Source organism: Caballeronia sp. NCF2 (genome assembly GCF_023631205.1).
Taxonomy (GTDB): domain Bacteria; phylum Pseudomonadota; class Gammaproteobacteria; order Burkholderiales; family Burkholderiaceae; genus Caballeronia; species Caballeronia zhejiangensis.
In genome coordinates, this window is record NZ_JALQDN010000072.1 from 57,672 (window position 1) to 146,808 (window position 89,137).

Sequence of the window (89,137 nt, forward strand, 5' to 3'; positions counted from 1 at the left end):
CGTCACGATCGTCGGCTATACGGATCTGCCATCGCGCATGGCAACGCAATCGAGCCAGTTGTACGGCACCAATCTGCGGCATCTTCTGACCGATCTGACGCCGCAGAAGAACGGCGAAATCACGCTCGATACCGATGACGAAGTGATGCGCGGCGTCACCGTCGTGCTGCGCGGCGAGGTGAAATGGCCGCCGCCCAAGAAGCCGGAGCCCGCGATTGCGCCGCCCGCTGCCGCAAAGCCCGCTGCAACGATTGCCGTGACCATCGAACAGAAGCGTCGCGCGGGATGGATCGGCGTGGCCGGGCTCGTCATCGCGGCTGCGTTGCTTGCCGCGCTCGGCGCCGTTGCGCCGCCTGCGTTCGTCGCGCACTTCACGGTGTTCGTGCTGGCGATCTTCGTCGGCTTTCAGGTCGTGTGGAACGTGACGCCCGCCTTGCACACGCCGCTGATGAGCGTGACCAACGCGGTCAGCGGAATCATCGTGACGGGGGCGCTGCTGCAGGTCGGCACGCCGCATCATCTGGTCGCGATTCTCGCGGGCCTCGCGATCCTCGTCGCGACAATCAATATCGCTGGCGGCTTTCTCGTCACTCAACGCATGTTGAACATGTTCCAGCGCTAAGGAGATCGACATGCAAACTGGAATCGGAAGCATCGCCTATCTGGCGGCGAGTGTGCTGTTCATCCTGAGCCTGCGCGGGCTCAGTCATCCATCGACGGCGCGGCGCGGCAATCTCTATGGCGTCGCCGGCATGGCGATCGCGATCGTCACCACGCTCTGGCTCAACGGCGGGGAAGCGTTGCCGGCCGTCGCCGCGCTGATGGCGATCGGCATCGCGGGCGGCGCGATCCTCGCGCGGCGCGTCGAGATGACGCAAATGCCGCAACTCGTCGCGGCATTGCATAGCTTCGTGGGTCTCGCGGCCGTGCTGGTCGCCATTGCGAGCTACCTGTCGCCGGCAGCCGGCGCGGAATCGGACAGCGTGGCGCAGTCGGTCCACAACGTGGAGATCTATCTCGGCGTGTTCATCGGCGCGGTAACGTTCACGGGGTCCATCGCCGCGTTTCTGAAGTTGCAGGGCGTGGTAGGCGGCAAGCCGTTGCTGCTGCCGATGCGGCACACGCTGAATCTCGTCGGCGTGTTCGCGTGCATCGCGCTCGGCTATGTGTTCCTGACAGCGCCCGACGCCGATGTGGGCATCAGCTCGCTCTTGACGATGACCGTCATCGCCGCGCTGATCGGCGTGCATCTGGTGATGGCGATCGGCGGCGCGGACATGCCGGTGGTCGTGTCGATGCTGAACAGCTATTCGGGCTGGGCCGCCGCCGCGACGGGTTTCATGTTGAGCAACGATCTGCTGATCGTGACCGGCGCGCTGGTCGGGTCGAGCGGAGCGATTCTGAGCTACATCATGTGCCGCGCGATGAACCGCAAGTTCCTCTCCGTGATTCTCGGCGGATTCGGCACGGCGACCTCGACCGCTTCGAAGACGATCGAGGGTGAAGTCGCGCCGGTCACGGTCGATGAAGTCGGCTCGCTGCTGCGCGATGCGTCGGAAGTCGTCATCGTGCCCGGTTACGGCATGGCGGTCGCGCAGGCTCAGGCGACGATCAGCGAGATCACGAAGAAGCTGCGCAGCAAGGGCGTGAACGTGCGATTCGGCATTCATCCGGTGGCGGGCCGCTTGCCGGGGCACATGAACGTGCTGCTCGCGGAGGCGAAGGTGCCCTACGACATCGTCCTGGAGATGGACGAGATCAACGACGACTTTTCCAACACGGATGTCGTGCTGGTGATCGGCGCAAACGACATCGTGAATCCTGGCGCGCTGGAGGATCCGGGCAGTCCCATCGCCGGGATGCCCGTGCTCGAAGTGTGGAAGGCGCGCACCGTGGTCGTGTCCAAACGAAGCATGGCGGCAGGCTACGCCGGCGTCGACAATCCGCTCTTCTATAAGGAAAACACGCGGATGCTCTTCGGCGATGCGAAGGGCAGTGTCGATGCGTTGCTAAGTCATCTTGGCGCTTGAGATAGGGGTTTAAACGATGAAGATCTGTGTGTATGGCGCCGGAGCGATCGGTGCATATATGGGCGCGCAACTGGCGTCGGCGGGCGCGGACGTGAGCTTCGTTGCGCGTGGTCCGCATCTCGCGGCGATGCAGGAAAACGGTGTACGGCTGCAAATCGATGGCGGGGAACGTGTCGTCAAGGTCAGATGCGCGTCGGATCCGCGCGAGCTGGGTCTGCAAGACTACGTGATCATCGCGTTGAAAGCGCATTCCGTGCCGGGCGTCGTCGGCCAGATCCAGACTTTGCTCGGACCAGAGACGGCTATCGTCACGGCCGTCAACGGCATTCCGTACTGGTACTTCTACAAGCATGGCGGCGAGTTGGAAGGCTCCACGCTCGACAGCATCGATCCCGGCGCGAAGCAATGGAACGCGCTCGGACCGGAGCGTGCGATCGGTTGTGTCGTGTATCCGGCGGCGGAAGTCGTCGCGCCGGGCGTGATCCGCCATGTGTACGGCAAGAAGTTCCCCATCGGCGAACCGAATGGAGCGCGCAGCGAGCGCGTTCAGAAGCTGCATGAAATCATGAGCGCGGCGGATCTGGATGCGCCCATTCGCGAGCGTATTCGCGATGAAATCTGGCTGAAGCTCTGGGGCAACCTCTGCTTCAATCCGATCAGCGCATTGACTCATGCAACGCTCGATGTCATTACGAGCAATCCGGCCACGCGCGCCGTGTCGAAAGCGATGATGCTGGAGGCGAAAGCGATCGCGGATCGCTTCGACGTGCATTTCCGTGTCGATGTCGAAAGACGTATCGATGGTGCGGGTGCGGTCGGCGCGCACAAGACGTCGATGCTCCAGGATCTCGAGGCCAACCGGCCGATGGAAATCGATCCGCTCCTTACCGTTGTCCAGGAAATGGGGCGTCTCGTCGGGCAGGCGACACCGACGATCGATACGGTGCTCGCGCTCATCAAGCTGCGAGGACAGATGGCGGAGCCTTCGCTTCAATCGGCGGGACAATCGACGCCCGTGGCCGAGAAGTCTTCGCGGACGGGCCTGGCAGCAGTAGCCAGCGCGTAATTGCAGCGTAGCAACACGTCGGGCAGGCGTGCCCGGCGTTTCAAGGCGCGAGTGCGTTCGAGAATCGCGGGTCGCCGAGATACGCGACATTGAAGCGAAACCACGGCGAAACGATGTTCGCGTGCGCGGAAAAAATCGTCCCCGGCGCGAGGATCACGTGCTTGCCGAGCATCTCCTTCGCGAACGCTATCGAATCGTCGTGCGCGGGCAAACGCGCCCATAGATAAAGACTCTGATCGCTGACCTTGAAGATGGTCGCGCCAAGACGCGTCAACGCTTCGACGCCCGTCGCCGTCGCGCGTTTGAGGCGGTCCTGCAAGCGGTTCGTGTGACGCAGAAAGTGTCCGTCGCCGACGATCGCATCGAGCGTGCGCTCGCAGTATTCGCTGCTGCTTACGTGCGTGAGCATCTTCACGTCGGCGAGATCGCTGGCGAGATCGGCATCGCAGGCGAGAAAGCCCACGCGCAGCGCCGCCGACACCGACTTCGAAAAGCTGCCGATATAAATCGTGCGCCGCAATTGATCCAGCGCGCTGATGCGCGTCGCCGAGCGCGGCTTGAGATCGGCGAGGGCGTCGTTCTCGACGACGATCAGATCGTGCGCTTCCGCCAGTTGCAGAACGCGGTGCGCCTTCGCCGCGCTGATGTCCGTGGCGGTCGGATTGTGTCCGACCGATTGCGTGAAGAAGAGCCGCGGCCGATGCGTCTTGAGCCGCTCCTCCAGCGCCGCGATATCCGGCCCGTCGACCGCGCGCGGCACGCCGACGATATTCGCGCCCGACAGCTTCAGCTTGCCGAACAGCGCGTAATAGCCGGGATCGTCGACGAGCACGGTGTCGCCCGGGCGCACGAAGTAACGCACGACCATGTCCATCGCCTGATTCGCGCCGTGCGTGAGGACGATCTGTTGCGGCGCGGCTTCGATCTCATAGCCGGCGAGCTTTTGCTGCAGATGCTGACGCAAGGGCAGATAGCCGAAGCGGCTGCCGTAACGAAACAGCGACGCGACACCGGTTCGCACCACGCGCTGGTGGAAGTGATCGAGCCGCGTCTCTTCGAGCCATGCGACGGGCGGAAATCCCTCACCGAGATTGAGAAAGTCCGGCTTGCTCTGCAACTGTTCGCGCATGAGCCAGACCGAATCCATCGCGCGATCGAGCGTCGGCGCATCTTCGTCATGCTGCTGCGGCTTCGCCACGCTCGCGACGTAAAAGCCCGCGCCGCGTCGCGGCTCGATGAGACCGTTCGCCGTCAGCATGTCGAACGCGCTGATGACGGTGTTTTTTGCGCAGCCGTTCGCCTCAGCGTATTCCCTGATCGACGGGAGTTTGTCGCCCGCGCGCAGCACACCTTCGGTGATCTGTCTGGCGAGATTGTCCGCGAGTGTCGCAGACAGGCTGGGCTTCTCATGCCGCATCGTATCGACCTGTTCTGAAAATGATCCTGCTGTCATGGGTACAGCAAGGTCACTGTTTGTCGGAATTGTACCTTTGAAATGGGTACAGTCAGCCTATTATTCGCTCACCCGGTGCGTTGCTGCAAGCATCGAAAGCGAACACTCACGACACACATCCAGACAGAAGAGGAAGACACATGATCGATTCGAAGTTGCCGAACTTCCGCGCGATGTCGCCCGCGCAACGCCTCTCGCACATCGCGCAGGCAGCGGACCTCGACGACGCCGAGCACGCGCTCCTCGCGAAACCCGGCGCGCTGCCGCTCGAAACCGCGAACGGCATGATCGAAAACGTCGTCGGCACGTTCGAATTGCCGATGGCGGTGGCGGGCTACTTCCAGATCAACGGCCGCGACGTGCTGGTGCCGATGGCGGTCGAAGAGCCGTCGATCGTCGCCGCGGCGTCGTTCATGGCGAAGCTCTCGCGCGAGGCGGGCGGCTTTCGCACCTCCAGCACCGGGCCGTTGATGCGCGCGCAAGTGCAGATCGTCGGCGTGTCGGACCCGTATGGCGCGCGGCTTGCGATTCTCAAGCATCGCGACGAGCTGATCGAAATGGCGAACGCGCGCGACAAGGTGCTGATCGGTCTCGGCGGCGGCTGCCGCGACATCGAAGTGCACGTGTTTCCGGACACGCCGCGCGGCGCGATGATCGTCGCGCATCTGATCGTCGACGTGCGCGACGCAATGGGCGCGAACACCGTCAACACGATGGCCGAAACCGTCGCGGGCCGCATGGAGGAAATCACGGGCGGCAAGGTGCGTCTGCGCATCCTGTCGAATCTCGCGGATCTGCGCCTCGCGCGCGCGCAGGTTCGCTACAGTGCGGCCACGCTGCAAACGAAGGAATACGCGGGCGAGGACGTGATCGCCGGCGTCGTCGATGCGTATCTGTTCGCGGCGATCGATCCGTACCGCGCCGCCACGCACAACAAGGGCATCATGAACGGGATCGATCCGGTGATCGTCGCGACGGGCAACGACTGGCGCGCGGTCGAGGCGGGCGCGCACGCGTACGCGAGCCGCGGCGGGCGCTATACGTCGCTGACGACGTGGGAAGTGGCGAACGACGGCGACCTCGTCGGCACGATCGAAATGCCGATGCCCGTCGGACTCGTCGGCGGCGCGACGAAGACGCATCCGCTCGCGCGTCTCGCGTTGAAGATCATGAACGTGGGCTCGGCGCAGGAACTCGGCGAGATCGCCGTCGCGGTCGGTCTCGCGCAGAACATGGGCGCGTTGCGTGCGCTCTCGACCGAGGGCATCCAGCGCGGCCACATGGCGCTGCACGCGCGCAACATCGCGCTGGCAGCGGGCGCGAGTGGCACGGATATCGACTGGGTCGTGAAGAAGATGGTCGCCGCGCGCAACGTGAGCGTCGATTACGGCATGAGTCTTCTGCAAGGGCCGCGCGATGAATGAGCTGCCGAAGCGCGTACGCATCGTCGAAGTCGGTCCGCGCGATGGCTTGCAGAACGAGCCGTCGCCCGTATCGGCCGATGTGAAGGCCGAACTCATCGAGCGCCTGATCGATGCGGGCGTGCGCTATGTCGAAGCGGCCTCGTTCGTATCGCCGAAATGGGTGCCGCAAATGGCCGATGGCGCGCACGTGCTCGAACGCGTGCGCGACAAGGCGCGCGCCACGCACACGACGCTCGCCGCGCTCGTGCCGAACATGAAGGGCCTCGACGCCGCGCTCGCATCGCATGTCGATGAAATCGCGGTCTTCGCGGCGGCATCCGAATCGTTCTCGCAGAAGAACATCAACTGTTCGATCGACGAAAGCATCGCGCGCTTCGAACCGGTGATCGCGGCGGCGCGCGAGGCGAACGTACGCATTCGCGGCTATGTATCCTGCGTGCTCGGATGCCCGTTCGAAGGCGAGATTGCGCCGCAAGCCGTCGCGCGCGTCGCAAGGAAGCTCTTCGACATGGGCTGCTACGAGATCAGTCTCGGCGATACCATCGGCGCGGGCACGCCGCGAAAAACCCAGGCGATGCTCGACGCGTGCATCGAACACATTCCCGTCGATGCGCTCGCCGGTCACTTCCACGATACGTGGGGCATGGCCGCCGCGAACGTGCACGCGGCGCTGCAACGCGGCGTCGCGGTGTTCGATGGCTCGGTATCGGGCATCGGCGGATGTCCGTATTCGCCGGGCGCGACGGGCAACGCCGCAACGGAGGACATCGTCTATTTGTGCGAGGGCATGGGCATCGAGACGGGCATCGATCTGAACGGACTTGTGCAAGCGGGCGCGTTCATTTCGACGGCATTGAAGCGCGAAACGTCATCGCGCGTGGCGCGCGCACTCGAGGCCAAGCGTCAGCGACAAGAAAAGCAGTGCATCTGATCACTCCATTCAAGGAGGAGACATGGAACAGCAACTCGCCGCGCACGAGCGCGGCCGGGCGCTCTCGCAAAGCGCCGAAACGACGGAGTATCAGCTCGTCGAAATATGGGGCGATACCGTCGATACGCGGCATCTCGCGTGGTCGGTCGTGCTCGGCATCGCGATCAGCTACGGCGCGTTCGCCATCGCGAATCGCGTGCTCGCCGCTTATGTGCCCGATGCCGCGATGGCCCGCGCTTACGCGATGCTCGTCGGCCTCGCCGGATGCCTGATCGCGGGCGCGGTCTGCGCGAAGCTCTTCAAGCCGAAGCGCGAAGTGGTCGAGGAAGCGCACGGCGCGGCGGGCCGCGAGGAAGTGCTGAAGCAGCTCGCGAACGAAGCGGGCGGACTCGGTCGCGTCGCGGACCTGCCGCCTTCGGTCGTCGCGGAAATGAAGGAGCTCGGTTTGTACGAGCTTTTCGCCGAATATGAACAACGCGATGAACAACGCGAAGGAGCGCGCTGATGGAACCGTTCGTCACTCAACTGCTCGTCGCGCTCGGCATGGGACTCATCGGCGCGATCGTGTTCTCCGGCATCGGCCTCATTTCGGGCACCGATGAAACCACGACGCTCGCGCCGCTCACCTTGCTCGTCGTGCTGCTCGGCGTGCCGCCCGTCGGCGTATTTTCCTTCTTCATGGCGGGCGCGGTGTCGAAGCACATGACGCACGCGATTCCGACCGCCTTGCTCGGCATTCCCGGCGACACGCTCGCCACGCCCCTGCTGCAACAGGCGACGATGCTGCGCAACCTCGGCGTGCCGCATATCGCCCTGCGCAAGATGATCTCGGGCGCGATCGTCGCGGCGTTCGTCGCCGTGCCGCTCGCGGTGCTGTTCGCCGTGCTGCTCGCGCCGTTCGGGCCGGTCATCACGAAGGCCGCGCCGTGGGTGTTTCTCGCGGCATCGGTCGCCATTGCGTTCTTTTCGTCGGGACGATGGGCTTCGGTGTTTCTGCTCGTGCCGTTCGTGCTGGTGATCGTCGGTCTTCAGGCGCTCACGGGCAAATACGGCGTGAAGCTCTCGGTGAGCTACTTCCTCGGCATCGCGATCGGGCCGCTCATCGCCGATCTGTTCTCGATACTCTCGCCCGCCGATCGCGCCCGCATGCGCCGCGAACGCGTCCGCACGTTCTCGCTCGCGCCCGACGTGAAGGGCTGGAGCGGCTACTTCCCCAATCCGATGAAAGTGCTCGACGGCCAGCAACGGGGCTGGGTCGCGGCCACCGCGGCGATATCGAGCGCGACATTCGTGTTCAGCCCGGTCGCGATGACGGTCGTGCTCGGCGAACTCGTCGGCTCGCGTGTGAAGCATGCGTATCATCGCCTGACGACGGTGATCTCCGCGCGCAACGGCGTGACCGAAGCGACTTACATCGCCGAAGCGCTGATTCCGCTGATCGCGTTCGGTCTGCCGCTGAGTCCTGTCGCGGCGGGACCGGCCGCGCCGCTATTCAACGCACCGCCGCGCTTTTTCGTCGATACGGCGACGGGCCACATCAACAATCTGCATACGTTGATGACGACGTGGCAGTTCCTCGGCTTCGGCTTGCTCGCGGTCGTGCTCGCGGCGCTCGTCGCGTATCCGCTGTCGATGAACTACGCGCATCGCGCGGCGTCGTTCGTCGCGAGGAAGCTGAGTCACGAGGCGATCATCGCGACGTTCGTCGGTCTGATCGTCGTAATCAGCGTGTGGGAAGGGCAACTGCTCGGTCTGCTCGTGATTCTGAGCGTGGGCTTGCTCGGCGGATTGCTGTCGCGCAACTTCGGCTTCAATACCGGCGTGCAGTTCATGGGCTATTACACGGCGGTGTTGAGCGTGCCGGCTTTGACGAAGGCCTTTGGCGCGTGACGCGGTGCGCGCTGCGTTTCGTTATCCGACCGGCGGCAACCGGTCGGACGCCGCCGATCGAGGGCGCAAAGGCGACCGCTCACTGTCGGCGCGGATGTTCGAGAAAGAATCGCAGCATTTCGGCACTGGCGTCGGGGCCGGACGGATCGGTATAGCTTCCGCTTGACGAGCCACCGGACCACGCATGCGGCGCGCCGTGGATGATCCAGAGTTCTGCATCCACCCCGGCTTGCGACGTCATGTGCCGGACCGTATGTTTGCGCGCCCGGCCGTCACCGCTCGACGCGCGGGCGGGTGTCGCTTCGCTCGCAGAAAACTCGCGTACCAGTTCGTTGGCGTTCGAAGGATGCACGGTAGCATCGGCATCGCCGTGAAAGACGATCAGCGGGCATTGCGACGCCTGCGCGTGATGAATGTCCGCCCGGCCGGCTTTGCGCGCCTTGGATCGGGCCTTGCCACCGCGCATGGCCGCCAGCGCCGATGGCAAGTCGTGCGCGCATCCCACGGGCAGGCCCGAGTGAATGCCTGCTGCCGCGTAAAGGTCGGGATAGGTTTGCGCCACGATCGCCGCCATTGCGCCGCCGGCCGAAAGCCCTGCAACGAAGACGCGTTTCGGATCGACGTCGTGATCGGCCATCACCTCTCGCGTGATGCCCGCGATCAGCGACGGCTCGCCGTGGTCGCGCTGCTGGTCGCCGTGCCTGAACCAGTTCCAGCATTTCGACGTATTCGCGTTCTGCGGCTGGATCGGATAAGCGACGATAAAGCCGTGCGTTTCGGCGAGCGCGTTCATCCGCGTGCCGGATGCGAAGTCGTCGGCGTCCTGAGTGCAGCCGTGCAGCATGACGATCAGCGGTAAAGGATCGCGACGTGAATGAGCGGGAACGTAGACCTTGTAATCGCGTTGACCGGCGGCGCCGACATAACGACGCGTGCTGAAGTGCCCGCGATCCTGCACGTCCGGATCGGTCCGCGTCTTGCCGGCGTGGCGCCGGGGTTGCAAGAGATCGGCGAATCGCGCGGTCGTCGTGTCGTCCTGCGGGTTAGGGTGCGCGGTTGCCGTGTCCGTCCGTTCGCCGCGCATGGCGCGTTTGACGATTTCCGCGGCCGCGGCGGGATCGTTGCTGCGAAAGAGCGCGAATGCCTCTTTCATCGAGTCCAAAAAACCTTCGTTGAGTTTCATGTTTATTCCGTTAGCGGGAAGGCGTCAGGCGCATCAGCGGATTCGATCCGCCAATGCGGCCTTGACTGCCGGTGACGCATGGAGCGCGCCTCGAACCAGAATCGAGTCGATCGCTGCCAGCGCGAGTTCGGGGGAGACGTCCATGGCAATGCTCGCCAAACCGAGCACCTGAATCCGCAGACGCTGATTGGCCGCGCATGCCGCCTCGAGATCCTGTTTCGAAAAATGCTGAAGGCCGAGCACGAGTTCGCGGCGCGTCACGGTGTCCTTCACAGCCGGCGCATGAATCGACAACTGATTGCGGATGGCCGTGCGGATCAGATCCGTCCGGTTCGAGTAAAAGCCTTCCTCGACGAGCAGATCGATCTGGCCCAAGTCGACCGGACCGAGATTGATGGTGATTTTTTCGGTTTCGCTGCCTCGCGAGCGATCCGGCACTTCTTTTGCCATAGTGTGAAAAACCTCCCGTTACCATCCATGTGGATGGTTATAGGAGGATTTCAAGAGAGCGTCAACGATGATTTTTGCGATTTAGCGCAGACGCGATCGCGACTCAGACGCGCGCCCAGCAACCCGATTCCGGGCACACGGCGGTTCGTGAGCCGTTCAGCCAGACTTGCGCTTCCTCGAGTTGCAGCGCGTTCGAGCGGTCGCTATCGAAGACGACGTTCAGCGCGTTTCCGATATCGGCGTCTTCGATGGGAAGTTCCCACGTCAGGAAAATCTGGGTGAAGTCGTGGTCCGGGGGGAAGTCGGCGGCGCAGAAGCGGTCGCTGTCGCGCTGAATGACGCCGTGAGGCTGGACCGTATCGAAGATCACGGCCGTTCCCCTCGTCAGCGCAATGCGTTGTCCGATAGCGGGGAAGTGCAAGTCCAGACCTTTGTCTTCGCTCAGGAAGAGATTGCAAAAAGCGGCGCCGCCATACTGCTCGCCGTCATGGTGATACCTGGCGCCACGACAGGCCATCAACGCCATGTCGCTATCGTCGAGCACCGCGGGAAGCCCCAGCGCGCCGGTCCAGTCGGACATGGCCTGCACGCAGCGTTTGTAATCCGGCCAGCGAAATTGCGTCCGCGCGAGATGCATCGGCTCGACATCACCGGGTTGCAGCGCGAGACGCGTCGTGGTTTCTCTCTGCCAATTCGCGAGCATCGACGCGGGAGGCGCAGGCAGATCGAGCGTGCCGGATAGAACGATGTCACTGACGCGACGACTGCGGATCGCGTCGCCGCTCCAGAAGAAAGAAGTCAGCATGTCTCGCATTGGGCAGGACTTTCGGAGCTAAAAAGAAATGTTCGCGGCGCATAATACGGCCTTGTCACATCTCAGCAGCATTCGACATGATAACTTTGACCGGGGAAGACGGCCCTGACGCACTGAAGGACGACATCGAGGCTATCGGCCGCGTGAGTGCCGTGGGCTCGATGCTCAAGGCGATTTGCGAAAGAACATCGATGGGCTACGCCGCGGTCGCGCGCGTGACAGACAATACATGGACAGCGTGCGCCGTTCACGACGACATTGGCTTCGGTCTGGAAGTCGGCGGTCAACTCGATCTGAAGACGACGCTATGCTTCGAATCGCGAGAAGCGCGCGAATCGATCGTCATCGATGACTTCGGGAACGATCCGCGTTACTGCGGTCATCACACGGCCAGAATCTATAACCTTCAAAGTTATATCTCCGTGCCGATCGTTCTATCCAACGGCCGGTACTTCGGCAATCTATGCGCGATCGATCCGCGTCCGCGCTATCTGTCCGATGTCCGCACGGTCTGCATGTTCGAGGCGTACGCCAAGCTCATCGCGCTTGAGCTCGAACTGGAGGAGAACCGCTCTGCGTCGGCAACTGCGCTATCGCACGCGCGCGAGGCCGCGGAATTGCGTGAGCAGTTCATCGCCGTTCTCGGACATGACCTTCGCAATCCGCTAACAGCGGTGCATTCGATTGCCGAATATCTTTCGATCAAAGGTGGAACCACCGAGATCACTCAACTCGGATTGCGATTGAAGGCGGTCGCCGGCCGAATGGCGGGTTTGATCGACGATGTAATGGACTTCGCGCGCGGACGCCTGGGCGCCGGACTGGGCGCCCACATCGCGCCGGTGCCCGATCTCGGCAAGCTTTTGCGCGATATCGTTTCCGAGGCAAAGGCGGGTCATCCCGGCTTGATGATAGAAGACAGCATCGCCATTGAAGGAACCGTCCACTGCGATTCGGTTCGTATGCAGCAGCTATTGTCCAATCTGTTAGGCAATGCAATCACGCATGGCGCGGCGGACTTGCCTATTACCGTAAATGGGAAAGTCGAGGCCGGTAACTTGATCATCGCCGTGAAGAACGGTGGCGATGCCATTGCGCCCGAGGACATCAGGAAAGTGTTCGAGCCATATTGGCGGCCCGCCGATCAACCGCGAGGCGGGGGTCTCGGTCTCGGTCTTTTCATCTGCAAGCAAATCGTGCAGGCTCACAATGGCGATCTGCAGGTATCGTCATCGCTCGCCGATGGCACATGTTTCACTGCAATCATCCCCGTTCGGCAAGTGTGACGTCGGGATCCGCTGATGCCGGCGTCGAGACGATAACCTCTCAACTGCCGTAAGGATCGAACTGGAAATACCTGGCTGCGAGTTGTTTATAGGTGCCGTCGGCGAGCATGTCGGCGATCGCCTTGTTCATCTTTTCCTTCAGTTCGATATCCGACTTGCGGATTCCAATGCCCGCGCCGTTGCTCGCATAGACATTGCCGCCGGTGAACTTGAAACCGGCGCCTTGCGGCGTTCTCAGGAATCCGTACTCGCCGACGGCTGCATCGGTGAAGCAGCTATCGAGACGGCCTGCGGCGAGATCCGCGAATACCTGATCGAAATTCGGATAAGAAACGACGCGCGCGCCGGCGGGCGCCCAATGTTCCTTCGCATAGGATTCGGGAACGGTGCCCTGCTGGACACCGATCGATCTTCCTTTCAGCGATTCCGCGGTGGGTTCGAGGTTCGTGTCTTTACGCACGATCAGTTTGTTCGGCGTCTTATATAACCTCGATGTGAAATCGATCACCTGTTTGCGTTTGTCGGTAATCGACATGGACGCGAGAATGGCATCGAATTTCTTGGCCTGAAGCGCGGGAATCATGCCATCGAAGTCGTTCTGAACCCATTCGCATTTTGCGTGCATGCGCTTGCAGATTTCGGTCCCGAGATCGATGTCGAATCCGACGAGCTTGCCGCTGGAGTCGCGCGATGAAAACGGCGGATGCGACGGATCCACGCCGTATCGAAGCGTCGACGCATCCTGAGCGCTTGCATACGATGAGGTGAAGGCGGCCGCGCAAAACAGCAGGGTCGACACGAATCGTTTCATTACAGAAGTCTCCGGCTGATGATCTTGTTGTCGATAAAGAGAAAGAAAAGCTATGCCGCGGACAGAAACCTTCGGAGTCGGCTGCTTGCGGAATTGGCGAACAGGTCCGCCGGTTTTCCTTGCTCTTCGATTCGTCCTTCATGCAGAAAAATGATCTCGCTGGAAACATTGCGGGCGAAGTTCATCTCATGCGTCACCACGATCATCGTCCGTCCTTCCGCCGCGAGTTTCTGCATGACCTTCAACACTTCGGACACGAGTTCGGGATCGAGAGCGGAAGTCGGCTCGTCGAAAAGCAGAACGTCGGGATCCATCGTCAGTGCGCGGGCGATTGCGACGCGCTGTTGCTGGCCACCCGAGAGATGCGCGGGGTAACGGCCGGCGATATCGACGCCCAAACCGACCTTGTCGAGATTGGCCCGGCCATATTCTTCGGCTTCGCGCCGACCGAGTCCGAGTACGTGAACCGGCGCATGAATCACGTTTTCGAGCACCGTCATATGCGGCCATAAGTTGAAGTGCTGAAACACCATCGCGAGCTTGGACCGTATGCGCCGCAACTGATGTTTGTCGACCGGCTTAAGCGTGCCCGTTCTGTCCTGCTTCATGCGGATTTCGGTCTGATTGACGAAGATGCGGCCCGCCGACGGATGTTCGAGCAAGTTCATGCAGCGCAAGAGCGTGCTTTTGCCCGAGCCCGACGAGCCGAGAACGCTGATGACGTCGCCGGCGCGCGCGCTGAGCGACACGCCTTTCAGCACTTCGTGCGTACCGAAGCTTTTGTGAAGATCGGCGACCACGACTTTTTCAGGTGAACGCGACGAATCGATGCAGACATCGTTAGTCATTTTTGCGGTGTCAGGTAAGCGAGCCAACGGTTTTCCGCCTGGCGAAAGAGCCAGACCAGCGAAAAGGTGATCGCGGAATAGAGCAGAAACGCAATGCCGAATGCGGCGAACGATTGATAGGTCGCGGAATTCACGTCGCGCGCCACTTTCAGCAGATCCGGCACGGTTGCGGCGAACGCAACGGAAGTCGAATGGAAGACCAGAATGACTTCATTGCTATAACTCGGTAACGAGCGCCGCAGCGCGGAGGGGAGAATGACGTGCAGATAAAGCTGCAACGTCGACATTCCCGCGGCCACGCCGGCTTCGATCTCGCCCGCAGGCGTGGCCTTGATCGCGCCGGCGAAAATCTCGGTCGTATAGGCGCATGTATTCAATGCGAACACGAGTAGCGAACAATGCATTCCGTCCCGAAAGAACGCGTTCGTGAGCTCGTGATTACGAATCACGTCGAGGCTGAACACGCCTGTATAGCAAAGCAGTAACTGAACGAATAGCGGTGTGCCGCGAAACAGATAGGTGTAAAGCCAGACCGCGCGCGACAGGAAACGGTTCGCGGAACTGCGCGCGATGGCCATCGGCACCGCCAGTGCGGATCCGAGCACGACGGAGAACAGCAGCAGCCAGATCGTGACGATCAATCCGGTGAACTGATAGCCGTCGGTATAAAGATAGTGCCGCCAGTATTCGCGGAAGATGTCGATCATACGTTCACCTTGCGCACGCCGACGTCATATCGATTTTCGAGGTGACGTAATACGAGATTGGATGCTGTCGTGACCAGCAAATAAACGAATGCGGCCACGCCGATAAAAAAGAAGTAGTGCGTGGTGGTCTTGCCTGCGTCTTGCGCGGCTTTGACGACATCCGAGAGTCCGATGATGGATACGAGCGCCGTCGATTTGACGATGACTTGCCAGTTGTTTCCGAGCGCCGGCAGCGCATAGCGCATCATTTGCGGAAACAGGATATGCGCAAGGACATGACCGAACGACATGCCGAGCGAAGTGCCCGATTCGAGTTGCCCGCGCGGAATCGCCAGAAAAGCGCCACGGAGCGTCTCGGTAAAGTACGCGCCGTGGATCAGACCCAGCACGATCACACCGGCCGCGAAAGGCTTGATATCGATCTGCGTCCAATGCAAACGCTCGGTGATGCCGTTTAGCAGAATCTGGATGCTGTAGTAGAGCAGCAGCATCAGCACGAGATCCGGCGCGCCGCGCACGATCGTCGTGTAGAGACGGGCCAGTTTTGCGATCCATCGGCTGCCGAACAGCTTCGCGCAGGCGCCGAGCAAGCCGATCGCGAAGGCCAGAGCCAGCGAACAGACCGCCAGTTGCACGGTCTGCAGCGCGCCTTCGAGAACGAGCGCGCCATATCCGTGTAGAAGAGAACTCATGGACGATGTCCCTTGTGTGTCCGATGTGGCACATTTGAGCGCATGCCAAATTCGATGTCAATAAAGTTCCGATGAGTGGAACTACTTAGAACCGGAAAACGGCATTTTTCAGATGCGCGAGTTTAGAATCTCGTTGCGCAGCCGGAACCTCGCGCGTCATCGTAGAAAGGAGACGAAAGGTGCTACTCAAGCGGACGCCGTTACTCGCAGCGACCATCGGTACGCAGCGCGATCTCGTAAGCCTGACGTTCGGGCCGCCGGACGCGGACATGAAGGTTTATCTGCAGGCATCGCTTCATGCCGACGAAACGCCCGCGATGCTCACGGCGCACGTCCTGCGCGACGAACTCCAGGCGCTCGAAGCCGCGGGCAAGCTCGACGCGACCGTCACGCTCGTTCCGATAGCGAATCCGATCGGCCTGAGTCAGCATGTCTTCGGCCAGTTCTTCGGCTGCTTCGAGCTGAATAGCGCCGCGAACTTCAATCGCGGCGTCGCGCGCCCCTCGGACATCTGCGCGCATCTGGAAGGCCGTCTCGGCAGCGACGACGACGCGAACAGGCGCGCGATAAAGAACGCAATGCGCGCATCGCTCGATGCTTGCGCGCCGACGACGGAATTCGACGCGCTGCGTTCGACCCTGCTGAAGCTGTCTTGCGATGCCGACATCGTTCTCGACATTCATTGCTCGCTGGAAGCGGTCGTCCACGTCTATGCCGACACCGCCGCGTGGCCGCGCGTCGAACCGCTCGCGCGCCATCTGCGATCGCGGGCGCAGATGCTGTTCGACGGCGCGGATCTCGGGCTTTTCATCGACTGGACGCGCCTGGCGTGGGCCGACGTCGAAGCGCGCTTCGGCGACCGGTATCCGGTTGGCGAGGGCGCTGTCGCCGCCATCGTCGAGTGCGCCGGCGAGCGCGACGTCACGTATGAATCGGCGCGGCGTCATGCGCGAGCGATCGTTGCCTATCTCGTCGATCGGGGCGCTATCCGCGATACGCCGTCGCCATGCCCCGCCTTGATTCATCCGGCGACGCGACAAGCGGCGAGCGAGCATTTCTACGCCGCGACCAGCGGCATCGTGGTGTACGCGGCGAACATCGGCGACGTGGTGGAGGTCGGCGAGGCGATCTGCGACATCGTCGACCCGATCACCGGCGCAACGACGACGCTCAGAAGCCGCACGAAAGGCGTGTTCTACATGCGCCGCGCGATCCGCTTCGTCACCGCCGGCGCGGAGATCGGTCGCGTGACGGGCGGTTGATCAGGAGCGCTTGCGGCGCGTCGCCTTGCTATCGGTATCGGCATTGTCTTCGGCGGTCGTTCCGCCGTCGATCACGCCGAGAATCTTTGTGATTCGCAGCGCCGCTGCCTGCAAGGTCGGCACCAGCAAGGTAATGTCTTCCAGCGACTTGCGCGCTTTGGGCGCCGAGATGCTCAAGCACGCGATCAGGCGGCCGTGCGGCCCCGAGATCGGCACGGCGGCGCCGACCACGCCGATCGCGAACTCGGAATCGTTGGTCGCATAGCCATTCTTTCGCGCGAGGTCGATTTCGAGCCTGAGCCGTTCCGGATCGACGATGGTGTAGGGCGTGATCGGTTCCCACGGTCCGCTCAGCAGATAAGCGTCGAGCTGCTTCTTCTCCATGTTCGCCAGAAACACGCGCCCGCTGGACGTGCAGTGCACGGGCGCGCGATGCCCTTTCTGAAAATTGAGCGTCAACGGCGAATTGCCGATCGCGCTGTCGATATACACGACCTCGGAGCCGCGCATGACGCCGAGGCTCACCGTTTCATCCGTGCGTCGCGACAGTTCCATCAGCAGCGCGTGGATCGGCCCATGCGAGGTGGATGCCGCCAGGATGTTCGTCGCGAGTTCCAGCAGGCGCGGGCCGACCTGATACCGGCCGCGTTCCATGCCGTGTTCGAGAAAGCCGAACTCTTCGAGATTGCTGACGAGGCGATGCGCAGTGGTCTTCGGAATGCCGAGCGCGGTGATGATGTCGGCGGTCGTCACGCGACCGGTTTGCGCAGCCATTTCGATGATGTGAAACGCGCGCTCGGTGGGAGAGACCTCCGGCTCGGACGTCTCGACGATGGCTTGTTCTTCCTTGCGCATGTGTGCTGGGTTTTCTGGTTTTATGGGCCTGTGCCGCGCATCCTTCGCGGATCAGGCGAAAAGCGGTTCGCTAGGATACTCGATTCGAATTGCGGGCCCGGAGGGTGACAGGAAGGTTCGCGATGGTGGGAGACATGCGGCCAGTTTAGCATCTCCGTCTAATGATTCCATAAATAGGAACTCGGTAGTTCCACCTATCGGAATGTATTTGACATCGCTTCTCGGCGATCGTCTAATGCCTCGACGGATTCGTGCCGTGCCGTGCATGCCCTCGCAAAGAAAACCTGAAATGAGACATCGCTCATGATCCCGACTGCAAAGCTCGCCGCTGTCCGCGAGCAGTTCCCCGTCACCACAAGGCAGCTTTATCTCGACTCCGCCCACCAGACGCCGCTTGCGCTAAGCGTGCGCGAAGCGCTCGAAGCCTTCTTGTCGGAAGGCTTCGAGATGGCCGGTCCGAAGCCGGTCTGGTTGCGACGTGTCGAGGAAACACGCGAGAGCGTCGCGACGTTCTTCAACGCGGCGCCGACCGAAATCGCATTCACCAAGAACACGTCGGAAGGACTCAATATCGCGGCGAACGCGGTCCCGCTCCGGGCCGGCGACAACGTCGTGCTGATAGAAGGCGATCATCCCAACAACGCCTATGCGTGGTTGAACCTCAAGCGCAATGGCATCGAAGTGCGGTTCGCGCCGTTGCCGGACGACGAGATTGCCACCGCCAAGACGTTCGAGCCGTATATCGATGCGCGTACGAAAGTCGTTTCGCTTTCGCATGTGACGTTCCATGCGGGCCAGGTCCATGACCTGATGAGCATCGGACGGCTGTGCAAGGCGCGCGGCATTTACCTGATCGTCGATGCGATGCAGTCCGTCGGCGTCATTCCGCTCGACGTCAAGGCGCTGAACATTTCGGTGCTGGCAGCCGGCACGCACAAGGGCTTGCTCGTGCCGCAAGGACTCGGCGTGCTTTATATCGCCGACGGTCTCGACGAATTGCAGCCGGCTTACCTTGCGATGTCCAGCATGGCGAATCCGCCAGCCGACTATGTCGCCCGTCCCGACGACATGGCTTTACGCAAGGACGCGCGGCGCTTCGAATTCGGCAACGTCAATCTCCCGGACCTGCACGCACTTTCCGCGGCGATTTGCCTCATTCAGAGCGTAGGCGTCGCGGCGATCCAGAAGCATGTGCTGGCGCTCGGCGATCTGCTGCTCGAACGCCTCGATGCGCTGGGTGTAAGCGTCGTCGGTCCGCGAGCGCGTGGCAAGCGCAATCACATATACGTGCTGAAACTGCCGGTCGACAAGTGGACCGACTACTTCGCTCGAAACAACGTGCGCGTCTCGCCGGAGCGTGGCGGCATCCGCGTGTCGCTCGCGATGTTCAACACCGTAGGCGACATCGAACGGCTGATAGAAATGCTTCGTATCGGCCTCACGACAGGCACGCTGGCCGCGACGGAGCAGATCGATTGAAACGACGCGAGCCGATCGCCCCACGCCTCACGCCGCGACCTCGCCGCGTGCGCAATATTCCGCGAGCGCCTTTCTGTCGATTTTGCCGTTCACCGTCAGCGGGAACGCATCGATGATGACGATCCGTTGCGGCATCGCATAGACCGGCAGACGCTGCCGGCACGCCCGCAAAACATGCGTGGTCTCGACTTCCGGATTCGTCACGAACGCGACGAGGCCGGTTGCTCGTCCGACTTCGTCGAGCGGCCACGGGACAACCGCGCACGACGCGGCGTGGCTGGCCGCTTGCACGACATGTTCGACTTCTTCCAGCTCGAGCCGGTGGCCGCGGATTTTCACCTGTGTATCGAGACGGCCCTGAAACACGATCCCGTGTGGCGTCGTATCGCGCGCGGCGTCGGAGGATCGATACCAGCGATGCGCGGTCTTGCCCGGATAGTTCATCGCGATGAACCGGCTATTGCCGGGTTCGTCGGACGACAGATAGCCTTCGGCAAGCTGCGGTCCCGCGATCAGCAATTCGCCCGTCTGGCCCGGGGCGACCGGTTCGAGCTCGGCATCCACGATCATGAGTTCCACGCCGGGCAGGCCCTGGCCCAACGGTATGACCGTGTGCTGCGGATCGTCCAGGAACTCGGGCGTGACTTCGAAGCAGGTACAGGCGACGGTCGCTTCCGTGGGCCCGTACATGTGCAGCAGCCGGCTGTTCGGCGCGGCACGCATCCACGCCTGCGCGAGCGAGCGAGGCAACGGCTCGCCGCCGAACATCGACACGCGAATGCTCGGAAATGCGCCCGCCGGCAGCTTGCGCATTTGCTGCATGATGCCGGCGACCGATGGCACGCTGCACCAATGCGTGATCCGGTGCGTCTGGACGAAGCTCGCGTTACCGACGGGATCGACGTTTTCGGGCACATATAGGCAGCCGCCGTTCGCCCAGCAGACGAACATGTCATGCACGGACGGATCGAAGCTCAGCTCGCATAGCTGCATGTAACGCGCATCGCGCACCTTGTCGACCAGTTGCAACTGGCCGTTCACGTACGCATCGGCGTTCGCATGCGTGATCGGCACGCCCTTCGGCGATCCCGTCGAACCGGACGTGAAAAGTATGTAGGCGATGTCGTGCGCGGCGCCTCGGCTCTGCATGAGCGAGAAAGCAGGGGACGGAAGTTGCGATTCTTCCGCGTCTCCGTCGAGCAGGACAATCTGCGGAGGTTCGTCGAGCAGGGACAGCACTTCATCGAGCGACTCGGCGCAACGCCGATCGACGAGCATCAACGGCGCGCCGGATTGCCGGATGATCGCCGCGATCCGCGCTGCCGGCATCTTCGGGTTGAGTGGCACATAGGCCATGCCGGCATCGAGAATGCCCAGGATGCCGACATACGCGCCGACGCTGCGATATGCAAACAGCAGGCATCGGCTCGTGCAAGCGCTTCGTGCGAACGCCGCCAGTCCCGCCGACAAGCGACGGACCCGGGTTTCAATCTCGCGGTAGCTGTAAAGACGCTCATCGACCCATAACGCAGGGCTGTCCGGCTGGTTCGCAGCAGAATCGAAGAAGTGAGAATGCAGCATCCGACGGTCCCCCTGGCACACGAGTGTTGATGTTTTTTTCGAGTCCGCGACTGCTCGATCCGGTCGATGCGATCGATCGCAATTCGACGGATTCGGATTTCGCACACTCGTCGGTTCAGCCTTCGCTCATTCGCCACTGCCGCGAAGTGAGTGCATTGTTATATTTCTGTAAGGTTACGTATGTGCGCCGTCGAACCCATTTTTGTCTGAAGTAACGAATGAAAAGCCTGCGCGGCCGGCGTCACTCCTGCTCGCGAATTTCGGCGGGGCCTTTGCCGGTCCAGCGCTTCAGCGCCCGGCGGAAATTGGCGGTGTCGGTGAAGCCGACCAGCATGGCGACATCGTCCGTGCTCAGTTTCGTCGTCTTCAGATACTCGGTGGCGAGCGAGCACCGCACATCGTCGACGATGGTGACGAACGACGTGCCTTCCGACTCGAGCCGTCGACGCAGCGTGCGGCTCGTCATCTTCAACGCGCTAGCGACGGTCTCCATGCCGGGAAACTCGCCCGGCTTGCGCATGAGAACCTGATAGACCTCGCCGGAAACACCGGTCGATGTCTTCGCCTGTCCGATGAGCCTGTCGCACGTCTCCTGCAGAAGCGCGGCGGAGTGCCTGTCCGCGAGATGAGGCTTGAGTTCGAGTATCGCGCCGTCGTAGATGAGCTGACATTCGTCGGCGTCGAACTCGCATGGGCAGCCGAGATACTCCGGATAGATGGAGGCGTGCGGCGGCGCGGGATACGAGAAGCGCGCGAGCATCGGCGGACAGCTTCTGCCCGCGACATCCTGCAAGTGCGTCACATGCTGCGTGTACTGCTGTTCGAGCAGGAACTGCTGCACGTCATGCGGGAAGGGCGACGTGAACGCGTCGGGAAACGTCCATACCGACGTGTCCGGATGTTCGTGCCATTCGATGGTGATGGTCGGCGTCGCGAGCCGATGGTATTTGACGCCGAGCCGAAAGTAATCGCGCAGCGACAGGCACGACATCAGCGCGTAGCCGTACATGCCATACGCGGCCAGATGCAGCCGCGCGCCCGTCTTGAACGGCGTTCGCGGATCGGCGGAAAGCGCGACGGCGTTGCTGCATACAGCGGCGTACTGCCGGACGGACGTCATCACCGAGGCATCATAGATCTCCTCGGGCGCAACGCCGCTTCCTTTCAGGCTGTCCGCCGGCGCAATGCCTTGCTCAGCGAGCACGTCCACCAGCGCGGCGATCTTGTAGGGCGCATAGATGCGCTCATTCAACAGTGGCAGTCTCGACGACACAGCGCCTCCTCGTGTGTCCTGCGGGGACACCACCTTGTCCGAATATGACCTTTCGCAGCGCATCGTATCCCACTACTATCACCGTAACAAGACGAGTCCGCATCGCGAATGCGCGACTCGCGAATCCATCGGAGACAGCCATGCAACGCCAACTTCACGTCAGTTCGTCGCCGCCGGCTTAAGCCGGCGCACGGTCGTTTCCCGTTCCGCCCTACGTTTTCCAACGGCGTCCTCCCGCGCTTGCCTCGTTCAGGCGCGCCGGGGCATTGCCGAAGCTCGCCCATCGAGCGCGTTTTCGAAGGAGATTCAATGAGCAATCCGAGCAGCAAAGTCATCATCACCTGCGCCGTGACCGGTTCGGCGCATGTGCCGTCGATGTCGGAATATCTGCCTATCACGCCCGATGACATCAAGCATCAGGCGCTCGAAGCCGCCGAGGCCGGGGCCGCGATTCTTCATCTGCATGCGCGCAATCCGGAAGACGGCCGCCCGACGCCATCGCCCGAAATATTCCGGCGATTCGTGCCCGCGATCGCCGCGCAAACCGACGCCGTCATCAACATTTCGACGGGCGGCAGCACGCGCATGACGCTCGACGAGCGCCTCGCTTACGCACGCGTGGCGAAGCCGGAAATGTGCTCGCTGAACATGGGCTCGATGAATTTTTCGCTTCATCCCGTCGCGGCGAGGATGTCTTCGTGGCGCTTCGACTGGGAGAAGGATTATGTCGAAGGCATGGAGGACATGATCTTCCGCAACACGTTCCGCGACATCAAAAACATCCTCACCGAATTCCGCGACTATGGAACGCGCTTCGAATTCGAGTGCTATGACGTGGGGCATCTGTACAGCCTCGCGCATTTCATCGATATCGGGCTGATCAAGCCGCCGTTCTTCATCCAATCCGTGTTCGGCATTCTCGGCGGAATCGGCCACGATCCCGAGAATCTTTCGATGATGCGCGCGACCGCCGACCGTCTTTTCGGACGCGAGAACTACCATCTTTCGATTCTCGGCGCCGGGCGTCATCAGATGTCACTGGTGACGATGGGCGCGATCATGGGCGGCAACGTGCGAGTCGGCCTCGAAGACAGCGTCTACCTGTCGCGAGGCGTGAAGGCGAAATCGAATGCCGAACAGGTCCGCAAGATTCGCCGCATTCTCGAAGAGTTGTCTTTCGACATCGCGACACCCGCCGATGCGCGAGCCATGCTCGGGCTCAAAGGGCGCGACAACGTTTCGCTCTGACTCGAAGAAGTCAAATCTGGAGACATCATGACTGCCGCTACTGTTGACCACAGCCTCGGAGAAACGCATTGGCTTGCGACTCGCAAGGCCATGGCAAGACTGCTTCCGCTGATGTGCGGAATCTACTTCCTGTCGTTCATCGATCGCACGAACGTGGCGCTCGCCAAGAGCGCCCTGGCTGCCGACCTCGGCATCAGCGCCGCGGCGTATGGACTCGGCGCCGGCATCTTCTTCATCGGCTATGCGCTGCTCGAAGTGCCGAGCAATCTGATCGCGCATCGCGTCGGGCCGCGCGCGTGGATCGCGCGAATCGCGGTGACGTGGGGCGCGCTTTCGACCGCGATGATGTTCGTTCAGGGCGAGTGGTCCTTCTACATATTGCGCGTGTTGCTGGGCGTCGCCGAAGCGGGATTGTTTCCCGCGCTGATGTACATGGTGACGCTCTGGTTCGCGCCCAAAGACCGCGCCGTTGCCGTCGGATGGATCTACACCGCGCCGTCGATCGCGCTCATCATCGGCAATCCGTTGGGCGCGGGTCTGATGCAGCTCGGCGGCATCGGCGGTCTTCACGGCTGGCAGTGGATGTTCCTGCTCGAAGGCTTGCCGACCATCGTGTTGGGCATCGTGCTGTTCTTCAAGCTTCCGAATCGTCCGTCCGAAGTGAAGTGGCTGTCCGCGCAGGAAGCGCAGGCGCTCGAAACGCACGCGGTCATCGACACGCACGGACACGCGGACCTCACCACGGCAGACTGGCTCGCCGCGCTCAAGCGCCCGACGACCGTGCTGATCGCGCTCATCTACTTCCTGAATCAGGTGGCGTTCGTCGGCCTGTATTTCTTCACGCCGTCGATCGTCGCGCAGATGCATGTGAGCTCGCCGATTCTCGTCGGCGTTCTGTCGAGCAGTGTCGGCATCGGCTTTCTGCTCGGCGTGCTGACCCTTCCGCGCATTCATCGCCGTGTGAGCAACGAATGCGGCTTTCTCGGCGTGCTGACCGCGGGCGTCGTCGTCAGTGCGTGTGCGTTCCTCGCCAGCCGGAATCAGGCAGTGCAGATTACGCTGCTGGGCATCACGGGCTTCTTTGCAGGCGGCATTCTGCCGTCGTACTGGGCCGTCGCGATGAAGCGGCTGCAAGGCGTGCAAGCGGCGGCCGGCCTCGCGTTCATCAACACGATCGGCTTGCTGGGCGGCTTCGTCGGACCTTATCTTTTCGGGCTCGCCGAAACGATGACCGGCAGAAGCGATGCGGGCTTCAACGTCGTCGTGGCTGCCTCGGTGCTGGGCTTGCTGCTGGTGCCGCTGCTCGCGAAATCGATTCACGCCGCGCAGCGTCCCGTCGCCGATGCTTCTCCCGCTCGCTGATGAACCGAACGAATGTCGATATCGAACATGAATACTTTTGAGCTTCTCAAACCGGTCCCGGGCTTGCGCGTACTCATCTCGGGCGCGGCTGCCGGCATCGGCGCTGCAATCGCGAACGCATTCGTGCAAGCCGACGCGCAAGTCTATATCTGCGACGTGAACCAGCAGGCGGTCGATGGCGCCAAAGCGCGCAATCCGAAGCTGCATGCCGGTGTCGCCGATGTCGGCGCGCGCGAGCAAGTCGATAGCGTCACCGACGACGCGCGCTCGCGGCTCGGCGGGCTCGACCTGCTCATCAACAATGCGGGCATCGCGGGTCCGACTGCCGGGATCGAAGCCATCGATCCGGACGATTGGGAGCGAACCATCGCGACGAATCTCAACAGCCAATACTATTTTCTGCGTCGCGCGGTGCCGCTGCTCAAGGAGACGTCGGATCGCCCGGGCATCATCGCGATGTCGTCCGTCGCTGGCCGGCTGGGTTATGCGTACCGTACGCCGTATGCATCGACGAAATGGGCGATCGTCGGTCTCGTCAAGTCGTTGGCCGTCGAACTCGGGCCGAGCAATATCCGCGTCAACGCGATCCTGCCGGGCGTCGTCGAGGGCGAGCGCATGGATAAGGTGATCGCCGCGCGCGCCGAATCGGCGGGCGTCGGCTTCGATGAAATGAAAGCGCAGTACCTGAAGAAGATTTCGCTGCGCCGCATGGTCACGGTCGACGATATCGCAGCGATGACGCTGTTCCTGGCATCGCCGGCGGCGCGCAACATCTCGGGACAAGCCATCAGCGTCGACGGCAACGTCGAATATCTCTGACCATCCGAAAAGCGCAACCGAAGCGGGCGCCGGGCACGGCGGCGCCCGCCGTCACACTCACGCGTGCGCGCGTGCCAGCCATTCATCCAGACCGATGCCGCCGCGACGCGCTTCGCCGGTCGGCACGAGCGAGTCTTCGCTGATCGTGCCGCCGAAGTACGTCGCGTCCGGATCGACGACGATCTCGCGCACATCGCCCTTCGCCTTCAGATACCGGCCGATGATCCGATTGAGCGGCGCACGCTCCGGCCCCGCCATATCGACGATGCCGAGCAGCGGCGCGCCGAGCGCGACATCCGCGACGATCGCGGCGACATCGTCCGCGGCGATCGGCTGAAACTGTCCCGGCGACAGATGCACCTTGCCGTCCTGCATGCCGGCATCGGCGATGCCGCCGAGAAACTCGTAGAACTGCGTCGCGCGAACGATCGAATACGGCACGCCCGCTTCGGCGATCAGCTTCTCCTGCGCGGCCTTCGCGCGGAAATAGCCGTTGTCCGGCATGCGGTCCGTTCCGACGACCGACAACGCCACATGATGCTGCACGCCCGCCGCGGCCTCGGCCTTGCCGAGATTCGTCGCCGATGCGCGGAAGAAGGCCATGACGTCGTCCGGCGCCCACGAAGGCGCGTTCGTCAGATCGATCACCACTTGCGCATCGCGAAGCGCTTCATGCAATCCTTCGCCCGTTACGGCATTCACACCGCTGCGCGGCGAAGCGGCGACGGCCTCGTGACCCTTCGAACGCAGGATCGCGACCGTTTTCGCGCCGATCAAACCCGAACCTCCCATGACGACGATCTTCATGATGCACCTCGTGCTTAAAGTGAAAAGACAGTGAACGTGAAGTCATTGTGTGAGAATCATGGCTTAGCGAAAAGGGACAAGAATCGTCGATCGAACTAGTCCATGAGACATGTCATGCCATCAGCCGACCATGCGTTGAAGATAGCAATCGACCGGCATGAGGCCGCGCCGATTTACCTGCAGATTTGCGAGCGCTTCAAGACGGCCATTGCGGCGGGTCATCTGAAACCCGGCGACCGCGTGCCCGCGTTGCGCGGCCTCGCGACGCAACTGAATATTGCGCGCGGCACCGTCGAAACAGCCTATACCATTCTCGTCGACGAAGGCTATCTGCAGATGCGCGGCGCCGCGGGCACGTTCGTGTCGTCGTCGCTGCCCGAAGCCGCGACGCCGTCGGGCGCGCGCAAGGACCGCGAGCGCGGGAACGCGCCGCGCACGGCACGCGCAACGCGCGCCGAACCGGCCGCCGAGATCGGCCACGATGCGAAGCCGCTGCGTCCGGGTCTGCCCGCGCTCGATGCCTTTCCGCGCAAGGTATGGAGCCGTCTCGTCGCGCATCGCGCGCGCAGCGGCGATCTCGCCACGCTTGCCTATCCCGATCCCGCCGGATATCGGCCGTTGCGCGAACGCATCGCGACATATCTCGGCCTGTCGCGCGGCGTGGCGTGCGGTCCGCAGCAGGTTTTCGTGACGAACGGTTATCGCGCGACGCTCGAACTCGTGCTGCGCGGTCTCGCGAAACCGGAGGATCGCGCGTGGTTCGAAGAGCCCGGCTATCTGCTCGCGCGTAACTTTCTTCTCGATGCCGGCATGCGGCTCGTGCCCGTGCCGACGGATGACGAAGGGCTCGACGTCGATGCCGGCATCGCGCTCGCGGCCGATGCGCGTTTCGCGTTCGTCACGCCAGCGCATCAGAGTCCGCTCGGCGTCACACTGTCGCTCGCGCGGCGCATGAAGCTGCTCGACTGGGCGAGCCGCGCGCAGGGCTGGATCGTCGAGGACGATTACGACAGCGAGTTCCGCTACGCGGGCCGCCCGTTGCCGGCGCTGAAGAGCCTGGATCGCGACGATCGCGTGATCTATTGCGGCACCTTCAGCAAGGTGCTTTTTCCGGGCCTGCGGCTCTCGTATGTGGTCGCGCCCGGCCGGGCCGTGGAGCGCTTCGGCCAGGTCACGACGAGCATGAACGCGGGCTCGCCGTATCTTTATCAGGCGGCCGTGGCGGACTTCATCGCGCAGGGGCATTTCGCGCGGCATCTGAAGCGCATGCGCGCGCTGTATGCGCAACGGCGCGAGTGGCTTGCGACGGCGATACAGAAGGCGTTCGGAGATCGCGTGAGCATCGGGTTGCCGACGGGCGGCATGCATCTCGTCGCGATCTTCCGTGCGGATCGCGACGGTCCCGTCGACGATCTGGCGATGGCCGCCCGCGCGCGGGAGGCGGGTCTCGCGGTGCTCGCGCTGTCCGCGTGGTATCTCAACGGGCGAAGCAAGGAAACGTTGCGCGGTATCGTCGTCGGCTTCGCGAATGTCGCCGATGCCGGCGAAGCGGCGCGTCTCGCGCGCATGCTTCGCCGGGCGTATGACGGTTAGGGCGTGACGGTGTCGCCGTCGGATGCGAAGAGCGCGTGCCTCGCGATGTGCTCGCGCGCGAGATCGAGCGCCTGTGCGACGGCTTCGCTGCCGCGCACGAGGCCTTGGAGCGTCACGAAGCGCAGGTCCTGCAAGCCGATCGAACCGAGCGCGTAACGCAGGTACGGCGTAAGGAAGTCTCGCTGACGCGCAAGCTCACCGCCATGAAATCCGCCGGAACCGACGATCACGAACGTGGGCCGGTCGCGCATCAGACCGACCTTGCCTTCGGGCGTCGAAACGAACGTGCGGTGAATGCGCAGCACGTAGTCGATCCATAGCTTCAGCGCGGCGGGCACGGTGAAGTTGTGCATCGGCGTGTTGATGATGAGCGTGTCGGTGGTTTCGATTTCGCGGATCAATTGTTCGGAGATGTCGAACTGCGCTTCGTCCGGATGGCGCGACGTGATGGCGCGCGCGTAGTCCTGCGTGAGCGGAGGCAGCGGCGTTGCGGCGAGATCGCGTTTCACGGTATCCACGCGCGCACGCTTGCGCAACGTATCGATCATTTCGAGCGCGAGCCGGTAGCCATGACTCGCGTCGCCGTGCGGGCTCGCGTTGATGAAGAGCACTTTCATCGCGCGCGCTCCTCGCCGGGCACAGCCAGCGTCTGCACAAAATGCATGCCCTTGGCGAGCAGGCCGTTGCGGTAATAAAAGCGCTGTGCGAGCGCCATATGCAGGCCGGTGTCGAGCACGAAGCGGGCGCAGTGTTCGTCCCGTGCGATCCCGCGGACGGTGTCCAGCAAACGGGCACCGATGCCGCTGCCTTGCAGACGCGCCGTGACGACGAGATCGTCGACATAAACGAAGCGTCCGTACAGCGTGTTCGTCTGCGTTCGATACCCGGCGAGGCCGAGAATCGCGCCTTCGTCGTCACAGGCGGCCAGCAGCCGATAGCTTTCCTCGCGTTGACGGCGCAGTTGTGCGCAAAACGTATCGGGGTCCGTAAGGTGCGGCCGGAGTTCCTTCATTACGTCGAAGGCGCGCGTCCAGTCTTCGGGGGTATCGAGGTGTCGAAAAACGATCGATGTGTCCATGCGTGTTCTCCACAATGCATGACACATACATTACCGATGCGATGGCGCAGTCTGAAGGGCCAAGAAACGCGCTTCGGGGTAGGCCATGACGGCGTGCTCGATCGCGCGGGCGATGCTGCGCCGGATCGGAAACGTTCGCCGCTCGACAAGTGCTAGAACCTGCCCGCGCGATACGGAACTGGATCGGTGAAGCACGCTTCCCCGTTCATCAGCTCGCCGACAAGCCTGCCCGTCACCGGACCGAGCGTGAGGCCGTGATGCGCGTGCCCGAACGCGAACCAGAGCCCGCGATGGCGATCCGCCGGTCCGATCACCGGCCGCATGTCCGGCGTGCAGGGCCGAAGCCCGAGCCACGGCGACTCGTCGATGCGCGCCCCGAGGCCGAACACCGGTCGCGCGATCCGCTCCGCGCGTTCGAGTTGCACGGGGCTCGGCGGCCGGTCAGGGCTCGCGAGCTCGACGCCGGTAGTCAGACGCAAGCCGCGCCGCATCGGCGCGACCACGTAGCCGTTCTGGATATCGACCACCGGCCGCGATAGCGCGGCGCGTCCGTCGGGTGCGTAGTGCATGTGATAGCCGCGCTTGGCCATCAACGGGATGCGGTATCCGAACCGGCGCACGAGGTCGCCGGACCATACGCCGAGCGCCACCACCGCCGCCTGCGCTTCGACCGGTCCGCTCGACGTCATGACGCGCCAGCCGCTGCCCGATGGTTCGAGCGTCGCGGCGTCGCCGCTCAGGAAGCGTCCGCCCTCGCGCTCGAACAGCGCCGCATAGCCCTTCGTCAGCGCGCCCGGATCGATGACGCTGCGCGGATCGGTCCAGTGCATCGCGCCCGCGTATCCGCCATCGAGCGATGCCTCCAGCCGATGCAGCGCCTCGGCATCGAGCACCTTCAAGCCGAGCCCGTGCTCGCGCGCGATCCGTTCGGCGGCGCTTGCTTCGCGCTCGAACTGCTCGCGCGAGCGATACGCTTCGAGCCAACCGGTGGGCCGCACGAGTTCGGCGAGACCCGCCCGCGCGATCAGCGCCTCATGCTCGGCCACGCTTCGCTGAATGAGCGGCAGCATGTCGCGCGCGGCGGCGGCCAGACGCGCGGGCGCCGATTCCCACCAGAACCGCGTGAGCCACGGCGCATACGCGGGCAGCGAGCGCAGGTCGTAGCGCAGCGCGGTCGAGCGATTCATCGCGAACTTGAGCACGGTGCCCCAGTCGCGCGGAAACGCATAAGGCACGACCGACGACGCCTCGATCAGGCCCGCATTGCCGAAGCTCGTCGCCTCGCCGGGCGCGCGGCGATCGACGAGCGTCACTTGCCATCCGCGCTGCCGCAGATGCAGCGCCACGCTCACTCCCACGATGCCCGCGCCGAGCACGATCACGTCCTGAGCCATTTTTTCCGATGCCTGATGAAGTGCCTATTTCGCAATGATGTCGCGTTTGAAGTACTTTTGCGACAAAGCGCTCAGTGTGCCGTCTTTCTTCAGCGAATCGAGCGCGGCGACGACCTTCGCCTTCAACGCCGCATCGTCCTTGCGCAAGCCGATGCCGGTGCCTTCGCCGAGCGTGGACGGGTCGGTGAGGGCGGCGCCCGCGAAATCGAAGTTCTTGCCCTCGGGTTTCGCGAGGAAACCGTCGATGGCGGTCTGCACTTCCTGCACCGCGCCGTCGAGCCGTCCGGCGCTCAGGTCCGCGAAGATCTGGTCCTGGCTCTGGTACGTCACGACCTGCACGCCTTCGCTCGCCCAGTGCTTGCGCACGTAATCCTCTTGCGTCGAGCCTTGCAGCACGCCCACGGACTTGCCCTTGAGGCTCGCGGGTGTCGGCTGCAGCTTCGCGTCGCGGCGCGCGACCATCTGGATCGGCATGACATAGACGGGTGGCGTGAAGTCGATCACCTGCCTGCGTTTGTCGGTGATGTTCATCGCCGAATTGATCGCGTCGAACTTGCGCGCCTGCAGCGCCGGAATCAGCCCGTCGAAGCTGTTCTCCACCCATACGCACTTCATCTTGATGCGCTGGCACACAGCGTTGCCGATGTCGATGTCGAAGCCTTCGAGCTGGCCCGCCGGCGTCTTGCTCTCGAACGGCGGATAGGAGGCCTCGACGCCGAATCGCAAGGTCTGCGACTCCGCGTGCGCCAGTCCAATTGTGAACGCGAGGCTCGCCGCGCCCGCGAAGCAGATCATCTTCCAGTTCATTGTCGTCACCAAGGTCGTTTGTGAACCCGCACCGTCTCTGTCTTGCGCCAGGCGCGCGGAGATGTCCGCGCGCCCAATCGAAATATAGACGAAAAATAAAATAAAAGTCTAGAATGGACAAAATAGTCTACGTCGAAGCAGTCACGAAGCAATCGCTCAACGGCCACGAACCGGAGGTTTTCGAATGATTTCCTTGCCCGAAGAAGCGCGCGAGGCCGCGCCAGGCGCGCAGATTCCTTTCATCGTTCACGAAGAGGAAGTGAGGCGGGCGCTGCCTTCGCTCGATATCCGCGGCGCGCTCGAAGAGATGTTCGCCGCGCTCGGTGATGGCGAAGCCGTTCAGCCGCCGCAGACGCTCACGTTGTTTCCGCGCGATGCCGGCGATTTCATCACCTATCTCGGCGTTTTGGCGAAGCACGAGGTCTTCGGCGCGAAGCTCTCGCCCTACATCGCGCAGCCTGGCGCGCCGATCGTCACCGCCTGGACCGCGCTCATGTCGATGCGCACCGGCGCGCCGCTGATGTGGTGCGATTCCGCGCTCCTCACCACCGAGCGCACGGCGGGCACGACGGCGCTCGCGGTCGACCGGCTCGCGCGCGTATCGAGCGAGCGGCTCGCGGTCATCGGATCGGGAAGCGTCGCGCTCGCGCATCTGCGGCATGTCGCGCCGTTGCGCGGATGGTCGGAGATCCGCATCCATTCCCCGCGCCTCGCAAGCGATGGCGAGCGTGCGGACGCGCTGCGGGCGCTCGATGCGCGTGTGCGCGTCGCGGCGTCGGTTGACGAGTGCGTGCGCGATGCGGATGTCGTGATGCTGTGCACATCATCGGGCACGCCGGTGCTCGCGCTCGATGCGCTCACGAAGCCTGCGCTTATTACCTCCATCAGCACGAACGTCGCGCGCGCGCACGAGATCGACGCGGCCGCGCTGAACGCGCTCGATGTCTACTGCGACTATCGGCGGACGACGCCCGCGAGCGCCGGCGAAATGGTGATCGCGCGGGAGCGTCACGGCTGGTCGCCCGATGCGATTCGCGGCGATCTTGCAGAGCTTGCGCGCGGCGCGTGTCCCGCACCTTCGCATGAGCGCGCGGTGTTTTTCCGCTCGATCGGGCTCGGCCTCGAGGACATCGCGGTCGCGCACGCGCTGTATGTTCATCTCGCGAAGCAGCGCGCGGCGGCCTAGCGGTATCATCGCCATTCGCCGTTCCGAACTCATGCCGACTTCCATGCCCCGACGCAAGACGCCGAAGCCCGATGACGCCGCTCGCGAATCGCTGCTCGCGCGCTACGCGCACATCGCGGACAGCATCACGACGCTCTTCTTCCCCTATGCGGAAGTGGTGATCCACGATCTCTCCGACCAGACCATCGCGTACCTGTCGAACAATCTCTCGAAGCGCGAGATCGGCGACGACTCGGCGCTCGAAGATGTCGAGGAGACCGCGCGCGAGCGCCTCGTCGGTCCGTACGAAAAGCTCAACTGGGACGGACGCCGCATGCGCTGCGTGAGCACGGCGCTCTTCGACGACGCGGGCAATGCCGCGGGCGTGATGTGCATCAATTTCAACATCGCGGCGTTCGACGAGATGCGCTCGACGCTCGATCTCTTTTTGCGTGGCGCGGGCGTCGTCGCGCAGCCCGTCGAGCTTTTCAAGGACGACTGGCAGGAGCGCATCAACACCTTCCTGCATGGCTGGCTGCGCGAGCGGCAGATCGCGCTCAACTCGCTCACGCGCGATCATCGGCGTGAGCTCGTCGAGGCGCTGCACGCGCAGGGCGCATTCAAAGGCAAGAGCTCGGCGAACTATGTCGCCAAGGTGCTCGGAATGGGCCGCGCGACGGTCTACAAGCATCTGCGCGAGATGAAGGACGGCGGTTGAGGCGCTCTGCTGCCGCGCACGCAGCTAACCACGCGTGTACGAAGTGCGCGTGACGGAGCTTTCGTCCGCGATGTCGCTCGAGTTTCCCGAACCGATGCGCGCCGATACGCCATGCGGCGATGGTCGCTACCTCCAGAGGTAGCGGGGAAGAATGGCGACGAAGCGCGGAACGTGGATGGATTCTGTCGATGGCAGAATACTTGCTTCCCAACGCGCTCACTTTGACTCGCCCGTAGACCGTCCATGCCGAGACCGTCGTTCTCAACTCAACTCTTCACGCTCTGGCTTCTGGTCGCCGTTCTGTGCGGGCTCTTGAGCGGTGCCGTATGGCTCACGCTTTCGTCGGCGCTTGGGGAACGCGTGGTCGTCGCGAAGGAGCAGGCTGCTGCAGCATGCGAGGCGGTGGCCTCGCGCTACGACATGTCCATGCAGCATCCCGACGAAACCAATGTCGATCTCATGCACGCGGTGCTCGATCTGGTTCTGATACGGACCGAGGGCATCGAAGGCGGGTTCTGGGCGAAAGAGCCGGCATCCGGCGCGCCGAACGGCTTCCTGGCCTATGCCTTTCCGACCTATGGCGGGAGCGGCATGAAACGAGACGTTCCCGAAGCGGAGACACCGCTTATCCTGCGCACGCTTCAGCACGCAGCCAGCATCGGGCAGATGCGCGCCGATGTCGTTTCGAGCGGAACGGACGCCGTCATCGCGATCGCTTGCCCCGTGCCGCGCCACGCGGGCCTGCTGGCCTGGACGCTCACGCGCGCGCGGCCGCCGCTCGGGCCATACGGACAGCGCGCAGCGGCCATCCTCGCCGGCGTGCTCTCGGTCATCGTCGTGCTCGCCGTGTTTCTGGCGCTGACGCTCAAGCGCTGGAAGCACAACCTGACCCGGCTTGAACGCGCGCTTGCGCCAGAGGGCGAGTTCGAGCGCGGCGAACGGCTGGAACGGTTGGGCGAGCGTGATCTGGATCAGATCGTCGAAGCCCTCAACCGCTACGTCGCGCGTGCGGAGCAGCTCAAGCGGGACGCAGACGCACTGAACGCCCAGCTCGCACAGGCCGAACGGTTCAGCACGCTCGGCAAAATGGCGGCGCAAATCGCGCATGAAATTCGCAATCCGGCTGGCGCCATGCGTCTGAAGGCCGAGAACGCGCTGGCAGGCGATGCTGCGCGCCGCGAAGCAGCGTTGAGGTCGATCATCGAGGAGGTGGGCCGTATCGAGTCGCAGGTGACGAGCCTGCTCGCGCTGACGCAGCCCGTTTCGCTGCAGACGCGTGAGGTCAGCCTGCACGCATGGCTCGACGACATTATTCATACGCATGAGCCGGGCGCCGAACGCCGTGGCATCGCGCTCGGCAAAGATGTGGACGTCGACCAAGACGCAGGCATGCCGATTTTCGATCCCGTGCAACTGGCGCGCGCGCTCGACAACCTCATCCTGAACGCGCTGAGGCACGCGCCGTCTGGCACGCAGGTAATGCTCCGCGCACGCGGCGTCGAGTCGGCGAACGGGAAGCGGCTTCGGCTCATGGTCATCGATAATGGTCCCGGCGTCGGCGCGGCCGAGCGCGAACGGATCTTCGAGCCATTCGTGACGGGGCGGCCCGACGGGTCCGGCCTGGGCCTTGCCGTCGTGCGGGAGATCGCGTCGGCGCACGGCGGACGTGCTTATCTCGACGACGACTCGAACATGACGTGCTTCGTGATCGACTTGCCATGGCGACCATATTAATCACCGACGATGACGATGCCTTCCGCGAAGGACTCGTGGAAACCGTGCAAGACCTCGGCCACCGGGCGATCGACGCGCGCTCCGGCGAAGAGGCACTGCATTGGCTGCGCGCGAACCCGGCGCCCGAGTGCATCTTTCTCGACTTCCGCTTGCCGGGCGCGGACGGTCTTGCGGTGCTCGAGTCATTGCGTGCGATCGCGAAGCTGCAAGCCGTGCCCGTCGTCATGCTGACGGCCCATGCCACGAGCGACAACACCATCGGCGCGATGCGGCTCGGCGCGTTCGAACATCTGACCAAGCCGGTCGGACGCGATGAGATCGTCGCGCTGCTGGAGCGGATACTATCGGCGCAGCGAAGCTCCCCCCTCACGCCCGCATTCAGCGACGACGTGACTTCTCGCGAGCCGCGACTGCTCGGCGTAAGCGAAGCCATGCGCGACGTGCAGAAGCGCCTGGGCCGCGCGGCGGGAGCGAACTCGACCGTGCTGATCACCGGCGAGACCGGGACCGGCAAGGAAGTGGCCGCTCGCGTGCTCCATCGCGCCTCGGCGCGCGCGAACGGTCCCTTCGTCGCGGTGAACTGCGCGGCCATTCCCGAAGACCTGCTCGAAAGCGAACTCTTCGGGCACGCGCGAGGCGCGTTCACCGGCGCTCAGGGCGAGCGCAAAGGCCGGATCGAAGAGGCGCACGGCGGCACGCTGTTTCTCGACGAGATCGGCGACATGCCGCGTTCCATGCAGGCGAAACTGCTGCGCGCGCTACAGGAACGGCAAGTCACGCCGCTCGGAACGAACCGGACAATATCGGTCGATGTGCGCGTGATCGCGGCAACCCATCGCGATCTTGCCGCGATGGTCGAGGCGGGCACGTTTAGACAGGACCTGCTCTTTCGCCTCAACGTGATCCCGTTGCACATGCCGCCGCTACGGGAGCGTGTGGCCGACATCCTGCCGCTTGCCGAGCACTTTCTGGAAGCTGCATCGACCGAAGCGACGCGCAAGCATCTCTCCGCCGATGCCCAGCGCCTTCTGGCCACTTTCCTTTGGCCAGGGAACGTGCGCGAACTGGCCAACGCGATCGAGCGGGCGAGTGCGCTTGCGCCGGGGCAAGTGCTCACACGCGAAGATTTCGCGTTTCTCGTTGCGGCAAAAGACAAAACCGGCGAGGCAATTCCGCCAGCGCTGCTCGAGCTTCCGCTTACGGAAGCCGTTGCGCGGCTCGAACGCGCGCTGATTACTCACGCGCTGGCTGCGTCGGGTGGCAATCGCGCGGAGGCGGCAAGGAGGCTCGGCATCAGCCGTCAGTCGCTCTATACGCGGATGACGAGTCTCGGAATGTCCGACGCGTCGTCGTAGGGAAACGAGTGTCAACGAATCGGACAGGCGATGTCCGTTTCGTTGACACATCGACGATCTTCGTTCGCGCAAGAAGTCGAAGTCTTCAGCATTCTTCGAATGGCATAGCACTTGCAGAACACTCCGCGCCACGCGAAAGGAGTGAAACATGCAATCGACCCAGCCAGCCAATCGACGAATCGCCGTTCGCCTGCTCGGCGCGACGAGCCTTGCCGCCGCCCTCGCGATGAGCGCGAGTTGCGCAGCGCAAACGAGCGCTGTGACGGCGCCGCCGCCCCCGCCGCCGGTCTCCGCAGACGCGCCGCCGCCTCGGCCTCCGGGCCTGGCCCCGAGACCGATCTCCAACGCGGCCTCGATGACCACGACGCAAGCGACCGTAGCGCGCTTTCTGACGAATCCCGATGGCGACGTCGACGGCTTTCTCGCCAGCGACGGGACGCTCGTACGGTTCCCGACGCACATGAGCGCGCAACTGACTTCGACGGTTCGCCAAGGCGACAGCGTGCAGTTGAGCGGCTGGCGCGATGAAGGCGGCAACTTCATCGCGCAACGCATCGCCGACACGCGAAGTGGACAGCAACTGATCGATCAGCCGCCGATGCCCGGCGCGCTACCACTTCCGCGGGAACTGCGCGGCGCCGGTCTCTCGCGCCTCAGTGCGCAGGGGCAGGTGGCGCACGTAACGACCGCGCCGCGTGGCGAGCCCGACGGCGTGATTCTCTCCGATGGCACGGTCATCAAACTCACGCCTCCGGTCGCACAGCAGTTCGGAAGCCTGGTTCGAACGGGAGCCACGGTTTCGGCGCGCGGCTATGGCACGCGAAATCAATACGGCACGGCGCTTCAGGCGACGTCGTTCGGTTCGCCTGGCAATCTCACGCAGATTTACGACCGTCCGCCGACAGCGCCCTGATCGGCGCAAGCCTGACCTACCGACTCACGCTCATTCAGGAGTAGCGACATGCATTGGATCGATCCCGCCAGCCTTCCCGAGACCCGCGGAAAGGTGACACGTTTTCTGCTCAATTCACACGGAGAAATCGACGGCCTCGTGCTCGGCTCGCGTCAGGTTCATTTTCCACCGCATCTATCGAAGGAACTCGCGCGGCATGTCGCGCCGGGCGATCAGATCCGCGTGCGCGGGATAAAGCCGCGAGACGCGGACATCATCGCCGCTGTCTCGCTGACATCGAAAAGCGGTGTGCTCATTCGCGACGAAGGTCCGCACGCTAACGGCGAAACGCATCAGAGACCGCATGTCGAGCGCAAGGCGATGGAAGCGTCGGGCGAGGTCCGGCTGTCCCTCTTCGGACCGAAAGGCGAATTGCGCGGCGCCTTGCTCGACGATGGCACCTCGTTGCGCATGCCACCGCACGCCGCGGCCGAATTGGCCGATTACCTGAGTCCGGGCGCGCATGTCCACGCCTGGGGGCACGGCGTCAGGAACAGGCATGGTCGGACGATCGAGGTCGATGAAATCGCCCAACTCGTCGACGCGCCCGAAAACGGTTGAGGGCGATCCCAAAATCTCAAAGCGAAGCCCGCGCTCGGAACCGACCAAGGCCCAACGAAACGGACGTCATTGGTGAACCATGAATCCCTCATACGCGTTAGAAGGGCTGAACTTCTTCATGGCGGACGTGCAGGCGGGCATCGGGCCGTTTCTCGGCGTTTTCCTGCAGGCGCACGGCTGGCATGCGGATGCGATCGGAACCGTCATGACGTTGGGCGGCATCGCCGGCATGCTGGCCACGTCCCCGGCTGGCGCATTGGTCGATGCGACGCATCACAAGCGCGGCGTCATCGTCATCGCAGGCGTGATGACGACGCTTGCATCGCTCGTCCTATGGGTATCGCACAGCTACTGGATGGTCGCTGCATCGCAGATATTCACCGCGGTCACGGGCGCTGCGCTCGGTCCCGCCGTCGCCGGCATCACGCTGGGAATCGTGCGCGAGAAAGGATTCGACAGGCAGTTCGGCCGCAATCAGGTGGCCAATCACGCGGGAAACGTCGTAGGCGCCGCGCTGTCCGGCTGGCTCGGATGGCGCTATGGGTTCGGCGCGGTGTTCGTGCTCGCGGGCGTGTTCGGCGCGATGACGGTGATTTCGACGCTGCTCATCCGGCGCGATGCGATCGATCACGACAGCGCGCGCGGCTTGAGCAGTTCGTCCCCGACCGGGCATGAACAGGCGAGCGGATTTCGCGTGCTGCTGACGTGCCGGCCCATCTTGCTCCTGGCCGCCTCGCTGGCGATGTTCCATCTCGGCAACGCGGCGATGCTGCCGCTTTACGGGCTCGCGGTCGTGGCGGCGCATCAGGGCGATCCGAGTGCGTTCACTGCGCAGACCATCGTGATTGCGCAACTCGTGATGGTCGTCGCGGCGATCTTCGCGAACCGCCTCATCCAGCGAATCGGCTACTGGGGTGTGATCCTGATCACGTTTCTCGCGCTGCCGGCGCGCGGACTCGTGGCGGGAATGTTTATCGCGGCATGGGGCGTGTGGCCCGTGCAGGCGCTCGACGGAATCGGCGCGGGTCTGCAAAGCGTCGCGGTCCCCGCGTTGGTCGTGCGCTTGCTGCGGGGAACCGGACGGGTGAACGTGGGGCAGGGCGTCGTGATGACCGTGCAGGGCATAGGTGCTGCGCTTAGCCCGGCACTGGGCGGCGTGCTCGCGCAGCATTTCGGTTATGCAACGGCGTTCTTCGTGCTGGGAGGCGTATCGACAGGCTCGCTCGCACTCTGGCTCATCTTCGGCGCTTCGCTCAAGAAGGCGTGCGGGATTCACCGCGACGTCGCGCAAGATTCCTCTCTGGCGACATGAATCCGCTTTTCCTTTGCCGGGCCTTGCGCTCGCTGCAGACTGCGCGTTGACAAATCCGATCGATCAACCAGGCGCGGCTTGAAGATGCCGACCGTCGAGCCACGCGCGCCATCCGCCGAACGCCGATATGTCTTCGGCGGATTGCACCGCGTACGGCTCGCAGATGAAACCGGCCGTCCACGAACCGTCCGACAGCTCGACCTTGCCCAGCCCGAGCGGAGAAGGAATCGTCGCGAGGAACGATCCGAATTCCGCGCTCGGCATCTCCCAGACCTCCACGGCGATGCCGACGCCATCGTCCGCGACGCGCCACATGCCTGGCCTGCGCGTGCCGTCCGCCGATGCGGGCAACGCGCATAGCCGATAGCAAGGCGCGGTGCGCGTCGCCCGCACGAGACGCGCGCCGCGCGCGACGAGATCGCGATTGAGCGGCAAGCCCTGCATGTGCGCGCCGCATACCGCGACCGTCATGCGATCGTTGGCCGCCGCGCCGTGCGGACTCGCATCGACTTCGCCTCCCCCGACGCAGCGCATGCCGCTTCTGCGCTGAAGCAGATCGGCGACGCCGAGCAGATATTGATCCGTGAACGCGCGGCCGAAGACGGTCACGCCCCACGGCAATCCGTTCTCCATGAAGCCGGCGGGCGCGGCCACCGCCGCATAGTCCAGCAGGTTCATGAAGTTCGTGTAGTAGCCGAGCAGCGAATTCGGGCCGATGGGATCGCGCTCCAGTTCAGCGAGCGTCACCGGGCGCGGATACGTCGGCGTGAGCACGAAGTCGAGCGTATCGAGCGATGCATCGCATAGCGCCTTCAGATCCTGAAGCCGATACTGCGCGCGAAACAGCTCCACGGCAGTCGCGCCCGGCGCTTTCGCCAGCACATCGCGAATGACGGGCAGCACGGCATCCGGCTGCGTCGTCATCAACTCGCCCGTCACGCTATAGCGCTCGGCAACCCACGGTCCCTGATACAGCAATTGCGCCGCCTCGACGAACGGCTGAAAGTCGATCTCGACCGCTTCGCCGCCCGCCGCTTCGAGTAGCGCACGCGTTTGCGCGAACAATGCGGGGCTTTCGCTGCAGCCCGCGAACTCCAGTTGCGCGGGCACGCCGAAACGGAACGCGTGCGGCGTGCCGAACGCACGCGCCGCGTTCCATTGCGGATTGCGTCGGCTGTATGCGTCGCGCGGATCGTGCCGCGCGGTCAGCGCGAGCAGTTCGCTGGCTTCGGCGGCGGTTGCCGTGAAGAACGTCACGCAGTCGAGCGTGCGGCATGCCGGCACGACGCCCGCGGTCGAGAGCAATCCTTTCGTCGGTTTGAGGCCGACGAGATTGTTCAGCGCGGCAGGCACGCGTCCCGATCCGGCCGTGTCGGTGCCGAGCGCGAAGCTCGCGACGCCGAGCGCGACCGCAAGCGACGACCCCGCGCTCGATCCGCCCGACGGATACCCGGGATGCACGCTGTTGCGGCACTTGCCATACGGCGAGCGCGTGCCGTTGAGACCGGTCGCGAACTGGTCGAGATTGGTCTTGCCGAGCGGAATCGCGCCGAGCGCGATCAACTGGCCGACGAGCGTCGCGGATTCATCGGGCGTGTACGCGAACGCGGGACAGCCCGCCGTCGTTTCGATGCCCGCGAGGTCGATGTTGTCCTTGATCGCGAACGGAATGCCGTAGAGCGGCAAACTGTCCGGATCGTGGCCTTCGAGCCGATCGACGAAAGGCGCGATCTCTTCTTCCGTCAGCAGATGGATGAAGAGATTGAACTCGGGATTGAGCGCGGCGGCTTTGTCGCGCAACCGGGCGATGAGCTTGCGCGGCGTGAGCGAGCCTTCGCGATATTCGCGGCGCAGCGTGGAGAGACGCAGATCGAATGTCGACATGGTTTTCCGTTGGATAGATTCAGTGACGTTCGATGACCGCGATGCGCTGTCCCGCGCGCAGCGGAGAACCCGGCGCGACATGGATCGCGGCGACGGTGCCCGCGCACGGCGCGCAGACGGCAATCTCCATCTTCATCGACTCGATGACGAGCAGCACGTCGCCCGCCGCGACTTCATCGCCAGGGGCCGCTTTCACTTGCCACAGGCTGCCCGCGATCTCGCTGTCGATGGCGACTTCGCCAGCCTTGAGCGGTGCGAGTTCGGTGTCATCGACGAGTGGCGCATCCTGCGCGTCTTCCGATGCGCCCGCTTCGCGCCAGCGCTCGCGTTCGGCCTGAAACGCCGCTTGCTGACGCGTGCGGAACGCATCGATGCTAGACGCTTCGTCTGCGAGAAACGCCTGATAGTCCGGCAAGGACAGCTCCGTTTCCTCGATGCGCAGCGGATAGCGCCCGAGCGGAAAATCCGCGCGAATGCGCATGAGTTCGTCGGCGGACACTTCGTAGAAGCGGATCTGATCGAAGAAGCGCAGCAGATAGTGCTGGCCGCAGAAATCCGCGGTCTGCGCGTAGCGGTTCCACATCTGCAACGTGCGTCCGACGAACTGATATCCGCCCGGACCTTCCATGCCGTACACGCACAGATACGCGCCGCCGATGCCGACCGAGTTCTCCGCCGTCCACGTTCGCGCCGGGTTGTACTTCGTCGTCACCAGACGATGACGCGGATCGAGCGGCGTCGCGACCGGCGCGCCGAGATACACGTCGCCGAGACCCATCACGAGATAGCTCGCATCGAAGACGATCTTTCTGACGGCATCGATGGAATCGAGATCGTTGATGCGCCGGATGAACTCCAGATTGCTCGGGCACCACGGCGCATCCTTGCGCACCGTCGTCATGTACTTGTCGATCGCGAGCCTGCACGCCGGGTCGTCCCACGAAAGCGGCAGATGCACGATGCGCGACGGCACGCGCAGATCGCCTTGCAGCAGCACTTGCGCCCACGCTTCTTCGACGATCGCAAGCAGACGCGCGAGCGGCAAGTCGTCGGGCCGGTAATGAATCTGCAGCGAGCGGATGCCCGGCGTCAGATCGACCACGCCGGGAAGCGCCTGCGATTCGAGCGACTGCATCAGCGCATGACCGCGAAAGCGCGATACGAGATCGAGTTCCGCCGGGCCGATTTCGAGCAGCAGATGCGTATCGCCGGACACGCGCGCGACGAGTCTTTCGCGGCCCGATCCGCTATCGAGCACGATGGGCGAGGTCAGCGCCGCACGTCGTTCGGTCACTTCGCCGCGTTCGATATCGAGCGATTCTATTTCACGACGCCGCCGCCGCGCGGCCTCACGCGCTTCGCCGATCTCGACGGGAAGGAAGCGCACCTTGTCGCCCGCCTTCAACTGGCCGATCTGCCACAAGTCCGCTTCGATGATCGTCACCGGACACACGAAACCGCCGAGGCTCGGGCCGTCGGGGCCGAGGATCACGGGCATGTCGCCGGTGAAGTCGATCGCGCCGACGGCATACGGATTGTCGTGAATATTCGACGGATGCAGGCCCGCCTCGCCGCCGTCCTCGCGCGCCCATTCGGGCTTCGGCCCGATCAGGCGCACGCCGGTACGGCTTGAATTGAAGTGCACTTCCCATTCGGTATCGAAGAAGCGTTCGATATACGCCGCGCTGAAATACTCGGGCGCGCCATGCGGACCATAGATGACGCGGATCGTGCGAACAGGTTCGAGGCGCAGCGCATCGCCGAGCGTCGCGCCTGCTTGCGCGTCGCCGAGCGGATAGACGTGCAGCACGTCGCCGGCGCGGATCGCGCGTCCGCCGTGTCCGCCGAACTGGCCGAGCGTGAACGTGCTGCGGCTGCCGAGATACGACGCGACATCGAAGCCGCCGCGCACGCAGAGATAGGCACGCGCGCCCGCGCCGCGAATGGTGCCGAGCGCGAGCGTCGAGCCCGCCGCGACATGGATGCTGGTGTGCATCGGCTGCGCGATATCGTCGAGCGTGACGGGAATGTCAGCGCCCGTGATCGCGATCACCGCATCGGTATTGAAGCGCAGCGTCGGGCCGCTCATCGTCACTTCGAGCGCGGCGGCGTCGGCGGCGTTGCCGATGAGACGATTGCCGAGGCGCATCGAGCGGTCGTCCATCGGTCCCGACGGCGGAATGCCGACCGCCCAATAGCCGAGCCGGCCCGGATAGTCCTGCACCGTCGTCTGTGTGCCGCCGCTCACGACGTCGATCGTGCTCGCGCGATACTTCAGCGCTTCGAGGCAGCGCGTCCACGGCTCGCCCGACGCGAACGGCGCGTCGCCGATGATCTGCCGCAGATAGTCGCGATTCGTCTCCACGCCGTAAAGCCGCGTGTTCGCGAGCGCCTCGTCGAGCGCGTGGCGCGCTTGGTCGCGCGTCGGCGACCACGCGATGATTTTCGCGAGCATCGGATCGAAGTATGGCGGCACTTCGCATCCGGCTTCGATCCACGTATCGATGCGCAGCGCGCGGCCATCGGCTTCGGGGAAGGCGACATCGGTCACGAGGCCGGGGCTCGGTTTGAAGTCGCGGCCCGGATCTTCCGCGTACAGGCGCGCCTGGATCGCGTGGCCGCGCGGCTTCAGGCCCGCCATCAGCGAGGAAAGCGGCGCGAGCGTTCCAGCGGCGAGTTCGATCATCCAGCGGACGAGATCGACGCCCCAGACCTGCTCGGTGACGCCGTGCTCGACCTGCAAACGCGTGTTCACTTCGAGGAAATAGAACCGTTCCGCCGCGCTGTCGTAGACGAATTCGACCGTGCCGGCCGACCGGTAATCGACGGCCTTCGCGAGACGGATCGCGGCATCGCACAGCGCAGCCGATACGCCTTCGGGCAACGATGGCGCGGGCGTTTCTTCGAGCACTTTCTGATTGCGCCGCTGCACCGAGCAGTCGCGCACGCCCAATGCGATGGCGTCGCCTTGGCCGTCGCCGAAGACCTGCACCTCGAGATGCCGCGCCCGCTCGATGTACTTCTCGAGGAACACGCCCGCGTCGCTGAAGTTGTTCTCGCCGAGACGGCGCACGGCGTCGAAATGCGCGCCGAGTTCGCCCGCGTTCCAGCACACGCGCATGCCGATGCCGCCGCCGCCCGCCGTGCTCTTCAGCATCACCGGATAGCCGATGCGCTCTGCCGCAGCGAGCGCGGACGGCAAGTCGTCGAGGAGGCCCGTGCCTTCGAGCATCGGCACGCCTTCCTTCGCGGCGATTTCGCGGGCGGTGTGTTTGAGGCCGAACGCGCGCAATTGCGCGGGCGTCGGTCCGATGAACGCGATGCCCGCCGCTTCGCACGCTTCGCCGAACGCCGCGTTCTCCGACAAAAAGCCGTAGCCGGGATGAATCGCCTGCACGCCTTCGGCACGCGCGATGTCGAGGATCTTCGCCGTGTCGAGATAGGTCGTCGCGGCGGGACCGTCGCCGAGCGAATGCGCAATCGAGGCTTCGCTTACATGGCGGCTAGCGCGATCCGCTTCGGCATACACGGCGATGCCGGTGACATCGAGCGCGCGCAAGGTTCTGAGAATGCGGCAGGCGATCGCCCCGCGATTCGCAATCAGGATCTTCTCGAACATGGAAAGGGAAGGGTCGTTCGGAGGCGGGCCGTCCCGCCGTGAGCATGGCGAGCCGCGGTCGTCCGCGGCCGCGATCGCTTCAGCGATAGCTTCGGTTCAGTTGTTCGCGCGTGGTCGTGCAGCAGCGTCCCGAGCGAACGAGCATGACGTGATAGATCCAGCTGCGAATGCGCTTCAGTTCCATATGATCAGCTCCGCGGGTGTCGGGTTATAGGCGTTGCACGGATTGTTCAGTTGCGGACAGTTGGAGATCAGCACGATGACGTCCATCTCCGCGCGCAGCTCGACATACTTGCCCGGCGCCGAGATGCCGTCTTCGAAGGTCAGGCCGCCTTCGGCAGTCACCGGCACGTTCATGAAGAAGTTGACGTTCGCGCCGATATCGCGCTTCGCGAGCCGTCCGTCGTGCGCGCATGCACGCAGGAAGTTGTCGCGGCAGCTATGCATGTAGCGCTTTTCCAGCGCATAACGCACCGTGTTGCTCTCTTGCGCACATGCGCCGCCGAGCGTGTCGTGACGGCCGCAGGTATCGGCGACGATCGTCAGCATCGGATTGCCGAGATTCGAATACAGCACCGAGCCGGACGTCAGATAGAGGCTCTGCTGCCGACGCAACGTGCGTTGCGGATCGAAGCGTTCGCGCGGATCGTGAAGGCTGTAGAAGAGCGTATCGACGGCCTGATTGCCCTCCAGATCGACGATGCGCAGCGTCTGCCCCGCTTTCACTTCATGCAGCCACGGTTCGCCCGCGGCGAGCGTTTCGCGATACACCGCGCTTTCTGGATGTTTTTCACTGACGGTAAGCGCTTGGGTCATGTTGCTCATCTCTCAGGTTCGCTCAAAGGAAAAAGCGTTCGGTGTTGATGAAGCCGCGCACGTTCTCTTCGCATGCGGTACGGCAGATTTCCGCGACTTCGGGATGCGATTCCTTCAGTTCCAGCTTGACGGGCTTCGGCGAGTATTCGGGATGCGGATCGAGCGGATGCTGGATCGCGGTCAGCACGACGAGCGTGTTCATCGGCGCATACAGTTCGACGTAATCGCCCGCTTTCGAATTGCCGGGCACGAAGGCGAGCGCGCCATCGCTCGTCACGTCGATGCGGCTGAAGAGATTGAGCGTCATCAGCAGGTCGGAAACGTCGAGGCCCCACTTGCTCATCTCGACGAGCAGGTTGTCGGTGCCATTGCGATAGAAGCCGTTGCGCAACTCCTGATAGCGGCCCGCGCCGTATCGTTCGAACACTTCCTGCGCATTCGATACCCCGCCGATGCTGTCGTGCCAGCCGCATGTATCCGCAACGATGGCGGCCAGGACGCGCCCCATGTCGGAATAGAGGCAATGGCCCGTGGTGAGCTTCGCGGTGTGCTGGCACTTCAGCGAATCCGGCAGATTGAGCCGCTCGCTCTTTTCGGCCGCGTTGACCATCATCACGCTGACGTTCGCGCCGCCGCGAATATCGGTGATGCAGAGCGACTGTCCGCGCTTGACGATCAGCGATGCATGACCGCCACCGGGGACCGTTTCTTCGAGTAACACTGTCATGGCGTAGAGCTTCCTTTAGTCGGAGACGAGTTCGATGCTGGATGCGCCCTGCACCGCGGCCTGCGCCATATGCACCGCCGATGCCGAGGCGCGCGTGCGGTCGAGCGGAATGTCGTAGGTGATGCGCGCGCCGTACGCGCCGGGCGCTTGCGGATCGACGCGCACCTTGTCGAAGACGAGCACGCGGCTGCCGAGCGTGAAGCCTTCCTTGAGGTCGTGCGTGACCATGAAAATCGTGAGCTTCGATTCGCGCCACAACTCCGACAACAGCACATGCATGTCCTTGCGGATGCCGGGATCGAGCGCGCCGAAGGGTTCGTCGAGCAGCAGCACGCGCGGCTTCATCATCAGCGCCTGCGCGATGGCGAGCCGTTGCTGCATGCCGCCCGAAAGTTGCTGCGGATACTTGTCGAGCGCCGCGCCAAGACCCACGCGTTCGAGCATCGCGGCGGCTTCGTCGCGTGCGGCGCGTCGTTGTGCGCCGAAGAGCCGTCCCGTGAATTTCGCGCGCGGCAGTTCGAGACCGAGCATCACGTTGCGCAGCACGCTCAGATGATCGAAGACGGAGTAGCGCTGAAACACGACGCCGCGATGCGCGTCCGGTTCGGCGGGAAGCGGTTCGCCGTCGAGCAGAATCTCGCCGCGCGTCGCCCGTTCCTGTCCGAGCAGCAGGCGCAGAAACGTGGACTTGCCGCAGCCGGACGCGCCGACCATCGAACAGAATTCGCCTTCCTTCACGGTGAGATTCAGCCGTTCCAGCACGACCTGATCGCCGTAGTTTTTCCATACGTTGCGAACGACGATCATCGCGCGCCTCCGCCGTACCACGGAAAGCACCACTGCGTGAGTCGACGCAGCAGTTCGTCGGTGAGCCACGCGAGCAGCGTGATCCACGCGACGTAGGGAAGAATGAGATCCATCGACAGATAGCGCCGCACGAGAAAGATGCGATAGCCAAGCCCGTCGGTCGATGCGATCGCTTCCGCTGCAATGAGAAAGAGCCATGCGGCGCCGAGCGAAAGCCGGATCGCGACGAGCAGGCGCGGCAGAAGCTGCGGCAGCACGAGCCGCAGAACAAGCGTCCAACTGTTCGCGCCGAGCGTCTGCGCCTTGATCCACATCTCGGCCGGGATTTCGGCGGCGCGCGCGTGCAGATCGCGAATGATCATCGGCGTGATGCCGATGACGATCAGCACGACCTTCGACAGTTCGTCGAGACCGAAGACGATGAAGAGAATCGGCAGCACGGCGAGCGGCGGCACCATCGATATGACGGTGATGAACGGCGAAAGCGTCGCGCTTGCGAGCGGAAACGATCCCGTCGCGATGGCCGCAACGAGCGCGATCGCCGCGCTCACGACGAGCCCGATGCCGAGCCTTCGCAAGCTCGACGCGGTATCGGTCCAGAGCAGATACTCGCCGGTGCGTTTGTCTTCGGCGAAGGCGGCGGACTTCATCGCATCGCTCATCTGCGTCGCGCTCGGCAACAGCTTGTCGTCGGGATTGTCGGCGAGCCGCATCGAAGAGCCGGTGAAATACACCGCGAGCAGCACGACGAACGGCAGCAGTAACAGCATCAGCGCGCCGGTCCTGCTCGGATGTCGATTGATGAGTCGCATGTTGGCCGCCATGTAGTAGAACCTGAAGCGCTCAGAGCTTGCCGGCCGCCGCCATCTCGACGTAGGCCGGATCGAAGCGCAGCTTCACGTTGTTCTTGTTGCCGACGACGACGCCCTTGTCGAACGCCATGCCGACGGCATCCGCGCTCTTCGCGTCTTGCCCCAGCAGGCCGTGATCGAACGAGAACTTGGCGACGCGCGTCATGATCTTCGGCATGTCGGGGCTGGTCACGAATTCGAGCGCGGCCTTCGGCGTGTAGAAGAGGGCGGTGGTCGAGAGCTGGCCTTTGAAGTTGGCGAGATCGGTGCCGGACGCCTTGGCCATCGAAGTCAGCGCGCTCGTGGTTTCGGGGGAATCGCCGTGCATCAGCGCGACCATCTCGAACCATGCGCCGGTCAATGCCTTGCCGAGCGCCGGGTTGTCCTTCAGCGTCTTCGTATTGACGACCATCATGTCCATGATCTCGCCGGGAATCTTGCTGGAGTCGAAGACTTCGGTGACGTTCGGCTGCGCCTTCAAATCGGCGAGCATCGGATTCCATGTGACCGTGTTATGCACGGTGGGCGTGGCGAATGCGCCGGAGATATCGGCGTCGGACGTGTTGACGACCTTGAGGTCGCGCTCGCTCATGTGCGCGCTTTCGAGTGCGCGTGCGAGCAGATAATGCGAGACCGAGAACTGGACGAGGTTGATCTGCTGGCCTTTGAGATCGGCGATCTGCTTGCCCTTGCCCTTCATGAGCACGCCGTCGTTGCCGTTCGAGTAATCGCTGACGATCAGCGCCGTCGAGTCCACGCCACCCGAAGCCGGGATCGTGAGCGCGTCCATGTTGGTCATCGCGCAGCCGTCGAACTTGCCGGCCGTGTATTGATTGATGGACTCGACGTAGTCGTTCAGCTGGACGACATCGATGTTGATGCCGTACTTCTTCGCCCACTTGGAGACGATGCCCTGCGTCTTGGCCTGGCCCCACGGCATCCAGCCCGCGTAGATAGTCCAGCAGACCTTGAAGTCGTTGCGCGGCGCGGCGGATGCGGCGCTGGACGCGAAAGCGGCGACGGAGAGTGCGGCGATGCCAAGAAAGCGAGCGAGCTTGCGCATGAGGTTGACCTCGAAGGAGACGGTTGGCGACGGCAAGGGAGCAGCGCGACTCATCGCGTTCTCTCCCGGGCTTTTATCCCGCCGTGTAACCTCGCCTGAGGTCGACAGCTCTCGGACCAGCATCCGCGTGAAGCAGACCGGAACCCTAGCCGTCCATTTCCAGATTGTTCGATGAACCGGATGATGCGCCGGCTCCTTGCCATCCCCTCTAAGCGGGAATCGTGCCAACGGTTTTTATGGCTGCTGGCGGCGTTGCGCAGGTTCGGACGGAGCGCATTGCCCATCCGCGGTGAAAGCGGCGCACGTTTGATGTATCGGCTGCACCAACATCGGGCGTCGTCCCTGGTTGCCAGCAAACGTTTCCTTCGGTAGACGCGCGAAAACATCGGCGCAACGCTTTTAGCCGATGCGTCGTTGCTCGCGATTTTCTTGGCATGAATGTGGCGCGGACAACATAGCCATTACCGGTTATTACGGAGAATCCGTCTCGTCGTACAAATAAAAACGAAGCGTTTAAAACAGACCGTCTGAAGGCAGCACCATAGCGGCCAAAGACATACGGGGAAGTTATGCAGCGTGAGAAGAACAACGCGCCTGTCAAAGGGCGGGTCATCGCAGTGTGCATCGGGGTTTCGATCGGCGCGATCAATGCGAATGCGCAGGATGCGGAAACGCAGCCGGCCGCGCACGTGAACACGGCGTCTCAGGCTCAACCGCTCATCTCGCTGCCCAGCACGCCGACGCCCGGTCCGGTCGGCAACACCGGCGAATTGCCGGCCGCCAATGGCGCGCCTCTCACGCCGCGCGGCACGGTGAATGCCGCATCGTCGCTCGACAAGAGCGCCACCCTCGCCGGCACGGCACGCTCGCGCACCGTCGATATCGAAGGCAAGCAAGCGCTCGACGATACGCTCGGCGGCGTGGTCACGACCGACACGGTGACGCTCGCGGGGCAGGACTTCTACACCTGGTTCGCGCAGGCTTGGGGCGCCATCCCGCTGTCCGAGCGCTACATCGTTTCGGTGCACGAGCGGCCGTCGCCGCGCTACGGCAGTCTCGTGTGGGTGGAGTACGGCCAGCGTCGCGTGTTCCAGGCGTTCCTGCCGATTGCGCGCTCGAACGTGAAGCCGATTGCCGAAGGCGCGGCGCAGATCGCCTTTCAGAACGTGATGCAGGCGGACCTGACCCGTCTGCTGTTCCGCGACGCCGACATGGCGATGGACGAACTATAAAAAAATCGCATCATAAGAAAATCGATGCAGTAAGGCCAAAAAATACGGGGAAACCGCAATGAAAACGAATGCGCTCTTGAAACGCGCGTTGCTCGCTTGCGCGCTTGCGATGCCGGTTATCGCCGCGCAAGCCACATCGCTTGTGTATGAACCGGTGAATCCGAACTTCGGCGGCAATCCGCTGAACGGGACGAATCTGCTCAACGAGGCGAACGCGCAGAACAAGTACAAGGATCCGTCGACGGAGAACCTCGGTACGAGCAGCCAGTCCACGCTCGACCAGTTCAACACGCAATTGCAGCAGGCGATTCTGTCGCGCGTCGCGTCGTCGATATCGAGCTCGATCGTCGGCACGGACGGCACGCTGCATCCCGGCACGATCAACACGGGCAACTTCTCGATCGCGATCACGCAAGTTACCGGCGGCAATCTGCAAGTGACGACGACCGACAAGACCACGGGTGCCTCGACGACCTTCGTCGTCGGCAACGGACAGTAACGCGAGCGCGCATACGACATGAACAAAGAAGCTATCACGACACTGGCGACGCGCGCGGCACTGGGCGCCACGCTCCTTGCAACGATGCTGTTGACCGGCTGCGTCACGACGCCGATGCCTTCGGCGGGCAACGCGACGCTCACGCCGCCGACGCGCGTGACGCGCGACCTCACGCACCTGCCGCCGCCGAAAGGGCGCATCGTCGCGGCCGTGTACGGTTTTCGCGATCTGACGGGCCAGTACAAGCCGTCGCCGGACAGCTCGTTCTCGTCGCAGGTGACGCAGGGCGGCGCTTCGTTTCTCGTGAAGGCGATGCGCGATTCCGGCTGGTTCACGCCCGTCGAGCGCGAAAACCTTCAGGACCTCCTGACCGAACGCAAGATCATGCGCGCGCTGGAAACGCCGGACGACAAAAAGAACGCGATACCGCAGATCGGCGCGCTCGCACCGGCGAGCATCGTGCTGGAAGGCGGCATCGTCGGTTACGACACGAACATTCGCACGGGCGGCGCGGGCATCGCGTATCTGGGTATTTCGGCATCCCAACAATATCGCGTGGATCAAGTGACGGTGAACCTGCGCGCCGTGGATATCCGCAACGGCACGATACTCAACAGCGTGTCGACGACCAAGACCATCTATTCGATTCAGGTCGATACCGGCGTGTATCGCTTCATCGGCTTCAAGGATCTGTTGCAGGCCGAAGCCGGCATGACGCGCAACGAGCCGCAGCAGCTGTGCGTGAACGAAGCGATCGAATCGGCGCTCGTGCATCTGATCGTGCAAGGCGTCGCGAACCAGTCGTGGGCGCTCAAGGACACGAAGGACTGGTACGACCCGACGATGCAGCGATATCTGCAGGAAAACCAGGGCTACGCGCAGACGATGGAAGACGTGAATCCGTCGTATAGCCCGGTGAGAATCGATCCGCCGAAGACCATCGGCAGTTAATCAGTCTCAGCGAAGGAGATCAGCATGAAAGCATCGCGTGCGCCAATGCGCGCATCGAAGGTCGCTGTGTGCGCGGCGCTCGGCGCGGTCGTCTCGCTCGCGGTGTATGCGGCGGACCTGTCGTCGGTCTCGGATTTCGGTCCGCCGGAACCGGGCTTCGGCGGCGCGACGCAAGTCGCTCGCGTGTCGCAACACGGCCAGGGTAATCGTCTCGACGCGATTCAGGCCGGACATAACGGCTTGATGGCCAATCAGATCGGCATCGCGAACGCGGCGGCGACGGCGCAGGCCGGCAACGACAACTGGACCGTGCTTCAGCAAAGCGGCGCCGCCAATCTTTACGCCGGATATCAGTCGGGTCAGTACAACCGGTCGATCGCGATGCAGAACGGCAGCGGTAACGAAGCAACGGTCACGCAGGTCGGGAATTCGATGTCGTCGTCGGTGACGCAGCTTGGCAACAACAACGAGATTTCGATCTTGCAGAGCAGGAACGGTTCAGGATTATCGGTTACGCAGACGGGCGGCGCCCGGGCTGCGGTTCTGATGAAGTAGGCAGGCGAGGAGACCACGCAGTACAGGTAGGTGTGTGAGTGTGCAGGGCCGGGCGTCAGCGGGGGTTGACGTCCGTTAGGGTTACGAATCTACGTGCAAAAAACATCAAGTCAACGAGGCATAAAAATGAAAGTGAAGGCAATCATCATCGCTATGGGTCTGGCAGCATTGGCATCGACGTCGGCTTTTGCAGCGTCGGTCGGCGAAGGCGCGATCGTCGAGCAGTACGGCAACGGCAACACTGCTGGCGTGACGCAGACGGCGTCCAGCCATGACCGCGTGAAGGTCCAGCAGAACGGCGACGGTTCGAGCGCGACCGTTACTTCGAGCAACGGCGGCGCCAACGTGACCGACATCCAGCAAAACGCGGCACGCGTTTCGGGCGAATCGAAGCTGAGCGCGACGCTCACGCAGCAGCAGGCGATCGGTGAAAAGACCACCATCAAGCAAACGGGCAGCAACAGCACGGTGAACGTGACGCAGACGGCTTCGTCGTACGACAAGGACACGGTCACGCAATTCGGCAAGAACGACTCGGCGACCATCAATCGCACCGGCTCGAGCTGGAACACGGTCAACATCGATCAAGGCACCGGCAAGACGGCAGGCGTGAGCGACGGCGCAAAAGCGACGGTCACGCAGACGACGACGATCGGCAACCGCGTCGACATCCTGCAAGGCAACAAGAACGGCATCGCGACGGTGACGCAGACGAATGGCGGCTACAACTCGGCTCGCATCGATCAGATCGGCGATCATAACGACGGCAAGATCGAGCAGGTTTCGGAAATCGGCGACAACGTGTCGATCAGGCAGGCCGACTTCGCCCGCGCGCAAGTGCATTCGGAAAACGGCGGCGGCAACACGACCACCATCGACCAGAGCGGCGCAGGCGCACCGCACTATGCGCAGGTGACGCAAGGCAACGCGACCAACGAAACGACGACGATCCTGCAAACCGGCTCGGCCTACAACACGGCATACGTCGATCAGTATCGCGAAGCCAACGATCACACGTATGTCGTTCAGGCGGGCGATCGCAACACGGCGGCCGTTCATCAGACGGATGGCGGCAGCAACCTGGCAGCCGCGGTGCAGGTCGGTTCGAACAACAACATGGATCTGACGCAACAAGGCGCGTTCGAATCGACGCTGCTGGCCGGTCAGGGCGGCGGCTTCAACGAAGCGAAGGGCAAGCAGTCGGGCTCGCACGAAGACATGACGCTGACGCAAGTCGGCTACTTCAACTCCGCGGATGCTTCGCAAACCGGTGCGTATAACACGGCTTCGATCGTCCAGATCGGCAACGCCAACTACGGCTCGGTGACTCAGAGCGGTATCGGCAATGCGGCTGCGATCACGCAGGGCGGTTCGTTCAACAAGGCTGTCGTCGTTCAGAAGTAAGGAACGCGGCGCAACGAATGGCGGTATGGCGGGCGGCGAGCGGTTCGAAAGTACCGCTCGCCGCTGTTTCATTCACGCGATGTCGCGAATTGGCCGATCGGTGCCATCGGCCGTACAAGAGCCCAAAATTCTAGCCCGGCAATTCACGAGGAAGCTGACTGTATTCCGCCTGTTTCGATCTCGGCACCACTGACTTTTTGTCGAGTAATCATGCCGCTCATCCGAGGCGACAATAGATGCGTCGGCACTTGTGCGCCACGCAGGCGCTCGCCCGTTTCGCAGTCGAGACGCATCAGCGTCACAGCACAATCGCAAGGGGTCAAACGATGCTCACCTGCTTCGCAGTAAGCCATACCGATGACGACCAGCTCGTTCAATCCGCCGAGCACGAGATTCTTCAGGCGATTGCCGACGAAGCCGAAGTAAGTTTCGAGCCGGGCTTTGCGGGCAAGAGCTACCTGGACGTTCCGACCAATGCCGACGCACGCGAGGCAATGACTGCACGCCTGGAACAGAACGATATGTCCTTCAGCGTGGTTACGCGCATCGCTTATTAGGCGTGGATCACGAAGCGGGATGCGATCGCGGACATGCCGTCGACGCGCTGAACGTTCGTCTTGCGATGTGGCCCAGCACGCGCTTACGTGCGCAACGACCTCAACCCCGCACGCACTTCCCCGGCGAACAGGGCCGGCTGTTCCCACGCCGCGAAGTGTCCGCCCTTGTCGAGCCGGTTGTACCAGATGAGGTTGTGATAAGCGCGCTCCGTCCAGCTTCGCGGCGCCTGATAGTTCTCGCGCGGGAACACGCTCACGGCCGCGGGAACCGATACGTCGGCGGCCGCGAGGAAGTTGAAGTGCGATTCCCAGTAGAAGCGCGCGGACGAGACACCCGTGTTCGTCAGCCAGTAGAGCGTGATGTCGTCGAGAATGTCGTCTCGCGTCATCGCCCCTGATGATTCGCCGTTGACGTCGCGCCCGAACACCGCCGAAGTCAGCGCCGCCGCAGGCTGCACGTAGCCGTCGCCATGATCGAGCAGCCATGCGGCAAGACCTGTCGGCGAATCCGCGATGCCGTAGAGCGTTTGCGGGCGCGTGCCCATTTCCAGCGCGTACGCCCGGCGTTTTCTTGCGGCGCTGGCAAGCTGCTCGTACGCGTGCTTTTCTTCATCGTTGAGGCCCGCAGGTGGCGGATCGCCTGCCTGCAGCGCTTTGGCGATATCGGCGGGAACGGTCGCCGGGAAGTTGACGTGAATGCCGAGCAACTCGGGCGGCGCCTGCTTGCCCATCACGTTGGCGACCACGCCGCCGAGGTCGCCGCCTTGCGCCGCGAACTTGTCGTATCCGAGCCGCTTCATGAGCGTGACCCAGGCGCGTGCGGTGCGCTCGGGTCCCCAGCCGGTCGCCGTCGGCTTGCCCGAGAAGCCATAGCCCGGCAGCGACGGGATCACCAGATGAAACGCATCCGACGCACTCGCGCCGTGTGCCGTGGGATTGGTCAGCGGATCGATGATCTTGAATTGCTCGATCACCGATCCGGGCCATCCGTGCGTGACGATGAGCGGCATCGCGTTCTCGTGCTTCGAGCGAACGTGGATGAAGTGGATGTCCAGCCCGTCGATCTCGGTGATGAAATTCGGATAGCCGTTCAGTTTCGCCTCGCACTTGCGCCAGTCGTAGTCCGTGGACCAGTGGCGCGCGAGTTCCTGCATCATCGCGAGCGGCACGCCTTGCGATTCGTCGGAAACGGTCTCGCGCTCGGGCCAGCGCGTTGCCTTGATGCGGCGGCGCAGATCGGTGAGTTGCGCTTCGGGAACATGCACGCGAAGCGGACGAATCGCTTCCTTGTCGATATTCGCGGTCTTCGCGACTGAGACGATCGATGAGTTCGGTTCAGCAAACGCGAGCTTGTTCAGCGATGCCGCTGCGATACCGGCCGCCGCAACCTCGACGAAGCGGCGGCGCGACGGCGACTTGGGAAGCGTCTTGTTATATGACATGAGAACTCCTGATGAAGGCAAAGCTATTTCGGCGGCTGACTCCGTCACGCGTACTGCGCTTCGAACACGATCGTTCGGCTCGGATCGCGTTGCATACGTAATACGTCGAATCCCGCTGCTGGCGCGGCTCACTGCTGCGCGATGGACGTATTGAAGCGCGCCGACGTATCCCGTGCGTGTCGAAATCGAGGCGTTGTGTAATCGCGCGTATCCGCAGCCGCCGCCGATACGTTGCGATACAAGGTGGCGGCAGTCGTCGACTTGGTTGAGCGTGTCAGCTCTCCGGGTCGTACCCGAACTCGCGGAGTTCCTGCGCACAGCGGCAGGCTTTGGCGATGTCAGCGGCCCATTGGACGGCCGCTTCGCGCGATGGAAGTTCCAGCACACAGAAGCCGCCGTCGAACTCTTTCGTCTGCGGATACGTCCCGTTCGTGACGGTGCCGTCGGCGGCGACCATCAGCGGCGTCACGTTCCCATTGATACCGCCGCCGAACACATAGACGCCCGCTTCCTTCGCCTCTCTGATGACCGCGCGTGCCGCTTCGCCGACCGCGTCGATGTCTTCATCGGCGACGTGCATCGCCGATGCAGGGAAGGAGATTAGGTACTTCGTCATCGTTCGATCCTCCGGGTGTGAGTCGGCCTCCCGCGTCGAAAGGCCACTGGAACGGCGCGAAAAAAGAATAAAAATCGCATCGAAAGATTACTAGGCTTTCAATCGGGCCGAGCGAACGCGTCTTACCTAAGGTGCCGATAAAAACGCGCGCTGCAAGGTAAGCGGACGATCTTCGCAATGCGGCCCTCAAAAAACCGTTGCGCCCATTCTGACGAAGAACGCGAATCATGGGCGCCGTATCACGGCGCGTCCCTTCGATCGAGGCTGTATTTCTTCGGCATCCCGATCACTGCGAGCTGACCTGATAGCGCGCAGACGACGAGCGTGTTCAACACGCGCTTCCTGAAGACCCCTTACTCAATGGCCTTCCAGGAAATCCCTATATCTTCAAAGGAGGTTGAAATGGCCGGTGATATCAACATTCGTGAACGTGTCGTGATCTTGCCCGAGACAGGCGCATTCGCCGAGGCGCGGCGTCATCCCGAATCCACATCGAGCCGCCGTGTCGTGCATGTCTACGGTTCGCGCGTGATCGTGATGGAGGAATCGGCGGAACCCGCCGCAAAGGCGCTGGCGTACGAATCGCTGCAGGCATCCGCGATGGTGGTCGACTCGCTGTCGGCGACGGAGCAGTTGGGCTACAACGCGTTCGCCTTGCGCGAATCGAGCGCGTATCGGACCGCGAAGTCATCGCGTCCGCGCGAGGGCGAATCGTGGGATTCCAGCGAGGAAATGCAGTATTCGTGTACGCCGCCCGAAGACTCCAGGGAGCGCGCCGAAAGGGCGATGGCGCAGGCGGGCGCGCCGACGAGCCAGCGTCTGACCGGCTCGGTCGCGGTGGGAATCGTGATCGTGGAAGGACCGAACGACAATCTCAAGTTTTCGCAGGACGAGCGTACGAAGGTCGTCGCCGAAGTGCAGAACGGACTGAGCTGGCTGGCGACGCAAAACCCGGAAGGCTTGACCTTCAAGTACGACATCAAGATCGTCGCGGTGGAGGTGCAGCCCGGCGCGGACACGCTGACTTTCGATGAAAAAGAGACGCTGTGGCGCGATCCCGCGATGACGCAGCTCGGCTACGGCACGGGCATGGGCGCGGTGACGGCGTACATCGAAAAGCTGCGCACCGATCTCGGCACCGACTGGACGTATTGCGGCTTCTTCACCAAGTATCCGCTCGGGCATTTTGCTTATGCGTCGATCGGCGGCCCGCGTCTCGTGATGAACTACGACAACGATGGATGGGGCCCCGACAACATCGACCGCGTATTCGCGCACGAAAGCGGGCACATTTTCGGCGCGCCGGACGAATACGCGGCGAGCGGCTGCAACTGCGGCGGATCGTGGGGCGTGTACTTCAAACCGAACGCCAACTGCGCGAATTGCGCGCCAGGGGGCGGCGTCGATTGTCTGATGAAGGGCAATACCTGGAACATGTGCGTGCACACGCCGTTCCATCTCGGCTTTCCGCTCGTTACACAGACCTACACCGGCGTATGGCGGCAGGGCAACGACGCGCACTATCTGTGGGTCAACGCATCGTGGAACAGTTTCGTCGCGAAATGGCAGCAACTCGCGGAGCAGAATCTGCGTCTCGCCGATCTCAAGATCACGCGCGAGAACGGTTCCGAGCGATTCCACGGCGTCTGGCGCGAGGGCACGGGCGGCTATTACCTTTGGGTCAACGCGAATCAGGCGGACTTCATCACCAAATGGCAGGAGCTGGGCGCCCAGGGGTTGAGGCTCGTCGATCTCGAAGTGCAGAACGTCAACGGCACGCTGCTGTATTCGGGCGTCTGGCTGCCCGGCGACGATGGCTACTATCTCTGGATCAACGCCGACTGGAACAGCTTTGTCGCGAAGTGGCAGCAGCTCGCGGATCAGAACCTTCGTCTCATCGATCTCAAGATCGTCGATGTGGGCAACGAGCAGCGCTTCTTCGGCGTGTGGCGGCAGGGCACGGGCGGTCATTATCTCTGGGTCAATGCGGACTGGAACAACTTCGTCGCGAAGTGGCAGGAGCTCGCCCAGCAGAATCTGCGTCTCGTCGATATCGAGATTACGCAGTCCGCGCAAGGTCAGCGCTTCTCGGGCGTCTGGCTGCCCGGCGCGGATGCGTACTACCTGTGGTCCGGCGCCGACTGGCAGCACTTCGTCGCGAAATGGGAAGAGGTATCGGCGCAAGGCATGCGGCTCGTCGATCTCGACGTGGTGCCGGGCTCCGGCGCGCAGAGTCCGACGCCATCATCGGTCGCGGCTTCTTACGGCGGCATGGCGAGCGCATCGGCATCGGCGTTCGATTCTTACGAGGATGGCAAGGGCGGTCCCGGCGCAGCCACGCTGGCAGGGGAAGCGGGCTATGGAATGGGGAGCGTGAACGGCGAGGGCACGGCGGTATCGGCCCCGGATTCGGGCAGGCTCGCGGGCGTCGGCGGCGGTTCGTCGAACGGCGGCGGCCTCGCGTCGACTTCGACCGCGACCCGCACCCCTACCGCCGGCGGCGGCAACGCGTTCGGCGGCGGATACTTCGGCGGCAGTCCGCAACCCGGCGATGCGCCCGCGCCGCAACCGGAACTCACGATGGAAGCACTCGGAGGCGGATCGGTTTCCTGAGCGCGATGGGGTAGGGGTCCACGCGGCCGATGCGTCACCGCTTCGGATCGGGCGGTTGCATCGGCGGCGTGTCCCAGTCGAGCTGATCGCCACGGCGCGTCTTGACCTGGCCGAACCGCGACATCCATGCATCGACGAAAAGCGCTTCGGTATCGTCGAGCCCGTTCGACTGCTTCACCGACGATTCCGCGTGCGTCAGCACGCTGGCGACGCCGCGCATCGACGCGATGCGTGGAACGGCCGAAGCATCCGCGGTGCTCACGTATACGCGGTTCGAGATGGATTGCGTCGGCGGGGCGGCGCGCATGACGGCATCGCGCTCGGCGGCCGATATGGATAGCTGGAGAATGACGAGGACTTCGACCATGACACGTTGCTCCCGCGCGCGATGCGCGTAGCCAAGTGTAGGGCGGGCCGCATCCGGTCGCAACGCAGCGGCATGGATACTCGCGATGCTGCCCGACGAACTTATGGGCTCGTGATGGCGGATTTTGTCCGCAAAGATGACGCGTAATGCTCTTTCCTGCGCGGTTGGCGGGGCATTATGATGATTGCACGTTCAATCATCGAGGCCAAAAATGACCGCTGACCAACGCCGTTCCGCTCTCGTCATCATCGACGTTCAGGAATCGTTTCGCCACATGCCCGACTGGTCCGACACGGATCTGCCGGCTTTCAAGGAAGCCGTACTGCGCCTCGACCGCGGCGCGCGCGAAGCCGGCGTTCCGGTGGTTCATATCTTCCACGTCGGCAAGGCCGGACCGTTCAAGAAGGAATCGGGCTTTGTGAAGCCGCTGGACTGGTTGCCCGCTTCGCCCGATGTCGTTTTCGAGAAACACACGCACAACGCGTTCACCGATACCGGCCTGGACCTGTGGCTGCGCCGGCGCCAGATCGATCATCTGGTGATCGCGGGCATCCGCACCGAACAGTGCTGCGAGACGACGACGCGAGTCGCCTCGGACATCGGCTATGCCGTCGACTACGTGACCGAGGCTACCCTCACGTTTCCGATGACTCACGCCATCAGCGGCCGCGTCTACTCGACGTCCGAGATCAAGGCGCATACGGAACTCGTGCTGCAGGGACGCTTCGCGCGCATCGCCACAACCGACGACGCGCTCGCTGCGTGGCGCACGGCAAAAGCTGCATGATTCCGCCGATATCCGTATGGTTCGTGCTGACGCCGCCCGTGCTGATGCTCGACTATGCCGGCCCGGCCGAGGCGATGCGAATGGCGGCCGAAGCCGGCGGGCCTTTCGCGCTGCATCACTGCGGCCCGCTCGAGCGCGCGGCGACGTCGCTCGGCACCTTCATCGACGGTATCGAACCGTTGCCCGACAGGCTGCCGCGGAACAGTCTCGTCATGGTCGTCGGCAGCACGGAGTCGCCGGAGCCGGGCACGAACGCGCCGTTCGATACGGTCGCGCAGTGGCTTCGAGCCGCCCCGGCCGAAGACACGCGCATCGCCAGCATCTGTTCCGGCGCGCTCCTGCTTGCGCGCGCGGGGCTGCTTGCGGGACGGCGCTGCACCACGCACTTCGGACTCGTCGATGAACTCGCGCGCGCGGAACCGACGGCGCGCGTGCAATACGACTGCCTGTTCGTCGATGACGGCGACGTGCTGACGAGCGCCGGAATCACCGCGGGTATCGACCTGTCGCTGTATCTGATCGAGCACTATGCGGGAGCCGAGCGCGCCGCCGATATCGCACGCCGTCAGGTGGTCTATCAGCGCCGTGCAGGCGACGACGTGCAGCTTTCGCCGTGGCTTGCGCATCGGAATCACATGCATCCGGCGGTGCATCGCGCGCAGGATGCCATCGCGCAAAACCCTGCGCGCGACTGGAGCGTCGCCGAACTCGCGCGTGCCGCGCATGTGAGCCAGCGGCATCTGAGCCGCCTGTTTGCGGAGCACGCGGGCGTCACCGTACTGGAGTATCAGCAGAGTCTGCGGGTGGCGAGCGCGCAGCGCTTGCTCGCGCAGTCGGACTACAACATCGAGCGCGTGGCGGAGGAATCCGGTTTCGCATCCGTCCGGGATTTCCGGCGCGTGTGGCGGCGGTATCACGACGTGTCGCCCGCGCGGTTTCGCAGCGGTTCGGAGCTCGAATCTTCTGTCGACTGAACGCATCGGAACCCGCCGCCGGGCATATCTCGCCGCTTCCAGCCTGCCGTTTTGCCGCTGTCCACAGTCGGAATCTGGCAAGCATAGAGCCGGGGCTGCACCTCGACTATCGCGTCGTCCACCGCAGGGGCGGCCCCGGCATCGCGTTTCACGATGGTGCCTTGCCGAAATAGCACGTACAACGCAGTGCGTCTGGCGCATGATGCTCTCACAACACCGACCCGCCGAGCATACGCAAGCGTTCGCAAACGGCGCATTCACGGAGTGAGACGAAGCGATGCAACTCGAACAAGGAGCGGGTCGCCCGCGCACGCTTTACGACAAGATCTGGGACCGTCACCGGGTCATGTCGCGTGACGACGGACAGGATCTGTTGTTCATCGACCGCCATTTCATTCACGACGTCACCGCGCAGTCCTTCGATCTGTTGCGTCAGCGCGGCCTGACGCCACGCTCCCCCGAGCGCATCTTCGGCACGGCGGATCACTACGTTTCCAGCGTCGCAAACGACCTGTCCGCGGTTGCCGACCCGGAGCGGCGCGGCATGATTCAGGCGCTTCAGCGCGACGCCGCCGAGTCTCGGATCACGCTGTTCGACATGGACGATTCCCGTCGCGGCATCGTTCACGTGGTCGGGCCCGAGCAAGCGTTGAGCTTGCCCGGCATGACCGTCGTCTGCGCCGACAGCCACACATCGACACATGGGGCGATGGGCGCGCTTGCTTTCGGAATCGGCGCGACCGAGGTGGCTCACGTGCTCGCCACGCAATGCCTGTGGCAACGCAAGTCGGGCAACATGCGCGTCACACTCGATGGCAGCCCGGGCACGGGCGTCACCGCCAAGGACCTGATTCTCGCCGTGATCGCCCGGATCGGCGTGGCCGGCGCCGTGGGCCACGTCATCGAGTACGCGGGCTCCGCGATCTCCGGCCTGTCGATGGAAGGCCGGCTGACGCTCTGCAACATGACCATCGAAGCTGGCGGGCGAGCAGGCATGATCGCACCGGACGAAACCACGTTCGCGTACATCGCGGGGCGTCCCTACGCACCCGATGGCGATGCGTGGGACCGCGCGATGTCGCAATGGCGCGACTTGTTCACCGATCCCGGCGCGCCCTTCGATCGGGAAATACACATCGACGTCTCCGACATCGCCCCGATGGTCACGTGGGGCACGACGCCCGAATACGCCTGCGGCATCGACGGACGCGTTCCCGATCCCGCGCGACAAGCCGACCCGGATCGACGCGCGGCGATGTCGAAAGCGCTGAACTACATGGGGTTGCCTCCGAACGCGGCGCTGGAAGGCGTGGCGATCGACAGGGTGTTCATCGGATCGTGCACGAACGGCCGCATCGAGGATTTGCGCAGCGCGGCGGAGGTGGCGCGCGGCCGCCGCATCGCATCTGGCGTCGAGGCGTGGGTCGTGCCGGGCTCGCACGAGGTACGGGCTCAGGCCGAGGCGGAAGGACTGGACCGCGTGTTCAAGGAAGCCGGTTTTCAGTGGCGTTATCCCGGCTGCTCGATGTGCCTTGCAACCAACGGCGATATCGCCGCGCCCGGGCAGCGTTGCGCTTCCACTTCGAATCGCAATTTCGTGGGCCGTCAGGGACCTGGGGTGCGCACGCATCTGATGAGTCCGGCCATGGCTGCTGCCGCTGCCGTGACAGGGCGTCTGACCGATGTGCGCCGTCTCCTGGGAGCATGAAATGGAAAGCCTGATTCACCTCGATGCGGTCGCCGTCCCGATCGCCGGCATCGATTGCGACACGGACCAGATCCTGCCCGCGCGCTTCCTGCAAAAACCCCGCTCCGACGATTTCGGCCAGTTTCTCTTTCGTGCGCTGCGCTTCGGTCCGGATGGCGCCGAGAAGCCTGAGTTCGTGCTCAACCAGGCGTCGTTTCGCGAGGCGCGCATCGTGGTGGCGAACCACAACTTCGGTTGCGGCTCTTCGCGGGAGCACGCGGTCTGGGCGCTGTATGACTACGGAATCCGGGCGGTGATCGCCCCGAGCTTCGGCGATATCTTCTTCATCAACTGCCTGAAGAACGGGCTGCTTCCGATCGTGCTGCCGGAGAGCGTCGTGCTTCCGCTCCTGGAAAGCCTCGGCAGCAGGGCAGTCAGCCGGATCTCCATCGACGTGCCCGCGCAGACTGTGACGTTACCCGATGGCGCTTCGCATCCTTTCGATATGGAGCCCTTCGCGAAGGAATGCCTGCTGCGCGGCATGGACGAGATCGATTACACGCTTTCGCATCGAGACCGCATCGATGCATTCGAGCGCAATCGTGCCGATGCCTATTGAGGCGCGCGCTTTCCAAAACGACCTGGAGGAGTTCAGATGAAGATTGCAGTCATGCCCGGTGATGGCATCGGTCCGGAAGTAGTGGCGCAGGCGCTCAAGGTGCTGCAAGTCGTGGCACCCCATGCAGAGACCCAGGAGGCGCACATCGGCGAGGCCGGCATCCGGGCGCACGGCGTGCCCCTTCCGCAGCCCACGCTCGACGTGGCGCGCAAGGCCGACGCCATCCTGTTCGGTGCGGTAGGCGTCGCGGACGAAGCAGGGATACCCCGCGAGCGTCGTCCCGGAACGGGTCTCCTGCAGTTGCGCGAAGCGCTCACGCTGTACGCGAACTTCCGTCCGGCGTATATGTTCCCGGAACTGATCGGCGCTTCGACCTTGCGGCCGGAAGTCGTCGATGGACTCGACATCGTGATCGTTCGCGAGCTGAACGGCGATGCCTATTTCGGTCAGCCGCGCGGCTTCGAGACCAACGAGGCAGGCGAGCGCGTCGGCTTCAACACGATGCGCTATTCGGAATCGGAAGTCGAACGCGTCGCGCACGCGGCTTTCCGCGCCGCTCGTCGACGTCACCACAAGCTGTGCTCGGTGGACAAGGCCAACGTGCTGGAGGCGAGTCAATTGTGGCGCGAAACTGTCACGCGCGTCGGGCGGGACTATCCGGACGTCGAACTGAGCCATCTCTTCGTCGACGCCGCCGCCATGATGCTGATGCGCCGGCCCAAGCAGTTCGATGTCATCGTCACGGGCAACTTGTTCGGCGATATTCTGTCGGACGCCGCGGCCATGCTGACCGGATCGATCGGCATGCTGCCGTCGGCTTCGCTGGGCTACGACCGCAAAGGGCTGTACGAGCCCGTGCATGGGTCGGCGCCGGACATTGCAGGCAAGGACATCGCCAATCCGCTTGCTGCCATCCTGTCGCTCGCGATGATGCTGCGCGAGAGCTTCGAGATGGAAGACGCCGCCGAGCGCGTCGAACAGGCCGTGCGGGCCGTGCTGTCCGCCGGCTACAGAACCGCCGATATCCATCAGGAAGGTACGCAAAGCGTCGGCACGCGTGACATGGGCGATGCAGTGGTCGAAGCCTTGCAGAAAGAAGTCGTTTAGGGCGGATCGCGGCCTGGACCGGCTGGCAGCGCGGCGTCACGATCACGCAAGGCCAGCCTTGCAGGGCAGTTTTCGCACCGACATCCCTTGAAAGGGAGGAGACAACCATGAAGCTGAAACTCGCAGTTGCACTGTGCGCAGCCGTGGGACTCGTTTGCGCATCGGCCACGGCAGTGGCGAAGGACACGCCTGAGAAGCCTGAGCTGCACATCGCGGCGGCGTCGACGGGCATCACATACCTGCCGATGCTCGTCGCCAAGCAGCGCGGCTATTTCAAGGACGAGGGGCTCGACGTAACCATCGCCGCATTCTCGGGCGGCTCGAAGACGCTGGAGGCCTTGTTGGGCGGCAGCTCCGATATGGTGGCGGGCGCGTACTCGAACACGATCACCATGGCGACGAAGGGTCAGCACCTCGTCGTGGTGGCCGCACAAGTGATTTGCCCGGGATGGATCTTCGGCGTATCGCAGAAACACGAGACCGACGTCAAGTCGCCCAAGGATTTGAAGGGCATGCGAATCGGCGTGAGCGCGCCAGGCTCCAGCACGCACATGGCGGTCAACTACATCCTGCACAAGGCGGGGCTGCAGCCTTCGGACGTATCGATCATCGGGGTGGGGCAGGCGGCCGGCGCCGTTGCGGCGGTGCGTGCGGGGCAAATCGATGCCCTTATCGTCAACGATCCCAGTGCCACGATCCTGACGAAAGACGGCAGCCTGAGACCGCTCGAGAACATGCGTACGGCGGACGGCAACGTGAAGGTGTTCGGGGCGGACTATCCCGAGTCGAGCGTATTCGCGACGCAGGACTTCATCGACAAGAATCCGAAGACGGTTCAGGCAGTCGCCAATGCGATCGTGCGCGCGGAAAAGTGGATCGCCACGGCGACGCCGCAACAGGTCGCCGACAACGTGCCGCCGCAGTTTCTGGGCGACAACAAGGCGCTCTACGCCGAGGCCTTCACGAACAGCCGACGCTGCATCGCGCAGAACGGGGAAATCACGGCCAAGGGCGCCCAAACGGTGCATGAAGTGCTTGCGGCCTTCGACCCGGCGGTGGCCTCGGCCAAGATCGACCTCGCCACGACCTACGACAATCGATTTGTCAGAAAGGCGGCAGAGGTCCAGCCATGAGCACCGCCGCGTATAGCGTCCCGCTCGACAGCGGACCGGCGGAAGCGCGTGAAGCGTTACGCTTCGACAACGTGACCTGCACTTTTGCCGGCAACGGCAAGAGAGCGCAGACCTACACCGCGGTTTCCGGCGGAAGCCTGACGATACGAGACGGCGAGTTCGTCTCGATCGTCGGTCCTACGGGTTGCGGCAAGTCGACACTGTTGAACGTCGCCGCCGGGCTTACCCGGCCTTCGTCGGGCAGCCTGAGCGTGTTCGGCAAGAAACTGACTCACGGTCTCAACACGCAGGCCGCCTACCTGTTCCAGGTCGATGCGCTCATGCCGTGGAAGACCGCCGAAGAGAACATTGCCATCGGCCTGATCTTTCGCGGGATGCCGCGCGAAGAAGCCTTGAGCGTCGCCCGCGGCTGGCTCGAGCGAGTAGGGCTGCAAGGTCATGGGAAGAAATATCCGCATCAGATGTCGGGCGGCATGCGCAAGCGGGCCGGTCTCGCGCAAGCCCTGGCGCTCAATCCCCGCATCATTCTGATGGACGAACCGTTCAGCGCGCTCGATATCCAGACCCGTCATCTGATGGAAAACGAGCTGTTACGGCTGTGGTCGAACGACCGCAAGTCCGTGATGTTCGTGACTCACGATCTCGAAGAGGCGATCTCGCTTTCCGACCGGGTCATCGTGCTATCGGCGGGACCGGGTACACGACCTATCGCTGAGTTCGAGATCGATCTCGAGCGGCCGCGCGAGATGTCGGAGATCCGGATGACGCAGCGTTTCCTTCAACTGCACACCCAGATATGGGACGTGCTTAGAGGCGAGGTTCTGAAAAGCTATGCGCGCAATCGAGTTTAGTCCAAGCAATCGCTTCACCGTTCTGGCGACGCGGCTCGCAATCCTGCTCGGCGTCCTGTTCATCTGGTGGCTCGGCACGTATCAGAAATGGCTGTCGCCGTTCTTCTTCGGCGATCCGGTAGGCGTGGCGCGTCGCATCGTCGAGTGGTTCGTCACGGGCTCGGTGTTTCGCCATCTGTACACGACGCTGCTCGAAACGATGCTTGCGTTCGCAATCGGCACGGTTCTGGGTTTGGGATGCGGTCTCTGGCTTGCCCTTAGCCCGTTTCTGGCGGTCGTGTTCGATCCGTTCATCAAAGCGATGAACTCCATGCCGCGCCTGATTTTCGCGCCGATTTTCGCGCTTTGGTTCGGGCTGGGCATCTGGTCGAAAGTCGCCTTGGGCGTGACGCTCGTCTTCTTCGTGGTCTTTTTCAACGTGTTCCAGGGTGTGCGCGAAGTGAGCCCGACCGTGCTCTCCAATACGCGGATGCTCGGGGCGAACTCGCGTCAACTGATGAGGCATGTGTATCTGCCATCGGCGACGAGCTGGGTGTTTTCGAGCCTGCACAACGCGATCGGCATCGCGTTCGTCGGCAGCGTGGTGGGCGAGTATCTGGGCTCGGAGAAAGGCGTTGGCTATCTGATTCTGCTGGCCGAAGGCGTGTTCGATATCAACTCGGTCATCGCGGGGATTCTGGTGCTGACCGTGTTCGCGCTAGTGCTCGATACGGCCGTATCGATGATCGAAGACTATCTGCTGCGCTGGCGCCCCGTGGCCGGACAGACCGTTGCCGCCAGCGCGTGAACGCGCGATCCAACCTGAAGGGACTAAATTGCAGACGAACACAATCAATCTGGCGGACCGCGTCGCTGTCGTGACGGGCGGCGCCCAAGGCATCGGTCTCGAAGTCGGCCGCCGGCTGCTCGAGTCCGGTGCGCGACTCGTGGTCTGGGACGTGAATCCTGCTGGCATCGAGCAGGCCCGTACTCAACTGCGCCGGCACGACGTTCGCTTCGAGCGCGTCGACATTGCCGATTACGCGAGCGTGCAAGCGGCTGTCGCGGCGACGCTGGAATCGATGGGACGTATCGATATCCTCGTCAACAACGCGGCGATCGTCGGCCCGAATGCGCCTCTGATCGACTATCCGATCGATATCTGGAAGCAGGTCATGGAGATCGACGTGAACGGCACGTTCCATTGCTGCCGTGCGGTGGTCCCGGAAATGGTCCGTCAGAACTACGGCCGTATCGTCAATCTCGCTTCGGTCGCCGGCAAGGAAGGCAATCCGAATGCGGCGGCCTACAGCTCGGCGAAGGCCGCGGTCATCGCAATGACGAAGTCGCTGGGAAAGGAGCTGGCACGTCACGACATCGCGGTCAATTGCGTGACACCGGCCGTTGCGCGCACGCCCGGCGCGATGGAGCAGGCGCCCGAGCATATCGAGTACATGCTGGGCAAGATTCCGCGGGGCCGTTTCCTCGAACTGAATGAAGCCGCCGCCATGATCGCGTGGCTCGTCAGCGGAGAAAATTCCTTCACCACCGGAGCGGTTTTCGATCTGTCCGGCGGGCGCGCCACCTACTGAAGCGAGCATACATATGAAGCTCTTGCGCTACGGTTCACCGGGCGAAGAGAAGCCGGGCCTTCTCGATGCCGATGGACATATCCGTGACCTGTCGAACCATGTTGCCGATATCGCCGGCGACGCTCTGCTGCCGGATAGCCTCGCACGTCTGAAAGCGCTGGACATTGCGTCGTTGCCGCGCGTGGAAGGCAATCCGCGTCTGGGCCCCTGCGTGGGCGGCACGCGCAAGTTCATCTGCATCGGCCTGAATTATTCCGACCACGCAGCGGAAACCGGCGCCACGGTGCCGCCGGAGCCGATCATCTTCATGAAGGCCACGAGTGCGATCGTCGGTCCGAACGACTCGATCGAGATTCCGCGCGACTCGCTCAAGACCGACTGGGAAGTCGAATTGGGCGTGGTCATCGGCAAGACGGCCAAGTACGTCGGCGAGGCCGATGCGATGAACCATGTCGCGGGCTATTGCGTCATCAACGATGTGTCCGAGCGCGCGTTTCAGGCGGAGCGTCAGGGCCAATGGACCAAGGGCAAGTCGGCGGATACGTTCGGTCCGACCGGGCCCTGGCTCGTCACCGCAGACGAAATTCCCGACCCGCAGACGCTGCCGATGTGGCTGGAAGTCAACGGACATCGCTATCAGAACGGCAGTACGGTCACCATGGTGTATGGCGTGCGATATCTGGTTTCATACCTGTCGCAGTTCATGTCATTGCAGCCGGGCGACATTATTTCCACGGGCACGCCGCCCGGAGTCGGCCTGGGGCAGAAGCCTCCGGTCTATCTGAAAGCGGGCGATATCGTGACGCTGGGCATCGAGGGCCTCGGGCAGCAGCGCCAGAACGTCGTGCAGGGTTGAACGCTTCGCGGCACGGTCGCGCGAGAAATATTCGACGGAGACAAACTATCGTGACAGCGCTTTGGCGTCAGGTTTCCATTGCATTGGCAATCTTCGCTGCCGTCTCGGCTGCATCGGCCGCGAGCGGCGCGCCTGTGCCGGAGAAGCCGAAGCTGCATCTGGCGGCGGCGGGCGTCGGCTTTCCTTACCTGCCGTTCGTCATTGCGGACAGCCGGGGCTACTTCAAACAGGCCGGGCTGGATGTCGAGATCGGCGTGTTCAGCGGAGGCGCCAAGGCTCTGCAGGCGATGATGGGCGGAAGTGCCGACATCGTGGCAGGCGCCTATTCCAATACGATAACCATGGCCGCCAAGGGGCAGAAGCTGGTCTCGTTCGTGACGCTGGCCTCGTGCCCCGGATGGGTGTTCGGTGCAACGCGCGCGAGCCACGACAAGGTCAAGACTTATGCGGACCTGAAAGGCATGCGTATCGGCGTGAGTTCGCCCGGATCGAGCTTTCATATGGGCGTGAACTATCTGCTGAGCAAGTCCGGCTTGAAGCCCGGCGACGTGTCGATCATCGGCGTGGGTTCATCTGCCGGAGCGATCGCTGCGGCGCGCAGCGGTCAGATCGACGCGTTGATGAGCAACGACCCGGTCGCCACCGTTCTGCAGGGCAGCGGCGATCTGTTTCCGTTGGCCGTGATGCGAGACCCGGCCGGCACGCGCGCGACACTGGGCGGCGACTATCCGGAAGCGGCCATGTACACGACGAGAGATTTTCTCGTCAAGTATCCGAATACCGTGCAAGCGGTGACGAATGCGATCGTCGAGGCCGAGCGCTGGATGGCGCATGCAACGCCCGAACAGGTCGCCGCCGCCGTGCCGCAGCAATATGCGCTGGCCGAAAAGGATGTCTTCGCTCGTGCGTACGCCAACATGCGAAGCTGCATTTCGCGCGACGGCCTGATGACGGACGCCGCCGCGCATACCGTACACGATGTCCTGACCGCATTCGATCCCGAAATCGGCAAAGCATCGATCGACCTGAAGACCACATACTACAACCGTTTCGTCGAGAATGCGGACAAGCGTTGAACCGAGGAGACCAGACATGGAGAGCGACATCCGCATCCTGGCGGAGGGCCTGATGTTCCCCGAGGGACCGGTGGCGATGGCCGATGGCTCGGTCGTGCTGGTCGAAATCGAGCGCGAGACGATCAGCCGCGTATCCGTCGACGGCAGCGTGAGCGTCGTTGCGGAAACAGGCGGAGGGCCGAACGGTCTCGCTGTGGGTCCGGACGGCGCTTTCTACATCTGCAACAACGGGGGATTCCTGTTCCGTACCGTTGCGGGGCTCAATCGCACTCGGCCGGGTATCCATCCAGGCTATACGAGTGGGCGGATCGAACGGTTCGACCCGCGCACGGGCACGCTGACGACGCTCTACGAGCGCTGCGGCGATCAACCGCTGTGCGGGCCGAACGACATCGTGTTCGACCACGAAGGCGGTTTTTACTTCACTGATTTCGGCAAGAACCGGCTGCGCGATCGCGATCACGCGGGTCTTTATTACGCGCGAGCCGATGGGTCGATGATCGTCGAAGTCGCGTATCCGCTTACTACCGCGAACGGCGTCGGTCTGTCGCCCGACGATCGCGTGGTCTACGTCGCCGAAACAGAAACGGCGCGCTTATGGGCGTTCGACCTGGAGGAACCCGGCCGGGCGCGCAAGCATCCCTATCCATCGCCGCACGGCGGACGTCTCGTGTGCGGGCTTCCGGGCTACCAGCGATTCGACAGCCTGGCCGTGGACGCGGCAGGAAACATTTGCGTAGCGACGCTCGTCACGGGTTGCATCACCGTGGTCGCGCCGACCGGCGAGGTGATGCGGCAAGTCATGGTCCCCGATGGCATGGTGACGAACATCTGCTTCGGAGGCGCCGACATGAAGACAGCGTATGTCACGATGTCCGGCACCGGGCGTCTGGGTGTGCTGTCGTGGCCGGAACCCGGATTGAGGCTAGCTTATTCGTGATTGCCGGGCTGCTGCTGCGCGCTTGCGAGCAGGTGTTTGAGGAAGAGCTGGACGGGTGCGGGAAGAGACTCCGCCTCACGCACGCAGATTTTCCAGTGCCGCTCGGCCCACGGTTCGTCCAGCAGGACAGCAACCAGCGGCGCCGAGCTGACGTAGCGCTCGGCGTGATGCTCGGGCACGAGTCCCACGCCAAGGCGCGCTTCGACCATGCTGCGCACCGGCTCGAAGCCATTGACCCGGATAGACAGCTTGAGCGGATGGTCGAGGTCTGCCGCCGCGCGCAACACCAGCGAATTCAGATAGCTTCCTTCCTGAGGCCCCACGAGCGGATATCGCGCCACCTCGCGAAACTTGAGACGGCCGGCACGGCCCAGCGGATGATCGGGCGGCATGATGACCACGAGGCGGTCGCTTCGGTACGGATAGACCTGCAGGCCGGCAGTTACCGTGGTGCCGCCGAACACGCCGATATCGGCAGTGTTTTCGGAAACGGCGCGCACGACAGCAGGGCTCAGGCTCTCCTGAAGGTCGATGCGCAAAGCTGGATGGAGATCCAGGAAATCGCGGATATCCTTGGCGATGTACTGGACGATGGTGGAGAGGCTGGCGTGTAGCCGGATCTGACCGCGAACGCCTTCCGCGTGGTCGAGCAATTCGCTTTCCATCTGCTGGATGTCGCGCAGCAGCGTCCGTGCGTGTTGCAGCAGTGCTGCCGCCGCGACGGTCAATTCCAGCCCCTTGTTGCTACGCACGAACAACGCCGTCTTGAGGATGTCTTCGAGCTGCGACATGCGCTTGCTGAGCGCCGAAGCCGCGATGTTCTCGAATTCCGCAGCCCGCGCGATGCTGCCGTGTTCGCAGACGGCGACGAAAAGCTTCAGCGATTGGAGGTCGAAGCGCAAGTGAATCTCCGGGGACGCGATCGCTCGCGCCGCGACGTTTTCATGACGCGAGAATAGCCATGGAGCCGGCAGGAAGTCAATCGAGCGCAGCCGTCAGGGTGTCTGCAACCCGCCGTCCATCAAGCGCGTCTGCGTCCATAGCGTGACGTTACGCTCGCACGGATACTTCGCCGCTTCACGCTCATCGAGATCGACGCCCAAGCCCGGCTTTTCGTTGGCGTGAACGAAGCCGTTGCGAAACTGAGGAAGTCCCGGGAACACATCGAGCAGTGCCTCACGCGGACCTTTCAGTTCCTGAATCACGAAGTTCGGCGGCTCGGTGCCCGACCATTCCTGCACGCCGAAATTACGCGATGCAAGGTCGATATGAATGTTCGCTGCGTGCGCGAGCGGCGACATGTCGCCCGGACCATGCCAGGCCGTCCGCACGCCGAATTGCTCGGCGAAGATCTGCAGTTTTCGCGCCGCGGTGATGCCGCCGATCTGACTCAGATGCACGCGAATGAAGTCGATCAACCGCTCCGTAATCAGAAAGCGCCATTCATACGGATTGTTGAATAGCTCGCCTTGCGCCAGCGGCGTCGTGGTTTTCTCGCGCAACTGGCGCATCCATTCGCCTTCTTCGAGCGCGATCGCATCTTCGAGAAAGAACAACTCGAAAGGCTCGAGCTCGCGGGCGAAGCGAATCGCCTCCACCGGCTTCAGACGCTCATGCACGTCGTGGCACAACGCGACATCGAAGCCGATCTTGCTGCGGATGCCATCGAACAGCTTGAGCGTGTCGCGAATGTACTTGCGGCTGTCGAGGTAAATGCCGTCCGCAGCGCCTTCCGGCGCATTGGATGGCGCGCGGCCGAATGCGCCGCCGCCGTATCCGCCGCTTTGACAGCGAACATGCGTGATGCCCTGCTCGCGATATCGCTGAATGTTGTCGCAGAGTTCGTTGAGATCGCGGCCATCCGCATGACGATAGATCGGCACGCCTTCGCGCACCTTGCCGCCGAACAACTGATACAGCGGCATGTTCGCCTGCTTGCCCTTGATGTCCCACAACGCCATATCGATGCCCGAGATCGCGTTGTTTTCGATCGGTCCATTGCGCCAGTACGCGTTCTGATGCATCAATTGCCAGAGCTCTTCGATCGCCTCGGCATCGCGCCCGATCAGCAAGGGCCGCAAGTAATCTTCGATCAGGCAATTGACCGCGAGATGCCGGTACGCGAAGGTCGCGCAGCCGAGCCCATACAAGCCGGGCTGATTCGTCTCGACCCTGACGACGATGAGATTGATGCCTTCAGGCGCGGTCAGGATGACCTTGACGTCGGTGATGAGCGTTGCCATGAGTTATTTCACGAGAAGAGAAGTCACGGAATCGGACTTGCTGCCCGTGCCTCCCTTGGGTGTCGAGCGCTGGCCGGTCTGCGCGGGCACCAGCATCATGAGGACGACCGACGCGAGCAGCGCCGCGGCCATGAACACATACGATGCGGAAGGACTGCCCGTCGCACCGTTCAGATAGCCGACGAGCCACGCGCCGAGGAAGGCGCCGAGCGCACCGCACGCGTTGATGAGACCGATCGCGCCGCCGAGCACATTGCTCGGAATCAGCTCGGGGACGAGCGCGAAGAACGGTCCGTAAGGCGCGTACATCGTGGCGCCCGCGATCACGAGCAACGTGAACGACAGCCAGAAATTCGACGTGCCGACGAGATACGAACCCACGAACGCGACCGTGCCGATCAACAATAACGGCCACAGGAAGAGCTTTCGATTGCGCGTTTTATCGGACAGATACGATGCGAGCAGCATCAAAACGATGGCCGCGAGATACGGCACGGCGGAGAGCCAGCCGACCGAGACGATATCGATCGTTTTCGACGCCGACTTCAGAATCGACGGCAGCCACATGATGAAGCCGTATACGCCGATACTCCACAACGCGTGAATGGCGCAGCACTTGAGCACGATGGACGAACGGAACGCCGCCTTGTAGTCCCGCACCGGCGCGATATGCGCCTGCTCGGACTTGAGGATGGCATCGAAATCGGCTTTCTCCTTGTCGCTCATCCAAGGGGCATCGGCGGGACGATCCTTTACCGTGAACCACCACACGATGGCCCACAGAATCGCGGGCACGCCTTCGATCACGAACATTTCGCGCCAGCCGAAGTTGCGAATGAGATAGCCCGACACGATCGACATCCACAGCACCGTGACCGGATTGCCGAGAATGAGGAACGTATTCGCGCGTGAGCGTTCCGTGCGCGTGAACCATCGGCTGATGTACATGAGCATGGACGGCATCACCGCCGCTTCGACGATGCCGAGGATGAAGCGCAGCGCCATCAACGTCGGAATGTTGCTCACCATGCCGGTCGCGGCGGCGCATAGGCCCCACAAGATGAGGCTCGCGAAGATCAGCTTCTTGACGCTGTTCTTCTGTGCGTAGATCGCGCCGGGCACTTGAAACAGGCAGTATCCGAGGAAGAAAAGCGAGCCGATCAGCGACGAGGTCGCCGACGTGATGCCCAGATCCTTGTCGATGCCCGCGGCCGCCGCAAAGCCGTAGTTCGCGCGATCCAGATAAGCGAGGCTGTACGTGATGAAGATGATCGGCATGAGATGCCACCATCTTTGCGGTGCGACCGTTTTGATGTTGTCCATGATGTCTCCGATGTCAAAGTACGGCGAGCCAGCCGCCATCGACGTAAATGATTTGCCCGTTCACATAGCTCGATGCAGCCGACGCGAGGTACACCGCCGTACCGACGAGCTCTTCCGGCTTGCCCCAGCGCTGCGACGGATTGCTGTTCTTGACCCACCGGTCGAAGTCCGCGTTATCCACGAGCGCCTGATTCATGTCCGTCAGGATGTAGCCGGGGCCGATCGCGTTCGCCTGAATATCGAATGACGCCCATTCGGCGCTCATCGCGCGCGTGAGCATCTTGATGCCGCCTTTTGCGGCCGTGTAAGGCGCAACGGTCGCGCGCGCGCCTTCGCTCGTAAGCGAACCGATGTTGATGATCTTGCCGCCGCGCTTGCGCTCGATCATGCGACGCGCGGCTTCCTTCGCGACGATGAATGCGCTCGTCAGATTGGTATCGATCACGCGTTGCCAGTCGGCGAGCGCGAGCTCGATCATCGGCTTGCGGAACTGAATGCCCGCGTTATTCACGACGATATCCACTTCGATGCCCTCCGCATCCCACGCGGCGAACGCAGCGGCAACCGACGCTTCATCGGTGACGTCGAATGCGCGGCCGCGTGCGTCGAAGCCTTGTGCCTGCAGACGGCCGACAGCGGCATCGACGGTTTCGGCTTTCGTGCCGTTGACGATAACGCGCGCACCCGCCCTCGCCAGTCCTTCCACGAGCGCGTAGCCAATGCCGCGTGCCGAACCCGTGACGAGGGCCGTTCGGCCATTGAGATCGAACAACTTGTTCATGCGTGTTCCTTAGGTGATGCGGTCGAAACGTCGACGCGAGCGCGTCCGCGCAGCCTCTTTGGCGAGGCTGCGTTCCTGGTTGCCAAACGATGATGTATTGCTATGAAGGGGTGTCGTTCACGGTGCGGGCAAGCGCCGCGCGATCGTCGAAGTCCTTTTCCGCGCGTTCGATCAGCGTGAGCACGGCTTGCTCCGCCGCATGTGCATCGCCTTGTTCGATCGCGATGCACAACGCTTCGTGCATCGGCAGCGAGCGGGCGGGGCCGCCCTCGATCTCCGAGCTCAACTCAAAGCTCGTGCGCAGAATTGCGGAGAGCGCGTTTTGCATCTGCTGAACAAACTGGTTGTGGCATGCCGTGAGAATCGCACCGTGGAACGCGAGGTCCGCCGGCACGTATTCGCCTTGTCCTGCAACGGCGCGCTCCATCGCCTTGAATGCGCGACGCACCGCGATGCGGTCCTCGGGCGTCGCGCGCTTCGCCGCGAGCTTCGCGGCATTCGGCTCGATGATCGTGCGCAGTTCCATCAGGTCGCGGATGAGGTCGTCATCGACCACGCCCGAACGTGCGCGCCATGTGATGACGTCGGGATCGAACAACTGCCAGTGCGAGCGCGGCAACACGATCGTGCCGTGACGGCGCCGCACCTGCAGCATGCCTTTCGCGGACAGCGACTTCATCGTCTCGCGAATCGTGATGCGGCTCACCTGCATGAGTTCGGCGAGTTCGCCTTCGGCCGGCAGGATGTCGCCGGGCGCGAATTTGCCCGCGCAGATCTGTTCGCCCATTTGATTGAGGACTTGCCTGTGCAAGGTCGGCATTCAGCTCCCTCTAGATCATACGTATGATTTGGAAGGTAGCAGACGATCTTTCATCGGAACAATCGGGGTTGACCCGGTGCAAGTGCATTGCCGGACGCGCGCATCAAACCTTGATATAGGTCGGCTCAACCATTCGGCGGGGCAGTCAACCTTTTGTACGGCTAGGCGGGCCGTTTCCGTTTCTTTAACGTTGAGTCATCGCTGTGCCGGTCCTCGGCACGCCGTCAGATCCAAGCAAGAGAAGGAAACATCATGACGCTCGACCTGCTTTCGCAAGCCGGGACGCCGCGCGCGCCCCTGATCGAACTCGAAGACCGATGGCGCAGCCCAAGCCCGCGCGTGCTGCAGCCCGCAGCGGATGCGCAGTCCGAGCGAATGGCAATGTCTCGCTGGCTGCATCACGGCGAAGCGCCGCTCGAAGCCGTCAACGAAGGCAGCGGCACGCATCATTGCGTCAGCCTGAATCTCCGGTGCGCGCAACTGATCTTTCGTCATGCGGGCCGCAAGCTGCTGCACGGGCGCGTGCCGGCCGGCGTGGTGCAAGTGACCGCGCCCGCGACGCGCGTCTCGGCCGTGTTCGAATCCGCGATGGATGTGCTGCATCTCTTCGTGCCGCAGCGGGCATTGGCGGAATGCTACGAGGATCTGTTCCAGCGGCCGCATGCGGGCGACATCGTGCTCGACGATCCGAAGCTGATACGCGATCCCGCGCTCGAACGTCTGGGACAAGCGCTCGCCGTCTGCAAGACGGAAGGCGCGGCGCCTGGCAGAGTGTTCATCGACAGCGTCGCTTGTGCAATCGTGTCGCGGCTCGTCGCGCGTCATTTCTCGGCGCCGGCCGTGCGCGGACGCGAGCCTTCGGCGCTGCCGCAATGGCGCATCAACCGCGTATCGGAGTTCGTCGAATCGCATCTGGCCGACAACATCAGCCTGGCCGACATCGCCGCGAGCACCGGACTCACACGGATGCATTTCGCTGCGCAATTTCGGCGCGCCACCGGCATGCGCCCGCACGAATACCTGCTGCAAAAGCGCATCGATCACGCGCAGGCGCTTTTGCGCACCTCGAAGCACAGCATTCTCGATGTCGCGCTTTCCTGCGGATTCCGCTCGCAGGCGCACTTCACGACGGTCTTCAAGCGTCTGGTCGGCGCTACGCCGAAGCACTGGCAGACGACGCTCGACGCGGCATGAGCGCTTTCCGATCGAATGGCGCGACTTCAATGAAACGCCGCCCCAGGGCGGCGTTTTCGTGTCCATCAACGAAGATCGTTCACTCTCCCGCGTGCGCGCCGCCCGCGAGCTTGCCGCGGAAGATGTGATACTGATAAAGGTTGTAGCCGATCATCACCGGAAAGACGAGTCCGATGCCGATGAGCATGAACGCGAGCGTCGGCGAGTCCGAAGCGGCTTCGAGAACGCCCAGCTTGCCCGGAATGAAATCGGGGAACACGCTGATCGCCAGTCCCGCGAAAGACAGCACGAAGAGCGCTACCGATGCGCGGAACGGCCCGCGCGAACTGCCGAGATAGAGTGATGCCATGATGAACGCAAACGCGGCCACGGCGCCGAGTGCGAGCACGATCAGCAGATGCATGACGCCCGGTTGCGACCACCGCGCATGACCGATATCGCTCCTGAACCACGTCGCCAGCGTGAGCGGCGCGGCGGCGGCCACCGTGAACATCGCGCTCAGCAGGGACATCCTGCGCGCCCATTGCTCGACCATGCCCGAGGTCTTCCCGACGAGCCAGGTCGCGCCGAGCAGGCAGTAGCCCGCGACGACGCCCATCGCCGTGACGACGACGAACGCGAGCGCCACCTTGCCGGGCGCGAGCCCCGTGATGACCTTGCCGAGCACGACGCCCTGCGAGAGCGCCGCGATCAGGCTGCCGATGCCGAACACCTTGTCCCAGAGCGGACCCTGATCCACGCTATGACGAAACTCGATTGCGGCGCCACGCATGATCAATCCCGCGATCAGCGCCATGACGGGCAAATAGAGATGCTCCATCAGCAGCGCATAGGCGGCGGGAAACGCGCCGAACAGTGCGCCGCCCAGCACGACGAGCCACGTTTCGTTGGCGTCCCATACATGACCGATCGACTGGACCATGACATCGCGGTCGGCGGACTGCCTGCGCAGCAGCGTGAGGATGCCGACGCCGAGATCGAAACCATCGGTGACGACATAGAAGACGAGCATCAGCCCGATCAGGCCGAACCATGTATCGGCGAGCATCGTATGAACGGCACTATCCATTTGCAGACTCCTGAGTTCAGTAACCGGTGACGGCGTTCGCTTTCGATCGAGCCGTCTCGCCGGCCATCGCGGCGGGCGGCATGATGTCCAGATCGGGGCCGGCGCGCAGCCAGCGTCTTGCGAGCACGAAGAACGTGAACAGCAGCACGGCGTAGAAGGCGAGGAACATCGCGATACTGAGCGAGACCGAAGAGGCCGGAACCGACGAGACGGCATCGCGCGTGCGCTGCAAGCCGTACACGACCCACGGTTGCCGGCCGACTTCGCGCACGATCCAGCCCGCTTCCACCGCCACGTAGGGCAGCGGGATGCAGAGCACCCACGCGAGCAACAGCTTGCGCCGGGCGAGCAGCGCATCGAGCTTTCCGCGCGTCTTGCGCAGCGCATACGCGGTCCAGAACGCAAGCAGCATGAACGCGAAGCCGATGCCCGCCATGACGCGGAACGCGTAGTAGAGCAGCGGCAGTGCGGGCGGCTGATCGTCGCGGGCGAAGTCGGTCAGTCCTTTCACCTGTCCGTGCAGCGAGTGCGTGCCGAGCACGCTCAGCATGCCGGGCACCTCGATGGACCAGTCGTTGCGTTGCGCCTCCCGGTCCGGCCAGGCGAGCAGGGACCAGGACGCGCCTGTGCCCGGCGCATTCGTCTTCCAGTGCCCTTCGATGGCCGCACCCTTCGCAGGTTGTGTCTCGAACACACTCACGCCGCTCGAATCGCCCAGCCAGATCTGCAAGGGCGCGACGAACACCAGCACCAGCAGCGCGAGACGAAACGAGCGCACGAAGAACTCCGGATGACGCCGCCGGTAGAGATTCCACGCTGATATGCCGGCGATGACGAACATGCCCGTCTCGATGGCCGCGACCCACATGTGCCCCACGCCCCAGACCATGTCGGGGTTGAAGATCGCCGCGAGAAAATTCGTCACGACGATCTTTCCGTCGACGATGGAATAGCCCGTCGGAGTCTGCATCCACGAGTTGGCGACCATGATCCAGAACGCCGAGATGCTGGAGCCGAGCGCGACCATCGACGTGGCGAACAGGTGCACGCCGCGCGACACCCGTCCCCAGCCGAGCAGCATCACGCCGATGAAACCTGCTTCGAGCATGAAGGCCATCGCGCCTTCGAAGCCCAAGATATTGCCGATGAACTGGCCGCTGAACTGCGAGAAGCCGGCCCAGTTGGTGCCGAACTGGAACTCCATCGGAATGCCGCTCACGACGCCGACCGCGAAGTTCAGCACGAGCAGCTTGCTCCAGAAACGCGCGTGCCGGTAATACGCAACGTCGCCGGTGCGGATCCACAGCACTTCGACGAGCACGAGAAACGCGGAAAGGCTGATGGTGAGAATCGGCCAGAGTATGTGGAAGATCGCGGTCATCGCGAACTGCGCGCGCGACAGGTCGAGTACGTGATCAAGCATGATGTTCGGTTCCGTGTCGTTGATCGGTGGCGCTCGAGGCGTAATCGTCGACAGCGCCGCTACGCACGACCTTGACGGGCACCGACTTGTAGGCAGGCGTGCGGCTTTGCGGGTCGAACGCATGAAGCGGCACGAGCGGATTGACTTCCGGGTAGTACGCACCGCAGCAGCCGTCGGGAAGCGCGTACTCGACGATCTTGAAGTTGCGGATGACGCGCTCGATACCGTCTTGCGCAATGGCCCGGATATCGACGCGATCGCCCGCACGCAGCTTGCGTTTCGCCAGCTCGCGCGCGTTCATGAACACCACGTCGCGCTGACCGAACACGCCGCGATAGCGATCCGAATGCGAATAGAGCGTCGTGTTGTACTGATCGTGGCTGCGCATCGTCGTGAGCGAGAGCGCTTCGGGATCGTCCTGCGCGGGATCTTCATCGAGACCGTCGAACACGAGGAAATTCGCGCGGCCGGTGTTCGTGTCCCACACGCGCTCGCGCGCCGGCGAGCTCAGATGGAAGCCGCCCGGCACGCGAATGCGCGCGTTGTACGCCTGAAAGATCGGAAAGACGATCTCGATCGCGTCGCGGATGCGGTCATAGCTCGCGACGAGATGCTCCCAGGGCACGCGTGACTTCTCGCCGAGCGTGGCGCGCGCCATGCCCGCCACGATGGCCGGCTCGCTCATCAAATACGGCGATGCGGGATCGTTGCGCCCGGCGGACGCATGCACCATCGACATCGAATCCTCGACGGTGATCGACTGCGGCCCGTCCGCCTGAATGTCGATCTCGGTTCGGCCGAGGCAGGGCAGTATCAGCGCGTCCTTGCCATGTACGAGATGACTGCGATTGAGCTTGGTCGCGATATGCACCGTCAGATTCAGCTTGCGAATCGCGCTTTGCATGCGTTCCCAGTCGGGAATCGCCGCCGCGAAATTGCCGCCCAGCGCGATGAAGACCTTCGCTTCGCCGCGCATCATCGATTCGAGCGTGGCGACTACATCGTTGCCATGCGTGGGCGGCGGCGTGAAGCCGAACGCGCGCTCGATGCCCGCGATCAGTTGCGCGCTCGGCTTCTCCGTGATGCCGACCGTGCGATTGCCTTGCACGTTCGAGTGTCCGCGCACCGGACAGATGCCCGCCCCCGGCCGCCCGACATTGCCGCGCAACAGCGCGAGGTTCGCGATCTGCTGCACTGCCTCCGTGCCGCGGCGATGCTGCGTGATGCCCATGCCGTAAACAAGGATCGCATTGTTCGCGCGCCTGTAGATGTTCGCCGCGTTCGTGATCTCGTCGCGCGTGAGTCCTGCGTGACGTTCGATCGCGTCCCACGGCGTCACGCGCAGATCGGCGAGCAGCGCTTCGATGCCGTGCGTATGGCCTTCGATGAACTCGATATCGAGCACGCGCGGCTGATCGCAGGCGAGGGCGGCATCGTCGGCTTCGACGATCGCCTTCATCATGCCCTTGAGCGCGGCCACGTCGCCACCCACGCGCACCTGATAGAGAAACGAGCTGATGTTCGTGTAACCGAGCGTCGCCATCTCGACCGGATTTTGCGGCGATGCGAAGCGTTCCAGTGCGCGCTCGCGAAACGGATTGAACGACACGATCTTCGCACCGCGGCGGGCTGCGGCGTGCAGGTCGCTCATCATGCGCGGGCTGTTGGTGCCGGGATTCTGACCGAAGATGAAGATCGCGTCCGCATGCTCGAAGTCTTCGAGCAGCACAGTGCCTTTACCGACGCCGATGGATTGCGGCAGGCCCACGCTGGTCGCCTCGTGACACATGTTCGAGCAGTCGGGGAAGTTGTTGGTGCCGAATTCGCGCACGAAGATCTGGTACAGAAACGCCGCTTCGTTCGACGCGCGGCCGGACGTGTAGAAGTCCGCCTGATCCGGATGTTCGAGCGCGTTGAGATGACGGCCGACGAGGGCGAACGCATCGTTCCATTCGATCGGCACGTAGCGGTCCGATTCCGGGTCATAGACCATCGGGTGCGTGAGACGGCCCGCCATCTCGAGGTCGTAATCGTTCCATGCCGCAAGCTCGGAGACGCTGTGCTGCGCGAAGAACTCGGGCGTGCAGCGCATCGCGGTGGCCTCCCATGCAACCGCCTTGGCGCCGTTTTCGCAGAACTCGAACGACGAAGTATGTTTCGGATCGGGCCATGCGCAGCCGGGGCAGTCGAAGCCTTGCGGCTGGTTCATGCGCAGCAGCGTCTGCGCGCCCGACACGGCAATGCCCTGGATCTTCAGCGCCTCGCCGGTGGCCTTCAATGCACCCCAGCCGCCCGCAGGCTCGCTATAGATGCGTATCGCTTTCTTCTCGCTCATTTCCTTCGCCTCGCAAACAATGCCATTCGTTGGTTTGGTGAACGTGATGATCGTCGTTCGCATACGAGGGGTTTTGCATAAAAGCCGGGCCGTTTGCGATCCGCACGAATTGCGAAAGCGGGCGTTGCCGCTTCGCCATCGCCGTGCATACGCTAAAACACCGGTTGCATCGAAAAGACTGGGTTTCGATGCCCGTGAATACTCCTTCCCTACGCGACGGACCCGCCGCGTTACGCGCCGTGCCGAACATCGACTGCATGAGCGGCGCGCCTGATCGAGCATTCAAGGAGCTATTGCAATGGCCACATTCACACTGAAAGACGGAACCGAACTGTTTTACAAGGACTGGGGCTCGGGCCAGCCGGTCGTCCTGTCGCACGGCTGGCCGCTCAACGCGGACGCGTGGGACGCGCAAATGATGTATCTCGCCGAGCGTGGCTGTCGAGTGATCGCGCACGATCGACGCGGCCACGGGCGCTCGGGCCAGACGTGGGCTGGCAACGACATGAGCCGCTATGCGGACGACCTCGCGGAGCTGATCGATCACCTCGATGTGCAAGACGCCGTGTTCATCGGCCATTCGACGGGCGGTGGGGAAGTCGCCCGCTATATCGGCCGTCACGGCACGAAGCGCGTGAAGAAGGCCGTGCTGATCTCGGCGGTGCCGCCTTTGATGCTCAAGACGGAGGCCAATCCCGGCGGCCTGCCGCTTTCCGTTTTCGACGATATCCGCAAGGGCGTTATCGGGAACCGCTCGCAGTTCTTCAAGGATCTGGCGACGCCGTTCTTCGGCTTCAATCGCGAAGGCGCGCACGCTTCGCAAGGCACGATCGACTGGTTCTGGCTCGCGGGCATGCAGTGCTCGATCAAGAGCGCCTACGACTGCATCGAGGCATTCTCGGAAACGGACTTCACCGAAGACCTCAGGAAGATGACGATGCCGACTCTGGTGCTGCAAGGCGACGCCGATCAGATCGTGCCGCTCGACGACTCCGGCGAGCTCTCCGCGAAGATCGTCCCCGACGGCACGCTCGTCGTCGTTCCCGGCGCGCCGCACGGCATCTGCACAACGCATGCCGATATCGTGAACGAGCAACTGCTCGCATTCATTCGCAAGTGATGGTGAGAGCCATGAAAGACATTCCGGAATCTCACCCTCCATTTCCACCGTTCTCGCGCGAGACGGCTCTCGAGAAAGTGCGTCAGGCCGAAGACGGATGGAACTCGCGCGACCCCGATCGCGTATCGCACGTCTATTCGCTCGACACGCAATGGCGCAATCGGGCGGAGTTCGTTCACGGTCGCGAGGACGTGCGCGCGTTTCTCGACAGAAAGTGGCGCAAGGAAATGGACTACCGCCTCATCAAGGAGCTCTGGGCGTTCGGCGGCAATCGCATCGCCGTGCGCTTCGCTTATGAATGGCGCGACGATGCGGGCAACTGGTTCCGTTCTTATGGCAACGAGAACTGGGCGTTCGGCTTCGATGGTCTGATGAGACATCGTCATGCGAGCATCAACGACGTGCCGATCGCCGAAAGCGAACGCAAGTTTCATTGGCCGCTTGGCCGAAGACCGGACGATCATCCGGGGCTCAGCGAGTTGGGGCTCTGAGCAAAAGAGGCCGCGCGCCGGGCAACGCGGTGCGGGGTCGCATTCCCTATGCGATCGACGAGAGAGCGCAATGAAAATCGAGCGAGTCTGGAGCGTACTTGCCACAATGGCGCTCTTCCTGATAGCCGCGTTCATCGGCAAGACCTTGTGGGATCACTACATGGATGCGCCGTGGACGCGCGACGGCCGCGTGCATGCCAATGTCGTCACGATCGCGCCCGATGTATCGGGCATGATCGTCGCCGTGCCGGTGCACGACAATCAGTTCGTCAGAAGAGGGGATCTTCTGATGCAGATCGATCCGTCGCATTACCGCATCGCGGTCGCCGAGGCCGAGGCGAAGGTCGCCGCGAGCAGGGCGGAACTGGCACTGCGTCGCGACGATGCGAAGCGCCGCGCGGCTCTCGACAATGAAGTCGTCTCCGACGAAGTCAAGCAGAACTCCGGCCTTCAGGCCGATGCCGCGACGGCTGCCTACGACCAGGCGCTAGCCGCGCTCGATGCTGCGAAGCTGAATCTTTCGCGAACGCGCGTCGTTTCTCCGGTCGACGGCTACGTGACGAACCTGAACACATGGCAGGGTGACTACGCGAGCATTTCGACGCCGAAGCTCGCGGTGGTCGATCGAAACTCGTTCTGGGTCTATGGTTACTTCGAGGAAACGAAGCTGCCGGAAGTGAAGGTCGGTCGGGCGGCGGAGATCCGCCTGATGAGTGGAACGCTGCTGCGAGGTCATGTGCAAAGCATCGCACGGGGCATCTATGACCGCGACAATCCGCAAAGCATGGACCTCACCGCGAACGTCGACCCCGTCTTCAATTGGGTGCGGCTCGCGCAGCGCGTGCCGGTGCGGATCGGCATCGACAGCGTGCCGGAGGGCGTCGAGCTGACGGCGGGGACGACATGCACGGTCGTCGTCGACAGTGGGCTATCACAAGGGCATATCGTTCGATATGCGAATGACGTCATCGCGCGTGTGCAGAGTGCGTTGTAATGCGAAACGCGGCGATCGAATCCCGTCGTACGCAACGCAGCACGCTGCGCCTCGGGCTTGCTCGCTGGGCGGCGACCGATGGTCTCGTCTGGCTGCATCTGGCAAAGACACTCACTGCCGCGTTCATCGCCATGGGCATCGCGATGAAGCTCGACATCCCCACGCCGCGCACGGCGATGACAACGGTTTTCGTGCTGATGCAGCCGCAGAGCGGCATGGTGCTGTCGAAGAGCTTTTACCGGATGGTCGGCACGATCATCGGAACCATCGTCGCGGTCATGCTCGGTGCGCTGTTCCCGCAGCAACCGCCGCTTTATATCGGTGCGCTGACGCTGTGGGTGTCGCTCTGCACCGCCGCCGCGCTGCGCTATCGCAACGTCCGCTGGTATGCGTTCGTGTTGGCGGGCTATACGAGCGCGCTTATCGGCATTCCCAGCGTGACCGATCCGAACGGGCTCTTCATCGCCGCGCTGAACCGTTCGGCGGCCGTGTTGCTCGCCATCGTCTGTAGCGGGGTGGTCAGCGCGATCGTGCTGCCGCAATGGTCGTCCGCGCGGCTGAAACATATCCGTCGCGAGCGCTTCGTATCGTTCTCGAAGTTCGCGGCGCAAGCGTTGCGCGGCGAGATCGACAACGAACGCTTCCTGACGAAGTACGGCGAGTTTATCGACAGCGTCATTGGCTTCGAAGCCACGCGCGCATTCGCTTCTTTCGAAGACCCCGAAGTGCGATCGCGCTCTCGTCGTCTCGCGCGCCTCAATGCTGCGTTCATGGATCTGTGCACGAGGCTGCATGCGCTGCATCGTTTCCTGGCGACGCGTCGTGGCCATGCGGTCGACGTGGTTGCCGCCTATTGCGCGGAACTCGCGACTTTGCTGGACGTCGCGCGCGATGCCGGAATGATCGATGAGGATACGATCAGCCGCAGAGCCGCGCTCGTCTCGGCTTTTGGCGTGCGTCTGAATGCGCGGGCGGAAGCGGATCGCGAGGAACTCGCGCGCACCGTGAGCGCGCAAGCACTGATGGATTTCGATGTTGCCGTTCAATTGCTGTCTGACTACGTGTCGTCTTGGATGTACTATGCCGACGCGTATGTATCGCTCGTCTACGAGAAGCACGTCTTCGAAGAGTCGGACATCAAGCGCGTCTTTGTCACGAACACGAGCGTGATCGCAGTGACGTTCCTGATGACGTGTGCGGTGCTCGGAACGATCGGCGCCTGGTGGTTGTCGAGCGACTGGCCCGCCGGCGGCTACGCGATCATCGGCGCGGCGGCCGTGTCGGCGTTGGGATCGAATTCGCCGACACCCATCCGGTTCTCGTTGCAGATGGCATCGGGCGCGGCTGTATCGACGCTCGCGGCGTATCTGGTGCTGGACTACGTGTATCCGGCGATCGACGGCTTTCCACTGCTGTGCTTCGTCCTCACTCCCTTGCTCGGGCTCGGCGCATTCCTTGCCACAAGACCGAAGTTCACCGGCTTCGGCCTCAGTTTCTGCATCTTCTTCTGTATCCTCGGCGGACCGGATCGCGTCATCCGTTACGCACCCGAGCCGCTGTTGAATAGCGGCATCGCGCTTACGCTCGCGATGCTTGCATGTGCGGTCGCATGGACGTTCGTGTTTCCTGTCGAGAAGCCGTGGCGCGTCGCTGCGTTGACTCGCGACCTGCGACGTCAGATGAACGTCGCATGCACCGCGCCGCTCGACGACGCGAGGCAGCTCTTCCAGTCGGGCACGTTCGATCTCATCGCTCAGATACGCGCGCTGCTTCCGCAGCCAACGGCACAGTATCGTCAAGCGCTTTCGTGGATTCTGGTCGTGCTGGAACTGGGGCACGCATCCATCGAATTTCGCACCGATAGTCGCGATGTCGACGCGGTTCGCATGGTGGCTGCGGACTGGCGCGCATCGACGGAAGAGACGATGCGGCGTTTGATGCAACTTCTCGATACGCCGTCGCACAACACGCGCGACGCGAGCCTTCGCGCGATCGACAGCCAGATTGAAGTCGCGATGCACGGCATCGAAGCGATGCGTGGCGCGGACCACGAGATCCTGCGCATGCGCAGCTTGCTCGCGCGGCTGCATTTCATGCGTAGCGTGCTGATGGATGTCGATTCGCCCTTTTTACGTAGTTATACGCACGCCTAAGCAATAGCAAAGCGATCGACGGTCGAGGCGAGACCCGCTGCGGAATGCGGCGCTGCGTCGAAGCGGTTCTGAAATGAGGATGCGAGCAACTCGACGAAGGTTCTGGTCTTCGCATCGATATGCTGTCGCGACGGATAGACCGCATATACGCACGCCGTTCGCAGCGCGTGATCGGGAAAGACACGCACGAGTCGCCCGGACGCGATGTCGTCGGCGACGACGTAGTGCGGCATCGCACCGACGCCGGCGCCCGCGAGCAGGGCGGCGCGCATTGCTTGTGCATCGTTCACCATGATCTGACCGTCGTTTTCGGCTCTGCTGCCTGAGTCCGTGGCGAATTCCGAGTGCCAGTCGCACGGGTGTCCGAAAGGCGCGCTGATGCGCGTGCGCGCGTGCGTCGGCAAATCGCCGAGGGATTCCACCGCGTGACACCTGAGATAGCCGGGCGCGGCGACGAGCACACGCTCGAAGCGCCCGACGATCCTGTACGCGTTGCCCGAATCGGGGAGCGCCGCCGCCGCCAGCACCGAGACGTCGAACTGTTGCTGCACCAGATCCGGCATGCCCGGCAGCAACTTCAGATCGACACTCACTTGCGGATGCGCGCGCCGGTATTCCACCACGGCCGACATCAACTGCGCGAGACCCAGGTCCGGCGAAGCATGCACGCGCAGGCGTCCACGCGGGACGGTGGCGGCGTCGCTTGCCTCGGCTTCGGCGCTGTCGATCTGAGCGAGGATCTCCTTGCACTTCTGGTAGTAACGTTCGCCGCTATCGGTGAGGGACACGCGGCGGGTGGTGCGCTGCAAGAGGCGCGTGCGCAGGCTGTCTTCGAGCGAAACGACCGCGCGTGAGACGATTCCGACGCTGCAATCCATGCTTTTCGCGACGCCACTGAAACTGCCGGTCTCGGCGACGCGCGAGAACACGCGCATGCTGAAGATCTTGTCCATGTCGGCTTTGTCTCCGGGCTAAAGATTCAGGCGCGCTCCTGCCGCGCGATGGACTCACGATACGTTCGCAACGCGCTCGACGCCATCAGTCGTGGATACAGTCAGGTCATCCTTGCGTATAGGGTGGAGGGGGGCGTATCCATATCTACTGGAGAATCGGATAACGACGTCGATTCCATCGACTTCACGCATGCATATGCGGTCAGCCCCGTGCTCGGTCGCAATGCGGCGGCCGTCACAAGAGACGCCTCGTCGACCTGGTAAGAGAGGCCCATGCGAGAAGCCTCTCAGCGACCCTGTTGCCAGTAATGGGTGCCTTGTCATGCACGCCGTCGTCAGGCAGCGCTATCCGGATAGCGTTGCAGAGGCGAGCGCATTTTACTAAGTCATTGACCATTAGGCAGAAACCTTGACACAGCCGGTGTGCCCAGTTATCGCCGCCCTCTTAATTGGCACACGCTCGCTGCTGACCGTGCAGAGCGCCACACCGATTTCGGCGGTCGAGAGAATGCGAAAGCTATACGTTTTTATGCGTCATTTCCCAAAACGGCTGCTATCCGGATAGCGTTGCCCTAGCGGTACCTGCGCGAACGGGTGCCGGGTCTGACCGCGGAGCCGTCCGCAGCGCTGCGTATGGCAATGCTCGATTATCGTCACGAGAAGAAGGTTATCGGTCAGTGGCCGGGCATTCTTGCGCGCTTCACGCTGCCGGACGGCCGTCTTGGAACGCTGCACCGCACGTTCCTCGAACGCTCGAAACCGTCGAAGGCGTCGATCGTTACTAACGATGGCGAGACCCTTCCCGCCAAGCTGAACGACGTGACGCTTCATAAGCTCAACGGCGGCGCAGTCCGGCTGATGGATCCAGTCGATGGAGAAATCGGCGTCGCGGAAGGCCTCGAGACGGCGTATGCCGCGCACATGCTCTTCGGTGTGCCGGTCTGGTACTGCCTGAATCGGATCCTTCTCGCCGACTGCGTGGTTCCGAACGGTCTCGGCATCCGCGTCGTCCACATCTTCGCGGACTTCGATGCGGTCGATCCCCGCACCGGCAAATCACCGGGCGTAGATGCCGCATTGAAGCTGGCGAAGCGGCGGCGTGCCGAGGGTTACACGGCTATCGTTCACCGTCCGAAAAAGCGCGAAACCGATTTTGCCGACGAGTGGTGCGCATCTCGGGCAGCACATCGCCCTGCCGTTGCAATGGTGGTGCGTCGCGACCAACGCGAAACACTGCACGTTTGATTGTTTAATAATCCGCGGCCGTCCGGCCGCTAACAGTAAGTTTTGCCCGGTGGGGATTCGTCCCCGCTGGGGCCGCAATCCGCCCGAGCTTTTCCAATGGAGAAGAGGAAATGAGCTTCAGCATGATTGTTGGCCGGTATGAGATCGTGGCAACTTCCGGCGTCGAAAACGGCTCGGTCAGAGTAGGGAAGTCGGAGGCGGAAGCCTATGACGTGATTGACAGGAAGCGTGGCGGTCATGCCCGACTGGAGAAACAAGGCGTCACGCTCGACACTGCATGGTTTTACTGCATTCGTCGACAGGCGAACGCCCAGGGGGTGACCCTATTGCATTGATAACCATCGCTATTAATAAAAAAATCCGGCCAAAACATGAACTGCACCCCAAAAGTTGGACACCCGTTCAACGATTTGGGGTGTTTTTTCATGAGCAAGTACAGCGCACGACTC

General features: G+C 63.1%; 82 protein-coding genes and 1 riboswitch (1 of these 83 running past the window's edge). Of the genes, 47 read left to right on the top strand and 35 right to left on the bottom strand.

The window, feature by feature from the left end; genetic code table 11:
* The 3 genes in view from NCS02_RS28945 to NCS02_RS28955 are tightly spaced (at most 16 nt apart) and all read left to right on the top strand, a layout consistent with a single transcriptional unit that may run on beyond the window.
* Positions 1-622: the 3' portion of a Re/Si-specific NAD(P)(+) transhydrogenase subunit alpha gene (locus NCS02_RS28945; protein WP_175980182.1), read on the top strand. Its footprint begins 938 nt before the window's first position; the window shows 622 of its 1,560 coding nt (coding positions 939-1,560); its start codon lies off the left edge, out of view; it ends in the stop codon at positions 620-622.
* A 10-nt stretch (positions 623-632) separates the two neighbouring features.
* The gene (gene pntB, locus NCS02_RS28950; protein ID WP_250520285.1) at positions 633-2,030 is read left to right on the top strand and encodes a Re/Si-specific NAD(P)(+) transhydrogenase subunit beta; all 1,398 of its coding nucleotides are present in this window, start codon (positions 633-635) and stop codon (positions 2,028-2,030) included.
* A 16-nt stretch (positions 2,031-2,046) separates the two neighbouring features.
* Entirely contained in the window at positions 2,047-3,096 is a 1,050-nt protein-coding gene (locus NCS02_RS28955; RefSeq protein ID WP_250520286.1) for a 2-dehydropantoate 2-reductase, read from the top strand.
* A gap of 40 nt (positions 3,097-3,136) precedes the next feature.
* Here NCS02_RS28955 and NCS02_RS28960 read toward each other — a convergent pair whose 3' ends face one another.
* Positions 3,137-4,513, bottom strand: a complete 1,377-nt coding sequence (locus NCS02_RS28960; RefSeq protein ID WP_175980356.1) for an aminotransferase-like domain-containing protein — start codon at positions 4,511-4,513, stop codon at positions 3,137-3,139.
* A gap of 176 nt (positions 4,514-4,689) precedes the next feature.
* On the opposite strand from NCS02_RS28960, the gene NCS02_RS28965 reads away from it, so the two are divergent.
* Genes NCS02_RS28965 through NCS02_RS28980 form a run of 4 tightly spaced genes read left to right on the top strand, consistent with a single transcriptional unit; the run spans position 4,690 to position 8,794 of the window.
* Entirely contained in the window at positions 4,690-5,973 is a 1,284-nt protein-coding gene (locus tag NCS02_RS28965) for a hydroxymethylglutaryl-CoA reductase, degradative (RefSeq protein ID WP_008346501.1), read from the top strand.
* Positions 5,966-6,904, top strand: a complete 939-nt coding sequence (locus NCS02_RS28970; RefSeq protein WP_250457031.1) for a hydroxymethylglutaryl-CoA lyase — start codon at positions 5,966-5,968, stop codon at positions 6,902-6,904. Before NCS02_RS28965 ends, NCS02_RS28970 begins: the two co-directional genes overlap by 8 nt.
* Positions 6,905-6,926: 22 nt before the next feature.
* Positions 6,927-7,409: a hypothetical protein gene (locus NCS02_RS28975; RefSeq protein WP_250437640.1), complete on the top strand. Its 483-nt coding sequence runs from the start codon at positions 6,927-6,929 to the stop codon at positions 7,407-7,409.
* On the top strand, positions 7,409-8,794 hold the full coding sequence (locus NCS02_RS28980) for a tripartite tricarboxylate transporter permease (protein WP_061133369.1): 1,386 nt from the start codon (positions 7,409-7,411) through the stop codon (positions 8,792-8,794). The genes NCS02_RS28975 and NCS02_RS28980 overlap by 1 nt, the downstream gene beginning before the upstream one ends.
* 79 nt (positions 8,795-8,873) lie before the next feature.
* Here the strand turns inward: NCS02_RS28980 and NCS02_RS28985 are convergent, their stop codons facing one another.
* From NCS02_RS28985 to NCS02_RS28995, 3 genes are all read right to left on the bottom strand, one after another.
* On the bottom strand, positions 8,874-9,977 hold the full coding sequence (locus NCS02_RS28985; protein ID WP_250441408.1) for an extracellular catalytic domain type 1 short-chain-length polyhydroxyalkanoate depolymerase: 1,104 nt from the start codon (positions 9,975-9,977) through the stop codon (positions 8,874-8,876).
* Positions 9,978-10,010: 33 nt separating this feature from the next.
* On the bottom strand, positions 10,011-10,427 hold the full coding sequence (locus NCS02_RS28990; RefSeq protein ID WP_250520287.1) for a ribbon-helix-helix domain-containing protein: 417 nt from the start codon (positions 10,425-10,427) through the stop codon (positions 10,011-10,013).
* Between the two features lie 103 nt (positions 10,428-10,530).
* Positions 10,531-11,232 carry a hypothetical protein gene (locus NCS02_RS28995; protein WP_250523396.1) on the bottom strand — a complete coding sequence of 234 codons (702 nt, stop codon included), beginning with the start codon at positions 11,230-11,232 and terminating at the stop codon, positions 10,531-10,533.
* Positions 11,233-11,240: 8 nt separating this feature from the next.
* Between NCS02_RS28995 and NCS02_RS29000 the strand changes: the two genes are divergently transcribed.
* Complete coding sequence (locus NCS02_RS29000; protein ID WP_350029933.1) at positions 11,241-12,527, top strand: GAF domain-containing sensor histidine kinase; 1,287 nt, start codon at positions 11,241-11,243, stop codon at positions 12,525-12,527.
* A 40-nt stretch (positions 12,528-12,567) separates the two neighbouring features.
* On the opposite strand, the gene NCS02_RS29005 is transcribed toward NCS02_RS29000, so the two are convergent.
* Genes NCS02_RS29005 through NCS02_RS29020 form a run of 4 tightly spaced genes read right to left on the bottom strand, consistent with a single transcriptional unit; the run spans position 12,568 to position 15,585 of the window.
* A complete protein-coding gene (locus NCS02_RS29005; RefSeq protein WP_008346519.1) occupies positions 12,568-13,338 on the bottom strand; it encodes an ABC transporter substrate-binding protein in 771 nt (256 codons plus the stop codon).
* A gap of 50 nt (positions 13,339-13,388) precedes the next feature.
* Positions 13,389-14,186, bottom strand: a complete 798-nt coding sequence (locus NCS02_RS29010; protein WP_250441410.1) for an ABC transporter ATP-binding protein — start codon at positions 14,184-14,186, stop codon at positions 13,389-13,391.
* The gene (locus NCS02_RS29015) at positions 14,183-14,893 is read right to left on the bottom strand and encodes an ABC transporter permease (protein WP_175980172.1); all 711 of its coding nucleotides are present in this window, start codon (positions 14,891-14,893) and stop codon (positions 14,183-14,185) included. The genes NCS02_RS29010 and NCS02_RS29015 overlap by 4 nt, the downstream gene beginning before the upstream one ends.
* Positions 14,890-15,585 (bottom strand): ABC transporter permease, encoded by a 696-nt coding sequence (locus NCS02_RS29020; protein WP_250479530.1) that lies wholly within the window; start codon positions 15,583-15,585, stop codon positions 14,890-14,892. The genes NCS02_RS29015 and NCS02_RS29020 overlap by 4 nt, the downstream gene beginning before the upstream one ends.
* 179 nt (positions 15,586-15,764) lie before the next feature.
* On the opposite strand from NCS02_RS29020, the gene NCS02_RS29025 reads away from it, so the two are divergent.
* Entirely contained in the window at positions 15,765-16,847 is a 1,083-nt protein-coding gene (locus NCS02_RS29025) for a M14 family metallopeptidase (RefSeq protein ID WP_250520290.1), read from the top strand.
* Here the strand turns inward: NCS02_RS29025 and NCS02_RS29030 are convergent, their stop codons facing one another.
* Positions 16,848-17,702, bottom strand: coding sequence for an IclR family transcriptional regulator (locus tag NCS02_RS29030; protein WP_008346531.1), 855 nt, complete (start codon positions 17,700-17,702; stop codon positions 16,848-16,850).
* Between the two features lie 303 nt (positions 17,703-18,005).
* Between NCS02_RS29030 and NCS02_RS29035 the strand changes: the two genes are divergently transcribed.
* Entirely contained in the window at positions 18,006-19,181 is a 1,176-nt protein-coding gene (locus tag NCS02_RS29035; RefSeq protein ID WP_250441411.1) for an aminotransferase class V-fold PLP-dependent enzyme, read from the top strand.
* Between the two features lie 27 nt (positions 19,182-19,208).
* Here NCS02_RS29035 and NCS02_RS29040 read toward each other — a convergent pair whose 3' ends face one another.
* Both NCS02_RS29040 and NCS02_RS29045 read right to left on the bottom strand, forming a co-directional pair.
* Positions 19,209-20,762 (bottom strand): amino acid adenylation domain-containing protein, encoded by a 1,554-nt coding sequence (locus tag NCS02_RS29040; RefSeq protein WP_250520291.1) that lies wholly within the window; start codon positions 20,760-20,762, stop codon positions 19,209-19,211.
* 241 nt (positions 20,763-21,003) lie between these two features.
* Positions 21,004-22,035: an AraC family transcriptional regulator gene (locus tag NCS02_RS29045; protein WP_250523397.1), complete on the bottom strand. Its 1,032-nt coding sequence runs from the start codon at positions 22,033-22,035 to the stop codon at positions 21,004-21,006.
* Positions 22,036-22,344: 309 nt separating this feature from the next.
* On the opposite strand from NCS02_RS29045, the gene kce reads away from it, so the two are divergent.
* The 3 genes from kce to NCS02_RS29060 are packed head-to-tail and all read left to right on the top strand — an operon-like array spanning position 22,345 to position 25,464.
* Entirely contained in the window at positions 22,345-23,283 is a 939-nt protein-coding gene (gene kce / locus NCS02_RS29050; RefSeq protein WP_008346539.1) for a 3,5-dioxohexanoate:acetyl-CoA acetone transferase, read from the top strand.
* A 27-nt stretch (positions 23,284-23,310) separates the two neighbouring features.
* On the top strand, positions 23,311-24,645 hold the full coding sequence (locus NCS02_RS29055; RefSeq protein ID WP_033536003.1) for an MFS transporter: 1,335 nt from the start codon (positions 23,311-23,313) through the stop codon (positions 24,643-24,645).
* A gap of 27 nt (positions 24,646-24,672) precedes the next feature.
* Positions 24,673-25,464 (top strand): SDR family oxidoreductase, encoded by a 792-nt coding sequence (locus tag NCS02_RS29060; protein WP_250523398.1) that lies wholly within the window; start codon positions 24,673-24,675, stop codon positions 25,462-25,464.
* Positions 25,465-25,521: 57 nt separating this feature from the next.
* Here the strand turns inward: NCS02_RS29060 and NCS02_RS29065 are convergent, their stop codons facing one another.
* Entirely contained in the window at positions 25,522-26,271 is a 750-nt protein-coding gene (locus NCS02_RS29065; RefSeq protein ID WP_250520292.1) for an SDR family oxidoreductase, read from the bottom strand.
* A 114-nt stretch (positions 26,272-26,385) separates the two neighbouring features.
* Between NCS02_RS29065 and pdxR the strand changes: the two genes are divergently transcribed.
* A complete protein-coding gene (pdxR, locus tag NCS02_RS29070; protein WP_250520293.1) occupies positions 26,386-27,864 on the top strand; it encodes a MocR-like pyridoxine biosynthesis transcription factor PdxR in 1,479 nt (492 codons plus the stop codon).
* Here the strand turns inward: pdxR and NCS02_RS29075 are convergent.
* The 4 genes from NCS02_RS29075 to NCS02_RS29090 form a co-directional block, all read right to left on the bottom strand.
* Positions 27,861-28,481 (bottom strand): FMN-dependent NADH-azoreductase, encoded by a 621-nt coding sequence (locus NCS02_RS29075; RefSeq protein WP_008346547.1) that lies wholly within the window; start codon positions 28,479-28,481, stop codon positions 27,861-27,863. The genes pdxR and NCS02_RS29075 overlap by 4 nt on opposite strands.
* Positions 28,478-28,942, bottom strand: a complete 465-nt coding sequence (locus NCS02_RS29080) for a GNAT family N-acetyltransferase (protein WP_250520294.1) — start codon at positions 28,940-28,942, stop codon at positions 28,478-28,480. Before NCS02_RS29080 ends, NCS02_RS29075 begins: the two co-directional genes overlap by 4 nt.
* Before the next feature lie 152 nt (positions 28,943-29,094).
* On the bottom strand, positions 29,095-30,336 hold the full coding sequence (locus NCS02_RS29085; RefSeq protein WP_250520295.1) for an NAD(P)/FAD-dependent oxidoreductase: 1,242 nt from the start codon (positions 30,334-30,336) through the stop codon (positions 29,095-29,097).
* Between the two features lie 24 nt (positions 30,337-30,360).
* Positions 30,361-31,143, bottom strand: a complete 783-nt coding sequence (locus NCS02_RS29090) for an ABC transporter substrate-binding protein (RefSeq protein ID WP_008346553.1) — start codon at positions 31,141-31,143, stop codon at positions 30,361-30,363.
* Between the two features lie 184 nt (positions 31,144-31,327).
* Here NCS02_RS29090 and NCS02_RS29095 point away from each other — a divergent pair, with 184 nt between their 5' ends.
* The 7 genes from NCS02_RS29095 (at position 31,328) to NCS02_RS29125 (ending at position 38,940) form a co-directional block, all read left to right on the top strand.
* Positions 31,328-32,329, top strand: coding sequence for an ornithine cyclodeaminase family protein (locus NCS02_RS29095; RefSeq protein WP_008346555.1), 1,002 nt, complete (start codon positions 31,328-31,330; stop codon positions 32,327-32,329).
* Positions 32,330-32,372: 43 nt separating this feature from the next.
* Positions 32,373-33,026: a helix-turn-helix transcriptional regulator gene (locus tag NCS02_RS29100; RefSeq protein ID WP_033536029.1), complete on the top strand. Its 654-nt coding sequence runs from the start codon at positions 32,373-32,375 to the stop codon at positions 33,024-33,026.
* Positions 33,027-33,269: 243 nt separating this feature from the next.
* Positions 33,270-34,760 (top strand): sensor histidine kinase, encoded by a 1,491-nt coding sequence (locus tag NCS02_RS29105; protein ID WP_250520296.1) that lies wholly within the window; start codon positions 33,270-33,272, stop codon positions 34,758-34,760.
* Complete coding sequence (locus NCS02_RS29110) at positions 34,745-36,115, top strand: sigma-54-dependent transcriptional regulator (protein ID WP_250520297.1); 1,371 nt, start codon at positions 34,745-34,747, stop codon at positions 36,113-36,115. Before NCS02_RS29105 ends, NCS02_RS29110 begins: the two co-directional genes overlap by 16 nt.
* A 148-nt stretch (positions 36,116-36,263) precedes the next feature.
* Complete coding sequence (locus tag NCS02_RS29115; protein WP_250523399.1) at positions 36,264-37,028, top strand: hypothetical protein; 765 nt, start codon at positions 36,264-36,266, stop codon at positions 37,026-37,028.
* A gap of 48 nt (positions 37,029-37,076) precedes the next feature.
* Entirely contained in the window at positions 37,077-37,628 is a 552-nt protein-coding gene (locus NCS02_RS29120) for a hypothetical protein (RefSeq protein ID WP_250520299.1), read from the top strand.
* A 79-nt stretch (positions 37,629-37,707) separates the two neighbouring features.
* The gene (locus tag NCS02_RS29125) at positions 37,708-38,940 is read left to right on the top strand and encodes an MFS transporter (RefSeq protein WP_250520300.1); all 1,233 of its coding nucleotides are present in this window, start codon (positions 37,708-37,710) and stop codon (positions 38,938-38,940) included.
* A 63-nt stretch (positions 38,941-39,003) separates the two neighbouring features.
* On the opposite strand, the gene atzF is transcribed toward NCS02_RS29125, so the two are convergent.
* The 7 genes from atzF to NCS02_RS29160 all read right to left on the bottom strand — a co-directional run bounded on the left by atzF (position 39,004) and on the right by NCS02_RS29160 (position 48,707).
* On the bottom strand, positions 39,004-40,824 hold the full coding sequence (atzF, locus tag NCS02_RS29130; protein WP_175980158.1) for an allophanate hydrolase: 1,821 nt from the start codon (positions 40,822-40,824) through the stop codon (positions 39,004-39,006).
* Positions 40,825-40,843: 19 nt separating this feature from the next.
* Positions 40,844-44,443: an urea carboxylase gene (uca, locus tag NCS02_RS29135; protein ID WP_250520301.1), complete on the bottom strand. Its 3,600-nt coding sequence runs from the start codon at positions 44,441-44,443 to the stop codon at positions 40,844-40,846.
* Positions 44,444-44,617: 174 nt separating this feature from the next.
* On the bottom strand, positions 44,618-45,259 hold the full coding sequence (locus NCS02_RS29140; RefSeq protein WP_008346571.1) for an urea amidolyase associated protein UAAP2: 642 nt from the start codon (positions 45,257-45,259) through the stop codon (positions 44,618-44,620).
* Positions 45,260-45,281: 22 nt separating this feature from the next.
* A complete protein-coding gene (locus NCS02_RS29145) occupies positions 45,282-45,986 on the bottom strand; it encodes an urea amidolyase associated protein UAAP1 (protein ID WP_033536001.1) in 705 nt (234 codons plus the stop codon).
* 15 nt (positions 45,987-46,001) lie between these two features.
* Positions 46,002-46,793 (bottom strand): ABC transporter ATP-binding protein, encoded by a 792-nt coding sequence (locus NCS02_RS29150; protein WP_008346574.1) that lies wholly within the window; start codon positions 46,791-46,793, stop codon positions 46,002-46,004.
* Positions 46,790-47,605 carry an ABC transporter permease gene (locus NCS02_RS29155; RefSeq protein WP_250441425.1) on the bottom strand — a complete coding sequence of 272 codons (816 nt, stop codon included), beginning with the start codon at positions 47,603-47,605 and terminating at the stop codon, positions 46,790-46,792. Before NCS02_RS29155 ends, NCS02_RS29150 begins: the two co-directional genes overlap by 4 nt.
* A 31-nt stretch (positions 47,606-47,636) precedes the next feature.
* The gene (locus tag NCS02_RS29160; RefSeq protein WP_008346580.1) at positions 47,637-48,707 is read right to left on the bottom strand and encodes a putative urea ABC transporter substrate-binding protein; all 1,071 of its coding nucleotides are present in this window, start codon (positions 48,705-48,707) and stop codon (positions 47,637-47,639) included.
* Positions 48,708-48,767: 60 nt separating this feature from the next.
* Positions 48,768-48,867, bottom strand: a riboswitch (guanidine-I (ykkC/yxkD leader).
* A gap of 409 nt (positions 48,868-49,276) precedes the next feature.
* Here NCS02_RS29160 and NCS02_RS29165 point away from each other — a divergent pair.
* The 6 genes from NCS02_RS29165 to NCS02_RS29190 all read left to right on the top strand — a co-directional run bounded on the left by NCS02_RS29165 (position 49,277) and on the right by NCS02_RS29190 (position 53,905).
* Entirely contained in the window at positions 49,277-49,939 is a 663-nt protein-coding gene (locus tag NCS02_RS29165) for a CsgE family curli-type amyloid fiber assembly protein (protein WP_250520302.1), read from the top strand.
* A 58-nt stretch (positions 49,940-49,997) separates the two neighbouring features.
* Entirely contained in the window at positions 49,998-50,438 is a 441-nt protein-coding gene (locus tag NCS02_RS29170) for a curli assembly protein CsgF (protein WP_008346584.1), read from the top strand.
* A gap of 18 nt (positions 50,439-50,456) precedes the next feature.
* Positions 50,457-51,389 (top strand): CsgG/HfaB family protein, encoded by a 933-nt coding sequence (locus NCS02_RS29175; protein WP_250437661.1) that lies wholly within the window; start codon positions 50,457-50,459, stop codon positions 51,387-51,389.
* Between the two features lie 24 nt (positions 51,390-51,413).
* Positions 51,414-51,944, top strand: coding sequence for a hypothetical protein (locus NCS02_RS29180; protein ID WP_008346589.1), 531 nt, complete (start codon positions 51,414-51,416; stop codon positions 51,942-51,944).
* 126 nt (positions 51,945-52,070) lie between these two features.
* Complete coding sequence (locus tag NCS02_RS29185) at positions 52,071-53,348, top strand: curlin associated protein (RefSeq protein WP_008346592.1); 1,278 nt, start codon at positions 52,071-52,073, stop codon at positions 53,346-53,348.
* 326 nt (positions 53,349-53,674) lie between these two features.
* The gene (locus NCS02_RS29190; protein WP_144403629.1) at positions 53,675-53,905 is read left to right on the top strand and encodes a hypothetical protein; all 231 of its coding nucleotides are present in this window, start codon (positions 53,675-53,677) and stop codon (positions 53,903-53,905) included.
* An 83-nt stretch (positions 53,906-53,988) separates the two neighbouring features.
* Here the strand turns inward: NCS02_RS29190 and NCS02_RS29195 are convergent, their stop codons facing one another.
* Both NCS02_RS29195 and NCS02_RS29200 read right to left on the bottom strand, forming a co-directional pair.
* Positions 53,989-55,347 carry an epoxide hydrolase family protein gene (locus NCS02_RS29195; protein WP_250520303.1) on the bottom strand — a complete coding sequence of 453 codons (1,359 nt, stop codon included), beginning with the start codon at positions 55,345-55,347 and terminating at the stop codon, positions 53,989-53,991.
* 274 nt (positions 55,348-55,621) lie between these two features.
* On the bottom strand, positions 55,622-55,963 hold the full coding sequence (locus NCS02_RS29200) for a YciI family protein (protein WP_250520304.1): 342 nt from the start codon (positions 55,961-55,963) through the stop codon (positions 55,622-55,624).
* 402 nt (positions 55,964-56,365) lie between these two features.
* On the opposite strand from NCS02_RS29200, the gene NCS02_RS36360 reads away from it, so the two are divergent.
* Positions 56,366-58,576: a hypothetical protein gene (locus NCS02_RS36360; protein WP_241814120.1), complete on the top strand. Its 2,211-nt coding sequence runs from the start codon at positions 56,366-56,368 to the stop codon at positions 58,574-58,576.
* A gap of 34 nt (positions 58,577-58,610) precedes the next feature.
* On the opposite strand, the gene NCS02_RS29210 is transcribed toward NCS02_RS36360, so the two are convergent.
* Positions 58,611-58,943, bottom strand: coding sequence for a hypothetical protein (locus NCS02_RS29210; RefSeq protein WP_250520305.1), 333 nt, complete (start codon positions 58,941-58,943; stop codon positions 58,611-58,613).
* 211 nt (positions 58,944-59,154) lie between these two features.
* Between NCS02_RS29210 and NCS02_RS29215 the strand changes: the two genes are divergently transcribed.
* The 12 genes from NCS02_RS29215 (at position 59,155) to NCS02_RS29270 (ending at position 70,544) form a co-directional block, all read left to right on the top strand.
* Positions 59,155-59,730: an isochorismatase family protein gene (locus tag NCS02_RS29215; protein ID WP_034470174.1), complete on the top strand. Its 576-nt coding sequence runs from the start codon at positions 59,155-59,157 to the stop codon at positions 59,728-59,730.
* A complete protein-coding gene (locus tag NCS02_RS29220) occupies positions 59,727-60,704 on the top strand; it encodes a GlxA family transcriptional regulator (protein WP_250520306.1) in 978 nt (325 codons plus the stop codon). The genes NCS02_RS29215 and NCS02_RS29220 overlap by 4 nt, the downstream gene beginning before the upstream one ends.
* 277 nt (positions 60,705-60,981) lie before the next feature.
* A complete protein-coding gene (leuC, locus tag NCS02_RS29225) occupies positions 60,982-62,412 on the top strand; it encodes a 3-isopropylmalate dehydratase large subunit (protein WP_250520307.1) in 1,431 nt (476 codons plus the stop codon).
* 1 nt (position 62,413) lies between these two features.
* A complete protein-coding gene (leuD, locus tag NCS02_RS29230; RefSeq protein ID WP_250503912.1) occupies positions 62,414-63,010 on the top strand; it encodes a 3-isopropylmalate dehydratase small subunit in 597 nt (198 codons plus the stop codon).
* Between the two features lie 36 nt (positions 63,011-63,046).
* On the top strand, positions 63,047-64,117 hold the full coding sequence (leuB, locus tag NCS02_RS29235; RefSeq protein WP_008346610.1) for a 3-isopropylmalate dehydrogenase: 1,071 nt from the start codon (positions 63,047-63,049) through the stop codon (positions 64,115-64,117).
* 107 nt (positions 64,118-64,224) lie between these two features.
* Entirely contained in the window at positions 64,225-65,250 is a 1,026-nt protein-coding gene (locus NCS02_RS29240; RefSeq protein WP_008346612.1) for an ABC transporter substrate-binding protein, read from the top strand.
* The gene (locus NCS02_RS29245; protein ID WP_008346614.1) at positions 65,247-66,101 is read left to right on the top strand and encodes an ABC transporter ATP-binding protein; all 855 of its coding nucleotides are present in this window, start codon (positions 65,247-65,249) and stop codon (positions 66,099-66,101) included. Before NCS02_RS29240 ends, NCS02_RS29245 begins: the two co-directional genes overlap by 4 nt.
* The gene (locus NCS02_RS29250; protein WP_250520308.1) at positions 66,082-66,888 is read left to right on the top strand and encodes an ABC transporter permease; all 807 of its coding nucleotides are present in this window, start codon (positions 66,082-66,084) and stop codon (positions 66,886-66,888) included. The genes NCS02_RS29245 and NCS02_RS29250 overlap by 20 nt, the downstream gene beginning before the upstream one ends.
* Positions 66,889-66,916: 28 nt before the next feature.
* A complete protein-coding gene (locus NCS02_RS29255; protein WP_250520309.1) occupies positions 66,917-67,672 on the top strand; it encodes an SDR family NAD(P)-dependent oxidoreductase in 756 nt (251 codons plus the stop codon).
* 13 nt (positions 67,673-67,685) lie between these two features.
* Complete coding sequence (locus NCS02_RS29260; RefSeq protein ID WP_175980145.1) at positions 67,686-68,528, top strand: fumarylacetoacetate hydrolase family protein; 843 nt, start codon at positions 67,686-67,688, stop codon at positions 68,526-68,528.
* Between the two features lie 50 nt (positions 68,529-68,578).
* The gene (locus tag NCS02_RS29265) at positions 68,579-69,604 is read left to right on the top strand and encodes an ABC transporter substrate-binding protein (protein WP_502800910.1); all 1,026 of its coding nucleotides are present in this window, start codon (positions 68,579-68,581) and stop codon (positions 69,602-69,604) included.
* Between the two features lie 16 nt (positions 69,605-69,620).
* A complete protein-coding gene (locus NCS02_RS29270) occupies positions 69,621-70,544 on the top strand; it encodes an SMP-30/gluconolactonase/LRE family protein (protein WP_250520310.1) in 924 nt (307 codons plus the stop codon).
* On the opposite strand, the gene NCS02_RS29275 is transcribed toward NCS02_RS29270, so the two are convergent.
* The 5 genes from NCS02_RS29275 to NCS02_RS29295 form a co-directional block, all read right to left on the bottom strand.
* Positions 70,535-71,446, bottom strand: coding sequence for a LysR family transcriptional regulator (locus tag NCS02_RS29275; RefSeq protein ID WP_008346626.1), 912 nt, complete (start codon positions 71,444-71,446; stop codon positions 70,535-70,537). The two genes, NCS02_RS29270 and NCS02_RS29275, sit on opposite strands and share 10 nt — an antisense overlap.
* A gap of 93 nt (positions 71,447-71,539) precedes the next feature.
* The gene (locus NCS02_RS29280) at positions 71,540-72,787 is read right to left on the bottom strand and encodes an enolase C-terminal domain-like protein (protein ID WP_250520311.1); all 1,248 of its coding nucleotides are present in this window, start codon (positions 72,785-72,787) and stop codon (positions 71,540-71,542) included.
* A gap of 3 nt (positions 72,788-72,790) precedes the next feature.
* A complete protein-coding gene (locus NCS02_RS29285; protein WP_250520312.1) occupies positions 72,791-74,110 on the bottom strand; it encodes an MFS transporter in 1,320 nt (439 codons plus the stop codon).
* Positions 74,111-74,123: 13 nt separating this feature from the next.
* Positions 74,124-74,891 (bottom strand): SDR family oxidoreductase, encoded by a 768-nt coding sequence (locus NCS02_RS29290; RefSeq protein ID WP_250457001.1) that lies wholly within the window; start codon positions 74,889-74,891, stop codon positions 74,124-74,126.
* A 100-nt stretch (positions 74,892-74,991) separates the two neighbouring features.
* Positions 74,992-75,711: a FadR/GntR family transcriptional regulator gene (locus NCS02_RS29295; RefSeq protein ID WP_175980140.1), complete on the bottom strand. Its 720-nt coding sequence runs from the start codon at positions 75,709-75,711 to the stop codon at positions 74,992-74,994.
* Positions 75,712-75,963: 252 nt separating this feature from the next.
* On the opposite strand from NCS02_RS29295, the gene NCS02_RS29300 reads away from it, so the two are divergent.
* The gene (locus NCS02_RS29300; RefSeq protein ID WP_175980139.1) at positions 75,964-76,905 is read left to right on the top strand and encodes a helix-turn-helix transcriptional regulator; all 942 of its coding nucleotides are present in this window, start codon (positions 75,964-75,966) and stop codon (positions 76,903-76,905) included.
* A 79-nt stretch (positions 76,906-76,984) separates the two neighbouring features.
* On the opposite strand, the gene NCS02_RS29305 is transcribed toward NCS02_RS29300, so the two are convergent.
* The 3 genes from NCS02_RS29305 to NCS02_RS29315 are packed head-to-tail and all read right to left on the bottom strand — an operon-like array spanning position 76,985 to position 81,732.
* Positions 76,985-77,974 (bottom strand): cytochrome d ubiquinol oxidase subunit II, encoded by a 990-nt coding sequence (locus NCS02_RS29305; RefSeq protein WP_250520313.1) that lies wholly within the window; start codon positions 77,972-77,974, stop codon positions 76,985-76,987.
* 16 nt (positions 77,975-77,990) lie between these two features.
* The gene (locus NCS02_RS29310) at positions 77,991-79,397 is read right to left on the bottom strand and encodes a cytochrome ubiquinol oxidase subunit I (protein ID WP_250520314.1); all 1,407 of its coding nucleotides are present in this window, start codon (positions 79,395-79,397) and stop codon (positions 77,991-77,993) included.
* Positions 79,390-81,732, bottom strand: coding sequence for an FdhF/YdeP family oxidoreductase (locus tag NCS02_RS29315; RefSeq protein ID WP_250520315.1), 2,343 nt, complete (start codon positions 81,730-81,732; stop codon positions 79,390-79,392). The genes NCS02_RS29310 and NCS02_RS29315 overlap by 8 nt, the downstream gene beginning before the upstream one ends.
* 298 nt (positions 81,733-82,030) lie before the next feature.
* Here NCS02_RS29315 and NCS02_RS29320 point away from each other — a divergent pair, with 298 nt between their 5' ends.
* The 4 genes from NCS02_RS29320 (at position 82,031) to NCS02_RS29335 (ending at position 86,490) form a co-directional block, all read left to right on the top strand.
* Entirely contained in the window at positions 82,031-82,852 is an 822-nt protein-coding gene (locus NCS02_RS29320) for an alpha/beta fold hydrolase (protein ID WP_250520316.1), read from the top strand.
* An 11-nt stretch (positions 82,853-82,863) separates the two neighbouring features.
* On the top strand, positions 82,864-83,343 hold the full coding sequence (locus tag NCS02_RS29325; RefSeq protein ID WP_175980134.1) for a nuclear transport factor 2 family protein: 480 nt from the start codon (positions 82,864-82,866) through the stop codon (positions 83,341-83,343).
* A gap of 70 nt (positions 83,344-83,413) precedes the next feature.
* The gene (locus NCS02_RS29330) at positions 83,414-84,337 is read left to right on the top strand and encodes an efflux RND transporter periplasmic adaptor subunit (RefSeq protein WP_250520317.1); all 924 of its coding nucleotides are present in this window, start codon (positions 83,414-83,416) and stop codon (positions 84,335-84,337) included.
* Entirely contained in the window at positions 84,337-86,490 is a 2,154-nt protein-coding gene (locus NCS02_RS29335) for an FUSC family protein (protein ID WP_250520318.1), read from the top strand. Before NCS02_RS29330 ends, NCS02_RS29335 begins: the two co-directional genes overlap by 1 nt.
* On the opposite strand, the gene NCS02_RS29340 is transcribed toward NCS02_RS29335, so the two are convergent.
* Complete coding sequence (locus NCS02_RS29340) at positions 86,487-87,443, bottom strand: LysR family transcriptional regulator (RefSeq protein ID WP_250520319.1); 957 nt, start codon at positions 87,441-87,443, stop codon at positions 86,487-86,489. The two genes, NCS02_RS29335 and NCS02_RS29340, sit on opposite strands and share 4 nt — an antisense overlap.
* A 633-nt stretch (positions 87,444-88,076) precedes the next feature.
* Here NCS02_RS29340 and NCS02_RS29345 point away from each other — a divergent pair.
* Both NCS02_RS29345 and NCS02_RS29350 read left to right on the top strand, forming a co-directional pair.
* Entirely contained in the window at positions 88,077-88,688 is a 612-nt protein-coding gene (locus tag NCS02_RS29345) for a toprim domain-containing protein (RefSeq protein ID WP_250523400.1), read from the top strand.
* Between the two features lie 110 nt (positions 88,689-88,798).
* Positions 88,799-89,023, top strand: a complete 225-nt coding sequence (locus tag NCS02_RS29350; RefSeq protein ID WP_035511697.1) for a hypothetical protein — start codon at positions 88,799-88,801, stop codon at positions 89,021-89,023.
* Positions 89,024-89,137 lie beyond the last annotated feature (114 nt).

Coding starts and splice junctions, on each gene's coding strand:
- pntB (WP_250520285.1), top strand. CDS start 633: ATGCAAACTGGAATCGGAAGCATCGCCTATCTGGCGGCGAGTGTGCTG.
- NCS02_RS28955 (WP_250520286.1), top strand. CDS start 2,047: ATGAAGATCTGTGTGTATGGCGCCGGAGCGATCGGTGCATATATGGGC.
- NCS02_RS28960 (WP_175980356.1), bottom strand. CDS start 4,513: ATGCGGCATGAGAAGCCCAGCCTGTCTGCGACACTCGCGGACAATCTC.
- NCS02_RS28965 (WP_008346501.1), top strand. CDS start 4,690: ATGATCGATTCGAAGTTGCCGAACTTCCGCGCGATGTCGCCCGCGCAA.
- NCS02_RS28970 (WP_250457031.1), top strand. CDS start 5,966: ATGAATGAGCTGCCGAAGCGCGTACGCATCGTCGAAGTCGGTCCGCGC.
- NCS02_RS28975 (WP_250437640.1), top strand. CDS start 6,927: ATGGAACAGCAACTCGCCGCGCACGAGCGCGGCCGGGCGCTCTCGCAA.
- NCS02_RS28980 (WP_061133369.1), top strand. CDS start 7,409: ATGGAACCGTTCGTCACTCAACTGCTCGTCGCGCTCGGCATGGGACTC.
- NCS02_RS28985 (WP_250441408.1), bottom strand. CDS start 9,977: ATGAAACTCAACGAAGGTTTTTTGGACTCGATGAAAGAGGCATTCGCG.
- NCS02_RS28990 (WP_250520287.1), bottom strand. CDS start 10,427: ATGGCAAAAGAAGTGCCGGATCGCTCGCGAGGCAGCGAAACCGAAAAA.
- NCS02_RS28995 (WP_250523396.1), bottom strand. CDS start 11,232: ATGCTGACTTCTTTCTTCTGGAGCGGCGACGCGATCCGCAGTCGTCGC.
- NCS02_RS29005 (WP_008346519.1), bottom strand. CDS start 13,338: ATGAAACGATTCGTGTCGACCCTGCTGTTTTGCGCGGCCGCCTTCACC.
- NCS02_RS29010 (WP_250441410.1), bottom strand. CDS start 14,186: ATGACTAACGATGTCTGCATCGATTCGTCGCGTTCACCTGAAAAAGTC.
- NCS02_RS29015 (WP_175980172.1), bottom strand. CDS start 14,893: ATGATCGACATCTTCCGCGAATACTGGCGGCACTATCTTTATACCGAC.
- NCS02_RS29020 (WP_250479530.1), bottom strand. CDS start 15,585: ATGAGTTCTCTTCTACACGGATATGGCGCGCTCGTTCTCGAAGGCGCG.
- NCS02_RS29030 (WP_008346531.1), bottom strand. CDS start 17,702: ATGCGCAAGGAAGAACAAGCCATCGTCGAGACGTCCGAGCCGGAGGTC.
- NCS02_RS29035 (WP_250441411.1), top strand. CDS start 18,006: ATGATCCCGACTGCAAAGCTCGCCGCTGTCCGCGAGCAGTTCCCCGTC.
- NCS02_RS29040 (WP_250520291.1), bottom strand. CDS start 20,762: ATGCTGCATTCTCACTTCTTCGATTCTGCTGCGAACCAGCCGGACAGC.
- kce (WP_008346539.1), top strand. CDS start 22,345: ATGAGCAATCCGAGCAGCAAAGTCATCATCACCTGCGCCGTGACCGGT.
- NCS02_RS29055 (WP_033536003.1), top strand. CDS start 23,311: ATGACTGCCGCTACTGTTGACCACAGCCTCGGAGAAACGCATTGGCTT.
- NCS02_RS29060 (WP_250523398.1), top strand. CDS start 24,673: ATGAATACTTTTGAGCTTCTCAAACCGGTCCCGGGCTTGCGCGTACTC.
- NCS02_RS29065 (WP_250520292.1), bottom strand. CDS start 26,271: ATGAAGATCGTCGTCATGGGAGGTTCGGGTTTGATCGGCGCGAAAACG.
- pdxR (WP_250520293.1), top strand. CDS start 26,386: ATGCCATCAGCCGACCATGCGTTGAAGATAGCAATCGACCGGCATGAG.
- NCS02_RS29075 (WP_008346547.1), bottom strand. CDS start 28,481: ATGAAAGTGCTCTTCATCAACGCGAGCCCGCACGGCGACGCGAGTCAT.
- NCS02_RS29080 (WP_250520294.1), bottom strand. CDS start 28,942: ATGGACACATCGATCGTTTTTCGACACCTCGATACCCCCGAAGACTGG.
- NCS02_RS29085 (WP_250520295.1), bottom strand. CDS start 30,336: ATGGCTCAGGACGTGATCGTGCTCGGCGCGGGCATCGTGGGAGTGAGC.
- NCS02_RS29090 (WP_008346553.1), bottom strand. CDS start 31,143: ATGAACTGGAAGATGATCTGCTTCGCGGGCGCGGCGAGCCTCGCGTTC.
- NCS02_RS29095 (WP_008346555.1), top strand. CDS start 31,328: ATGATTTCCTTGCCCGAAGAAGCGCGCGAGGCCGCGCCAGGCGCGCAG.
- NCS02_RS29100 (WP_033536029.1), top strand. CDS start 32,373: ATGCCCCGACGCAAGACGCCGAAGCCCGATGACGCCGCTCGCGAATCG.
- NCS02_RS29105 (WP_250520296.1), top strand. CDS start 33,270: ATGCCGAGACCGTCGTTCTCAACTCAACTCTTCACGCTCTGGCTTCTG.
- NCS02_RS29110 (WP_250520297.1), top strand. CDS start 34,745: ATGGCGACCATATTAATCACCGACGATGACGATGCCTTCCGCGAAGGA.
- NCS02_RS29115 (WP_250523399.1), top strand. CDS start 36,264: ATGCAATCGACCCAGCCAGCCAATCGACGAATCGCCGTTCGCCTGCTC.
- NCS02_RS29120 (WP_250520299.1), top strand. CDS start 37,077: ATGCATTGGATCGATCCCGCCAGCCTTCCCGAGACCCGCGGAAAGGTG.
- NCS02_RS29125 (WP_250520300.1), top strand. CDS start 37,708: ATGAATCCCTCATACGCGTTAGAAGGGCTGAACTTCTTCATGGCGGAC.
- atzF (WP_175980158.1), bottom strand. CDS start 40,824: ATGTCGACATTCGATCTGCGTCTCTCCACGCTGCGCCGCGAATATCGC.
- uca (WP_250520301.1), bottom strand. CDS start 44,443: ATGTTCGAGAAGATCCTGATTGCGAATCGCGGGGCGATCGCCTGCCGC.
- NCS02_RS29140 (WP_008346571.1), bottom strand. CDS start 45,259: ATGACCCAAGCGCTTACCGTCAGTGAAAAACATCCAGAAAGCGCGGTG.
- NCS02_RS29145 (WP_033536001.1), bottom strand. CDS start 45,986: ATGACAGTGTTACTCGAAGAAACGGTCCCCGGTGGCGGTCATGCATCG.
- NCS02_RS29150 (WP_008346574.1), bottom strand. CDS start 46,793: ATGATCGTCGTTCGCAACGTATGGAAAAACTACGGCGATCAGGTCGTG.
- NCS02_RS29155 (WP_250441425.1), bottom strand. CDS start 47,605: ATGCGACTCATCAATCGACATCCGAGCAGGACCGGCGCGCTGATGCTG.
- NCS02_RS29160 (WP_008346580.1), bottom strand. CDS start 48,707: ATGCGCAAGCTCGCTCGCTTTCTTGGCATCGCCGCACTCTCCGTCGCC.
- NCS02_RS29165 (WP_250520302.1), top strand. CDS start 49,277: ATGCAGCGTGAGAAGAACAACGCGCCTGTCAAAGGGCGGGTCATCGCA.
- NCS02_RS29170 (WP_008346584.1), top strand. CDS start 49,998: ATGAAAACGAATGCGCTCTTGAAACGCGCGTTGCTCGCTTGCGCGCTT.
- NCS02_RS29175 (WP_250437661.1), top strand. CDS start 50,457: ATGAACAAAGAAGCTATCACGACACTGGCGACGCGCGCGGCACTGGGC.
- NCS02_RS29180 (WP_008346589.1), top strand. CDS start 51,414: ATGAAAGCATCGCGTGCGCCAATGCGCGCATCGAAGGTCGCTGTGTGC.
- NCS02_RS29185 (WP_008346592.1), top strand. CDS start 52,071: ATGAAAGTGAAGGCAATCATCATCGCTATGGGTCTGGCAGCATTGGCA.
- NCS02_RS29190 (WP_144403629.1), top strand. CDS start 53,675: ATGCTCACCTGCTTCGCAGTAAGCCATACCGATGACGACCAGCTCGTT.
- NCS02_RS29195 (WP_250520303.1), bottom strand. CDS start 55,347: ATGTCATATAACAAGACGCTTCCCAAGTCGCCGTCGCGCCGCCGCTTC.
- NCS02_RS29200 (WP_250520304.1), bottom strand. CDS start 55,963: ATGACGAAGTACCTAATCTCCTTCCCTGCATCGGCGATGCACGTCGCC.
- NCS02_RS36360 (WP_241814120.1), top strand. CDS start 56,366: ATGGCCGGTGATATCAACATTCGTGAACGTGTCGTGATCTTGCCCGAG.
- NCS02_RS29210 (WP_250520305.1), bottom strand. CDS start 58,943: ATGGTCGAAGTCCTCGTCATTCTCCAGCTATCCATATCGGCCGCCGAG.
- NCS02_RS29215 (WP_034470174.1), top strand. CDS start 59,155: ATGACCGCTGACCAACGCCGTTCCGCTCTCGTCATCATCGACGTTCAG.
- NCS02_RS29220 (WP_250520306.1), top strand. CDS start 59,727: ATGATTCCGCCGATATCCGTATGGTTCGTGCTGACGCCGCCCGTGCTG.
- leuC (WP_250520307.1), top strand. CDS start 60,982: ATGCAACTCGAACAAGGAGCGGGTCGCCCGCGCACGCTTTACGACAAG.
- leuD (WP_250503912.1), top strand. CDS start 62,414: ATGGAAAGCCTGATTCACCTCGATGCGGTCGCCGTCCCGATCGCCGGC.
- leuB (WP_008346610.1), top strand. CDS start 63,047: ATGAAGATTGCAGTCATGCCCGGTGATGGCATCGGTCCGGAAGTAGTG.
- NCS02_RS29240 (WP_008346612.1), top strand. CDS start 64,225: ATGAAGCTGAAACTCGCAGTTGCACTGTGCGCAGCCGTGGGACTCGTT.
- NCS02_RS29245 (WP_008346614.1), top strand. CDS start 65,247: ATGAGCACCGCCGCGTATAGCGTCCCGCTCGACAGCGGACCGGCGGAA.
- NCS02_RS29250 (WP_250520308.1), top strand. CDS start 66,082: ATGCGCGCAATCGAGTTTAGTCCAAGCAATCGCTTCACCGTTCTGGCG.
- NCS02_RS29260 (WP_175980145.1), top strand. CDS start 67,686: ATGAAGCTCTTGCGCTACGGTTCACCGGGCGAAGAGAAGCCGGGCCTT.
- NCS02_RS29270 (WP_250520310.1), top strand. CDS start 69,621: ATGGAGAGCGACATCCGCATCCTGGCGGAGGGCCTGATGTTCCCCGAG.
- NCS02_RS29280 (WP_250520311.1), bottom strand. CDS start 72,787: ATGGCAACGCTCATCACCGACGTCAAGGTCATCCTGACCGCGCCTGAA.
- NCS02_RS29285 (WP_250520312.1), bottom strand. CDS start 74,110: ATGGACAACATCAAAACGGTCGCACCGCAAAGATGGTGGCATCTCATG.
- NCS02_RS29290 (WP_250457001.1), bottom strand. CDS start 74,891: ATGAACAAGTTGTTCGATCTCAATGGCCGAACGGCCCTCGTCACGGGT.
- NCS02_RS29295 (WP_175980140.1), bottom strand. CDS start 75,711: ATGCCGACCTTGCACAGGCAAGTCCTCAATCAAATGGGCGAACAGATC.
- NCS02_RS29300 (WP_175980139.1), top strand. CDS start 75,964: ATGACGCTCGACCTGCTTTCGCAAGCCGGGACGCCGCGCGCGCCCCTG.
- NCS02_RS29305 (WP_250520313.1), bottom strand. CDS start 77,974: ATGGATAGTGCCGTTCATACGATGCTCGCCGATACATGGTTCGGCCTG.
- NCS02_RS29310 (WP_250520314.1), bottom strand. CDS start 79,397: ATGCTTGATCACGTACTCGACCTGTCGCGCGCGCAGTTCGCGATGACC.
- NCS02_RS29315 (WP_250520315.1), bottom strand. CDS start 81,732: ATGAGCGAGAAGAAAGCGATACGCATCTATAGCGAGCCTGCGGGCGGC.
- NCS02_RS29320 (WP_250520316.1), top strand. CDS start 82,031: ATGGCCACATTCACACTGAAAGACGGAACCGAACTGTTTTACAAGGAC.
- NCS02_RS29325 (WP_175980134.1), top strand. CDS start 82,864: ATGAAAGACATTCCGGAATCTCACCCTCCATTTCCACCGTTCTCGCGC.
- NCS02_RS29330 (WP_250520317.1), top strand. CDS start 83,414: ATGAAAATCGAGCGAGTCTGGAGCGTACTTGCCACAATGGCGCTCTTC.
- NCS02_RS29335 (WP_250520318.1), top strand. CDS start 84,337: ATGCGAAACGCGGCGATCGAATCCCGTCGTACGCAACGCAGCACGCTG.
- NCS02_RS29340 (WP_250520319.1), bottom strand. CDS start 87,443: ATGGACAAGATCTTCAGCATGCGCGTGTTCTCGCGCGTCGCCGAGACC.
- NCS02_RS29345 (WP_250523400.1), top strand. CDS start 88,077: ATGGCAATGCTCGATTATCGTCACGAGAAGAAGGTTATCGGTCAGTGG.
- NCS02_RS29350 (WP_035511697.1), top strand. CDS start 88,799: ATGAGCTTCAGCATGATTGTTGGCCGGTATGAGATCGTGGCAACTTCC.